Annotated in this window: 100 protein-coding genes, 1 tRNA gene, 1 pseudogene and 2 riboswitches (2 of these 104 running past the window's edge); of the genes and pseudogenes, 17 read left to right on the top strand and 85 right to left on the bottom strand. The window is 53.6% G+C overall.

Annotated features, from left to right (window positions below):
• The 4 genes from kdpB to GE073_RS10385 all read right to left on the bottom strand — a co-directional run.
• Nucleotides 1–739, bottom strand: the beginning of a protein-coding gene (kdpB, locus tag GE073_RS10400; protein WP_028599597.1) for a potassium-transporting ATPase subunit KdpB. Its footprint begins 1,292 nt before the window's first position; the window shows 739 of its 2,031 coding nt (coding positions 1–739); it begins with the start codon at nucleotides 737–739; the stop codon falls past the left edge of the window.
• 30 nt (nucleotides 740–769) lie between these two features.
• The gene (kdpA, locus tag GE073_RS10395; protein WP_028599596.1) at nucleotides 770–2,437 is read right to left on the bottom strand and encodes a potassium-transporting ATPase subunit KdpA; all 1,668 of its coding nucleotides are present in this window, start codon (nucleotides 2,435–2,437) and stop codon (nucleotides 770–772) included.
• A 24-nt stretch (nucleotides 2,438–2,461) separates the two neighbouring features.
• On the bottom strand, nucleotides 2,462–2,542 hold the full coding sequence (locus tag GE073_RS26050; protein ID WP_373864106.1) for a potassium-transporting ATPase subunit F: 81 nt from the start codon (nucleotides 2,540–2,542) through the stop codon (nucleotides 2,462–2,464).
• Nucleotides 2,543–2,642: 100 nt separating this feature from the next.
• Nucleotides 2,643–3,080: a hypothetical protein gene (locus tag GE073_RS10385; protein WP_194843342.1), complete on the bottom strand. Its 438-nt coding sequence runs from the start codon at nucleotides 3,078–3,080 to the stop codon at nucleotides 2,643–2,645.
• Between the two features lie 162 nt (nucleotides 3,081–3,242).
• Nucleotides 3,243–3,441, bottom strand: a riboswitch (cyclic di-AMP (ydaO/yuaA leader).
• Nucleotides 3,442–3,769: 328 nt separating this feature from the next.
• Between GE073_RS10385 and GE073_RS10380 the strand changes: the two genes are divergently transcribed.
• The gene (locus GE073_RS10380) at nucleotides 3,770–4,426 is read left to right on the top strand and encodes a universal stress protein (protein WP_153783422.1); all 657 of its coding nucleotides are present in this window, start codon (nucleotides 3,770–3,772) and stop codon (nucleotides 4,424–4,426) included.
• A 97-nt stretch (nucleotides 4,427–4,523) separates the two neighbouring features.
• Here GE073_RS10380 and GE073_RS10375 read toward each other — a convergent pair whose 3' ends face one another.
• The 4 genes from GE073_RS10375 to GE073_RS10360 all read right to left on the bottom strand — a co-directional run bounded on the left by GE073_RS10375 (nucleotide 4,524) and on the right by GE073_RS10360 (nucleotide 16,287).
• Entirely contained in the window at nucleotides 4,524–5,942 is a 1,419-nt protein-coding gene (locus GE073_RS10375) for an FAD/NAD(P)-binding protein (RefSeq protein ID WP_153783421.1), read from the bottom strand.
• A 783-nt stretch (nucleotides 5,943–6,725) separates the two neighbouring features.
• Nucleotides 6,726–11,231, bottom strand: a complete 4,506-nt coding sequence (locus GE073_RS10370) for an endo-1,4-beta-xylanase (RefSeq protein WP_194843341.1) — start codon at nucleotides 11,229–11,231, stop codon at nucleotides 6,726–6,728.
• A gap of 190 nt (nucleotides 11,232–11,421) precedes the next feature.
• The gene (locus GE073_RS10365; RefSeq protein WP_153783419.1) at nucleotides 11,422–12,837 is read right to left on the bottom strand and encodes an arsenic transporter; all 1,416 of its coding nucleotides are present in this window, start codon (nucleotides 12,835–12,837) and stop codon (nucleotides 11,422–11,424) included.
• 420 nt (nucleotides 12,838–13,257) lie between these two features.
• Nucleotides 13,258–16,287: an adenosylcobalamin-dependent ribonucleoside-diphosphate reductase gene (locus tag GE073_RS10360; protein WP_153783418.1), complete on the bottom strand. Its 3,030-nt coding sequence runs from the start codon at nucleotides 16,285–16,287 to the stop codon at nucleotides 13,258–13,260.
• A 173-nt stretch (nucleotides 16,288–16,460) separates the two neighbouring features.
• On the opposite strand from GE073_RS10360, the gene GE073_RS10355 reads away from it, so the two are divergent.
• From GE073_RS10355 to GE073_RS10345, 3 genes are all read left to right on the top strand, one after another.
• On the top strand, nucleotides 16,461–18,299 hold the full coding sequence (locus GE073_RS10355; protein WP_101808975.1) for a DEAD/DEAH box helicase: 1,839 nt from the start codon (nucleotides 16,461–16,463) through the stop codon (nucleotides 18,297–18,299).
• The gene (locus tag GE073_RS10350) at nucleotides 18,296–19,243 is read left to right on the top strand and encodes a YqhG family protein (RefSeq protein ID WP_153783417.1); all 948 of its coding nucleotides are present in this window, start codon (nucleotides 18,296–18,298) and stop codon (nucleotides 19,241–19,243) included. The genes GE073_RS10355 and GE073_RS10350 overlap by 4 nt, the downstream gene beginning before the upstream one ends.
• 139 nt (nucleotides 19,244–19,382) lie before the next feature.
• Entirely contained in the window at nucleotides 19,383–20,390 is a 1,008-nt protein-coding gene (locus GE073_RS10345; RefSeq protein ID WP_153783416.1) for a hypothetical protein, read from the top strand.
• On the opposite strand, the gene GE073_RS10340 is transcribed toward GE073_RS10345, so the two are convergent.
• Nucleotides 20,387–20,569, bottom strand: a complete 183-nt coding sequence (locus tag GE073_RS10340) for a YqzE family protein (protein ID WP_028599590.1) — start codon at nucleotides 20,567–20,569, stop codon at nucleotides 20,387–20,389. The genes GE073_RS10345 and GE073_RS10340 overlap by 4 nt on opposite strands.
• A gap of 108 nt (nucleotides 20,570–20,677) precedes the next feature.
• Here GE073_RS10340 and GE073_RS10335 point away from each other — a divergent pair.
• A pseudogene (locus GE073_RS10335) lies at nucleotides 20,678–21,433 on the top strand (N-acetylmuramoyl-L-alanine amidase).
• Here the strand turns inward: GE073_RS10335 and GE073_RS10330 are convergent.
• Together GE073_RS10330 and GE073_RS10325 are read right to left on the bottom strand one after the other, a co-directional pair.
• Nucleotides 21,398–22,219 carry a divergent polysaccharide deacetylase family protein gene (locus GE073_RS10330; RefSeq protein WP_153783415.1) on the bottom strand — a complete coding sequence of 274 codons (822 nt, stop codon included), beginning with the start codon at nucleotides 22,217–22,219 and terminating at the stop codon, nucleotides 21,398–21,400. The pseudogene GE073_RS10335 and the gene GE073_RS10330 overlap by 36 nt on opposite strands.
• 162 nt (nucleotides 22,220–22,381) lie before the next feature.
• The gene (locus GE073_RS10325; RefSeq protein WP_028599587.1) at nucleotides 22,382–23,353 is read right to left on the bottom strand and encodes an aldo/keto reductase family protein; all 972 of its coding nucleotides are present in this window, start codon (nucleotides 23,351–23,353) and stop codon (nucleotides 22,382–22,384) included.
• Between the two features lie 105 nt (nucleotides 23,354–23,458).
• Between GE073_RS10325 and GE073_RS10320 the strand changes: the two genes are divergently transcribed.
• Nucleotides 23,459–23,845 (top strand): MerR family transcriptional regulator, encoded by a 387-nt coding sequence (locus tag GE073_RS10320; RefSeq protein ID WP_028599586.1) that lies wholly within the window; start codon nucleotides 23,459–23,461, stop codon nucleotides 23,843–23,845.
• Nucleotides 23,846–23,866: 21 nt separating this feature from the next.
• Nucleotides 23,867–24,748 carry a 2-hydroxyacid dehydrogenase gene (locus GE073_RS10315; RefSeq protein ID WP_153783414.1) on the top strand — a complete coding sequence of 294 codons (882 nt, stop codon included), beginning with the start codon at nucleotides 23,867–23,869 and terminating at the stop codon, nucleotides 24,746–24,748.
• On the opposite strand, the gene GE073_RS10310 is transcribed toward GE073_RS10315, so the two are convergent.
• The 24 genes from GE073_RS10310 to GE073_RS10195 all read right to left on the bottom strand — a co-directional run bounded on the left by GE073_RS10310 (nucleotide 24,734) and on the right by GE073_RS10195 (nucleotide 58,196).
• A complete protein-coding gene (locus GE073_RS10310; RefSeq protein WP_228551424.1) occupies nucleotides 24,734–25,759 on the bottom strand; it encodes a Gfo/Idh/MocA family protein in 1,026 nt (341 codons plus the stop codon). The genes GE073_RS10315 and GE073_RS10310 overlap by 15 nt on opposite strands.
• A gap of 36 nt (nucleotides 25,760–25,795) precedes the next feature.
• Nucleotides 25,796–26,722 (bottom strand): Gfo/Idh/MocA family protein, encoded by a 927-nt coding sequence (locus tag GE073_RS10305; RefSeq protein ID WP_153783413.1) that lies wholly within the window; start codon nucleotides 26,720–26,722, stop codon nucleotides 25,796–25,798.
• 22 nt (nucleotides 26,723–26,744) lie between these two features.
• A complete protein-coding gene (locus tag GE073_RS10300; RefSeq protein WP_153783412.1) occupies nucleotides 26,745–27,683 on the bottom strand; it encodes a carbon-nitrogen hydrolase family protein in 939 nt (312 codons plus the stop codon).
• Between the two features lie 45 nt (nucleotides 27,684–27,728).
• The gene (locus tag GE073_RS10295) at nucleotides 27,729–28,730 is read right to left on the bottom strand and encodes a Gfo/Idh/MocA family protein (protein WP_153783411.1); all 1,002 of its coding nucleotides are present in this window, start codon (nucleotides 28,728–28,730) and stop codon (nucleotides 27,729–27,731) included.
• Nucleotides 28,731–28,800: 70 nt separating this feature from the next.
• Entirely contained in the window at nucleotides 28,801–31,455 is a 2,655-nt protein-coding gene (locus GE073_RS10290) for a hypothetical protein (protein ID WP_153783410.1), read from the bottom strand.
• A gap of 12 nt (nucleotides 31,456–31,467) precedes the next feature.
• The gene (locus GE073_RS10285) at nucleotides 31,468–32,451 is read right to left on the bottom strand and encodes a Gfo/Idh/MocA family protein (protein ID WP_028599581.1); all 984 of its coding nucleotides are present in this window, start codon (nucleotides 32,449–32,451) and stop codon (nucleotides 31,468–31,470) included.
• Between the two features lie 100 nt (nucleotides 32,452–32,551).
• A complete protein-coding gene (locus tag GE073_RS10280) occupies nucleotides 32,552–34,588 on the bottom strand; it encodes a hypothetical protein (protein ID WP_101808970.1) in 2,037 nt (678 codons plus the stop codon).
• A gap of 19 nt (nucleotides 34,589–34,607) precedes the next feature.
• Nucleotides 34,608–35,444, bottom strand: a complete 837-nt coding sequence (locus GE073_RS10275) for a carbohydrate ABC transporter permease (protein ID WP_028599579.1) — start codon at nucleotides 35,442–35,444, stop codon at nucleotides 34,608–34,610.
• 12 nt (nucleotides 35,445–35,456) lie between these two features.
• On the bottom strand, nucleotides 35,457–36,404 hold the full coding sequence (locus GE073_RS10270; protein WP_052333392.1) for a carbohydrate ABC transporter permease: 948 nt from the start codon (nucleotides 36,402–36,404) through the stop codon (nucleotides 35,457–35,459).
• Nucleotides 36,405–36,471: 67 nt separating this feature from the next.
• Nucleotides 36,472–37,938 carry an extracellular solute-binding protein gene (locus GE073_RS10265; protein ID WP_101808969.1) on the bottom strand — a complete coding sequence of 489 codons (1,467 nt, stop codon included), beginning with the start codon at nucleotides 37,936–37,938 and terminating at the stop codon, nucleotides 36,472–36,474.
• Nucleotides 37,939–38,229: 291 nt separating this feature from the next.
• On the bottom strand, nucleotides 38,230–39,564 hold the full coding sequence (locus GE073_RS10260; RefSeq protein WP_228551422.1) for an extracellular solute-binding protein: 1,335 nt from the start codon (nucleotides 39,562–39,564) through the stop codon (nucleotides 38,230–38,232).
• A gap of 278 nt (nucleotides 39,565–39,842) precedes the next feature.
• Nucleotides 39,843–40,895 carry a Gfo/Idh/MocA family protein gene (locus tag GE073_RS10255; RefSeq protein WP_153783408.1) on the bottom strand — a complete coding sequence of 351 codons (1,053 nt, stop codon included), beginning with the start codon at nucleotides 40,893–40,895 and terminating at the stop codon, nucleotides 39,843–39,845.
• Nucleotides 40,892–41,725, bottom strand: coding sequence for a sugar phosphate isomerase/epimerase family protein (locus GE073_RS10250; protein WP_153783407.1), 834 nt, complete (start codon nucleotides 41,723–41,725; stop codon nucleotides 40,892–40,894). The genes GE073_RS10255 and GE073_RS10250 overlap by 4 nt, the downstream gene beginning before the upstream one ends.
• Before the next feature lie 40 nt (nucleotides 41,726–41,765).
• A complete protein-coding gene (locus tag GE073_RS10245) occupies nucleotides 41,766–42,929 on the bottom strand; it encodes an ROK family transcriptional regulator (RefSeq protein WP_194843338.1) in 1,164 nt (387 codons plus the stop codon).
• A gap of 108 nt (nucleotides 42,930–43,037) precedes the next feature.
• Nucleotides 43,038–44,123: a Gfo/Idh/MocA family protein gene (locus GE073_RS10240; protein ID WP_153783405.1), complete on the bottom strand. Its 1,086-nt coding sequence runs from the start codon at nucleotides 44,121–44,123 to the stop codon at nucleotides 43,038–43,040.
• A gap of 42 nt (nucleotides 44,124–44,165) precedes the next feature.
• Nucleotides 44,166–45,389 carry a carbohydrate kinase family protein gene (locus GE073_RS10235; RefSeq protein WP_153783404.1) on the bottom strand — a complete coding sequence of 408 codons (1,224 nt, stop codon included), beginning with the start codon at nucleotides 45,387–45,389 and terminating at the stop codon, nucleotides 44,166–44,168.
• Entirely contained in the window at nucleotides 45,298–46,029 is a 732-nt protein-coding gene (locus GE073_RS10230; RefSeq protein WP_153783403.1) for a 6-phosphogluconolactonase, read from the bottom strand. Before GE073_RS10230 ends, GE073_RS10235 begins: the two co-directional genes overlap by 92 nt.
• A 149-nt stretch (nucleotides 46,030–46,178) precedes the next feature.
• A tRNA-Leu gene (locus tag GE073_RS10225) sits at nucleotides 46,179–46,265 on the bottom strand.
• A gap of 130 nt (nucleotides 46,266–46,395) precedes the next feature.
• Complete coding sequence (locus GE073_RS10220; protein WP_153783402.1) at nucleotides 46,396–48,162, bottom strand: S-layer homology domain-containing protein; 1,767 nt, start codon at nucleotides 48,160–48,162, stop codon at nucleotides 46,396–46,398.
• A 36-nt stretch (nucleotides 48,163–48,198) separates the two neighbouring features.
• Nucleotides 48,199–53,697, bottom strand: coding sequence for a chitobiase/beta-hexosaminidase C-terminal domain-containing protein (locus GE073_RS10215; RefSeq protein WP_228551420.1), 5,499 nt, complete (start codon nucleotides 53,695–53,697; stop codon nucleotides 48,199–48,201).
• A 254-nt stretch (nucleotides 53,698–53,951) separates the two neighbouring features.
• The gene (locus GE073_RS10210; RefSeq protein WP_194843337.1) at nucleotides 53,952–55,919 is read right to left on the bottom strand and encodes a beta-galactosidase; all 1,968 of its coding nucleotides are present in this window, start codon (nucleotides 55,917–55,919) and stop codon (nucleotides 53,952–53,954) included.
• An 82-nt stretch (nucleotides 55,920–56,001) separates the two neighbouring features.
• Complete coding sequence (locus GE073_RS10205; protein ID WP_153783399.1) at nucleotides 56,002–57,018, bottom strand: Gfo/Idh/MocA family protein; 1,017 nt, start codon at nucleotides 57,016–57,018, stop codon at nucleotides 56,002–56,004.
• Between the two features lie 5 nt (nucleotides 57,019–57,023).
• Entirely contained in the window at nucleotides 57,024–57,785 is a 762-nt protein-coding gene (locus GE073_RS10200; RefSeq protein WP_153783398.1) for a sugar phosphate isomerase/epimerase family protein, read from the bottom strand.
• 54 nt (nucleotides 57,786–57,839) lie between these two features.
• A complete protein-coding gene (locus GE073_RS10195) occupies nucleotides 57,840–58,196 on the bottom strand; it encodes a cupin domain-containing protein (RefSeq protein ID WP_028599565.1) in 357 nt (118 codons plus the stop codon).
• A 161-nt stretch (nucleotides 58,197–58,357) separates the two neighbouring features.
• Here GE073_RS10195 and GE073_RS10190 point away from each other — a divergent pair, with 161 nt between their 5' ends.
• Nucleotides 58,358–58,915: a helix-turn-helix domain-containing protein gene (locus GE073_RS10190; protein ID WP_153783397.1), complete on the top strand. Its 558-nt coding sequence runs from the start codon at nucleotides 58,358–58,360 to the stop codon at nucleotides 58,913–58,915.
• A gap of 113 nt (nucleotides 58,916–59,028) precedes the next feature.
• Here the strand turns inward: GE073_RS10190 and GE073_RS10185 are convergent, their stop codons facing one another.
• From GE073_RS10185 to GE073_RS10090, 20 genes are all read right to left on the bottom strand, one after another.
• Nucleotides 59,029–59,478, bottom strand: coding sequence for a DUF1569 domain-containing protein (locus tag GE073_RS10185; protein WP_153783396.1), 450 nt, complete (start codon nucleotides 59,476–59,478; stop codon nucleotides 59,029–59,031).
• A 504-nt stretch (nucleotides 59,479–59,982) separates the two neighbouring features.
• On the bottom strand, nucleotides 59,983–60,891 hold the full coding sequence (locus GE073_RS10180) for an AlbA family DNA-binding domain-containing protein (protein WP_021877435.1): 909 nt from the start codon (nucleotides 60,889–60,891) through the stop codon (nucleotides 59,983–59,985).
• Nucleotides 60,888–63,980, bottom strand: coding sequence for a sacsin N-terminal ATP-binding-like domain-containing protein (locus GE073_RS10175; RefSeq protein WP_198156122.1), 3,093 nt, complete (start codon nucleotides 63,978–63,980; stop codon nucleotides 60,888–60,890). Before GE073_RS10175 ends, GE073_RS10180 begins: the two co-directional genes overlap by 4 nt.
• A 17-nt stretch (nucleotides 63,981–63,997) precedes the next feature.
• On the bottom strand, nucleotides 63,998–65,896 hold the full coding sequence (locus tag GE073_RS10170; protein ID WP_048744030.1) for an SMC family protein: 1,899 nt from the start codon (nucleotides 65,894–65,896) through the stop codon (nucleotides 63,998–64,000).
• Nucleotides 65,896–66,399, bottom strand: a complete 504-nt coding sequence (locus GE073_RS10165; RefSeq protein WP_069202419.1) for an ABC-three component system middle component 2 — start codon at nucleotides 66,397–66,399, stop codon at nucleotides 65,896–65,898. Before GE073_RS10165 ends, GE073_RS10170 begins: the two co-directional genes overlap by 1 nt.
• A complete protein-coding gene (locus GE073_RS10160; RefSeq protein ID WP_153783395.1) occupies nucleotides 66,396–67,508 on the bottom strand; it encodes an ABC-three component system protein in 1,113 nt (370 codons plus the stop codon). The genes GE073_RS10165 and GE073_RS10160 overlap by 4 nt, the downstream gene beginning before the upstream one ends.
• Nucleotides 67,509–67,901: 393 nt before the next feature.
• Nucleotides 67,902–69,911 (bottom strand): C40 family peptidase, encoded by a 2,010-nt coding sequence (locus GE073_RS25435; RefSeq protein ID WP_021877430.1) that lies wholly within the window; start codon nucleotides 69,909–69,911, stop codon nucleotides 67,902–67,904.
• A gap of 28 nt (nucleotides 69,912–69,939) precedes the next feature.
• On the bottom strand, nucleotides 69,940–70,347 hold the full coding sequence (locus tag GE073_RS10150; RefSeq protein ID WP_021877429.1) for a DUF6075 family protein: 408 nt from the start codon (nucleotides 70,345–70,347) through the stop codon (nucleotides 69,940–69,942).
• Nucleotides 70,348–70,466: 119 nt separating this feature from the next.
• Nucleotides 70,467–70,886, bottom strand: a complete 420-nt coding sequence (locus GE073_RS10145; protein WP_048744023.1) for a sigma factor-like helix-turn-helix DNA-binding protein — start codon at nucleotides 70,884–70,886, stop codon at nucleotides 70,467–70,469.
• A 1,017-nt stretch (nucleotides 70,887–71,903) separates the two neighbouring features.
• On the bottom strand, nucleotides 71,904–72,365 hold the full coding sequence (locus GE073_RS10140) for a hypothetical protein (protein WP_021877427.1): 462 nt from the start codon (nucleotides 72,363–72,365) through the stop codon (nucleotides 71,904–71,906).
• Between the two features lie 444 nt (nucleotides 72,366–72,809).
• Complete coding sequence (locus tag GE073_RS10135; RefSeq protein ID WP_048744021.1) at nucleotides 72,810–73,514, bottom strand: response regulator transcription factor; 705 nt, start codon at nucleotides 73,512–73,514, stop codon at nucleotides 72,810–72,812.
• An 84-nt stretch (nucleotides 73,515–73,598) separates the two neighbouring features.
• Nucleotides 73,599–73,684: riboswitch (cyclic di-GMP riboswitch) on the bottom strand.
• Between the two features lie 255 nt (nucleotides 73,685–73,939).
• Nucleotides 73,940–74,740 carry an arsenite methyltransferase gene (locus GE073_RS10130; RefSeq protein ID WP_021877425.1) on the bottom strand — a complete coding sequence of 267 codons (801 nt, stop codon included), beginning with the start codon at nucleotides 74,738–74,740 and terminating at the stop codon, nucleotides 73,940–73,942.
• 246 nt (nucleotides 74,741–74,986) lie between these two features.
• Nucleotides 74,987–76,042 carry a flavin-containing monooxygenase gene (locus GE073_RS10125; protein ID WP_048744018.1) on the bottom strand — a complete coding sequence of 352 codons (1,056 nt, stop codon included), beginning with the start codon at nucleotides 76,040–76,042 and terminating at the stop codon, nucleotides 74,987–74,989.
• Between the two features lie 51 nt (nucleotides 76,043–76,093).
• Entirely contained in the window at nucleotides 76,094–76,543 is a 450-nt protein-coding gene (locus GE073_RS10120) for a MarR family winged helix-turn-helix transcriptional regulator (RefSeq protein ID WP_048744016.1), read from the bottom strand.
• A 104-nt stretch (nucleotides 76,544–76,647) separates the two neighbouring features.
• Nucleotides 76,648–77,091 carry a protein-tyrosine phosphatase family protein gene (locus tag GE073_RS10115; RefSeq protein ID WP_021877422.1) on the bottom strand — a complete coding sequence of 148 codons (444 nt, stop codon included), beginning with the start codon at nucleotides 77,089–77,091 and terminating at the stop codon, nucleotides 76,648–76,650.
• Between the two features lie 3 nt (nucleotides 77,092–77,094).
• Nucleotides 77,095–77,565 (bottom strand): ArsI/CadI family heavy metal resistance metalloenzyme, encoded by a 471-nt coding sequence (locus tag GE073_RS10110; RefSeq protein ID WP_028598746.1) that lies wholly within the window; start codon nucleotides 77,563–77,565, stop codon nucleotides 77,095–77,097.
• A gap of 10 nt (nucleotides 77,566–77,575) precedes the next feature.
• The gene (gene arsC, locus GE073_RS10105) at nucleotides 77,576–78,001 is read right to left on the bottom strand and encodes an arsenate reductase (thioredoxin) (protein ID WP_048744013.1); all 426 of its coding nucleotides are present in this window, start codon (nucleotides 77,999–78,001) and stop codon (nucleotides 77,576–77,578) included.
• Nucleotides 78,002–78,031: 30 nt separating this feature from the next.
• Nucleotides 78,032–79,444, bottom strand: coding sequence for an arsenic transporter (locus GE073_RS10100; RefSeq protein WP_021877420.1), 1,413 nt, complete (start codon nucleotides 79,442–79,444; stop codon nucleotides 78,032–78,034).
• Nucleotides 79,445–79,459: 15 nt separating this feature from the next.
• Nucleotides 79,460–79,783, bottom strand: coding sequence for an ArsR/SmtB family transcription factor (locus tag GE073_RS10095; protein WP_048744011.1), 324 nt, complete (start codon nucleotides 79,781–79,783; stop codon nucleotides 79,460–79,462).
• Between the two features lie 14 nt (nucleotides 79,784–79,797).
• On the bottom strand, nucleotides 79,798–80,229 hold the full coding sequence (locus GE073_RS10090; protein WP_021877418.1) for an arsenate reductase ArsC: 432 nt from the start codon (nucleotides 80,227–80,229) through the stop codon (nucleotides 79,798–79,800).
• Between the two features lie 217 nt (nucleotides 80,230–80,446).
• Between GE073_RS10090 and GE073_RS10085 the strand changes: the two genes are divergently transcribed.
• The 7 genes from GE073_RS10085 to merA all read left to right on the top strand — a co-directional run bounded on the left by GE073_RS10085 (nucleotide 80,447) and on the right by merA (nucleotide 86,770).
• On the top strand, nucleotides 80,447–80,818 hold the full coding sequence (locus GE073_RS10085; protein ID WP_048744055.1) for an ArsR/SmtB family transcription factor: 372 nt from the start codon (nucleotides 80,447–80,449) through the stop codon (nucleotides 80,816–80,818).
• Complete coding sequence (locus tag GE073_RS10080) at nucleotides 80,808–82,925, top strand: heavy metal translocating P-type ATPase (RefSeq protein ID WP_021877416.1); 2,118 nt, start codon at nucleotides 80,808–80,810, stop codon at nucleotides 82,923–82,925. The genes GE073_RS10085 and GE073_RS10080 overlap by 11 nt, the downstream gene beginning before the upstream one ends.
• A 6-nt stretch (nucleotides 82,926–82,931) precedes the next feature.
• Nucleotides 82,932–83,555: a class I SAM-dependent methyltransferase gene (locus GE073_RS10075; RefSeq protein WP_021877415.1), complete on the top strand. Its 624-nt coding sequence runs from the start codon at nucleotides 82,932–82,934 to the stop codon at nucleotides 83,553–83,555.
• Nucleotides 83,556–84,024: 469 nt separating this feature from the next.
• On the top strand, nucleotides 84,025–84,438 hold the full coding sequence (gene merR / locus GE073_RS10070) for a mercury resistance transcriptional regulator MerR (protein WP_021877413.1): 414 nt from the start codon (nucleotides 84,025–84,027) through the stop codon (nucleotides 84,436–84,438).
• The gene (locus tag GE073_RS10065) at nucleotides 84,435–84,695 is read left to right on the top strand and encodes an Uncharacterized mercuric resistance protein MerE (RefSeq protein WP_021877412.1); all 261 of its coding nucleotides are present in this window, start codon (nucleotides 84,435–84,437) and stop codon (nucleotides 84,693–84,695) included. The genes merR and GE073_RS10065 overlap by 4 nt, the downstream gene beginning before the upstream one ends.
• A 170-nt stretch (nucleotides 84,696–84,865) precedes the next feature.
• Complete coding sequence (locus GE073_RS10060; RefSeq protein WP_021877411.1) at nucleotides 84,866–85,126, top strand: heavy-metal-associated domain-containing protein; 261 nt, start codon at nucleotides 84,866–84,868, stop codon at nucleotides 85,124–85,126.
• A 3-nt stretch (nucleotides 85,127–85,129) separates the two neighbouring features.
• Nucleotides 85,130–86,770, top strand: a complete 1,641-nt coding sequence (gene merA / locus GE073_RS10055) for a mercury(II) reductase (protein WP_021877410.1) — start codon at nucleotides 85,130–85,132, stop codon at nucleotides 86,768–86,770.
• Nucleotides 86,771–87,781: 1,011 nt separating this feature from the next.
• Here the strand turns inward: merA and GE073_RS10050 are convergent.
• The 16 genes from GE073_RS10050 to GE073_RS09975 all read right to left on the bottom strand — a co-directional run bounded on the left by GE073_RS10050 (nucleotide 87,782) and on the right by GE073_RS09975 (nucleotide 101,790).
• Nucleotides 87,782–88,111, bottom strand: coding sequence for a four-helix bundle copper-binding protein (locus tag GE073_RS10050; protein WP_083436180.1), 330 nt, complete (start codon nucleotides 88,109–88,111; stop codon nucleotides 87,782–87,784).
• 237 nt (nucleotides 88,112–88,348) lie between these two features.
• Nucleotides 88,349–89,647 (bottom strand): cell wall-binding repeat-containing protein, encoded by a 1,299-nt coding sequence (locus GE073_RS10045; protein WP_048744006.1) that lies wholly within the window; start codon nucleotides 89,645–89,647, stop codon nucleotides 88,349–88,351.
• Nucleotides 89,648–89,660: 13 nt separating this feature from the next.
• On the bottom strand, nucleotides 89,661–90,566 hold the full coding sequence (locus tag GE073_RS10040; protein ID WP_374725869.1) for a F510_1955 family glycosylhydrolase: 906 nt from the start codon (nucleotides 90,564–90,566) through the stop codon (nucleotides 89,661–89,663).
• Between the two features lie 141 nt (nucleotides 90,567–90,707).
• Nucleotides 90,708–91,778, bottom strand: a complete 1,071-nt coding sequence (locus tag GE073_RS10035) for a sensor histidine kinase (protein WP_048744001.1) — start codon at nucleotides 91,776–91,778, stop codon at nucleotides 90,708–90,710.
• Nucleotides 91,775–92,467, bottom strand: coding sequence for a response regulator transcription factor (locus GE073_RS10030; RefSeq protein ID WP_048743998.1), 693 nt, complete (start codon nucleotides 92,465–92,467; stop codon nucleotides 91,775–91,777). The genes GE073_RS10035 and GE073_RS10030 overlap by 4 nt, the downstream gene beginning before the upstream one ends.
• Before the next feature lie 118 nt (nucleotides 92,468–92,585).
• Nucleotides 92,586–93,257 carry a TVP38/TMEM64 family protein gene (locus GE073_RS10025; protein ID WP_048743995.1) on the bottom strand — a complete coding sequence of 224 codons (672 nt, stop codon included), beginning with the start codon at nucleotides 93,255–93,257 and terminating at the stop codon, nucleotides 92,586–92,588.
• Nucleotides 93,258–93,298: 41 nt separating this feature from the next.
• Nucleotides 93,299–94,153 (bottom strand): class I SAM-dependent methyltransferase, encoded by an 855-nt coding sequence (locus tag GE073_RS10020; protein ID WP_048743993.1) that lies wholly within the window; start codon nucleotides 94,151–94,153, stop codon nucleotides 93,299–93,301.
• A gap of 101 nt (nucleotides 94,154–94,254) precedes the next feature.
• Nucleotides 94,255–94,512: a glutaredoxin family protein gene (locus tag GE073_RS10015; protein WP_021877401.1), complete on the bottom strand. Its 258-nt coding sequence runs from the start codon at nucleotides 94,510–94,512 to the stop codon at nucleotides 94,255–94,257.
• Nucleotides 94,513–94,526: 14 nt separating this feature from the next.
• Nucleotides 94,527–95,147: an NAD(P)/FAD-dependent oxidoreductase gene (locus GE073_RS10010; RefSeq protein ID WP_153783394.1), complete on the bottom strand. Its 621-nt coding sequence runs from the start codon at nucleotides 95,145–95,147 to the stop codon at nucleotides 94,527–94,529.
• Between the two features lie 22 nt (nucleotides 95,148–95,169).
• The gene (locus tag GE073_RS10005) at nucleotides 95,170–96,093 is read right to left on the bottom strand and encodes a hypothetical protein (RefSeq protein WP_021877399.1); all 924 of its coding nucleotides are present in this window, start codon (nucleotides 96,091–96,093) and stop codon (nucleotides 95,170–95,172) included.
• Nucleotides 96,094–96,115: 22 nt separating this feature from the next.
• Nucleotides 96,116–98,563 (bottom strand): heavy metal translocating P-type ATPase, encoded by a 2,448-nt coding sequence (locus GE073_RS10000; protein ID WP_048743989.1) that lies wholly within the window; start codon nucleotides 98,561–98,563, stop codon nucleotides 96,116–96,118.
• Between the two features lie 29 nt (nucleotides 98,564–98,592).
• The gene (locus GE073_RS09995; RefSeq protein WP_048743986.1) at nucleotides 98,593–98,793 is read right to left on the bottom strand and encodes a cation transporter; all 201 of its coding nucleotides are present in this window, start codon (nucleotides 98,791–98,793) and stop codon (nucleotides 98,593–98,595) included.
• Between the two features lie 32 nt (nucleotides 98,794–98,825).
• A complete protein-coding gene (locus tag GE073_RS09990) occupies nucleotides 98,826–99,155 on the bottom strand; it encodes a metal-sensitive transcriptional regulator (RefSeq protein ID WP_048743983.1) in 330 nt (109 codons plus the stop codon).
• A 127-nt stretch (nucleotides 99,156–99,282) separates the two neighbouring features.
• Complete coding sequence (locus GE073_RS09985) at nucleotides 99,283–99,621, bottom strand: metal-sensitive transcriptional regulator (protein ID WP_048743981.1); 339 nt, start codon at nucleotides 99,619–99,621, stop codon at nucleotides 99,283–99,285.
• A gap of 102 nt (nucleotides 99,622–99,723) precedes the next feature.
• Nucleotides 99,724–101,148, bottom strand: a complete 1,425-nt coding sequence (locus GE073_RS09980; protein ID WP_049867109.1) for an MFS transporter — start codon at nucleotides 101,146–101,148, stop codon at nucleotides 99,724–99,726.
• Nucleotides 101,149–101,430: 282 nt separating this feature from the next.
• Complete coding sequence (locus tag GE073_RS09975) at nucleotides 101,431–101,790, bottom strand: DUF1259 domain-containing protein (RefSeq protein ID WP_228551418.1); 360 nt, start codon at nucleotides 101,788–101,790, stop codon at nucleotides 101,431–101,433.
• A 68-nt stretch (nucleotides 101,791–101,858) separates the two neighbouring features.
• Between GE073_RS09975 and GE073_RS09970 the strand changes: the two genes are divergently transcribed.
• Nucleotides 101,859–103,535 carry a multicopper oxidase family protein gene (locus tag GE073_RS09970; protein ID WP_021877391.1) on the top strand — a complete coding sequence of 559 codons (1,677 nt, stop codon included), beginning with the start codon at nucleotides 101,859–101,861 and terminating at the stop codon, nucleotides 103,533–103,535.
• Between the two features lie 16 nt (nucleotides 103,536–103,551).
• Here GE073_RS09970 and GE073_RS09965 read toward each other — a convergent pair whose 3' ends face one another.
• From GE073_RS09965 to GE073_RS09945, 5 genes are all read right to left on the bottom strand, one after another.
• Nucleotides 103,552–104,256, bottom strand: a complete 705-nt coding sequence (locus GE073_RS09965) for a recombinase family protein (RefSeq protein WP_407945017.1) — start codon at nucleotides 104,254–104,256, stop codon at nucleotides 103,552–103,554.
• 202 nt (nucleotides 104,257–104,458) lie between these two features.
• Complete coding sequence (locus GE073_RS09960; RefSeq protein WP_021877388.1) at nucleotides 104,459–106,789, bottom strand: VirB4-like conjugal transfer ATPase, CD1110 family; 2,331 nt, start codon at nucleotides 106,787–106,789, stop codon at nucleotides 104,459–104,461.
• On the bottom strand, nucleotides 106,782–107,147 hold the full coding sequence (locus tag GE073_RS09955) for a PrgI family protein (RefSeq protein WP_049867107.1): 366 nt from the start codon (nucleotides 107,145–107,147) through the stop codon (nucleotides 106,782–106,784). Before GE073_RS09955 ends, GE073_RS09960 begins: the two co-directional genes overlap by 8 nt.
• A 24-nt stretch (nucleotides 107,148–107,171) precedes the next feature.
• Nucleotides 107,172–107,501, bottom strand: coding sequence for a hypothetical protein (locus tag GE073_RS09950; RefSeq protein ID WP_021877386.1), 330 nt, complete (start codon nucleotides 107,499–107,501; stop codon nucleotides 107,172–107,174).
• Nucleotides 107,502–107,525: 24 nt separating this feature from the next.
• A complete protein-coding gene (locus tag GE073_RS09945; RefSeq protein WP_021877385.1) occupies nucleotides 107,526–107,711 on the bottom strand; it encodes a hypothetical protein in 186 nt (61 codons plus the stop codon).
• 164 nt (nucleotides 107,712–107,875) lie between these two features.
• Between GE073_RS09945 and GE073_RS09940 the strand changes: the two genes are divergently transcribed.
• Nucleotides 107,876–108,211: a helix-turn-helix domain-containing protein gene (locus GE073_RS09940; RefSeq protein ID WP_036684668.1), complete on the top strand. Its 336-nt coding sequence runs from the start codon at nucleotides 107,876–107,878 to the stop codon at nucleotides 108,209–108,211.
• Nucleotides 108,212–108,232: 21 nt separating this feature from the next.
• Here the strand turns inward: GE073_RS09940 and GE073_RS09935 are convergent, their stop codons facing one another.
• The 9 genes from GE073_RS09935 to GE073_RS09895 form a co-directional block, all read right to left on the bottom strand.
• On the bottom strand, nucleotides 108,233–109,009 hold the full coding sequence (locus tag GE073_RS09935) for a VirB6/TrbL-like conjugal transfer protein, CD1112 family (RefSeq protein ID WP_048744050.1): 777 nt from the start codon (nucleotides 109,007–109,009) through the stop codon (nucleotides 108,233–108,235).
• Between the two features lie 130 nt (nucleotides 109,010–109,139).
• Nucleotides 109,140–109,445 (bottom strand): hypothetical protein, encoded by a 306-nt coding sequence (locus GE073_RS09930; protein WP_043111276.1) that lies wholly within the window; start codon nucleotides 109,443–109,445, stop codon nucleotides 109,140–109,142.
• On the bottom strand, nucleotides 109,445–111,214 hold the full coding sequence (locus GE073_RS09925; protein WP_048743973.1) for a VirD4-like conjugal transfer protein, CD1115 family: 1,770 nt from the start codon (nucleotides 111,212–111,214) through the stop codon (nucleotides 109,445–109,447). The genes GE073_RS09930 and GE073_RS09925 overlap by 1 nt, the downstream gene beginning before the upstream one ends.
• Nucleotides 111,201–111,392 (bottom strand): hypothetical protein, encoded by a 192-nt coding sequence (locus GE073_RS09920; RefSeq protein ID WP_021877380.1) that lies wholly within the window; start codon nucleotides 111,390–111,392, stop codon nucleotides 111,201–111,203. The genes GE073_RS09925 and GE073_RS09920 overlap by 14 nt, the downstream gene beginning before the upstream one ends.
• A gap of 40 nt (nucleotides 111,393–111,432) precedes the next feature.
• A complete protein-coding gene (locus GE073_RS09915) occupies nucleotides 111,433–112,335 on the bottom strand; it encodes a hypothetical protein (RefSeq protein WP_153783393.1) in 903 nt (300 codons plus the stop codon).
• Nucleotides 112,332–113,294: a PcfB family protein gene (locus GE073_RS09910; RefSeq protein ID WP_153783392.1), complete on the bottom strand. Its 963-nt coding sequence runs from the start codon at nucleotides 113,292–113,294 to the stop codon at nucleotides 112,332–112,334. The genes GE073_RS09915 and GE073_RS09910 overlap by 4 nt, the downstream gene beginning before the upstream one ends.
• On the bottom strand, nucleotides 113,236–114,627 hold the full coding sequence (locus GE073_RS09905; RefSeq protein WP_153783391.1) for a relaxase/mobilization nuclease domain-containing protein: 1,392 nt from the start codon (nucleotides 114,625–114,627) through the stop codon (nucleotides 113,236–113,238). Before GE073_RS09905 ends, GE073_RS09910 begins: the two co-directional genes overlap by 59 nt.
• A 14-nt stretch (nucleotides 114,628–114,641) precedes the next feature.
• Entirely contained in the window at nucleotides 114,642–115,004 is a 363-nt protein-coding gene (locus GE073_RS09900; protein WP_153783390.1) for a plasmid mobilization protein, read from the bottom strand.
• Between the two features lie 298 nt (nucleotides 115,005–115,302).
• On the bottom strand, nucleotides 115,303–115,343 hold the 3' portion of the coding sequence (locus tag GE073_RS09895) for a type II toxin-antitoxin system RelE/ParE family toxin (protein WP_153783389.1). Its footprint extends 277 nt past the window's final position; 41 of the gene's 318 nt are visible here — the last part of the coding sequence; its start codon lies beyond the right edge, outside the window — the gene reads right to left on this strand; it ends in the stop codon at nucleotides 115,303–115,305.

Raw genomic sequence — 115,343 nt, 5'->3', positions numbered from 1 at the left:
CCAGCTTCACCCCGAGGAAGCCCCCGAGGAACGGCAGGCTCGCCACGACCATCAGGAAAATAAGCGTCAAGCTCGTCAGCACCGTGCTGAGCGCGATCTCGTTCGGCGTCTTCTGCCGCTTCGCTCCCTCGACGAGAGCGATCATGCGGTCAAGGAACGACTCGCCCGGATCGCTCGTCATGCGGACGCGGATCGAGTCGCTGAGCACCTTGGTCCCTCCGGTAACGGAGGAGAAGTCGCCTCCCGCCTCCTTGATGACCGGAGCGGACTCGCCGGTGATCGCGGACTCGTCGACGGACGCGAGTCCCTCGATGACCTCGCCGTCGCCGGGAATCCACTGGCCGGCCTCGACGCGCACGACATCGCCCTTGCGCAGCTCGCTCGCCGGCACCTCCTTGAGGCCCGCCGAGCCGCTCTCGCGGAAGGCGACGACGTCGCGCTTGGAGCGCTTGAGCGAGTCGGCCTGCGCCTTGCCGCGGCCTTCCGCCAGCGCCTCCGCGAAGTTCGCGAACAGCAGCGTCACCAGCAGGATCGCGGCGACGACGACGTTGAACCAGGCCGGCGTGCCGCCCCCGAACGCATCCGGGACGACGGCGAGCAGCAGCGTGACGGCGAAGCCGATCTCGACGACGAACATGACCGGGTTGCGGACCATCACCCGCGGATCCAGCTTCAGGACCGATTCCTTCAGAGCCTGGCGGACGATCGGTCCGCCAAGCGTCGATCTATTTTGGCTCATGGCTAGCTCTCCTCTTTTCTGTCCGTTCGGCTATGGCTTCAGCGTCAGCTGCTCGGCGATCGGCCCCAGCACGAGGCTCGGGAAGTACGTCAGCGCGCCGACGATGAGCACGGTGCCGAGAAAGACGGCGCCGAACGTAGCCGAATCGGTGCGGAACGTGCCGATCGTCTCCGGCACGGCCTTTTTGGCGGCGAGCGAGCCCGCGACCGCAAGCAGCGTGATGATGGAGACGTACCGCCCCAGATACATGACGATGCCGGTGCTGAGGTTCCAGAACGGCGTATTGTCGCCTAGTCCCTCGAAGCCGGAGCCGTTGTTGGCCGCGGACGACGTGAACTCGTAGAGCGCCTGGGTAAGGCCATGGTAGCCCGGGTTCGAGATCGTATCGGGATAAGCATAAAGAGCGGCGGCCGTCGGCAGCAGGATGAGCGCCGGCTGCACGAGCAGCGTCAGCGCGATCAGCTTCATTTCGCGACCCTCCAGCTTCTTGCCGAGAAACTCCGGCGTCCGGCCGACCATCAGGCCGGAGAGGAACACCGCCATCAGCGCGTACAGCAGCACGTTCATGAGGCCGACGCCGGAGCCGCCGAACACGGTGTTCAGCATCATGTTCATGAGCGGCACCATGCCGCCGAGCGGCGTGAACGAGTCGTGCATCGAGTTGACGGCGCCGGTTTCGGAGGCGGTCGTCACGACTGAATAGAGCGCGGATTGCGGCACGCCGAAGCGGGTTTCCTTTCCTTCCATGCTTCCTTGGCCGGAATCATAGCCGAGCGCCGCGATCGCGGGGTTCGCCTCCTGCTCGGCCGTCAGCGAGACGCCCAGCATGACGACGAATAGCAGCGCCATGGAGACGAACAGCACCCGCCCCTGCTTCGGGTTGCCGACGAGCTTGCCGTACGCGAACGGCAGCGCCGTCGGCACGAGCAGCATGAGCAGCATCTGCAGCAGGTTGCTGATCGCGTCGGGGTTTTCGAACGGATGCGCGGAGTTGACGCCCATATGGCCGCCGCCGTTGTTGCCGAGCTCCTTGATGGCGAGCAGCGAGGCGACCGGACCGCGCGCGATCGTCTGCTCCCCGCCCTCCAGCGTCTGCGCGGCGGCAGACGGCTCCAGCGTCTGCGGCACGCCGAGCGCGACGAAGACGAGCGCCAGCACAAAAGCGATCGGCAGCAGCACCCGCGTGATCGAGCGAACGAGATCGACGAAGAAATGGCCCATCGGCTTGCCGGCCAGCCCTCTCATGAACGCCATCGCCGCGCACAGCCCCGTCGCCGGCGAGACGAACATCATGAACACGATCGCGATCATTTGGGACAGATAGGATAAGCCGCTTTCGCCGCTGTAATGCTGCAGGTTCGTATTGGTCATGAAGCTGATCGTCGTGTTGAACGCGAGCCGCGGCTCCATGTTCGCGATCCCGCTCGGATTGAGCGGGAGATAGGCTTGCGTGCGGAAGACGGCGTAGACGAGCAGCAGCATGACTCCGTTGCTGACGATCAGCGCCGCGGCGTAGGCTTTCCAGCTCTGGCTTCCGGGGCGGATGCCCCCGAGGCGGTAGATCAGCCGCTCCGCCGGGCCGAAGACGCGGTCGAGGCCGGTCGGCTCCAGGCTGTAGGCCCGATAGAGATACAGTCCCGCCGGCTTGGCCAGCAGCAGCACGAGCAGCAGCGTGATTGCGATGGATAGTCCTGCCATCATGGGAGGTGGCTCCTTCTTGGGTCAGAATTGGTCGGGGTGAAGCAAGACGTAGACGAGGTAGAGGAACACGGCCGCGACGACAACCCACAGGAGCGCGATCATCGTTCCTCGCGTCCTTCCTGCGCCTGCTTGCCGCACCAGGCGAGCAGGCCGAGCATCGCGGCGGTCAATCCGATCAGCAAGGCGAGCATGCCGATATCCATCATGTGAATGGCTCCTTTTCCTTGTCTTGGCGGGCTTCGTCCTGAATGAGGTAAAAGACGTCCTGCCCGTTTGTATGAATGACATAATCCGCTCCGAGCGACTTGTAGACGCCGCCCGAGCCGCGGCCTTGCGTGACGACGAAGATGCTGCGGCCGGTCCAGCCGCGGAAAATCTGCACATAGCGGCAGCAGAGAGCGAGGCTGCTCTCGAACAGGTAGACGTTGCCGCATCGGCATTCAGGCGCCGGATTGCGGTCCTTTTCGGCCGTATCGATTTGCATGATTCGACCTAAGCCGAGGCGCTCCAGCCGCTGCCTTTCGCGGCGGCTGTTGACGACTGCGGCGCAAGGAATCCGCATGCGCTTCAGCTGCATCAGGAAGCGTTCGCCGGCCGCCGTGGCCGGCGAGACGAGTATCGTTTCGGGATCGAGATCCATGGTGGTTCTCCTTCGGGTGGCGAGGGCGGCGGACGGCTGCGGACCGGGATCCGCTTCGGAAAAAAGCGCGCAAAAAACCACAGAGGCAGCGGCCCCTGTGGTCTTGGTCAGATCACAAGCGTCATCATCCTCTCTCCCGATCGGAGCACGGCGCGCTATGGCGCGCGCCGCCTCCTGCGCTTACGAGGTTAGCTGTCGGATTCGGACGGTGAGAGTCGCCCTACCCGAGGCAGACGGATTCCATGGATCCGCTCCCCCGGGATTCACCCCTGGAGCTGCGGCGGCCGACTCTCACATCGGCGGCCGCAGGCTCCGCTTGGTTCCCCCGTTTTCCATTTCGGAAACTCAGCGTTGTCAAAAGCTGGTCTGGCTAGCTGAGACGAATCTTACACCCGGACTTTTCGGAAAGTAAAGCCGGGCCAGCGGCGAAAATCCGGCCGCGATCGCGCTTGTCGAGCAAGAAAGGCCGATCGATCTCCATTTCTCTCTCTGAATCTCGCTCATTCTCTCGAATTCATCTCGACGCATGCCAAAAACCCGCCTCCATCGCCGATTTCATTCTCGGCAAACGAAGGCGATGGTCGCGCTTACATGAAGCGGGACGGCTGAATTCCGCCTGCGCCGCCTTTTACAGACCGCCCTCTCGTCGCGTAGGATGAGCAGCAAAAAAAAGTGAAGGAGCAATTGCCATGCCCAAATCGGAACACATCCTCGTCTGCCTGTCGTACGGCCCGCACGGAGAGCGCCTCATCCGCCGCGGCGCCGAGCTTGCCGCGGCGGCGGGCAGCCGCTTGGTCGTCCTGAGCGTGGTGTCGGACGTCGAGGCGGCGCCCGGCTCGGCGCAGGAGGAATGGCAGCGCGTCTGGCGCGACGCCGCGGCCGAAGCAGGCGCGGAATTCCGGGCGGTGCCGTCCGCAGGCCGCAAGGCCGTCGACGTCATCGCCCATACGGCGATGATCGAGCGCATGACGCAGATCGTCGTCGGACAGCCCGTGCCGACGCGCTGGGAGGAGCGGTTCCACGCCTCCTTCGTCGACGCGCTGCTGCGCCGGATCGGCCAGACCGATCTGCATGTCGTCGCCGTGCAGCGGCTGGACGAGGAGCTGGAGCGGACCCATGAGCGCGGCGTCCGCGTCGCGGTCGCCGCGCGGGACGGCGGCTACGTCATCCAGAGGACCTTGGACAAGAATGGATGCTCCGGCGTCTTTTTCCGCAGCCGCGATACCGAGTTCGAGCATGGCCTGCTGAAGCTCAAGGACGGCAGCAGCCGCAGCCGCGCCTTCAAGGTGCGTCACGGCGCCGTCGTCGATCCCGAATTCCCGGCCTTCTGGCGGAGCAGAAGCTAGGGCGTGTTTGCATAACCCGAAGCGGGATTGCAAACACGCCCTAAGGAGACGTTTTTACGCGATTTTTATTTGGCAGACCGGGTCGCCGGGCGTAAGATCAGCTTAACGAATCCATCCAGCCCGTGAACTCCAGCTCGTCGTACCGGTAGAACTGATCCAGAATCCGCTCGCGATCGTCGAGGAACAGCCCGCCCGCGACCTCCGACACGAGCTTCGGTATCGCATGGCGCATGCCCGACAGCGCGGAGGCGGATAGGCCGCAGCTGATCATCGCGGAGTAGTTGAACGTGTGGAGGCCGTGCAGCCGCGACGCGCCCTCCTCGTCCCGGCTCGTGAAGGCGAAGCCCGGCGTCAAATACGGATGGGCGTCGAGCACGGGGCTCGCGATGTCCGCCGGCGCCTCGTACCGGTCGCCCCAGCGGGCGATATGGCGCTCGACCAGCCGCAGCTCGGGACGCAGCGCCGGGTCGGTCAGCAGCCCGGTGCTGACGACGAGGAAGTCGAACGCCTCCTCGCCCTGCGGCGTCGTCACGACGGCCCGCTCTCCTTCCGTCCGCACCGCGAGCCAAGGCGCTCCGACGTGGAGCCGGAAGCCCGGCCAGGCGGCCGCCCGCTGGAACGTGTCGTTCGTCGGCGGCTGGTTGTGCTTGAAGAAATGCGCCATGACGGCGTACTTGTCCTCGTCGGACAGCCGCGGGAAATGCTCGATCATGCCCGAGTGCTCCATCTGCCGGATCGGATTGATGCGCGGCAGCTCCGGCCGGCGGACGAATACATGCGCCTCCGCGACGCCCGCGGCCAAGGCGAAGCTGGCGTTGTCGAACGCCGACGCGCCTCCGCCGAGCACGGCGATCCGCTTGCCGCGCAGCGCCTCGAAGTCAATCGCCTCGGACGTATGCGCGTACAGCTCGCGCGGCACATGGCGCGACACGAGCGGCGGCACATGCCACTCCCCGCCGCCCTGGATGCCGGTCGCGAGGATGACCTTGCGGGCGAGCAGCTGCGGAGCCGGCGCGCCGGGGCCTTCGAGATGGAGCCGGTAAAGGCCCTTCTCCAGCGGCTCGACGAGCGTCAGCCGCGTCTCGTTGACGACAGGCAGGTTCAGCACCCGGCGGTACCAGCGCAAGTAGCTCATCCAGTCCCCGCGCGGAATTTTGTCGATCGCCTCCCAGCCCTCCTCGCCTGCCTGCGCCTCCCACCAGGCGCGGAACGTGAGCGACGGAACGCCGAGATCGATGGACGGCAGATGCTTGGGCGTGCGGAGCGTGTTCATGCGAGCGTACGTTTCCCACGGTCCTTCCTTGCCCTCCGGATTCTCGTCGAGGATGATGACGTTCGAGACGCGTTCCTTCATTAAGGCAAATGCGGCTCCGAGTCCGCTCTGGCCGCCGCCGATGATGGCGACGTCATGCACATGGCCCTCGTCATGGCTCCTCGGCTGGACCCAGCCCGCCCCTCCGAAGGCGATATAAGACAGGTCCCGCTGGACCTGGGCGTTCAGTTGCTCTAGGCTCATCCCGCATCGTTCCTTTCTGCTGTTCCGCTTGCCGGCCCGGCGGCTGGAGGTCAGACTATCTGCCGCATCCGATTCGTCTTTTTGGCGACCAGACCGTTTCAGCCCTTTATCGCGGCTCTCAATGTCTCCTTCATGTTATATTTTATTACATGATGCGTAAAGAGTTGCGGAAAGAACTTGTAACTCGCCGCCTTCGATTTGTGCCCGTTGACAAGAGCGGGACGATCCTGCTGATGGCCGATATCGCTTTGCGCAGCAAAAAGAGCCGCGCAAAGAGGGCGGCTCGGAGCTTGCCATCGTTCCTGATTCCAGCCTCTTATCGACGGTCATAACGGGCTCAGCTGCTCAACTCCTTCGTTTCGACTCCGTCTCACGAGAGTCTCACGCTGGCGGCCTCGACTGCTGCGCAGCGCCTTGGAGGATGAAAAAGGCGCCAGGCTGCCGACGCATCGCGCTCCCTAAAGGCAAAAATGGCGTTAGGACGCGCTGATGACGATGCATCGCGCTCCCTAAAGGCAAAAATGGCGTTAAGACGCGCTGATGACGACGCACCGCGCTCCCTAAAGGCAAAAATGGCGTTAAGACGCGCTGATGACGATGCACGCTCGCACACTACCAGCTTGAATCCATTCCGTGTCTTTCTTTCAAAAAAAGCCTTGCCAAGGTCGCTTTCATCGACCTCGGCAAGGCTTTAGCTGTCTAACGCTTCTAAAGGAAGCTCGCTTTAACCGCCTCCACCGATCAAGAACGGACGATGTGTGAGGCACGATCCTGCTTGCCCGATCAAGGCAGGAGCAGCTTCCAAACCGCGTGGAGAACGGCCGCCGCTTCGGCGCGGGTCAGCGCGCCGGCCGGATTCAGACGGCCGGCCTCGTCGCCGCGGACAAGTCCGGCCGCGACGAGCTTCTCCGCGTCCGCGCGAGCATAGTCCGCGACCTGGCCGGCGTCCTTGAAGCCGGCCAGTCCGCCCCCGCTGCCGCTGTCGAGCGGCCATCCAGCCGCCTGCAGCGCGCGCACGGTCAGCGCCATCATCTCCTGGCGGCTGAGCGGCGCTTGCGGCCGGAACGTGCCGCCGCCTTGGCCGCCGGCGATGCCGAGCTCCTTGGCGGCGCTCAGCTCGGCGGCGTACGACGCGTTCGCCGGAACGTCGGCGAACGGAGCTTGCGTGCCGGCTGCCGCTCCGCCCTTGAGCTCGAGCAGGCGCAGCAGCAGCGACACATAATCCGCGCGGCGGATCGGCGCCGACGGCGAGTAAGCGCCGGCTCCGGTGCCCTGGATCAGTCCGCGCGCGGCGAGCGTCTCGATCGCTTCCTTCGCCCATGCGGCGGAGGATAGATCGGAGAAGGACGCCGGCACAACCGTCATCGCATACAGGCCGGACGCGGAGAGCGGGAAGCGGATCTCCGCCGCGGCGGCGTCATACGCCGAGCGGATGACCGGCACAAGCGCGCCCGTGCCGCTGCGGAACCGGATCGACGCCGCATGGGCGGATGCGATCGCCGGTCCGTCCTTCGGCACGGCCAGCGTCGCGGAGGCTCCCGTCGCGGAGCTCGGTGCGAGCTCCTTGCCATCCGCTTCGAGGCTCCACTGCAGCGCCGGCAGGCCCGAGGAGCTGACGCTCCACGGCAATCCGGACGCGGATGCCTTGGCGAGCCGCAGCGTCACGACGCGGTCAGGCGCCAGCCCGGCGCCCTGCAGCAGCTGTCCCGGCAGCGAGACGGCCGCGAAGCCGGCGTCCAGCTGCAGCGTCAGCGCAGCTTGCCCGGCCAGCCAGCCGGCCGGCAGACGGACTTCGAAGGCGTCGGCCTTGGACAGCGCGGCGAGATCGACGGCGATCTGGCGGCTGCCCGCCTCGCCGACGGCGGCCGCTTCAAGCAGGCGCCGCAGGTACGCTTCCGTCAGCTCGACGGTCGCGCCCGCCGTGCCGCTCGTGACGACTGGCCCCGGCGTCGGCGATGGAGAAGGCGTGCTCGCAGCCGGAGGCTGCTGGCCACCAGGCGTCGATGTCGGCGTCGGCGTGGACGTCGGCTGCGGCGACTCCGATTCGCCAGGCTCGCCCGGCTGGACGGCCTCGGACAGCTGCAGCATGCCGAGTCCGCTCGTATCCTGGTAGGACTGGCCGGAGCCGTCCGCCCAGTTTTTGACGGAGTAGCGGACGCCGCTGCCCGTCTCGTCGTTGTTCACCTGCAGGTCGAAGCCGATGTACATGCCTGCTGCCGGCTGGATCGCATCCAGCGCGATCTTCGCCTCGACCGCATACCCGCCGTCGACGATGCGGACCGCCGAAGCGTAGTTGTCTTGGCTGGCATGGCCGCCCGTCGTGCGCACGTTCTTGAAGTTGATGCGGTACTGGCCGTCATCCGCCTCATAGACCGGCGTCTTGCCGTTGTTCTGGTCGACGAAGATCTCGATCGAGTCCTGCTCCCAGGCGTTGGCGCTCGCATCGCTCAGCAGCGGGTCCTTCACGACCGCGTATACATACAGATTGTCCTCGTCCCACAGCGTGCGGAAAGCTGCCGTCGCCCCTTTGTCGGCCGGACCTTCGACCGCCACCTGGGTGAGCAGCTCGTCGGCCTGCTGCCAGATGCCGTCCGCCTCGCCGTCGATGACCGGCGTTCCGTAGCGGGCTTTCGCTTCCTTCGATGCCGCGGCCAGCGTCAGCTCGCCGTAGCCGAGATCGTCGCGCTCCTGCGCGCTGCGGGGATCGCTCCAGGAGACGATCGCGCCATTGCTGCCCTGCTCGGAGCCGTCGTTCACTCCCGTATCCGTCACCCGCAGGTCGAACTTCAGCTTCGCGCCGATCTGAAGCGGATCGGGCAGCTCGAACGAAGCCAGAACCGCATAGCCTCCCGTTTTTTCCGCTGCGCCCTCTGCGCCGCGGGCGACCGTACGGATCAGCGTCCGATCGCCGTCCTTCAGGAACAGCTCGACCTGGTCGCCGGCGCCGACGGAGGCGTCGCGCACGTCCGCAAGGACATGCAGCCTGCCGCCGTCCCACAGCGTCTTGAACGAGGCTTGCAGTGTTCCGATCTCTTCCGTCTTCAGAGCCGGCACCTTCTGCCAGGCCTGATCTCCGCCGCCTCCGCTTCCCAGCGCCCCTTGGCGGGAAACGGCGCTTTTGCCGACGACCGGCAAGCGGCTCGGATCGACCATGCCCCAGAAGGCGGGCTTCGCCTTGTAATTCTTGTCGAAGGCGAACGGCGCGTCCTGACGGCCCGTGCCGCTCGGACGGTCATGCAGCCACGTATGGTCGTCGGCGATGCCCCAGAACGTCACGTTGCTGATGTATCCGCCGGCAACGCCATTGCGCTCGCCCTCGTCATCCACTTTTTTGAGGGCGTCGAACAGCTCCTTGTACCGGTAGCCCTGCTTGTCGAGCAGCGCCTGAGGCACCGTCTGGTAGGAGTCCGTGTTGTTCGTATAGACGGATACGTCCAGCTCGGTCAGCTGGTTGTCGAAGCCGGCCGCGCCGAACTTGCGGATCGACTCCGTGATCTCGGCGACCGACGGACCGGCGATGTTGATGTGCGTCTGATGCCCGACACCGTCGATCGGCACTCCTTCGGCGCGCAGCTTGACGACGAGATCATAGAGGAAATCGCGCTTCTTCGCATTCTGCGTGCCGTAGTCGTTGATGTAGAGCTTGGCGTCCGGCGCATGCTCGCGCGCCGTCTCGAACGCCGTGCGGATGAAGTCGAGGCCGGTGATGCGGTACCACTGGGAATCCCGCATGCCGTCCGGACGTCCCTCGTCGATCACCTCGTTGACGACGTCCCAGTCGGTCGCGACATCCTTGTAGCGCTCGACGGCGGCAGCGATGTAGTTGCGCAGCCGGTCCAGCACGAGCTCTTTGTTTTCCGGCGTCGGAGCCAGGAACTGGCCGCTCTCGTCCTGCAGCATCCAGTCCGAGCCCTGGCTGTGCCAGAGCAGCGTGTGGAAGCGCAGGTTCATGTCGCGTCCCGCCTGCTTCTCCGCGCGCACATAGTTCGCCAGCACGTCTGCTCCCGACCAGTCGAACTGGTCGAAGCCCTGGCTGAGGTACGCGGGCTTCATCGCGTTTTCCGCGACGAGCGAGTTGTAGTGAAGATCCAGCAGCTCCTTGTGCACGCCTACAAGCTGAGTGTTTGTCACCGCCGCGCCGATGCGGAAGTACGGAGCGTACGCCTCCTTCAGGCTCGGCAGATCCTTCTCGATCGAGCTCGGCGCCGGAGGCGCAATCGACACGTCGTCCACGTAAAACGCATCGCCCACGCTCGACGTCTCGACGTAAAGCTTGAGCGTCTCCAGCTCGCCGGAATAGCTGAACGTTCCCTTCAGCTGCACCCAGTCCGTGCCGGACACGCTCGCCGAGGCGAGCGTCGTATACTTCGCGTCGCTGCCGGGCGCCTTGTTCTCCATCGACAGCCGCACCGTGCTCGGCTGCGACGGAGCCGCAGCCAGCTTGACATACGCCGTCACCGCATACGGCACGGACGGCTGAAGCTGTCCGAGCAGATCGCGGTTCGGCCCGTTCCAGCTCTCGGTGCGGCCGGTAGCCTTGATGCTGTACGTTCCGGTGCGGGCCGCCTCGGAGCTGACCGCGACCGTTTCGCTGCCGCGCGGCCCCCAGCCCATCGACGTGCCGTCGTCGAAGCCGAACTCGATCGCCGCCTCGCCGGGCTCCGAAGGCTCCTGCGGGCCGGCCGTCAGATCGACGATCTCGACTTCATCGACATACAGGTCGGCGGACGATGCGGCCGTCTCTACGTAGAGCGTCATGAGCGTCGAGCCCGGCGGACGGGTGTACGAGTCGACGGACAGCGTCGTCCAGTCCGCATCGCTCACCGGCTTGTTGCCGACGATCCACGTATAGTTGTTGCTCTGGCCCGTCGTCCGCATCGTGACATGGGCTTGGTCGCTTCCTTGGGCAAGGCGCGTCTTCAGGGAGATCTTGTACGCATGCCCTTCCTGCAGCAGCGAGTTCAGCTCGAGGCTCGGACTGCAGGTTTGCGAGCCGCGATTCGCCAGCTTGAGCGAAGCTTGTCCGCTCGCCGCCTGCTCGTTCGAGACGGACAGCGCGCCGGCTCCGGAGCCGCAGTTGAACACGCTCCAGCCCGCCGTCGTGCCGCCCTCGAAGCCATAGACGGCCCCTGTCGCCGTGCTTGCGCTCGCCGCGAGCGCCTTAGCCTCGGGCTCCGCGGAAGCGCGGGCCGCTTGCGGACCGAGCATCCCGCCTTGCGGAGCGAGCAGCAGCGCCGCCAGCGCCAGCGTCAGCGCTCGGCGGCCGGATTTTTTCCAACTGGAAAACATGATGGACAACCCCTCCTTCATGATGGTCGAGGAACATTTGAACCGCTTACAATTTTCCTCCGCTTCTATGTAAGCCCTTACATTATAACGAGCCGATTCGCGCAAGTTTACCCTGCAAACTATAGCATTTGCTTCGAAATCCATAGAACTTGACGGGGAAGGCATGAAAAAAGACGCCGAACCGAGCGGTTCAGGCGTCGATGGATGGAGCCTGCTTCAAGCCGGCGCGCGTCCGTCGCAGCAGCGCGAGTCCCGCCCAGCCGGCCGCGAGCAGCAGGCCGAGGACCAGAGCGGTCGCCCAGCCGGCGCTCAGCCAGCCGGCCGCGAGGAAGCGCAGCCAGACGTACAGCCCGCCGAGCGCGAGCAGCAGCGTCGGCACCGTCAGCAGGATGCCGGCCTTCATATAATAGCCCCAGGAGATGCGGACTCCTTTGCCCGCCAGCACATGCAGCCAGAGCAGCGTCGCGAGCGAGCCGATCGGAGTCATCTTCGGGCCGAGGTTGCAGCCGATGACGTTGGCGTAGACCATCGCCTCGCGGATCGGTCCGGAGACGCCGGATTGCTGGATCGCCAGCGCGTCGATCATGACGGTCGGCATGTTGTTCATGACCGAGGACAGCAGCGCGGCGGCGATGCCCGTCGCCAGCGTGGCGGCGAGCAGCCCGTGCTCCGCCGCCGCGGCGAGCATCTCACCGAGCTCTCCGGTCAGTCCGGCGCCGCGCAGCCCGTACACGACGACATACATTCCGATCGAAAAGACGACGACCGACCACGGCGCGCCGCGAACGACCTTGGCGATCGAGACGGCCGGACTGCGGCGGGCGGCGCCGAGCAGCAGCAGCGCCGCCGCCCCGGTCACGAGCGACACCGGCAGCTTCAGCAGGTCGCTCGCGAAGTAGGCGGCAAGCAGCGCGCCCATCACGATCCACGACAGGCGGAACAGCCTCGGGTCCCGGATCGCGTCCGCAGGCGCGCGCACCTCCTCCGCCCGGTAGCGGCCGCGCACGTCCCGGCGGTAGAACGCCCCCAGCACGAGCAGGCTCGCGCCGATGGAGACGAGCGTCGGCACGATCATGCGCGAGGCGTACTCGCCGAACGACAGGCCGAAAAAGTCGGCCGACACGATGTTCACGAGGTTGCTGATGACGAGCGGCAGCGAAGCCGTGTCGGCGATGAAGCCGCTCGCCATGACGAACGCCAGCACGAAGCGCCCGCCGCCGCCGAGCGCCCGCACCATCGCCAGCACGATCGGCGTCATGATGAGCGCCGCCCCGTCGTTGGCGAACAAGCCCGAGACGGCCGCCCCGAGCAGGATGACGGCAACGAACAGCAGCGGCCGGCTGCCGCCCGCCAGCCTCGCCATATGCAGCGCGCACCACTCGAAAAACCCGATCTCGTCGAGCACGAGCGAGATCAGGATGATGCCGACGAACGCGAGCGTCGCGTTCCAGACGATGCCCGTCACCGCCGCGACATCGTGCAGCGTGACGACTCCGAGCGCGAGCGCCAGCAGCGCGCCGGCCGAGGCGGACCAGCCGATGCCGAGCCCGCGCGGCTGCCAGATGACCAGAATCAAGGTAAGGATGAATATCGCCGCCGCAGCCATATGAAATTGCTCCCCCGCCATTCTATTTCTCTTAAACGCACGGATTCTATTATACAAAAAAATGTCCATGACGGAGTGACAGCTTTTGCAAAGCCCGAGTTGCGAGCCGTGACCCGATGAAATCGGGTTGCAGCTGGTTCAGAGCTCGGTTTGCGAGCTGTAACCCGATATATTCGGGTTGCGGCTGCTCCGAAGCTCGGTTTCGAGCTGTAACCCGATATTTTCGGGTTGCGGCTGCTTCAGAGCTCGGTTTGCGAGCTGTAACCCGATAAAATCGGGTTACGGCTGCTCCAAAGCCTGGCCCGAGGACTGTAACCCGAATTTATCGGGTTGCATAAAGAGGCCGGTCCTTCCCGAGAGAACGGACCGGCCTCGTTCCAGCCTCTGCAATCGTTCGGCGGAGCCGGATCAGGCTCCCGCTCAGCAGCGGCTGTAGCCGCAGCTGCCGCAGGTGCTGCAGCCTTCCAAGCGGAGCAGAGCTGCGCTGCCGCAGGAGGGGCATAGATCCGCCGCGACGGTTCGTTCTTCGACATGCGTATCAGAGCCGTCATGCGCCCGGGAACCGGCATACGTATCAGAGCCGTCATGCGCCCGGGAACCGGCATACGTATCAGAGCCGTCATGCGCCCGGGAACCAGCATCCGCACCGGAGTCGACATTCGCCTGGGAACCGGCATCCGCACCGGAGTCGGCAGGCGCCCGGAAACCGGCATGCATCTCGGAACCGAGCGGCGCGTCCTTTGCGCGGCTGCCGCGCTCTCCGGCTCCAGCATCCGGCGCGGCTGCCTCGCTGCCGCTGGCGGCATGCTGCTCCAGCGCCTTGGCGACCGCATCGGCGATCGACTCGACGCGGCTCGCGCCGAAGCCGGTCGCCCCGGAGCCGCCGATTCCCTTCAGATGCTTGATGAGCAGGCCGACCTTCCGTCCGTGCTCGCCGTACCGGAGGAACAGCGAGCAGACGCGTCCGAGCGCTTCCGCCATCGCGAACACATCCGATCCCGCCTTGCCGACGTTGAGGAAAATCTCTCCCGGCGTTCCGTCGAGATCATTGATCGTGATGTACGCCATGCCGAGCGGCGTGTTCATCCGATATGTCGAGCCGCGCAGCACCGCCGGACGCCGCTTGTACTCGTGGTCGACGATGCGCCCGGATGGGACCGAGGTCGATGGGGCCGAGGTCGACGGGACCGATGTTGACGGGACCAACGCGGACGAGACAGGCGAGGACAGTACCGGTGGTTCGGCCGCGGCGCCGCGTGCCGCGCCCTGTCCGGCGTCCGCCTCGGCGGCTCCGCTGCCTGCAAATCCGCGTGCCACGCCCTGTCCGGCGTCCGCCCCGGCGGCTGCGCTGCCTGCAAATCCGCGTGCCGCGCCCTCCCCGGCGTCCGCCCCTGATACGGCGCCCTCGCCCGCCGGTCCGGCGCCTCCCCCTGCCTGCCCGGCGTCCGCCCCGGCCGCAGCTCCGTCTCCCTCAGCACCGCCGCCCTCAGCAGCGCGTGCCGCGCCTTGCCCTTCCTCGCCCTTTTTGCCCTCGGCCGCGCTCAGCACCTGCGTATCCCGGCTGCCGTCGCGGTAGATCGTCACGCCCTTGCAGCCGAGCTCGTACGCCAGCTCGTAGAGACGACGCGTGTCCTCGACGGTGAAGTCCGCCGGGCAGTTGGCCGTCTTGGAGATCGAGCTGTCCACCCAGCGCTGGATCGCCGCCTGCACGCGGATATGGTCCTCGGCGGACAGGTCCATCGCCGTGACGAACGGCTCCGGCAGCTCCTCGCCCGGATGGGCCTCCTTCCATTGCCGCGCGATCGGCACGAGCTGCCGGTCGAGACCGAGCCGGCTCTGGCGAACATACTCAAAGGCGAAATAGGGCTCGATGCCGGTCGACGTGCCGACCATCGTGCCGGTGCTGCCCGTCGGCGCCTGCGTCAGCACGGTGACGTTGCGCATGCCGCTGCGGCGGACAGCCTCCGCGACCTCGGGAAACCGCTCGGCCAGGCTCCGCATGAAGCCGCTTTTCAAATAGGGCTCCGCCTCGAACGCCGGGAACGGCCCCTTCTCCGCCGCCAGCTCCGCCGAGGCGAGATAAGCCTCGCGCGCGATGAAGCTGTACAGCCGGTCGAGGAACGCGAGCGACTCCGGACTGCCGTAGCGGATGCCGAGCCGGATCAGCAGCTCCGCCAGTCCCATCGTGCCGAGGCCGATGCGGCGCTCCCGCTGCTGGTTGCGCTCGTTCGCCGCGAAATGGTAGGGCGTCGTGTCGATGACATTGTCCAGGAACCGCACCGACCCGCGCACGACCCGGGCCAGCTCCTCCCAGTCGACGTCCTGGTTTCTCTCGTCGTGGAACCGGGACAGGTTGATCGCCGACAGATTGCAGACGCCCCAAGGCGGCAGCGCCTGCTCGCCGCATGGATTGGTCGCGATGAGCGGATTGAAATACCAGCTGTTCGACATCTCGTTGTAGCGCTCCATGAAGACGACGCCCGGCTCCGCTGACTTCCAGGCCGACTCCACGATCGCCGCCCACGCCTCGCGCGCCTTGATCGTCCGCCAAGCCGTCACCGCGCCTCCGAGCTCGCGCCATGCGGCCAGATCGCCGGTCCAATGCTCGTCATAGAGCGGATGCTTCGTGTCAGGGAAGGCCAGCTCCCAGTCGCCATCCTCCCGGACCGCCTGCATGAAGCGGTCGCTAACGCAGACGGACAGATTGGCGTTGGTCAGCTCGCCCCTCTTCTGCTTGACCGCGATGAAATCGAGCAGGTCGGGATGCCAGTCGTTCAGCATGAGCATGAGCGCGCCGCGCCGGCTGCCTCCCTGCTCGATCAGTCCCGTCGTGTAGCTAAACAGCCCGCCCCAGCTGACCGAGCCGCTGGAGCTGCCGTTCACGCCCGCGACCGGCGCGCGCCGCGGGCGCAGCGACGACAGGTTGATGCCGACGCCTCCGCCGCGCGACATGATCTCCGTCATCTCGCCGAGCGTCTGCATGATGCCGCCCCTGCTGTCGCGGGGAGACGGCAGCACATAGCAGTTGAACAGCGTCAGCTCCTCGCTCGTGCCCGCCCCGGCCGCGATGCGCCCGCCCGGCACGAGCTTCCAGTCGTCCAGCAGCGAGCGGAAGCGCTCCTCCCACAGCCGCCGGCTCTCCTCGTCCGGCTCGGCCGCCGCCATCGCGCGGGCGAGCCGGTCCCACATCTGCCCGGGCTCGCGCTCCTCCGCGAGCGTCAGGCGGTCCGCCTCGGTCTCGACCAGCTCGCCGGAGCGCGTGCGCACCGTCGCCCGCGAGCCGGAGCGCGCGACGACCTCGCCGACCTCTTTGGCCGGGAAGGCCGGATCGTCCTTCGTCAGCACGAGCACGGTGTCGCCGGGCTTCGCCTCGCGCGGATCGGCCTTCTTCCAGGCATAGCGGTCCAAAAAGATTTTTTCGCTCAAGCCTTCCAAACGGGTCGCCGTCATCGCATGCACTCTCCTCGCTTCGCTCGTCTATCTCCCATATCTAGTGTCTACTCCATTATATCCTACGACATCTAGATCAACATGTGATAAATGTCCGATTCCGCCTCCCCTTATTGAACTCCCGGACGCTGGGCATACTGAATGGCATATGACAACGAGAGGGGCCGATAGAGATGACGCGAACCGTCAAAGAAGGCGGATCGGGACGGCTGCATCCGCTCGTCGACCTGAGGATGGACCGATCCTGGTTCGAGGAGCTGCAAGCCCGCGTGGACCGCAACGGCCCGTGGGACGATTGGACGCTGTACCAGCTGGCGATGGAGGCGGAGCAGTCCCGGCGCATCGAAAGCTTCGACGAGCTGCAATGCCTGCGCTTCCTGAACGGCCTCGAGCCGATGAAGCATCAGACCGAGACGGCCGTCAAGGTGCTGCACGACATGGGCGGACGGGCGATCCTCGCCGACGAGGTCGGCCTCGGCAAGACGATCGAAGCCGGGCTCGTGCTGAAGGAATACATGGTGCGGGGGCTCGTGCGCCGGGCGCTCATCCTCGTGCCCGCCTCGCTCGTGCTGCAATGGGTGCGGGAGCTGAATACGAAGTTCGGCATCACCGCCGTCGCCCAGAAGCGCGCGCATACGTGGAACTACGATGTCGTCGTCGCCTCGATCGACACCGCCAAGCGCGAGCCGCATCGCGACCTGCTGCTCGGCACCGACTACGACATGCTCATCATCGACGAGGCGCATAAGCTCAAGAACAAAAAGACGACCAACTACCAGTTCATCACCCAGCTGCGCAAAAAATATTGCCTGCTGCTCACCGCGACGCCGGTGCAGAACGATCTCGACGAGCTGTACAACCTCATCACGCTGCTCAAGCCGGGCCAGCTCGGCGGGCAGGGCGAGTTCGCCTCCAACTTCGTTGTCGGCAAGCGGATGCCGAAAAACGAGGATCAGCTGCAGGAGGCGCTCTCCTCGGTCATGATCCGCAACCGCCGCGGCGACGGCGACGTGCAGTTCACGAAGCGGATCGTGCGCAACGTGCCGCTGCGCCTGTCCAAGGAAGAGATGGACTTGTACGAGGCCGTCACCGCGTTCGTCAAGGAGCGCTACGAGGAAAGCGGCGGCAGCCTGACGAGCATGCTCTCGCTCGTGACGCTGCAGCGCGAGGTGTGCTCGAGCCGCGACTCGGTGTTCCTGACGCTCGTCAACCTATTCAAGAAGACGGAGGAGGACTCCCCCGTGCGCGGCAAGATCTGGGAGCTGATCGAGGTCATCAAGCGGATCAAGGCCAACACGAAGGCGGAAAAAGCGATGGAGCTCGTGCGCGAGAGCGACGGCAAGGTCATCATCTTCACCGAATACCGCGCGACGCAGGAATACCTGCTGCAGTTTTTCCGAGGCTCGGACATTACCGCCGTGCCGTACCGGGGAGGCATGGGACGCGGCAAGAAGGACTGGATGATGGACCTGTTCCGCGGCCGCGCCCAGGTCATGATCGCGACCGAAGCCGGCGGCGAGGGCATCAACCTGCAGTTTTGCAGCCGCATCATCAACTTCGACCTGCCGTGGAATCCGATGCGCGTCGAGCAGCGGATCGGCCGCGTGCACCGGCTCGGCCAGACCGAGGACGTGCAGGTGTACAACCTGTGCACGCTCGGCACGATCGAGGAGCATATCGTGAACCTGCTGCATGAAAAGATCGACATGTTCGAATCGGTCATCGGCGAGCTCGACCATATCCTCGAGCGGTTCGAGCAGGAGGAGTCGATGGAGCAGCGGCTCGCGCGCGTCATGCTGGAGGCGCCGGACGAGGAGGCGCTCGCCGAGGGCATCGACCATCTCGGCCGCTCGCTGCGCAGCCTCGCCGAGCAGCCGGCCGCCTCGCCGAAGGTCCGGCTCTCCGGCGCAGCCGGCGCAGACGGCCGCAAGCTCTCCCGCGCCGAGCGCAAGCAGGCGCTGAACCGTCTGCTCGACGGCATATCCCAGCCCGTGGAGGTCGATGCGCCATGAACGACAAGCAAGTGCAGCGCTTCGTCGCCCGCTACGCCGAGGCGACCGGCTCCCGCATCGTCGAGAAGTCGCCGATGCATCTGACCGTCAAGCTCTCCCCCGCCGCCGACCGCGAGCTGACGAACCGCCCGTACTATTGGAGCTACGTCGACCGGGCGGGCGTCGAGCCCGAGACGATGACGTACCTGTTCGTCACCGACAGCAAGCGCTACGACGAGCAGCAGCTGCGCCAGGCCAAGGCCGAGGCGGAAGCCGCCGCCGAGCCCGGCTCGCTCGATCAGGCGGCGCAAAGCGCCCTCGCCCGCTCGATCGGCTTCGTGCACGGCTCGATCCAGGGCCGCACGCCGCGCGAGGACCTGTACTTCGGCTCGCGCAAGCTCGACCAGCTGTTCGCCGCCGCCCGCAGCGGCGGCAGCTATGTCTGCCTGTTCCAGGAGCCGGAGCGCCGCTCGCTCCATCCGTTCGAGTCGGTCGCCTACACGGCCTGGCTCGGCGTCAACCTGCGCGTCGAGTTCGCCTGCGACATGAAGCGCGAGGAGATCCACTCCTACGGCATCTCGCTGGCGACGGGCAACATCCAGGAAAACTTCCACGAGCGCTTGTCCGGCCTCAAGCTGACGCCGAAGCTGCCCGCCAACGTGCATGCCGCCCGCAACGGGCTCACGCATGCGCGGGCGATGTCGCTGATCGAGAGCCACCTGGAGCGGAAGCTGCGCGCCGCCGACTTCAGCTGGGCGGAAGGCGCGAGCCGCAGGCTCCAGGAGGAGCTGGACATCCTCGCCCACTACTACGACCGGCTGCTGGAGTCGGCCGAGGAGGAGCAGCGGGACGCGATCGCCGCCCAATTCGAGACGAGGCGCCAGGAAATCCGCTGGCAGTACGAGCCGCGGGTGACGGTATCCGCCATCAACGGCGGCCTGTTCCATCTCGAGGGGATCGAATGAGCGCCTTTTCGCCAGCATGTCCGTCCATCCGCCACAAATAGCCCCGGCGCAGGCGCGGCGGAGCTGACAGCAAGCAACAGCCTTCGCCCGCTATCCGCGGTAGACTGAAGCAGAATCGAATCGACAGGAGGCAATCGTAATGGCCCAATCCTCGCTGCGCGCCGCCGCGGCCGCCTTGCTCGCCATGATGCTGGGCGCCCTGCCGGCCGCCGCCGTTGCCGCAGCCGCGCCGCCGCTCTCTCTCGCCGTGTCCAAGGCGCCGTCCCGCTACGCGAGCTCGGACAAGGCTCCCGCCGAGGACGCCTTCCGCTCCCGCTTGCAGGCGCAAGCCGCGAGCTGGCGGGACGAGCTGGCGCGCCTGCCCGAATTCGCCGCTTGGAAATCGGCCGAGCTGCGCCTGGAGCCGCTCGGTCCCGGCACGCATGCCTGGCTTGCCGGCGTATTCGCAGCGGACAGCGGCGAGCAAGCCGGGTACATGATTCTGAACGCCAAGGAAGACGGTAGCGTCGAGCTGGGCGAATACGGCGTCGGCGAAAGCCCGCTGTTCCGCGAATCGGCGCTTCGTCAGGGGCTGAAGAAGGAAGGAAAAAGCCTCGCGGACTTCACGGCGCGCAAGCGATATGCATCGCCTTTCGCCGCCGTCTGGAGGCTTCAGGACGGACAAGGCCGCGTCCGCTACGCCGATGCGGCGAGCGGCGAGCTGCTGCCGATCTCGGACGCCGATTGGAGCCGCTGGGCGAGCGACGCGGCGCGTTCGGCCTCCGGGCAAGCAGCCGCGCTCCATGCCGCGACAAGCCAAAAACCGGCTTCAGCAACGAAGCCGGTCCATTTGGCAAGCCATCGCCTGTTCGCCGGCGACGATCCGCTGCAGCGCCTCTCCTGGCTGCTGCAGCGGCCGCTGTCCGCGCCGACCGAGGCGCAGCTGCTGCAGCGGCTGCAAGCCGGAACCGCGCTCGATTACGCCGCGGAAGCGTACGGCGGCAAAGCGCTGTTCATCGGACAAGCCGCCGGGTTCCACCGCTGGAGCGGCGCGCCGGCGTTCGGCGCGTTCCGCATGGCGGGCTCGGCCGGCATCCGCTACATGCCGCTGGTCGACGCTGCGGCGGCAGGCTCTTTTTATCTCGTCGGCGATGTTGCGACCGCTTAGCGCTTCAGCCCGCGCAGCCACATGCTGATGCCCATGCCCGACATGCCGAACCAGCGCGTCAGCCACGGCTCGCGGCTGCTCTTGCGCTCCCGCCGCTTCTGGCGGCGCACTTGGCTGGGCGTATCGACATAGCGGACGAACCGCTCCGTCATATCCTTGATCCATTCTTCCGAATCCATGCCTCATCCCTCCGTCGCTTCGTTCATGGAGATAGTATTTCCGCCGCCGGCTGCTCCTAAACGCGAATAGAGCCCGGCTTCGAGTGGAAAAGTATCCGTAAGCTTTCCATGAATGGAGGATCGAGGATGAAGCAGAAGAAGCTTCCCCGCTGCCGGGCGGCCGCGCTGACCGTCGCCCTGGCGCTGCTTGCGCCCATGTCCGCCTATGCCGCTCCGACGCTGGATCTGGCGCCGCCTCTTGAAGAAGCCGGCGGTCCCAGCTACAAAGGCGCGCTTCCGTATGCCGAGGTGCTGATCGACGCCGGCCACGGCGGCATCGACGGCGGCACCTTTTACGAGAAGGTGCTGGAAAAGGACATCAATCTCGCGGTCGCCAAAAAGCTGCTCGTGCGGCTGCAGCAGCTCGGCGTCAGCGCCGTGCTGAACCGGGTCGACGACTACGCGCTCAGCGACGACAACCGCTGGCTGGGCAGCCGGTCGCGGCATCAGAAGGACCTGTCCCAGCGGACCGGCCTGACCGAAGAAATCCATACCGGCATGCTGGTCAGCCTGCATGTGAACTGGTCCAAGCGCGGCGCAGCCCGCGGTCCGGTCGTGCTGCATCAGAAAAATCGCGGCGAAAGCGTGCTGCTCGCCCTCTGCGTGTAGGACGCGCTCAACCGCCAGCAGCTGACGGCAGAGCTGCCGCGCGCGGGCAGCCCGTTTTATCTGCTCAACACGGTCAAGCAGCCGGCCGTCATCGTCGAGATGGGCTTCATCAGCAACGGGGACGATCGGGCGATGCTGACCTCGATGGAGGGCCAGCAGAAAATCGCCGAAGCGATCGCCTCAGGCGTGCGGCAGTACAAGCTTCTCTTCCGCTGAAGCCGGCAGCAGCTCCGTCAGCCGCACGAATCGGCTCTGCGGCATCGATGCGGCGGCGGAGCGCACGGCGGCGGAGGTGATGAGCCCCGGCACGCCGACATGTCCGATCGTGATGCAGTCGTTTTTCTCGCGGGCGAGCTTCCGCAGCTTGACTATCTGGCCGGAAACATGGCTCGCGGTATAAACATCGTCAAGGAAGATGTCGTTGCTCAGCACCGGCACGCCCAGCTCGGCGCCGACACGCGGGATGACGGTCTTGAACGTCGTCCGGCTATCCAGGAAAAACAATCCCTTCTCCTTGCAGACCGCGAGCACGACGCGCATGATGCGCTCGTCCGCGGTTATTTTGCTGCCCATATGGTTGTTCATGCCGACGGCATGGGGCACCTCGGCAATCGCCTTCTCCACCGCCTGCCTCACCTCGGCATCGCTCATCGAGGAGCGGATCGCGCCGGGTCCGAGCCACTCCGGCTTGCCCTGATTCGGCTCCATCGGCATATGCACGATGACGTCCAGGCCGAGCTTATGCGCCTGCTCGGCATCCTGGCGCGAAGTCGGCATGAACGGCATGACGGCGGCCGTCACCGGCACCGGCAGCTTGAACATCTCCTCGGTTCCCTTCATCTTGTTGCCGAAGTCGTCGATGACGACGGCGACGCGGCTTTGCGCCGCGGCTTGCTGTCCGCCCCGCTGCTGCTGCGCTTGCGGCGCGGACGCTCCGGCCCAGGAAGGCAGCAGCAGCAGCGCGGCGAGCGCGATCACGGAGCTTTTTCGGAATGTGGTCATGGCAAGAATCCCCTTTCTATTCGGGCTTTCCTGTTCATTTTGCATCCGAATGGAGACGCTTATGCCGGCGAGCGTAAAGGCAAATTGAGGCTCTTGCTTGCGCAGCACGCAAAAATGGCTTCCCGTTGCCGAAGCAGCGGGAAGCCATAGTCGAACGAATGCTTATCTCATCGGGGCAAAGCCGCTGACCTCGGACAAGATCTCCTCGGTCCGCTGGAGCACATCGTCGGTCAGGACGAGATCGAGCGCCTTGATGTTTTCTTCCAGCTGCGAAGGACGGCTGGAGCCGTTGATGGCCGAGCTTACGTTCGGCTGGCGCAATACCCACGCCAAGGAGAATTGGGACAGGCTCGCTCCCAGCTCCGACGCCAGCGCTTCCAGCTTGGCCGTGCAAGCGAGCACGTCTTCGCGCAGGTAGCTGTTGATGACGCCGTTCGTCTGGTTGTTGGCCGCGCGGCTGTTTTGCGGAATGCCTTGGCCCGGTTTATATTTGCCGGTCAGAACGCCTTGAGCGAGCGGCGAGAAGACCACTTGACCCAAGCCTGCCTCCTCGCATTGCTGGATGACGCCTTCTTTTTCGATATAGCGCTCGAAGAGGTTGTAGATCGGCTGGTTGGAAATCAAAGGACGCAGATTGAGCTGCTTTCCGATCGCAGCGGCGCTCTTGATTTGCTCGGCGGACCACTCGCTGACGCCCGCGTACAAAATTTTGCCTTGAGCCGTCAGATCGTCCAGCGCCCGCAGCGTCTCTTCGATCGGAGTTGTGTCATCGAAGCGATGGCACTGGTACAGATCGATGTAATCGGTGTTCAGCCGCTTCAAGCTCGCCTCGCATTGCTCCATGATATGCTTGCGGGACAGGCCGCGCTCGTTGGGGCCTCGGCCCTGCGGGAAGAACACCTTCGTCGCGAGCACATAGGTGCTGCGGCGATAGGCTTTCAAAGCCCGGCCCAGCACTTCCTCCGCGCCCTCATAGGAATTGGACGTATCGAAAAAGTTGATGCCTAGCTCGTAGGCTTTATCAATGCACGCCTTGGCGGTTTCCTCGGCCGTAACCGATCCGTATGTCAGCCAGCTTCCAAGACCGATCTCGCTTACCTTGAGGCCGCTTTTGCCGATTGCTCTGTATTTCATTGCCTTCACTCCTCCTAGTTGGGTTGTTCTTTACGAGCATAAAGGCTAAAGTTAACTTCAGGTCAAGCGTTTGATTGACCCACCTTGCCAAAGGAGAAGATCTGCATGGACTATACGATCAAGCAAGTCTCGGAACGCCTCGGCCTGCCCGTCTCTACTCTTCGCTACTATGACAAAGAAGGCTTGATGCCGCTGCTGAAAAGGACGGATTACGGAACTCGCCAATATTCCGAGACGGACATCTGCTGGCTGGAGCTCGTCTGCTGCCTCAAAAACAACGGCATGCCTTTGAATGAGATCAAGGACTTCATGGGCTTGTGCCTGGAGGGGGCGTCGACCTGCGAGCAAAGGAAAATCATGCTGGAGAAGCACAAAGAGCATGTCCTGCAGCAGATCGATTCCTTGACCCGCAGTCTTGACATGATCAACTATAAATTGGATCATTATGATGAAATCGGCATCTTCCACATCGATGCCCCGGTCCATTCCTAACTTTCTTTCAGGAGGTTCTCCATGCCGAAGCCGATTTGTTATGCCGAAGTCTCCCTGCATCCTCTCGCTTGGGAGCAATTGAAAGCGCATTACGAAATCACGAGCGACGACAGCCGCTTGCCGGAGGCGTCCGCCGCGCTGGTGTATTCGGTGCCCGATCATTGGGCGTTCAGCGAATCGACGAGCAGGCTCAAGGCTGTCGCTTGCCACTCCTGCAGCAGCTCGGCCGCCGCTTGGATGAAGGAGCAAGGAATTGCTCTGACGCTGGCACACAGCTTGTGGCGCACCGTAGCGGAGCATACGCTGGCCTTGATGATGGCCGCGGCACGAAATATCGTGCCGGCGGACCGGGCCGTGCGCAACGGCGAATGGAGCGGTCAAGACTTGAAAATCCCTTACTCGGGATGGGATTTCCAGCAAAAAACCATCGGGATTTGGGGCATGGGCAAGATCGGCATCGAATTGGCCGGATTGATATCCGGCTTCGGCATGAACAGGCTGTACAACGATTGCCGCCGCCTCCCGGCGGAGCAGGAGCAAAGGCTTGGCATCGCTTATGCCTCCGTCGAGGACATGCTCGCGCAGGCGGATTATTTCTGCATCCTCCTGCCGCTGAACGAGCAGACTCGTGGCGCATTAGGGAAAGAGCAATTTGCGCGCATGAAAAAAGGCTGCATCCTGATCAATACCGCAAGAGCCGGCATCATCGAGGAGCAGGCTTTTCTGGAAGCGCTGGAAAACGGCACGATCGGCGCCGCCGGTCTCGATGTCTTTTGGCGGGAAAACGACGTGCAGCCCGCCTATCTGGCGGAAAGAACCAATGTCGTGCTGACCCCTCATCTAGGAGGATCCACCTATGAATGCGACATGGTTCTGGCGAATGCCGTGCTAGAGCGGAAGTAGCGGGTCGGAGACGATGAAGCGCGACCGCTCGTCCGCGTCAATCGCCGCCTTGACCGAGGCCAGGATATCTTCGCCTGTCAGGATCGAGTCTCCGCCCTCGAGGCGCTTCAGAAAATCTGCCGTGATGGACGGCGGAGAATCCAGCCGCGCTTGAACGAAGGGCTCCGTATGCGTCGCCGTCAGCAGCAGCGGTTCCGCTTGCGCGCCTATCGCCAGCGGATCTCCCGCCAGCCGGCATTCGGCCGAGCCGCGCGTGCCGGCGACGAATATCCTTCCGTCCCCCCACGTCCAGCTCTGCCTGGGCGTATGCCAATCGGCATACAATTGAGCGACCAGGCCATTGTCCATGAGGACCTGCAAGGAGGCCGCGTCATAAAAATCCGGATGCTCCGGAAGGATGCGCTTGACCGCAACCCCTTCCGCATGGCGGATCTCGCTGCCCGTCAGCCAGCGGAGCAGATCAAAATCGTGGATGAGAAGATCCACGATGATGCCGCCGCTCTGCGTTTTGGAAAAAAACCACGGGGGGCGGCTCTCCGGGCTCAACCGATGCGGCTTGCGGATTCCGATCGACACCAATTGCCCGAGATCCCCTCGATCGATGAGCTGCTTCAGGGCATGGATGGCCGGCTGGAATCGTTCCGTGAGCAGCATGCCGACTTGAATGACTCCCCGGTCCATGACCGCCTTCAAGCGTCGATACCCTTCTCGATCCGTCACCGCAGGCTTGTCGACCATGACAGGCTTGCCGTGTCGCTCGCATGTCTCGATCACTTCGATTTTTTCGTTGTGGATCGCCGAAGTGCCGATCAGCTTCACCTCCTCCGCCAGCAGCCTGTCGCATTCGCTCAGCAGAGGCACTTGATGCTGGGCGGCCAGCTGCGATGCGAGCGCGGTATGGCGGGGGTCATAGATGCCGGCGCAGACATGGCCCAGTGCCAGCATTTCCTCGAGAAAGATCCCGATATGCGCATGCTCGCAGCCGAGAATGCCGAACGTCATCGTTTTCATGTTCGAAACTAAACCTCCTTGACGGCTGCGGCTTGGTCAGAGAGAGAACCGCTTCTGCTCGCGATAAGCTCGCGCGAATGCGGCGCCGTCGTAGCCGCTCGCATCCGGCGTCAGGCTCGGCAGCTCCACCGGTTGTCCGCCTCGCTCCTTGGACAATCGGGCCGCGATCGCGGCCAGCTCGGTCTCGATCACGGCCTCGAGCTGGACCGGAGCCGGGGCCTCGCCGCTAAAATACGGCATGACGGCCTCGAGCAGGGACCGATACAGCCGACTGCTGTCAGCCGTGATGAATTCCACTCCGGACTGCGTAATCATCGTGGCGTAGAACGGATGGCTGCTCTCCGTCGCGCCTACGCTGACGATCCCCCGGCGCCCGTCCGACCAGGACAGCTCATATTGATCCTGTCCCGAATGCCCCAGATGGCGCACGCTGCGAATGCCCGGCCCCAGAAGCCCGTGCAGCAGCGTAAAGGCATGAATGCCATAGTAATACTCGTCGTTGGCACAGCCGGAAAGAGCGTAGATGAACGAATGCGGAGCCGCGGCTTGCCGCCTCCATGCCTGCACTTCTGGCGCATAACGCAAAGCGGAGCCGCCCGTGACGACCGCCCCCCGGCTTGCCCATTCTTTGATTTGCAGCAGGTCGCGGACATTGCCCGCTAGCGGCTTGTCGATAAAAACAGCTTTGCGGGCGTGGACAAAAGGCAGCGCCCTCGCGACATGAACATCCCAGTTGCAGCTATGAATAAAGGCCATATCGACTTGTTCGGCCATTTCCTCCACGGACGCATAGACCCGCTCGATGCCGTGATCGGACGCGAATGTTTCTGCATAGCCGGCTGGATTCACCTCTCCATGGTCGCATACGCCGACGACCTCGTGACCGAGGGATCGCAGGATGGGGATGAAGCTTTCGGGGTGAGACGTATCGGGATCCACCAGTCCGATTCGCAAGGCTTTCATGACGCAACGCCCCTTTTCTGCGCTACTCGGCGCGCCGACCTGCGGATACCCGCTCCAAATAATCGTCCAAGCGTTCGATTTGGAATTCCTGGATGATGTCTTCTATCGTGCATTCATCCGTCTCGCAGGAGATCAAAACGGAGCCCAAATGCCCGGGATCCGCGATGGCCACTTTTGATCCGTACTTGGATTTGAGCTGCCGCAAACGCTCCATATTGTAATCGAGATGCACGACCGCGCAATCCAGATTGACGGATATCGTCGCGAAGTCGAAATAGCTGGTGCTGGATGCCAGCACCTCGCCGACCGGGGACAGCACCGCGCTTGGCAGGCCGCCTCCGATGGCGCCGACAAAATGCGATCGGCAGGAATAAGCCCAATAAGGCTGCATGATTCCGCCGTGATACAGGGAGGAAAAAAGGATCAAATCGGGCTTTGACTGGACGTATTGCAATCGCAGCCGGTCAAAGTTCAAATCAAAACAAATCGCGCATGCGACCCGTCCGAAATCACATGCGATGATCGGCGCCTCGGTGCCGCAAACGACGCCGTAATCCTCGATTTCTCCCAACGTCAGATGGTTTTTCGCATACTCGCCGATCGATTCGCCGTTTCGATCCAGCACGACGATTGAGTTTCGCCAGGACCGATCCTCCTGCAGCCTCAAGGTCGGATACGCGATATAGCAGCCGTTCTCGCTCGCTATTTCGGAGAAGAGACGCTGAATTTCATCTCCGCGAACGCGGCAGTATTCATGCGTTTTGGCCGGCGACAAGAAAACATTGGACGGAATGTCGCAAAATTCAGGCATAACGATTAGATCAGGCTGATCGGGAAGCACCTGGCTCAGCTTCTGTTGCAGGTGCTTCATCATGCGATCGACCATTTCCTCCGTCGCCAGCTGCTCCTCTACGTTGAACTCACGATTGCCGATCGTGCTGATTTTGACGTAATTGCTCATGGCTCAAGGCTCCCTTCGCGCCCGGACGGCATGCGGAAGATCCGATCAGCTCAGGACGGGTTGATCTCTTTGAATGAGAGACCGTATCGGCTCGGGCTTGCCGCTCTTCACGGATTTTATCGCCTGCAGCATCATCAACGTCGCGTACAGGCCGTCCATATGGTTGATCGGCGGCTCCGCATCCTGTCTCAAACTTTCGATGAACGCTTTATTCTCTTCGAGAATGCCGGTTTCCTTGCCGCGATACAAGATCGTTTCCTTGCCTTCTTCGCTGTAGATCAACGTCGTCAAGCGATCGGACAGCGTAACGGTCTTGTTCTCGGCGAACAGCTGCATGAAAAACTTGCTGGTGAAGGGCGGACATTTGCAATCGCCCTGAATCAAATTGCCGACGACATTGTCGTCGAAGCGGAAAATGGCGGCTATATTGTCCACTTGGGCATTTTGCTGGTAATAATTCGCCCCGGCCGCGTAGACGTCGATCGGGTCCTTGCCGACCATGAACCTCATGATGTCGGCCGAGTGGCAGCCTTGCGACAGCACATTGCCGCCCCCGAACGTCGGATCGTTGGCCCATATGCCTGCCGGCCACTTGTCGTCCATCATCTGCATGCTGACCAGCAGCGGCTCCGGAATCAGCTCCTTCGCTTTCAACAGCATATCGTAATAGCGCATCTTGAACGCCGTCATCACCTTTTTGCCGCTTCGTTTGACGGCTTCGTCGATGCGCAAGCAGTCTTCCACATTCATGGCGAGCGGTTTTTCCACCATCACATGCTTGCCCGCTTCCAACGCTCGGATGCAATAATCGGCGTGCGTATTGTGCATGGTGGAGATATAAATCGCGTCGATCGTCTCGTCGGCGTACAGCCTTTCCGCATCGTCGGTCGCATAGTCCCCGCCGAACTCCTCCAGCAACTTCTGAGCGTTGCCCACATGCACATCGCAAAATGCAACCATATCCATACCGTCCAGCTGGCGGATGCATTCGGTATGAATCCTCCCGTTTTGTCCGCAGCCGATGAGTCCGGCTCTAAAAGTTCGCACCGTTTATCTCTCCCATTTTCAGAGCATGTATGATTCCGCAGTTGTCCGACCGTCTGATCCTCGGATAGGATCAGACGCTCCGAAGGAGGGCCTGCCAGGAATGATGGCTGCGGGCGTTCAACGGATCGCGCTCCCACTCGCTCGCTTCCATTCCTGCAGCCGACTCCAGGCAATGGCTCGTTGAAGCAAAAATCGTCCCCCGCAGCCCGTTGTCGACGAGCTCCAGCTCGATGTCCACCGGCGAGCTGAAGACAGCCGCGCGTTCTCCCATTCGCAGCTCTCGCAAGCCGAGCGCCGTCAATCGCCGATGCGCCGGGTCCGATAGGACCGCTTCGGCGTCGATCTCGCAGCCTTGCAGCCGGATGGACGTCGCCTTATTCCCGAACTGCAGCTCTGCCCCGCCTTCAAATGAAATGACGCCTTCCTGCATCGAGACCTCTCCGGCGGTCGCGGTGACGGCAAAGAGGAACGCTCCTTGCTTGACCTGCGACGGATAGGCAAGACGCCAGCGCTTGTATCGCGGAAAGCGCCCGTGCTTGATATCCTGCTCGCCGGCGTTGCCGTTCAAGCCGTAGATATAGGTCGGATGCCATGCCGGCTCCTCGATGTTGACTTGCCGGTCGTCCGGTCCGTCCAAAATGCTGACGAACACTTCGCCCTTTTCTTCGTCGCTCAAGCCTTTGTCGCCATCCTTGATGCCTGCGATGAGGTTGGCCTGGCCGCCTGTAAGCCGATACTGGCCCGCTCCGAGATCCGTTGCGGCGCCGGAGCAATGCAAATGCGTCGCGAAATGGAGGGGGCGGCGGCCCTCGAACGAATCGGACAGGACGATGGCGCCGGTGCGCTGATCCACGACGATGATCCGCTCGGCTTGCTTCACCTCATGCCGGGGATGAAGCTCGTTCGTGATGACGGCATGCGCGTAGATGAATCGTTCGCCGATCAGGCAGCGGCGAATATACGAGCTTTTTTCCGGTCCGACATTTCCGTTCAAGTATTGCCCTTGCGTGTAGCAGCCCCCGTCGTCAAAGCACATGGAATTGCAGAGGGAGCTGTCTATGCCGTAGGTTCCGATGTCGATCAAAACGGGAGAACCGTCCGCGCTGAGCTGAATGCCGCCCATGGCCGGCGGGAACTCGCGGTTATGCGTCTGGATGTTGAAGCTGACGGAGCGGCCCGCTTTAAGCCCGGCGGTGAACGCCCCGGCGATCCGTCCGCCGGACGCAAACGTAATCATGCCGATATCCTTCGCAAAGAAGGGCCGCTCCGGATACGGCGCAGCCGCGCCTTGCCCCTGCGGAGCGAACAAGAAGTCGAATAATCCAAGCTCGACGTCTCCCGCCGTTTTTCGCTCTTGATCCACGAAGGTTCGATAGATGGAATCGATGCCCGGCGTCGGATGGAACCGGGTCAAAAAAGCCGTCAGGTAGCGATGCTCCCGCGTACGCAGTCCCCGCTGCAATTCCTGGCTGTTCGGCGCGTTGAAGCACGCCAGCATCGCGTGGCCGAGCCGGTCCAGAAAAGGACTCTCGTCCAGCTCGGGACGCTGTCCGCCAAACGTATGCGCCGCCGCCAGATAACGAATCAGATGAAAGGGGAAGTAGGTGACCCATACGTTTTTGCCGTCCTGCGGGAACAAGCGAAGGCTTTCGGCAAACAGCCCGTGAAAAAACGGAAGGGCTTTGCGTGCCGCCTCGAGATCGTCATAAAACGCCATGCAGGCGATCGCCGTTCCGTTCCATGTGCCGAGCGAATGAGGCTCCGGCGTCGGGCAGCCCATATACGCCCGCTGCAGAACGGTAAAGTCATACAATTTCCGGATGTACGTTCCGACCTTTTCCTTCATGCGCGTCTGCTCGGCCGCATCGAACAAATCGGAGCACCAATCCCAGGCAAGCCCGATCGCATACAGCTTCAGGGCGATGCCGCGATCGTTCTCTCCGCCCATGACGAGCGGGTCCGCTTTCCCCGACCAGGTCGCCAGCCGGCATAATTCATCGACTTTCGATTTTACGGACGCGCCGATCTCCCGATCCCTCGTCACCAGGTACGCCAGGCAGACGAGATCGAACTCGACGCTGCCCGGCGGGCCGCTTTTGATGCGCTCGACGATCGCCTGGAAGGCGGGATCTCCGGCCAACCGGCGGCGCAGCGGCTCCGCCTCATCCGCGTTCAGATAGACTCGCGGATGCCCTTTGCCTATCGGCGCCAGCTCGTGCAGCTTGCGGTCGTCGGTTTTGATTTCGATGAACTTGATCCGCTGCCAGTCGATCCGGCTGCGATCGCGTTCGACGAACTCCAGCCTCAATTCGGTTTCGTCGGCGTCGGCTTCGAAGCCAAAATCGGCATTCAGCCGGCTCGCTTCGATATCCTCCGGCCCGGGCATGTCAAACCACATTCCGCCCAGCAGTCTGCCGTTCACATACGTTCTGGCCATCGGCATGGCCATGACGCCGCTCAGATGATCGAAATCCCAAGGCCCGACGGGCTCAAGCGCCCCATCCGGCACCCGCACCATCGGAATCATCGCCGTATTCATGTCAAAGGCGCCGTCCAGCGTCTGCAGCCGGCAGCGATAGAGGCCCGGCGGCAATGACACTGTTAGGACGAGCCGATCGGCGTCCGCTTCGATATCCGTGATCCGGCCGGTCACGTCGCGCCATTCCGTCCCGTTGAACCGGTTCGGCGACGGCTGCAAATATGCGATCAAGTCGCGGTTAAGCACGCTGAGTCCCCCTTACCGCTGATGTAAGACAACTACTTCCTGCCCGCTGCGATGCGAGGCATAGATCGCTTGCACCGCAGCAACGACGCTGCGGCTGTATTCTCCGGAGCATTCGGGATTGACGTCCGTGCGGATGCTGCTGAGCAAGTCGCGGTATTGCAGGACGAACGGAGGGGCTTCCTGCGACGCCTCTACCGACCGATATTCGCCGGATTGGCCGATCCAAAGCCCAGCTCCGGTGCTCAGCTTCAGCATGCCTTCCGTAAACACAAATTCCGTTTCGTCCCTGTTCACGCCGCCGTATCCGCTTTGGCTGATCGTACACGGCACGCCTCGGTCCGTTTGGACCCATGCCGTCACGCTGCCTTCAATGTCTCCCTTGGCGCCGTAATGGCTGACCGAGGCTTTGACCTGCACGATTCTGCTGTCCGTCAGCCATTGAATTTTATCGATGGAATGCGATCCAAGGTTCATCGCAATTCCGCCGCCCGATTTTGCGCTCTCGAAAAACCAGGCCGGCCGGTTCGGGGAATAATAATCGACATGCCGCACATCGTTGATCATGACCAGCTTGCCGAGCCGACCGCTTTGAATGATTTCCTTGGCGATCCGATTTTCGGCAAAATAATGCTGGGTGTGGCCGACCATGAGCTTGATCCGGCTTTCGCCTACCGTCTTTATGATTTCATCGCATGCCTCGACGTCGATGGCCATCGGTTTTTCCAGCAAAATATGGCAGCCGCTGCGCGCGCACCAGATCGCGCACTCTTTATGCAAATGATGCGGCAGCGTAATGACCACGATATCCGGCCGCTCGATCTCGACCATGCGCCGATAATCGGCATACGCTCGAACAGGATGCTGAGCGGATGCCTTGCGGGCCCGCTCCTCGTCGATGTCGGCGATCGCAACCGCCTCGATCTCGTTCATTTCCGCCAGAGCCTGCAGATGCAAGGAGCTGATGGCTCCAGCTCCGATTATGGCCGCCTTGAACATCGTTCACCTCCAAATATGACGTCGCGATTCCCGTTGCGGGCAGCGAATGCAGGGATATCGGCCTTAAGGACATGGACATCGGCCATGGCCGAGCTCGCCCTCACTCCTCGCGATCGCCGATCGCAGAAGGCCATTCTCCCCACGCAACCGTCAGATCCTCCCAAGGGAAAAAGGACGGAATCGAGGCAAAGGGTTCATTCAAAAATGGCAGCTCCTCGCTTGTCACGCCGTCAATGGCCGCTATCGGCTGCTCGATTCGAGCGCCGTTGATCGTCGCATACCGCGTCGCCATCGCTCCCGGACTCCAGGAGGTTTCAAGCTCAAGCGGCGGCCTGGCTTTGCCGGCAGGGCGTCTGTACCGCACCCGGCGCGTAGTCCAGTAATAGTCGGTAAACTGAGCGGATTCAAACTCCTCCGCGAACTCGGCCAGAGAGGCGTACTCCGAAACGCTCGCATGCTCGGCTACGAATCCGCCGAAAAGGAATCGAAGCTCGTCTCGGGCAAAGCTTCGCTCCTCCCCTTCATACAGGCTGGAGCAGATGAAATTATAGTTCCCCTTTGATTCCAGGCGGATCGAAACCGGCCTCTGGCTTGGCGTGTAGACCATGGGACGGAAGGCCGACAGCAGCTTCCCGGTGCGGCAGACGATCCATTCTCCGTGCTGCACCTCTCCGGACCAGTCCTTCCGCGGAATGCCTCCGACGATCAGCTCCTCTACGTCTCCTCCGTGCGTCGACAAGATGATCTGCTCGCGGATGGCCGACAACGGCTTGCGGGCCGCCGCCTCGTCGAAAGACGGATGCGGATGCGTGAGCACCAAAGCCGTAGATCCGGACTGGATCGTAAACGTGTTGGCCCAGGAGGAGAGGATGTCGGCTTCTCCGACATTGGCATATTCCCGATCGCCGTCTCTTGCCCGGACTTTCGTTCCCGGCACGTCGCCGTTGACCGCCAGCTTCGTGAAGATCGTTCCGATATCCCGATAGGACTCAACCTGATCCTGCCGCTTGTAGGTGACGAAGTAGCTGTTGTTCTGATCCATGCTGCCGAACGGCGCGCTGGACGTTCCGAGCGCGAAGTCGCGGTGCAGCACCGTTTCGATCCGGCTTGTTCTTGCCAGGAAGTCCGTGCCTTCGCCGGCTCCCAATTCGCAGGAGGCGACCGCTCGGAACGGAAACGGCTTGGCGTCGAACAGCCGCAAGGCCGTGTCGGGGATATCGTAGTGTCCGCCGGCGAACCAGCAGAATTGCGCGACATTGAACGGAACGTCTCCCATATGGTGAAGGACAAGGTCGTCGGGCTTGTCGAACAGCAGCATCGGAGACGGGTGGACCCGGTCGCCCAGACAGAACCAAAGCAGGCTGGAGATGCAGCTGGCATGCGCGGCCGTGTCCACGGTGTAGGCGCGTGAATAAGGTCCCGCGAGCACGCCCATTTCCGGGTGGAACCGGGCGGCCAGATCGATCCAAAGACGCTGCTCGATCCCGGACGCCAGAAGGCGCGCTTCCTCGTTTTGCGCCTGAGCGGCGATCTCCCCCATGGCGCGGATCGTCAATCCCGAATACGTCGGCGAGTTGAACTCGCTGTTGATGCCGTTCCGGACCAGCATCGCCCTGAATTGCCTTAGATTCCAGAGTCCATAGTCGACCGCATCCTCGCAGCCCAGCATTTCCCCGCCGAGAATTAGCCCCACCGTCGCCTTGGCAGGCATGTTGTCGTTGTAGCCGTGGAATTGAAAGTCCGGCTGCCGGTTGCCCGGCTTGAACGAAAACCCGTCTCGCACGAGACGCTCGAGCTCTTGCCGGACGGCTGCCGACATCTTGTCGCGATGAGCGACTAACAGGCTGGCGGCTATATTGGTATTGAAAATATTAAACCGGATCGCCCCGTACTTTTCCGTCTCGCCTTTTGCGACGATGGCATCCGCCCATTCGGCTTCTCCCGCTGCGTACATGGCGCCGGCCAGCCAGTACCGTTCCCTTGTGTGGGGCGGCGTGGTGTCGGCCAGCCATTCGCCTTCGCGGTCATACCATTGTCCGGCGGCATCGACCGCCCTCGCCATGAACCGTTGCGTTCGTTCGCGGAAGCCCTGTCCGTTTCCGCTATTGGAACGCTGCTCTGCTTGATTTTCGACCATCGGGATTCCTCCTGACCGCTTACCCCTTTACGGAGCCGAGCGTAGCCCCTTCCATAATCCATCTTTGGAAAAACATAAAGACCAATACGGAAGGAATCATCGTGATGATGACGCCGGCGAACAATGTCACCCAATCGTTGGTGTACTGCATCAGCATGTTGGCATGGTAAATATTGACGCCGATCGTATATTTGCTCGAGTCGCTTAAATAAATGAAAGGCTCCAGGAAGGAATTGTACAGGCCGATGAATTTGAAGATCGCTACCGTGACGATCCCCGGCATGGAGAGCGGCACGATGATGCGGATGAACATTTTAAATATCGACGCGCCGTCGATCGTCCCGCTCTCCTCCAGCTCGCGCGGCAGCGACCGCATGAACCCGCCCAGCAGCATGAGGAAAAAGACGCTTTCCCCCAGGCAGTTCAGCAGAATGAGGCCGGTAAGGCTGTTGGTCAGATGCAGATCGCGCATGAGGATATACTGCGGGATCAGCGCATTGATGCCCGGCAGGAACAGCGAGAGCATGATCATGCCCCAGATGAATTTCCTGCCTTTAAATTCAATGCGGGTGAGCGCGTAGGCGTTCAGAGCGGTCAGGAACGTGCCGATCACGAGGCTCGCCCCGACGTAATACAGCGTATTGAGCATCGCGGTCAGGAGATTGTAGTTGAGCCAAGCCTTCTTGTAGTTCATCCATTGGGGATGATCCGGCAACGTCCACACATTTTGGAAAAACTCCGGATTCGTCTTCAGCGATTCATAGAGAACCCATACGATCGGAAAAAGAATGGTTAACGACCAGGCGATGAGTACAAGCCACCAAATCAGGTCGATATAACTGCGCCGCTCCTTCATGGTCCACCACCTTTAATATTCGTAACCGCGGTCTGGCAAAAGCTTGTCGACCAGCAGCTTGGCTCCGACAAGAATGACGAACAAGAACATCCCGATCGCCGAAGCGTAGCCGTAGTTCTGGACTTGCTCCCCGAAGGCCATGTTGAACATATAGAGGCCGATGACGTCGGTAGAGCCTGCCGGACCGCCGCGCGTGAGGATGAGGATCAGATCGAGGCTCTTCAGCGTGCCGAGCACGAGGAAGATGGCGCTCACCCGGATCAAAGGCGTAATGAGCGGGATCGTAATGCGGAACAGCCGCGTCATATGCCCCGCCCCCTCCAAAATGGCGGCTTCGTATAAACTCTTGGGAATCGTAGTCATGGCATTCATGAAAATGACGATGTACAATCCGACGCCCGCCCATACGTACGGAGGCAGCACCGCATACATGGCCGTCCGGGTGTCCCCGAGCCAATAAAAGCCGTCCATGTCGATGCCGAACACCTTCAGCAGCGCGTTCAGCAGGCCGAAGCTGCCATCGTAGATGAACGCCCACAGCAAGGAGACGACTACGGTAGACAAGACGTTGGGGAAGAAAAAGAGCACTTTGTAAAACGACGTGCCCTTGTAGCCTTTGTTGGTCAGAAGGTAGGAAAGCACCAAGGAAATCAAAATGACGCAAACCGGCACGGTGGCCATATAGAATAAATTGTGGCCGAGCGCTCGCCATACATAACGATCGTTGAAAAGGCGGACGTAGTTTTCAAAATAAATGAACTTCGGCTCCGTAATGCCGTTCCAATCCAGCAGCGAGTAGTAGATCGACAGTAGATTGGGATAAAGCGCAAACAGCAGGTAACCGCCAAAAGTCGGCACGATGGCAAAGGTGAGGAAGATCCACTTTTGAACATTCGCCCTTTGCAGCAGGCTGCTTCGCTTCGGTCTAGTCAGGTCGCGATCTGTTCGAAGTGTAGCCAAGGTTCAGCGCTCCTTTCTTGAGGTCAGCCGATAAGAAAGGAGGGGGCCTCCCCCCTCCTTGGCGGATTTACTTGCCCTGTGCGTCGATCGCTTTCTTGAGGTAGTTTTCCGCTTCCTGAAGCTTCGGCTGCGGATCCTGTTTTCCGGTCGCGATCTGTGTAATCGATTCGGACATGACCTTGTTCGCCTGCTCGAATGCGGGGTCCGTCAACGTAACGTCTGCGGAGCCCGAATCCATTTTTACTTTATTGTCCTTCATATAAGCCAGGAATGCGCTAGGCAAGCTCTGGAGCTTCTCCAAGCGGGACGCGTCGTCGGCAAAGTCCGCTCTCAGAGGAATCATGCCGCCCTTTTCCGCGATCTGCAGTTGATTGTCCAGGTTCCACAGCCAGACGATGAATTCCTTGGACCAGTTCTTGTTCAGCTCAGGCTTGGCCGCCCAGATCAGGAAGCCCGAGCCCGGCGTGAACGTAATCCATTTCGTATTGTCAGGCTTCTCGGCCATTGGAACCGTCATATAGCCCCATTTGAAGCCTTCCGGCGTCGACTGCTTCATTTCGTTCTCGACCCAGGTGCCCGTCGCCACCATCGCCGCTTTGCCTTGTACGACCTGCATTTGAGATTGCGTATGATTCAATGCGGCAAGGCCGCTCGGGAAGTAGCCCTTCTTGCCCATATCATAGATCCGGTTCCAGCGCTCGACGTTTTCGGCAGCGAGGAAGTAAGGCTGATTGAACTTGTGGTAATCCTCATACACCTTATCCAGCGTGCCGTTCTCCTCCGCCAGCTCGTATACCTTGGGCGGGCCGAACGCGTTGGTGATATAATCCGGATACACGCCGGGGAACGTAATCGGATATAAGCCGGCCGCTTTAATATCCTCGCAAAGCTTCAAAAACTCGCTCCACGTTTTCGGGTTCTCGTTCCAGCCGTTTTGCTCGAACAAAGATTTGTTGTACATCAGACCGGATCCGCTTGCCGAGATCGGGAAGGCGTACGTATTTCCCTTCGTGCGCGGAGACGACTCAAAGCTGCCTTCGAAGGAAACCTCTTTCAGCGTCTTACCGCTTCCGTCATACGCTTTTCGGTCCCACAGGTCTTCCTGCGATTCAAGCTTGCCCGCTTCGACGTAGCTCGCGATGCCTCCCGGTATGCTTCCCGAGAACAGATCGAACATGTCCTTGTCGTCATTCGCCGCGATTTTCGTTTGCGTGACCTGCGAGATCGTAGGGGAGTACGTGACGTCGAACGAGACGTTGGGGAATTTCTGCTTGAAGGATTCGAGAGCGTAGTCGAACCATTCGCGGCCCATTCCGCCTTCAAAAAAACCGACCTTCAGCGTTACTTTTTCGTCCTTCGGCAGCCCGTTCTCCGAATAGACCTGGGCGCCCGCGTCCGTCTCGCCGGCCGAGGCATTGACCGGTGCGGGAGAATTGGCGGCATTGTTCGAGGAATTGCTGCTGCAAGCGGCAAGTGAAGTAAGAACAACGAGCGATGCAAGTGATACTGAAGTCGCTTTCAAAACCTTTTTCATGTAGACCCTCCTTGGAAGTTAGAAGTCATGGTTTTGCTGAATTAGCCTTCGTATAAATGCTTGTTCTTACACGCAATCGACGAGCGGCTCACCTCCCGCATGGGCTCCATCCGATTGGAACCGATTGAACCCCGCCCAATCTGCTGTATATTTGATTTACTTTACTTAAGCCAATTTTAAGCAGGTATCGCCCGGTTGTCAAACTAAATTTCTCATCATATACAGCAGATTGGATAAAAAAGTGAGTTTATAGAAAAATAGTACAGCAAAAAGGGAGGGAATCCTCCCTCCCTACCCGTTGACAAGCAGTTCCTCCACCTTGGCGCACAGCTCTTCCTCGGTGATGAGATCCGACCAATACCTTTTCAACAGCCGGCCGAGCTGGTCGAACGCTTCCGCCGATAGATTCAGGCGGCTGCGTGAGCTGTACGTCGCCATGATCTCACGGAAGAGCGGATAGCGCGACGGCCGGTTGATCGAATCCCGCTCTTCCAGACGGATTTCATTCAGCGATCTGACCGCCGGTATGCTGTTCGTCCACTTGCGGATCATGCCCTGGGCTCTCGAGGAAGCCAAATAATCGACGAGCAGACGGGCAGCCACATGATCGGTCTTACGCATGGACACCCCGATCGTGTGGAGCATCGTAGCGGGCGCTTCAATGAACGGAGCCGGCGACAAGTCGAAGTCGATGGACGAGTCCTTCAGCTCGTTCAAAGCCATGTAGCTGGCCAGCATCATCGATACTTTGCCCTGACGAAACAGGTCCATGACATCCTTATTGTCCTCGATCAGGAAGCCAAGGTAGTTGTCCTGCGCCTTGATGATGCGCTTGCACAACCGAATGCTCTCGAGCAGCTTGCTGCCTTGAAGTCTGAACCCGCCGCTCGGGTCCGGCCCGATCTCTTCCCCGCTCTGCATGAGAAACACCGGCCAGCGCAAGGAGGACACCATGATGAAGTATAGCCCCAGCCTCCCGTCCGCCCCTCTGGACAGCGTCTCGGCATGCTTCAGCGCATCCCCCCATGTCCAGCTTCCATCCGGTTCGGGGACTTGCGCTTCGCTGAAGTGAGTCCGGTTGTACGCGAGTACGATAGGGGAAAAGACGATAGGGACGGCATACTGCAGCGATTGATGGCTGAACACGTCGTTCAGAAACGGATAAATCTCCTTTTCCGCCTTCAACGGCTCGAGCATGCTCAGCGCTCCGCTTTCTTTCAGCTCCTGGAAATGAAGGCTGTTCTGCGTGAAGACGTCGATGACCTCGTTTTCCAAATAACTCTCGATCTGGCTCGTGTAGTTGGTGATCGTGATCGTCATGATCTTGACGCGTATATGAGGGTACAGCTCGTTGAAGTCGTCCAGCAATTTCGAAAGGAGGATGTCCTTCTCGATCGAAGAACTGACGCCTAGCGTAACGACCGTCGATTCATGGCCTTTTTCCGTCACTTTGCTTCCGACCCGATTCACTTTGACGATCAGGCCTTCCGCTACCAGCTCGTCGAGCCCTTTCCGGATGGATTTGTTGCTCAATCCGTACAGCTGGACCAGCTCGGACTCCGAAGGAAGAAACTCGCCCGGTTTATAAGTGCCGTCCAAGATCCGATCCCGCAGCTGATCAATCATGAATTTCAATCGAGACCGGAATTTAGTACGACCTGATTTAGGTTGATTCCCCATTTGAATATGAGCCGCCACCTTTCGAGACGCATGTTCGTTGCATGAATAGCATTTTTCTTAAATCTAAACGATTGAACCTTCAAAGTAAAGCGATCTGCTGTATAACTTCTGACTTTTCGGAAACGCAAACAAGCCATCGGGCCGCAAGGGAGGATCTCCCTGCGCCGCGATGGCTTTAAGCTCAGGCGATAGCGCCCGACTTTCTGCCGGCTTCGGCCATGCTCTTAACTTCCCATTCGAACTTCACGTCCTGATTTGGAGGACTCATAGATGGCGTCGATGATCCGATTGTTGAGGTATCCGGTTGCGGCTGAGGGCAGCGGCTCCTTCCCTTCGAGGACGCATTCGACAAAGTGCCGGCTTAACAGCAGCCGCTCGTCGGCTTTCTCATCCGGCGTCATCTCGATGTCGACCTTTCGATCGAACAGCTCCGCATGCAGCACGCCGGAATTCAGCTTGATCGTCGCCCCGCCCTCGGTTCCCATAAGCTGCAGCAGCATGCCGTCCTCGTTGCCGTTGTGGCTGGCCCAGCTTACGTCGAACAGCAGCGTCGCGCCATCCTCCATCTTCACGAACGCCGTAGCGAGATCCTCCACGTCAAAATAGCCGTTCCAGTCGTGGGTTCCCCAATTGCCGATGCCGAGCTTGCGAGGTCCGAAGCTCGCATAAGTCGAGCCCGATACGCTGGCCGGCGTCGGGTTGCCCATCAGATACAGCGCCAGATCAAGCAAATGGATGCCGACGTCAATGAGAGGCCCTCCGCCGGAATGCTCCATCCGCGTAAACCACGAGCCCCAGCCGGGGATATTTTTACGCCGCAGCCAATTCGCCTTGACATAATAGATCGTACCCAGCTTGCCTTCCTCAATCAGCTTTTTGAGTTGCCTCGCCGGCCACACCCACCTGAGCTGATGGGCAATCATAAGCGTTTTGCCGGACTTGAGATGCGCCTCTTGAATGCGAGCGGCCGCCTCCGCATTGATGCCCATCGGCTTCTCGAGCAGCACATGCTTGCCGGCTTGAAGCGCCTGGATCGCCAGATCGGCATGCCATTTGTTGGGGACGCCCAGGACAACGGCGTCGATCTCGTCGCTCGCGATCATCTGATCTGCGGAGTCGAAGACGCGTTCGATGCCGAGCTCGGCGGCAGCCTTTTGCGCGAGCGGCAGATGGGCGTCGGCCATGCCCGCGACGACGGCGTTGTCAAGCTGCTTGAACGTCGCGGCATGGATCTGGCCGATGGCGCCGGCTCCGATGATTCCGATGCGAAGGCTCATTGCTTTTCCTCCTGAGCCTGAAGCTCGTTCCATTGCTGTTTGACGAGCTGCAGGCTTCGAACCATGGCCGGCATCGGATCGTGGTCATAGGGCTCGTGCTCCAACGTCAGCGCCCCTTGGTAGCCGATCGCATGCAGCTCGCGAAGCGCCCCCTTGATGTCGACGACGCCTTCGCCCAGCCCGCACGAGTCATGCGCGCCTGCCGCGAGAACGTCCTTCAGGTGAACATGCTTCAAATACGGCGCAAGCTCGCCGACGGCAGCGCTGACATCGCAGCTGTTCGTGCCGAACCATCCCGTATCCAGCGCAGCCCCGATCCAGGGCGAATAAGGGGAAATCTTCTCGATGATCTCCTGCGCATTGCGCTCCGGATGATTTTCCAGTCCAAAGAAAATTCCGTATCGCTGCGACAGCTCGACAATCAGCTCCGCATTCGAGACGTTGAAGCTGCTCGCGAGCAGCGGAGCGCCGATCGCGCGGGCGATCTCGAATCGACGGGCTCCCTCCTCAACCGTCATGTTCGGCGATGAGAACGAAGCGGTATAGGACACGACGGAGAGCTCGTACTTATCCAGGAGCCCGCGCGCCTTGCGCACCATCTCGTCCGTCGCCGTCTCCGGGTGCAGATGCCCCACCCATAGCTCGATCGCATCGAATCCATTTTCTTTGATGCCGCTGATCAGAGACTCGAACTTCAGCTCGAATTGACTGCGGTGGAAGCTCCGAATCGTCGCTTCCGTGCATCGTCCCCAATCCTTGAACCAGTCCGTCACATCCTTGTAGCCGACTTCCTTCGCCACGTAGTTCGCCGTCATGAACGCCCATTCCATCCCGTACCTCTCCTCGCTTCCTAAGCTTCGTGCGGCTGACTCAGCCTTCCAGCCACTCCATCAGCCGATGATTGGTGGCAATCGCCGCGACGCCGACTACGCCGGGATCCCTGCTCAGCTGCAGGTCACATCGGACGTCGATGACGCACAGCCGCTTCAGGTATTCTTTCACTTCATCCAATAATGCCTCTCCAAGCGCCTCAACGGTCACGCCGCCCAGCACCACGTCCGTAATGTCAAGAGCGGCGACCAGGTTGGAGATGCAGAGCGCCAAATGCGAAGCGATGTAACGGATCATCTCCTCGAAAGGACCGCGATGCGTCGTCGGATAGCCCCCCGCTTGTCCGTCGTTCAGGATGTTCTCCAGGAAGCTCCACTTGCCGATCAACGGATGAATGCCGAGCCTTCCTTCGATCCAGCCCACCTCCGTCTTGGACATTCGGAAGGCTGGATCGAAGGAGGTGAAGGCGATCTCGCCGGCCAGGCTATGCTTGCCGCGACGGATTTGGCCGTCCAGGATAATGCCCGCGCCAATGCCTGAGCCGAGCGAGACATACAGCAGATCTTGCAGCGCTTCTCCGCTTCGCGTGATGTACTCGCCCCATGCGGCCGATTTGACATCATTGTCGATGGAGACGGGCAGTCCGATTTGCTCGCTCAGCCGATCGATGAGGCTTCTGCAGTCTCTTTTTTCTTTGACGCCGACGATAGGAGCGGCGAACTCGATCTGAGCCGTGTCCGGATCCACGACTCCGGGGATGCCGATGCCGACGCCGAGAATGCTCGGCCGGGCTTCCCCGAACTCCTCCATGAAAGCCCGAAGAATGACCGGCAGCCGAAGCTCGAGCATCTCGTCCAGGTTGGCGACTGCCTTGAACCTTTTCCGATGCTTGATATTCCCGTTCAAATCGACGAATCCGACATCCAGATAATCGCCTTCATAGACGACTCCGATCGACCATGCGGCATCCGGATTAAAGCGGATCAGCTGAGGCTTCCTTCCTGCCGTGGAGATGCTTCCCTCGCCTAATTCGATGACCAGGCCCTTCTCCTGAAAATAACTGACGATCTTGATGACCGTAGGAGAACTGATTCCCGTTCGCCTGCTGATCTCGGCTCTGGAGATGCTGTCTACCGAAGACAATAAGTCGAATACCGTCTTGCGGTTCATATCTTTCAGATGGGTTTGAATGAAGCTCGCCATGAATGTCCCTCTTCTCATTAGTTAAGAAAGCTTGTTAACCAAATATAGAGGGACGACCGCGCCCCGTCAATGACACGGGGCTATCGGTTTCCCCTTCCAGTCCTGCCGCTAAACGCCGTGCCAGAGATCGATCGGTTTCTTTACTTGGGGACGAAACGGAAGCTCCACCTTGTTCCCCGTTCGGGCAGATTCGTAGGCGGCATAGATGATTTCCAGGACAGCCCTTCCGTCTTCTCCGGTTACCAAAGGCGTCTTGTCATAGGCGATGCATTCAATGAAGTGCTTGAGCTCTTGCGGATAGCCGTAGTTGAACGCTTCCTCGTAGATCGTAAACGTCCAGCCCTTGGTCGTTCCCGCCTTCTCCGCCGCATAATCGTACCCGTCCACGCTGTAAGTCAAGGCGGAGTTGCCCATGACCATATCCGCGTAGCTGACGCCTTTTGTACCATGAACCTCGATCTTGTCGTCCATGCCGCCATGCTTCGCCCAGCTGTCTTCCGCAACGCCGAGCACGCCTCCCTCGAATTCGATGAGGAGGACGGCGTTGTCCTCGCCTTTCGTAATCTCGTTGTGCAGCACGGTCTGCATATGTGCCTTTACGCTCTTCACGCCCGGGTTCCCGCCGAGCATCCAGCGGAACCATTGGATGGCATGGCAGCCCATGTCCATCACCACGCCGCCGCCGGACAGATCCATGTCATAGAACCAAGGGCTGTGAGGACCGGAATGCTTCTCGGTCTGCTTCAGCATATAAATATCGCCTATCGCGCCATCCTGAACGAGCTCGCGAACGCGTTCATACTTCGGGGCAAAGCACAATTCCTCGGCATACATGAGCTTGACGTTCTGCGCCTTGCAGGTCGCGATCATATCGTCCGCTTCTTCAAGCGTGACGCAGAGCGGCTTCTCTATGATGACATGCTTGCCGGCATTGGCGGCGGCGATGCAGACCCTATGGTGAAGAAAGTTCGGGAGGCAAATGTCGACGACGTCGCAGCCCGATTCCGCGAGCAGCTGGCCGATGTCTGAATAAGCCTGCGGAATATGATGCTTGGCTGCGAATTGCTTGGCTTTATCCAGATCTCTCGCATAGACGGCGACGACTTCCGATTCCGGGACGAAACGACGATAGCACTCTGCATGGTAATCCGAAATGAACCCGGCTCCGAAAATAGCCACCTTTACTTTTTTCATCCTCCATGGCCTCCTTCGTGGAATTAGGCCGGCTCCCACAAGCTAGCCGGGTTGTTTCTCGCTTGGCTGATCATCGTCATGGAAGCCGGCCAGATGTTGAACCAGCTGGGCGGGCGTCGGACTTGTGCCATGCTTTACATAGTAGCTGGCTACGGCGTTGCCGGTCTGCAGGCTCTCTTTGACGCCGAGTCCGAGCAGCTGCCCCGAGCAGTAGCCGGCATTGAAATGGTCGCCGCTGCCTGTGAGGATGACCGGCTCCTCAATGGCATAGCTGTCTGCTTGAAACAATTTGTCGCCGCTCCAGGCGAACGCCCCGTCCTTTACATGCACGACAAGCTGATCGACTCCCGCGTATTCATAAAGCTGCCGCGCCGCATGCGCCATGTCCTGCTCGTCCTGGTCAAGCAGCTTGCGGCCTGCTGTCGCCAATTCGTTCTCGTTCATGCTGAGCACAACGTTGCAATGACGCTTGAATGCCTTCAGGAGCGAGAAGGCTCGGCGAAGATCGGCCTCGCTTTTTTTAGAGCAGTCGGACAAGTCGATGAAGATCGTCTTCTCCGAGGCGTTCCGGGCGTTCGGGATAATCTCATTCAGAAAGCCCTCCCAAATCTGAGAGGCATGCTTCGTCTCGCTCCAATTCAACAAGCAGATCAGCGGATTGCTGTCGAACCAGGAGAGGAGCCGCTCCTTCCCGACGCATTGGACCAATCTGTCCCAGTCCATGGAATCCAGGCAGCTGACATCGGCCAGCATGACCTTCCCGTCCCGGAATTCTATCGCCGTGGAGAAGCCTGGATCCGTCACGGAAATCGCTTCATGGACCGTTCCGGTCAGCTCCGAAAATTGCGGCTTTATTCCTTCGCTGCCCAGCGCCCCGATGCTCGTAAGCCGGAAGCCGAGCCTCCCTAAGGCGAGAGCCATGATCGGCATGTTGCCGCCAAGCTTGTTCGTTTGCTCCACCAGCTCGATCGAGCAGTTTTTGCCGCTCTTCTCCACTAAATAGTGCCCGAACTCGCTCATGGTTTCGAAAAAGCGGGCTTGATCCTCCTCGTCACGTCGCCTCACCGCGCGAACGACGCTGTCGATGAAACCGTCAAATCCGAGCATTACCCCGAACCGCTCTGCCTTCTTATACTTGATCGCGATTTGTTCGGCTATTGGCTGCAAGCTTGCATCAGTCCTTCCTTGCCTTGACGGCCGCCTCGCTGTCCAGCAGCAAGCAGCCGTTCGGATGCTTCCGAACGAGGCTCGCCGGCAGCTGTTCACTGATCTCCTCGTTCACGATGCGCTCGACGATGTCGGCTTTGTGGGAGCCACTGACCATGAGGACCACGCTCCTCGACTCGGCGAGATGCTTCAATCCAAGCGTGACGCCGGTCCGAAGCCTCATGGGCTTGGAGAAATATTTCTGGCCGACCTGTTGGGTCACCTCATCCAAATTCGCCACATGAGCATACGTATCGAACGAAGTCCCCGGCTCGTTGAAGCCAATATGCCCGTTCATTCCCGCTCCTACGAGCATGAAGTCAATGCCGCCGAGCGTTTGGATCCGCCGATTCATGGCTTGGCATTCTCCGGCCAAATCCTCCGAGCAAGCATCGAACATATAGAGCTGGCCTTCGGGAATTTGCAGCGGCTCAAAAATCTCTTCATAAAGTAATCGCTTACAACTGCCTTCGTCCTCGCGCCTAAGTCCGGCCCACTCATCCAGTCCGACAAACCGGCATTTCGACAAGTCGACCTTTCCTTCTTTGGCCATCGAGACCAGCTTCCGAAAAGCGCCTACTGGCGTAGCTCCGGCTGCCAGACATAATACCGCGTCGGGCTTGTCTGACACGCACTTCGCAATCCATTCGCTTGCCCTCTCCGAAAGAGCTTCATAATCGGATTCGATGATCGTCTGCATCGGCACCACCTCTGGCTCATGATTTAATTAACTAACTTTATTAATTATAATAAGTTGCCTCTACGGCCCCGTCAACCCCTATCGGTAGGCCAAACGAAAGCTCCCGAACCGTCACAAGGACGGGTTCGGGAGCTTGTACATTTCTGGGGTGGTGCGGTCAAGAGGACTTGAACCTCCACGTCATTGCTGACACTAGAACCTGAATCTAGCGCGTCTGCCAATTCCGCCATGACCGCATAACCAACGAAAAATAATATACCATGATTCGAAGTTCACGGTCAAGCTATTTTATGATTTTTATAAAAAAGAAGGACCGGCTCCATGGCCGGTCCTTCTGCTTTGCTCCGAGCCTGCCTTATACAGCCCTTACTTCCATTCCTTGATTTCGAACAGCCGATAGAGCACGGCTGCGGCTTGCGCCCGGCTCGACAATCCGAGCGGGTCGAAGACGCCTCCGCCCATTCCGTTCATCAAGCCCGCCTGCTCCACGGCGGCTGCCGCTTCCTTCGCATAACCGGCAATCTTGTCTTGGTCCGCGAAGGAAGGGGCGGCGGCATTCGCCGGCGCGAGCACGTCCAGCTTCATGGAGCGGGAAGCGCGGTACAGCATGACCGCCATATCCTGCCGGCTGATCGGATCGCCGATCCCGATCGTGCCGTCCTTCTTCCCTTCGACGATGCCCGCCTTCTGGGCGGACGCGATGGCCTCATAATACCAGGCGCCTTTTTTCGCATCGGAGAACGTAGCGGCCGCCGCCGGGTCCGTCAGGTCGAACAGCCGGACGAGCATCGTAATGAACTGCGCCCGGGTCAGCCGTCCGTTCGGATCGAAGGCTTCGCCGCCGACGCCGGTTACCGCTTCGCGGGCCGCCAGCGCTTCGATATACGGCTTGGCCCATCCTGCCTCGTTCAAGTCGCGGAAGGTGAGGTCGGCATAGCCAGGGAAATAAAGGCTGAAATGCCGGGGGCTGAACGAAATCATGCCTGTGGCCGGGTCGTATTTGGCGTTTTTGACGACCTCGAGCTCGCCGTTATCGGCGATGTAGTAGATGACGGCCTGCTCCGGCTGCTCGCCAGCGCGGAGCGTGTACGGAACCGTCACCGTCACTTCGCGGGCATCGAAGGCGCCGACCGGCCGGCCATCCAGCGTCAAGCCGAAGTCATAGATCGTCGCGTCCGCCGGCACGTTCCCGCTTGCGGCCGCAGGCAGCTCGGACGCCGCCTTCCGGCCGACCGACAGCTGCAGCTTCGCGCTGTCCGCCGCATTCTGCTTCGCGAACCAGCTCCGATCCAGCGAGACGACGGCCAGGCCGCTATCAATCGTCAAGCGTTCCACATTCGAAGCCATGGCGCTGCGGATCGGACCGAGCGGCATGACGAGCTCGACCTGCTTCGTCGCCGGATCGGAGACGAGCTTGATCGTCAAGTCATGCTCCTCCAGCTTGCCGATCGCGCTTTGCAGACGTTCCGCATCCAGCTCGACACGAGCGGTTCCCGCTGCATTCGGCGCTGCCTTGACGCTGATGCCCGAGCCGCTGATGACCGGATCGTTCCCGGCATCCGCGGGGCCGGGAGCAGGGCTGCCGCCGCCGCTACTTCCGTTGCCGCCGCTGTCGCCGTTGCCGCTGTTGCCGCCCCCGCCGCTGACGATCTGCGTGCTCGTCCGCACGCCCGGCGCATAGTCGGTCCACCGGTCTCCGTCTTGGCCGACCTTGACGGCATTCAGCGAGAAGGCTCCGCTGCCCGCCTCTTTAGCGGTGAACTTCACCTTGCCGAGCACGAGGTCGCCGCTGTCGCCCGCCGCATGCCCCAGCTTCGTATAGACCGCACGGAGCTGGCCTTCGTCCAGCAGCTCCGGGTTGACGACCGCGCTGAACCCGTTCAGGCCCGTCGCGAACGAAGACGCGCTGACGCTCCACAGGGCGGCGTCGAACGACAGATTCAGCTCGAAGGCCGTCCACGCTTGCGCGCCTCGCACTCCGATCTCGACCTCTACCTGGTCTCCGACCGCCACGCTCGACTTCGACGAGCTCACATAAAACGCAGGCTCATCGCTTGCTGCTGCCGGCGAGACCGGCAGCAGCAAGAAGATCAGCAGGAGAGACAGACTCCATGTCCATCGATTTGTTCTCAATGATTTCGACTTCCTCTCTTCCGATTCGCTCCGGCTTTAGCTCAAAATAATAAGCTTGGCCAACTCGCGCAGATCCTTGATGTCGATGACGCTGTCGCCATTCAGATCCGCCGCCTTGACGCTGCTCCAGTCGGCGTCCGCGGCTTTTTTGCCGTAACGGGCCGCCGCCAGGCTCAGATCCTCGATCCCGACGCGTCCGTCTCCGTTCAGATCGCCCGCAACAGGAACGCTCGGAACGTTTTTCAGCGCCTCGAATGCCTCTACGGCTTCATTCAGCGCGATCAAAGCCTGCTGCACGGCTTCCGTCTCGGCCGTATCGTCGTTCAGCACAACGCTTGCCTGATCGATCGCCGCCTGCAGCGCCGCCTTGGCGCCTGCCGGGTATTGGCCGTCCAGATCGCCCTCCGTCGCCGCGTCATGCCGCGCTTGCGCATCTGCGACCGCAGCGGCCAGCGATGTCTTCGACACCGCCAACAGGACGTAGCTGTACGTAGCGCCATTTGCAGCCGGCGCTTCCAGACCCGTGCCGTCGGCAAGAATGACATCCGACGTGTATACGCTGCCGGTCACCGTCTGCTCCAGCGCCTTCGCCTTGAACTGCAGCTTAAGCTGCCCGACGTCGGCATCCGGCGTCTGCGTTCCGCCGGCATCGACGGTCGTAACCCGGACCTGACCCGGCGCCTCTTCCGTTTCCAGCTGGAAGACGTACCCCGGCTTCAGCGGCTCCGCCTGGATGAACTCCAGCTTCGCCGGATCGTAGTTAATGGTGTACTCCTTGGCGTATACGCTGTCGGTGACCGAACGAAGTCCAAACGCGACCTCGAACGTCTGATTGGACACCACGTTCGCCGGCCCCGTCAACGACAGCACGGTATCGTCCAGTCCTTCGCGATCCGCCTCGACGGTGTAGCTCGCTTCCAGAATGCCGCTCGTCACGCCGTTTACGATCGCGATCGCCTTCAGCGTGCTCATGCCGACCGGCAGCTCGATCGCCCCTGCATACGGCGTGCTGGACAAGGTCGGCGTGCTGCCGTCCAGCGTGTAGTACAGCAGCGCATCCTCGACGGCGTGGGACAGCTTCACCGATTGCGGGTAGCTGTACGTGCCCGATGCGAGATCGGCGCTCGGCGGCGCCAGCGTGTACGGATCCGCCGAGTTGGCGTATACCTGAACCTCGACAAGCCCGCTTCCCCATCCGTTGCTGAGGGCGTTGTTGTTGACGCGGCGAACCTCGTTTACTTTCAGCTTCACGTACCGGTAATGGCCGCTCAGCGTATCCGAGTTGAAGCCGGCCCACATATTCGTGCCGTTGTTCACCAGCTCCGTCCAGTCGGCATTGTCATTGGAGGCCAGGATTTGGTAACGATGATACATCTCCGAGCCATTATACAGCCGGTAGGCGACGTCGATCCGCGACAGATCATAGATCGCGCCCAGATCGATCGTGTATTCGTACGGAGCCGCCAGCTCGAAGAAGCTGCTGGAATCGCCCGACGTATGCAGGTTGAAAGCGTAGCCGTCGTTCGCCTTCTCGATGCCCGCGGCGTTGCTGCCGGTGATCGTGGCGCTTTTACCTTGCGAGACGAGATACGCCTGCGGCATCTGCACGCCGCCGGTGGCCGCATTCAGCTTCCAGCCCGTCGTGTATTTCATGGAAGCCGTATGCTGCTCGGCCTCGAACTCGATCGGCAGCCATACGTAACGCGAGTCGGACAGCTGGCTCGAGCGCCATTTGTCGCCCATGTAGACGTAGGTCCGGGTGCCGTCCGCGCCGGTCAGCTTCATGATGTTGGTCGGCTGGCTGTAGTACGTGCTGTTGTTCCCGAACGCATATTTCTCGATGATTTTTCCGTTTTCCCTGACCGGCGTCCAGCCGTGCGGATCGCGGAGATCGGCACTGTAGCTGATCGTTCCTTGGTTCGGCATCCAGCCGGACTGCCCGGATGACGCCATATAGTAGCCGTCGTCCGTCCGCACGACTGCCGGAGCTTCGCGGCCGACATCTTCATAGAAGCTGTACGATTCAAAATCGGCCGCTTTCGATGCAGGATCGCTGAATTCATAGGTGGTGAAGTCCACGTCGGTATAGTCTTCGTTCAGCCGGTGGACCCGCATGGAATGTCCTTCCGCCGACATCAGGTAAGCCGTGCCGTCGTCATCGGCGAACACGGTGAAGTCGCGCGAAAGATAGCCCATTTGCGATTCGTCCTGCTGAACGGAAGCCGGAATCGCGACCTTCACGCCTCCGGTTTTGAAATATTCCGCATCGCTGTAATTGTTGGCGCCGCTGCGCCAGTTGCGCAGCGTGCCGCCCGGACGCCAATGTCCGAGGAACGTATACGGACCTTCCGGACTATCCGCCGTCGCCACCGCGATCTGGCTGCTGGCGTAGCTGTCCGCCGTCTCCCAGTGGCCGTACAGCACGTATTTTTGCGTCTTTTCGTTGAAAAGCAGCTTCGGCCGCTCCCACTTGTTGCCGATCAAGCCCAATTCCGCCCCCGGCACCGTAGCCGAGAACGAGTTCAGAATGTCGCCCTCGTTCGTCCAGTTGACCAGATCGCGCGAGGAATACAGCGACACGGCATGGAAGTTCGCCTGGTTATGGATTTTATTCTCGCCTACCCAATAGTAGATCGGGTTGCCGTCCGCAGCGGTCTGCTGCAGGAATCCGCCGCCGTGAGCCTGGATCGGGTTGCCTTCGGTATCGTACCAGAGCTCGCCGACCGGCACGCCTGCCGCCGCATAGTCCACGACCTGGTCCGGATGGACGTTCTGAGCCCAGGTGAAGGCCTCGTCGAGCTGCTGCAGCGCCCGGTCAATCGTCCACTGCGTAGCGGAAGAATCGTTCAGCACCGCCTCTGCTTTTCGAAGCGCCTCCGTGATGGTTTTCCAGCTTCCGTTCGTATACGCGCCCCGCTCCGTGTCTTTATGCGCTTCGTACTGGGCCTGCAGCGCCGTCTTGTCGAGATGCGGCGTACCGTAGACGGACAATTCGATGATGCCGTCCGCCCAGATCGCGCGGTTGCCGTTGTGTACGTTGATGATATCGCTCACGGTCAGCCGCACATAGCGATAAAGCGATTCACTGGAAATCGGATTGGCCACGTAGCCGACGACGTTGTTTTGCGAGCCGTCAGCCAGCATCGTCCAATTCGCATTGTCCATGCTGCCTTCCAGCTTGTAGCGATACGCCGTATCCGAGCCGCCGACCTCGCGGGTGGTGAAGTTGATCTCGGAAAGCTGCGACGCCTGCGCCAGATCAATCACGATGTTGTACCCCACGGCCTTATGCTGCACGAGCGGCGACGAGGCAAAATCCGCTCCGTCCGTCACGGCAGCGGCGTCGAGCCCTTCGGAATCGACCGCTTTTTTTCCGAGCGAGAGCAGCTGCCCGGATTGGACCGGAATCATGCCATAGGCCGGATCGTAGTCCAGCTGATGGAACCAGTCCGCGGTGGCGATGCCCTCGTGGAACACCATCGGGAACAGCCGCGAATAGGTGCCCATCGGGTCCCTGAACGCGCCAGGATATTGATCGCCCCAGTGGTAGCCGTTCAGCGCGAACGTTTTTTGTCCGCCCATACCGGTCCAGATGCGGGTACCGTTCGCCTGCGTGGCGAAGGAGGAGCCGTTGGCGATCGGCCGCAGCGGCGTCCAATCTCCGTCCAGCGATGTCGCAGAGGCATACTCCGCCTGGCTCGGATACCAGCCGTTCGCCGTCGAGCCGAAGAAGTAATAGCGTCCGTCATGCTTGATGACAGTCGGAGACTCCTTGTGCTTGCCGACGAATACCGTGTTCACCAGAGCCTCCGGCTGCTCCCAGCTGTCGTTCAGCCGGACGATCCCGATGTCGCTGTTCGTACGCGTAGCGAACAGGATATAAGCCGTGTCGTCATCGTCGACGAATAGCGCCATGTCGCGCGAGTCCATGTCGAACGGGCGCCCCCGGAACGTCGCCGCAAAGTCGGTCCCGCCTGGGGTGACCGAGGCGATGAACAGCTTCGCCTGCTGGTAGCCGCTGCTTCCTTCCTCATGAGCGGTGAAGACGACTTTGCCGTCAGGATGCAGCGTGTAGCCGGCTCCCTCCGTCCGCATGTCCTCGAACGAGCCGAGCAGGCGCTTGTTGCCGTAGGAAAGCCCGTCGGCGCTCGTCAGCTCGTAGATTCCCGTCGTGACGATGCCGGTGCCCTCGTCCTTCGACGATTCGTAGACGTAATCGTACCAGGTGTTGCCCGACTTGACGCCATGCGCCATGCCGGCTGCAAGGCTGTCCGCGCCGGTCGTATTGATCTTCTTGCGCGTGATCGCCGCAGCGTCATAGCCGAACGTGCGCACCGCATTCGTGCTCGCCTCCGCGATCGTCGCGCCGGCAGCGATCGCCTTGACCGTGTACGTATAGTCTTGATCCGTCTCGAGTCCGTACTCGTCCGCGACATCGCCGTAAGTCCGGCTGATGAGCCGGTCTCCGCGATAGACTTCGTAGTAGTCCGCTCCCGTAACCGCCGGCCAGGAGATCTTCGCGTTTACGACCTCGGACTGTCCGTCAAGCCGGAAGCCGGTCGCGGTCGCCGACCAGTCGCTGCCGTAGAAGTCCGCGCTGGCAATCGCGCTGCTTTTCCCGTCCGCGGAGATGGCGACGGCTTTGACCGTCGTTTTCCCGTGGATCGGGATCGGTCCCGCATACTTCGGGCTTATCGCAGTAGGTGTCGAGCCGTCCGTCGTATAGTGGATGTATTGGGCCCCAGCCGGATGCGAGATCGTGACCGGAGCGTAAGCCTGTCCCTCGGACGGCGAGAAGGTCGGAGGAGTGCTGGTCAGCCGGTTCTCAAGCAGCTCTTGCTCGCTTAGAGCCCTATTGAACAGCTTGAAGTTGTCGATCAGGCCCGCGAAATATTCGCCGCCGCCCCAGTTGCCCTTCCCGATCTGAAGAATGCCTCCCGATCCGCCCAGAATGGTCGACATCGGATAAGGGCTCGCAACCGTCGACTTGAGCGCGCCGTCGACGAACAGCTTCGTTTCCGTCGTCGTAATGACGACGTCCACATGCTTCCAATTCGTTCCCGTTCCCGCTTCTGCCGTTTGCGGGCGGGAGCCGTTGTTGTTGAACCGCTCGGCGGCGACGAAGCCTGGCCGGTCCAGGATTCCTATGTAATGCTCGGCCAAATATGTCTGCACCGTCGAATTAGGCGCGGCAAAAAACGCCCAGGTGCTGCCGTTGTTCGGCTTGCTGTCGTAGGAGACGGTCATTTCGTTCAGGCCGGCCAGCAGCGGCGTGCCGTCTTTCTTGGTCAAATCAAGCCAGAAGCTGCTGCTGAGCTTGGCCGCCTTGCCGCCTCCTTCATAGGAGTCCTCATAGCTGGCTGTGCCGTGAACCGTCGTTTTCGCCGCGCTGCCCTGCAGCCCGCCGTCAGCAGCGTCGAAGTTGAAGTCGGCCAAAATCGACTCGTCGCTGCCGTCGGTCGAGTCACCGGCCGCCCAGACGCTTTGAAGAGGCAAAAGCATGTTGAAAGCCAGGCATGCGATTAAAAGCAGCAATCCTGGCCTTCTCCCCTTTGCTCTCCCCCTTCTTCCTGCATTTCGGGTCATTGATTTTCCTCCTTTGCTTGCACGAATCCGTTCCATCTAAACTCCAATGGAAAGCGGTTTCATGAATTCATGACGAATCATAAATCACTCATCCGCTATTTTTCTAGTGAACATATCGATCACTATTGGACATGTCGAGGATTTTGACGGTGAACAATATTGATCTTGCTGCATAAACAAGCCCTTCCCTGACCGTCCGCCCGTCAGTACCCGATCATCGGCACCGATTTCGGCAGCCTGCCATAAGGCATTGCCTCGCCGTTTTTGACCTGATACAGCACGCGCGAGGTTTCGCGAGCCGCCTCCATCAATTCCGGGTAAGGCTGCATGCAGATGTCCACCATGCCGATCTGATAATTCTCGCCGTCATACCTGCCCAGACAGAACTGATCGTTATATTGGAACCAGTGGGCGCCTACGCCATAAGGATGGGCCGCGACCTTCTCCACGAAATGCCTCCACATGACGCCTCGTTCCTCTTGATCGGGAACGCCCTTCAGTCCGGTCGCCGGCAGCCCTCGATCCAGCGCCCCGCAGTGGTACTCTCCGAGCAGGATCGGCAGGTCCACTCCCGCATGCTGGACAAAGTCCATGTCGCGAGTCGGGTCGAAATCATAACAGTTGATGGAGAATACGTCGAAGTACTCCCAGCCCTCCATCATGTCGAGATTGTAGGCTTTGGACCATCTGAGACCGAGGTTCAGGTGATTCGAGTCTACCGCTCTGCAGGCCAAGGACGGTACTTTGATATATTCGCGAATGAGATGAGCCGAAAACTTCCGAATATCCGGCTTTGATTTTGGATACGTCGTGGAGCAGCTATAGATCGGCTTTTCCAGTTCCGAAAAGCTCTCGAATGCGGAATCCCAGGCGAGATTCAGCTCCTCGATCGTCGTGTAAGCGCTTTTCAAAAAGGCGATGAGTCCCGACCGGCAATGCGTTTGCGCGGGATTATGCAAAACCTCGTCGGCAATGGCCAAGCCCTCCACGAAGTTGAACTCCGGTTCATTTCTCAAAAAATAACCGATCAGCCAAGGGTCGTCCTTCCACGCCGACAGCTGGCGCGCATACTGCTCGGCTTTCTCTTTGTACTCCGGCGAGAGGACATCCGGGAAATCCCTGAAAATGAGCGTGTCGGTCGTCGGGAAATTCGGCAGTTCTCGAACATAAGGCAGCCTTGTCCGACCGCTGGCCATGCCGAGACCGGGGAAATTGCCTTGCGAATTGATGCCGTTTTTCATCAGGATATGGTGGGAAATCTCCTCCCATTTCTCATGCCATCGCTCGCCATACGCTTTTTTCATATTCAATGCGGTGAAGCGGATGATTTTGAACGAATCGAGGGGCATGTAGGCCGCTCGCCTTGTCGTCCCGATTTTGTAAAATTCCCCGAAGTCCGGGTCGTCGGTCTCCGGAAGCCAGTCGCACAGGTCCTCGAAGCTGTCCACGCGGCACTGATCCCCCGGATTCGTCCCGCACGGGCCTAAGGAGAAATAATCGCAGCCGCTCGGGTCTACCAGATGCCATCTTCCGTCCTCGGACTTGAAGGTCGAGAAGTAGCCGTTGCCTTCCTTCAGCTGGCGGGTTCGGTCTCCTCCCCACTCGTTCCATTCGGGAAACGGGTACTCCGCCGGCCCTTCGTTCGCTTCCAGCCTTTCCTTCAGCTCGGCCAAGGAATGGATTTTGCCCGGCCAGTCCTTTCCTTTCCACTGGCCGAATTCATCCACGAGCTTTGTCCGAGGCAGCGGAAAATCGGTCGGCATCTGATCCGTCAGATGAAAATGCTCGAACCGGACGCGGACATCATGAAAGGCCTTTTCCATGCCGAGCTCGAAGCGCTCCACGCTGCTCAGCTCGGTGCGCTGCCCATGCACGACCAGCTTCAGCGTACCCGGCGTACGGTTCGTAAAAATGGTCCTATTGTCAAGCAAGTGAAGATCCAAGCAAATCCTGGTCTTGAAGCGCGGCAGCAGACCGAAACGCATAAAAATCCGTTCCTGGTCTTCTCCGGGCAAGAAGCAGCGAAACATCATCGCAACGGAATGGTCCTCCAGCACTTCGATGTCGCCGACAAGATATCGTTTGCCCGCTTCTTTGACTTGTTCGATCGTAATTCCGCCGCCGTCCGCGCCAAGGACAACCTCGCAGCCATCCGGGCTGCAAGCGGCCATCTCCGCCTCTCTGGCGACCGAATTCGTAAAATCGATTTTCATGGCTCGACCTCCGCATGAAGCATAGTTTGTACGCCAGCCTTCAGCTTAAAAGTCCATCTTGGAAATGAACGATCCGTTTTTCACGGGCAGACAAATAGGCTCCTTCCAGCAATGAAACCGTATGCAAATTATCGTAGGCGCTGTTCGAGGCCTCTTCTCCGGTTTCAATCCATTCCAGCAACTGATTCAATCCATCAAACACCGCTTCTTCAATCGGCATGGCGTACTTCCAGGTTTGAACGGGGATCGGGTTCCAATTAGGCTGACCGGAAGGATCGGGCTTGAGCAAGTGAATCTCATTGCCCGTGGGCCTTAATGCGGCTTCGCTTCCCAACACCACAAGGTCATCCCGGCAGAACGCGCTGGAAAAGCTTTGGGAGAAATTCGCATGCACGCCGTTGTCGAACACGATCTGTACCGTCGCATCGGTTTCGCCGATGCAATCAATCGCCTCCGAGCTATAGGACGTACAGTAGATGGAGCTTGCATCGGCATCGGCCATTCTTCGCATCCCGTCAAACCAATGAATCGACATGACGGACATCGCATGTCGTTCGGTATGGATTCTCCAGCCTGTATCTTGACGAAAGAATAAGGACGAAAAATGAATTCCTTCCAGCTTCCCTATCGCCCCCTCTTTGATCAGTCCCCGGATAAATTCGAATTTGTGGTGCTTTCGGAAGTTTTGGTTGACGGACACGGGAACCTTCAACCGCTTGCCTTGTTCCGCGATCGACTTTGCTTCCTCAAGCGTGTCGGCGAAAGGCTTTTCGACAAAAACCGGAATTCCTGCTTCAAGCAGCGGCGTGATGACGCTTTCACGGATCGTCGAAGGGGTGCAGACGACAGCAGCCTCGATGCCTGCTTCCTTGATCATCGTTTCCACATCCGTGTACCGGTTCGGAATATTAAATTCATCGGCTCGTTCTTGAACATTCGACTCGCTCGGATCGCAAATGGCAACGACCTCAATCCGTTCCGGATGAGCGGAGTAGCCTTTCAAATGCATTCGCGTCACTGCTCCTGCGCCCACAAAACCTACCTTGAACTTCTTCATCGGGCTCACGCTCCTAATCCTAGTTTCATGAACTTGAGGCATTCTTTCATTCCGGTCGCAATTTCCCCGCCGCTTTCCTCGTCTGCGGAGATCCAGCCGGAGTAACGGATATCCTGAATGGCTTGAAACACGGGGGAGAAATCAATCTCTCCGTGCCCTAATATCTCAAAATGACCTTTGGCAAAATCTTTCATATGGAAATTCGTTATAAAGGGAGCAAACGTGCGAATGACCTCCGCGATATCGTCTACACCCGATTTGACTAGATGAGCGGTATCGATCGTCAATCCGACATGAGCGGGATCCTTGATCCTGTCAAAAAAGAGATCAAAGTCCTCCCGATGCATGAGCGGCTGGTCATAATGGTGGTGCAAGGAGAGCCGCAGGCCATGCTGCTCCGCCTCTTTGCCCATTTCTTCAAAAACGGCGGCGAATGTCGCGATGTTCTCGTTCGTCACTTGCTGCCTCGGCACCGCATGGCAATAAACGATCATCTCTGAATCAACATGCGCAGCAAACTTATACACCTGGCGCAATTGCTCTTTGCTGTCATCGTTTACTAGAGTGCCCCCCGCGATGAGCGCAGCAGCGATGCCGGCGGGTTGTCCCCAACGGCTCCTGAATGATTCAGGCTCAAGCAAATAAGGAGTGTACTGACTCGGCTTCAGCTGCAGCCCGCTATAGCCGGCCTTTTGATAGCCGTGAACGAGCAGCTGTTCCTCCTCGGAGGTTGCCGTAGGCCTTGAAAAGGCAAAGTTGTACGTCATGCGTCCTTTCCTCCCTTCCTGATCGGCTTCATCGGCCTCACAGCCGTGTTCCGTTTACTCTCCGATAGTCTGCCTGTCTACCGACGAATAGGCGATGATCATTTTGCATGGCTCCCAGCTCGTTACTTTGGCGTGATGCGGCACGCCTTGCGGAATCCGAAGCGCCATGCCCGGCTTCAAATGAACGATTTCATCTCCCAACGAATGGTCGCATTCCCCGGACAATACATAAATGATTTCTTCGCAGTTCGGATGGATATGACGTCCATTCTCCTGCCCCGCTTCAATGTACACCACGCCGAACGTCATTTGACCGTCCGGATCAATTTCTTTGCCATACAACCAGGCGATTTTGCCCCATCCCATGTCGAGCACATGCTTCTCTTCGTTCAAATCCGATGGCTGGATCATTCGGCACTCTCCTCTTTTGCAGCTGGCAGGATGTGAAGTTGAATCTGTGTTTATGATAATTCAACATGGTTGAATTATCAACAACTTTATTGAATGAACTTCTCCGGAGTTTAGTTTATGATATGATGATGGAAGCGAACGTCGATAAGGAGAGAGAATCCATGAATATCGGAAGCCGAATCCGGTACATCCGACAGGAACAAAAACGAACTCAAGAGGAAATCGCCAAGTCATGCGGATTTACGAAAAGCCTTTTATCCAAAATTGAAAATGGACAATCCAATCCGCCTGTATCGACGCTGATCAAGATCGCTGCCTCGCTTGGAGTTCGAGTGTCCGATCTGCTGGAGGAACAAAGCGCTCAAACGACAGTATACAATAGCGTCAAGCAATACGAGGACCAAGAGAAATGGGTGGAGACGAATAAAGGCTATTCCTTTTTCGCTTTTGCGAGCGAAAGAAGGGACAAGCTGATTCAGCCCTATTTGATTACGGCCAAAAAAGGGAACGTCAAGCAGCATGGGTTTACGCATGAAGGAGAAGAGTTCATTTATATGATCAAGGGAGAAATGAACTATCAAGTCGGCGCTACTCAATACACCATGCTGCCTGGAGATTCGATCTATTTCAATTCGCTAGAGAAGCATCTGCTGATTCCGATTACCGACGAGGTCACCTATCTCGCGATTTTCACTCAAAAAACGGACGACAAGAAGTAGCCTTTCCTTTCCAAACGGATGGAATATGGGGAGCCTAGCTAGGCCAAAAAAAGAGGGGCATTTCTCGGGGTTACGACGCCGCCGAGAAATGCCCCTGCTTCATGACTCTCTGACTAAACGCCAAATTTCCTTAAATGATGGTCCAGATGTTTATAAACCCCTATCCCCCATTGCTCGGGCGTGAATTTCCCAAAGAAAGGATGCGGATGAGAGGAACATTTCTCCGGACCATTCCTTTGGAAAACGACAATCATTTGCTTCAGCTTTTCCTTTTCCGTCTCAAAATCTCTCTCATCTGCAATCCGTATCGTTGGAATGGTCGACATATTGTGCGGTGCCGGCTTGTCATTATAAAAAATACGGTTTACGAACCTGCCAATCACTTTCCCCAGCCAGTATCTCGGGGGAAAGGAATTCCCCATCGGGATGTCTTGGAACGCCGAGCAGTGAGCCAGCATCTGAGCCGCATTCATCGTTCCCCACTGGGGCGCTGCATGCGGGCTTAACTTGTCGATCCGATTCAATATATTCGCTGAATGCACCGGGCTGTAGATGCTTTCCATGATTCCACCTCATTCATTTCTATAGGCTGGTTTACAGTATTTCACATTGTCCCGTATCTTGAAACAAAAAAATAAAAAAATCCCTTCCGAAAGGAAGGGGTCGATTGAAAGGATGGTGCGGTCAAGAGGACTTGAACCTCCACGTCATTGCTGACACTAGAACCTGAAACTTGCGCGCTAAAGGGAAGCAAGCGGAAGCTATGTTCCTTTAGAGGAACCAAAAAACCACGAAAAGCCTATAAAATCAAGGGGTTTCGGCGTTTCACGCCACCCTTCCCTAGTGCCACAAGGCGTCTCGTAAATTCATCAAAAAGTGACTGAAATTGCACGTTTGAGAGAACTCGGAGAGAACGATACTCGAATCAGCCCTGCTCCACTACCATCGACAAATTATAGCGGAGCAAGAAATTAAATACCTTTCTTGTGTAAGAAGCCTAATACAATCGCTTGATTAGGTTGTTTCCCTAGTTGACGATTCTTATATAAGAACTTTTCACTAAGTAACTACGATTCTTGTATTTTTACGCACATATGATAAAGCCGTGTATTTTTACCTGAACGATTATGCGTAGTTGTCATGAATCTTATATCAGAGTATGAATAATCTTTATCAGCATTTGTATCAGAAGAGACAAGCATTACTGGATATTCACGTGTTTTAACGTAGTTGCAATACCTATCCCAAAAAGACCCAAAATCTTTAACTTTAACATATGACAAACATACATTGAATGCATTTCCTGTTGTATCGTAAGAATATATCTTGTCAAGATGAACATCAAGATAATTAGTATTTAAGCTATCCAAATTAAGGGCTTCAATAATAGTAAAAGGCATTCTATCGTTTTCAACAAAAATATCAATTTCGCCAGATGATTTACCACTAGCAGAACTTCCGCGTCGAGTTTGGTCTTTTATGCGATATCCGTTTGTCTCCAGTAAATCTGTAATAAAGTCATTACGCTCATCTTCTGTAGTGCTAACGTAAAGCTTACGTGCTTGAAGTTTGATGCAAGCCAAGTAAAGATCACGAATAAATAAATCGGTTAGTGACTCTGTATTTTGTGGAGGCTTGAAGAAAATCTCGTTTGTAATATTTATCACTTTTATTGCATAAATATTTTTACCTTCAATACTAAGTGTACCAAATTCTATTATTGGTTGCTCAGCTAACAAACTGAGTGCCCGTTTAATAGGTTCATCTAATATGAACCCATTACTTATTCCATTAATAGAGTAATTATCTGTATTTTTGCTTACCCCGATTACAATGTAGCCATACCCCTCTGTCATGTTTGACAGAGCAGCAATAAACAAAGCCAAATTTTGCGGTCTGAATTCTACGTTTCTACAAATAAGATTTTTTGAATCAGGGGATTGTAGTAATTGCTTTACTTCATTAATGTCAATCATTTTTCTCTTATGCTCCTAAGTGGAATCTTGTTAACACCAGTCAGCTTTAATATTTTCCCAAATGTAATTTTTTGCGGCTCGCTCTTATCATCTTCAACCCATAATTCACAATCCTTTTCATAGTCAAGCATATCCAACTCAGTATCATAATATAATATTATTTGACCATAATCAGACGGTCGAGTAATTAAATATATTTCAGTACCGTGTTTTTTTATTACGAAGATAGTATTACTAATTCTGATTGGATCTGAAACGTCATATTCCGATTTTTTCTTATCTAAAAATTCAAGGATTTTATTCTTGGAGCGCTCAAGAATATCTTGGACATAGCTGAATAATTCTGAATTGCGTTTAGAATCATGAATAAATTCTGGGCCAAACACATTATTTGCCAGAGCACGATTTAAATCTTCTTCAGTTGAAATACCCCATTGTGCAAGAATTTCCATTGAAATCTCCACCGTTTTACTAGAACTACTTTCAACATTTGAGCGAGATAATATCTGCTCTAATTCTTGCACTCCAGAAACACCATATTTCTCTAATATGTCGTTGTATTCTTCAATTTTCGACATATTTTCAGCAATATCATTATCATTATAAAACCAATGTAAATTAGTTGATAATTCTTTGAAGCACTTTTTTACCTTTTCATTAGCCAAATTTTCTCTAAGCCAAAGATACGTTTTATTAAATACTTCTTTTACATCAATATCGTTGTGCCCAATGCTGTTTTTATTTTCTTTCACATACTGTGTGATTTTCTCGGAAATATTCTCTAGGTAGACAGTTCTATTTTCAGGCAGATCTAAAATAATGTCTTTTGATAACAATGTTTTACGTACATCATATCCAGCATATTTAGATGCATCTTTAAGGATTTCATCAATTTCACCTGAATCCAGTGATAATTCTGCTCTCATTTTGAAATTTCCATATTGATCAGGCAATATAGCAATCCGATCCAATAAACCATCTTGCTCATATTTCACCAAAATTCGAACGAAATTTGACACCCACATCATCGCCTCATGCTCACTGGCAAAATTAAAACTAGAGGCAAAGATTCTTATACTTTCATAGGAGCTTATGTCCTTGGTTATTTTTTCCCTCCAGAATTTCAATGCCAATTTTAATAGCTCTTGTGAATGTTTCGATACACTATTCCTTATCCAGGCATCTTTACCTTGTAATTCATAAACAAGATCTAAAAAGTCATTTTGTTCGCTATTCTGTTTAGCTTGAAGAGAAATAATGCTCTTATAAAAGTCTTCTGCTGAAGGATGTGATCTATGCAATTTTTTTAGAATCTCTGAGAAAACATCATCTAACGTGAGTTTTTTTAAATTAGCAAGGAACTCACTATTAATTTCTCTATCCAATAATTCAATTTTAAAATCGAAATTTAATACAGTAGATATGTCTTTATAAATTTCATCAATACCGCAATCAAGTGATACCTCATCTAAAGTACGAAATTCACCGTATTGATTTGGCAAAATACGTGGGCTTCTGCCAAGGTTGTTGGTATACAAATATTCATTAGAATAGAATAATGCTAATAATTCATTTAGCCAGTCAGTTACATTACCATTAAGATGTTTTGATAACTCACTAATATTTTCAAATGCTTCTACTCGGTTAATTAAATCTAATAAACCGTAATTTCGGCATTCTTCCCATAAAGAATTGTACCAACACTCTAATTCTTCACGCTTTGTAATCATATGGGGAATGAGTTTGCTTGATAGTGTCCATACTTTTGCCCTGAGAGTTTCATCTAAATCTTTTGGAATGAATACACCTGTACCGCCCCATTCATCTATAAGAGGCATTTTGCCAGCATTATGTGTAGAAATGAGAGGAATTTCTATGATATGAGACTTTAGTTTATTAATTATTTCTTGCTCAAACCACTCTTTAGATAGCCAATCCTTTGCAGGCTGTTCAGGGATTTTAGTAATGTTGTAGATTCCCTCATATTCTTTTTCTAAAAAGTAGTCCACTATCTTAACATAAAATAGTGAAGCTTCCATTAATATTTGCTTATTTTCAGCTATTTGTTTATGTACTTTATCCGTTAAATGTATTCCGTTTCGTGGTTCTGTTGGATTAAACTTAGGACTGTTTACTACAACAGGAAATGAAAAATCATTTGTTCCTAAGAGAGGAAAGTCGCAAAATATTTTGGGTAATTGAGTATCGTACTTTGTTGTAAAATTGTTACCTGCTTGCTGTTCGACTTCTACTGCAACAGATAAGTCATTCGTTCCCAAAACAAAAATATATCTATCTTTTGTCATCCCCTTTGTTGCAATTACAACATTTGTCACACTCGCATCTTCAAGCTCAGTTTCAATCATTCTGCCGCGGCTAATTTTTTGTATATATTGACCGCTTGTTACTGTGATTGAACCTATCTCTGGAACAAATGCAAATACGTAAGGTGCAGCAATAAGCAGATTCTTCAGACCTTTCTTTGCTGTTGACACTCCAGATTCGTCCAAAACATAGGTGAAGCAAGTATTGAAATCTTCGTCATTTATTGTTTTGTCAGTAGTTATGGTAGTATTCTTATCTAACTGCGAACAACTTTCTTGTATGGCACTAATTATTGATTGCTGATCCATACCAGATCGGTCTAAAATAACATTAAAAGAACATGGTGATTCACCAGCATCCTGCAGATATCCAGAAACCCTAACTTTTTCTGAAAGCAAGTGAGTAGTTAAAAAGCCTGTTCCAAATTTCCCAGTAGTCTTCTTATTTTTTTCATTAGTTATTGTGCGATCTTTTGTTGACACTTGTTCTATAAGAAAAACAATATTTTCTGTCGAGAACAGTTTACCATTATGTTTGAATTCAACAGTCTTATTGCCTTCGTCAAAGTTTATAATTATGTCAACCATCCCACTTGTGTTAACAACGTCTTTCGCATTTTGTATAAGTTCCCAGATCCATCTATAAGAGGTTGTCTCATCATTCTTCAATTTTAACTCAGTCAGCATATCAATTATTTTATTTGCAGCTTGTGTCTCTTGGGCTTTATTTCGTAAATTACGTATTTTCTGCGAAAACTCCATCATTTCACTATCACCTTCAACTATTCAATTGGATTATTGCTCACTGATTCAGAAATATTGTCAACCGGAATAAAACCATATCTCCCCACACCAATTACTTTGCTAAAGTGAATATAGTTCATGTTATCCTGTACTTCTTTAATAGGGTCTATATTTTCAAAAATGATTACCTGAACATCATTTCGAAGTTTAGATAAATTTTTGAAAAAGGCTTGCTTCATGTCTAACGATATATCTTCTTCACTACTGCTTAGTGTTGTTTGATTGAGTCTTTCTTTGTAAGTAGTTAACGGAGAATCTAAAATAATCAGCCCAGGATGCTTGAGTCCAATACTTCTTGTATATTTCATAATAGCAATAACAAAAGCAGCATTTAATATTGCCCGATAACCTTTTCCATGATTTTTTCTTTTCTTACCTGAAACAATTAACTCCTGATCATCATAATCTATGCTTACACTTGTTAAATCAGGGTAGTTCCATCCAGCAAGTAACTCTTTCACTTCTGTAGCAAAATCATCATAAATTTCTGTTGTTATTTCATTAACGAATTTCATCTTCTGATTCTTTTTAGACAACTCCCTCATAATATCTAACTGGCTAGTTTGATACTCAGCAATACGACGTTCATTAAGTTCAATTTCTTGAAAAATCTTTTTTATGTTCAACAAAGTATCCATTCTTTCTTTCGTTAATACTGCAACTGGCTTTAATTCACGCTGAATAATGACCTCAATTTCCTTAATTCGTTGACTTAAAAGTTTAACTTTTTCATTGTTTTCTTTATTCTCATTTTGTAGATTTGTTAATGTTTCTCTAAGATCAATTAGCTGAGCGTTAATTTTATTACTTTCCTCAGAACACGCAATTTGTAAATCCTCTAAGTAAAAATCATGATTATGCTCAGTAGTTTTTGAGTTGAAAGGATTATTGCAAACAGGGCAATTTGAATCAAATAATTGTGAGATATAGTGATCCCCTTCAATAAGAAATTGAAGTCGATCTAAATCAGAAAGATAGCTTTTTTCAAGCAATCTGAATCTTTCTAATAGTTCTTCAAGCATTAAAATTCTTGATTTTATTTCTTGTTCTTGAATCCATATTTCTTTCTTTTGTCCCATCCTAAGATTAATTTCTTTGCTATTATTTGATAATGTACTCATTAATTTCTCAATCTCTTTTGTTAGTTCATTGGCATCATAGTCCTGAATTTGTGCGCCTTTTTCTTTCAATTCCATTTTCAATTTCTGCAACAAAGAGCTTACAAACTCCAACTTTCCTTCGAGTCGGGTTCTGTATATCTTAGGGTCTTCTATCTCTTCTCCATGATTATCGTCTACGCCTGTTAGAATAGTCTTAAATGCAGACTGTTCAGTCGTTTTATTAGAGGGTATACCTGAAAAAATAGGCACTTCCTCTGATATAATTTTTTCCTCATTAAGCATCATTAGAGCAACAAGATTTCTAAAAGAAAAAGATACTTTGGTTCCTCTTGCATTTTTCCTTAAAAGCATATCTTTGATTCCCGTTAAGGATAAGAGAAATGTTGATATATTGTCCTTGTCATCCTTATCATGCTTAGCTTTCAGTTTCACACAATTCTGCAGAAATGAAATATCATCAATTTTTGACTCATAGACAAAAATTGATGAATCACCAATTTCACGCTTTAATGTATAGCTTTCTCCTTCGTATTTCTCAAGTTCAATAAAAATAGTTGAATACCCAATACTTTCATCTATTTCTTTTGGTTCATCTTTACCACCAAACATATAGTTTATTAATTGAAATATGTAAGTCTTCCCAGTATCAGAAGCACCTGAGATAACATTAAGCCCTTTTTTGAGTACGATACTAGCATTTCTCTTATTTTTTCCTGTAAGTCGGATTTCCGAAATAAAAAAACCCTCTGTATTCATTAGTTGTCCCCCCTTACGAAAGCTTCTTTTACAAATTCTCCACCCCAGCGATCAATATTTTTCATTATAAAATTTTTGAGTTCCACATCAGTATAATTAGAGAATTTGTCGATCAGTAATTTATTCACATCCAGAAGCCGTAGCATATAGTTAGACTCAAAATGTTGAAGAAACGCTTTAGAGTAAGGTGTTGCTCCATACAAAATTCCGCTTTTTCCATATTCGATGTTAATAAGCTTTTTGCTAATCATTAAGTGAAGCCCTTGGCTTACTAAATCTCGCTTTATCAGTATTTCACCAGATCGAGATGGTGTTGAAGGATGCAGACTCTCAAATTCTGGCTCAACATCACCATAATGTGTTAATAGATAATCCAAATAAATCAACCTTTGAATATCTATAGCTTTATTTTCTAATCCTGCTAAAATCACTAAGCATCGAAGTCCAGTTTCTAATGGAGTATTGAATAGGTAGGTTTCTCTACTTAATTTTACCTCGTTCATTTTCTCACCCAGTTCAGAATGTCATTGTTCGCCAGTTGATGGCAAATTCCACTTCTATCACTTCCATCAATGTAGCTAATTAGTACATTGCTTGTAATCTCCAATTTTCTAGCTTCTTTTATTGTTTCCTTAACACATACAAAGCCGTCAGCATGAGTATCCTCTGCAGTGTCTATTACTCCTCTATAAATTTCATCCTGCAACTTTTCAAAGGGCTCGTCATAAGGCAACTCATCTCTAGCAAATCTTCTAAGTGATTCTGCTTTATAATAGTCTTCCCGCTGTCTATTAAAATGTCGATGCAGCGAGCTGTAGCTTTTCAACTCCTCAACACCAGCAATCTTTTTTCCAAGGTGATCTGAATATGCTTCAAATAGTTGTGAAACATATCTTACTTCTTCCGGTTTTATTGAAGGCCCTGGGGCCTCCGACTGAGGTCTAGGCTTATTTAACCCACCACCAAAACGATATTTATAAAAAGGTGTGCTGCTGTACTGTTCTATCAATTTCTGAGGAGGACAGTGATTTATTATTGAAAAGTCAAACTTTTGGATATATTCCAGCAACTCATTAGTTAAAGAAACTTCACTTACATTCGTAATCTTTCTCTTGCATTTATCTTCCCAAGCTGAGATTAATCCAGCATTCAGACGAGTCGGATACTCGATTAATTCTGATAAAGAAGTTCCCAAACCACAAGAAGAAATCAAATAGTACTTTCTTGGAATTGTATATTCTTTAATAAACGTGTAGTAGCATAGTTTCCCCAATTCTAACCATACATCACTTGGATAAAGCGGATGGTCATAATGCTTACATTGATAATTATCCCAGACATGATTCGGGGAATCATTATTTACAAATGCAACTATATCCCTTCCCTTATCACCTGCCGAGCCTGAGCGATACACAGATGTATACTCTTTTTTCAAATATCCATCGACCCATTCACAAATCATATCCTCAAATTGATCTGCTGAAAATGTTCGCAATCTATCTATAGGGGGGATAGGCAACCCAAAAAGAATATCGTAATTATCCGGCTTTTGCGGTAATTTGAATGGTTTTAATTCACTTAGAGTAGTTTCCATATAATCACCTTTCAACAAGAAATGCTACTTCATTAGGATATTCTACATTTTCCAAGCATTTCCTCCCTTTTCCGCAAAAATGCTGGTCATTAACTCAACTTCCGCAGGGCGAAAATCGACTTTGATCCTTTTTGTTGGTAGGTTATTGGCGGTTAGATAGTCCAATTGCAAAATAGAAAAACACCGCTTTGTATGGCAATGTGAGAGTATCGAGCTACCACTGCCTGACCGAAAGGTGTCTTCCATCTTGATAACCGAGCAACCTGAATGTTTTACCAGATGATTGTTTTCAGCGGAGGCTAGCTTGTTCGGGAAAGCCCTATTACTCCACTGGGATACAGGATACAATTGAACCAGAACGTTATTCCACCAAAAATAGGATTCCTTTTGCTCCACTGAAATACGAAAGTTCTACCCCTGAATATGAGGTCTGCCAAACAACACTTGCTTGTCCGAATCAAACAGATTGCGGTACACTACTTGTCCCCGGCTTGAGGAAGCATCTACAACTTTGCCATCCCCCGCATAAATTCCAACGTGGGTAATATCCATAAACCTACCATTTCGCTCATAGCTCCAAAATACAAGATCGCCAGGAACCAGGTCTGCCGCGCTTACTGTCAGGCCATTTTCTACGCAAAATCTTGCTTGTTCCGCTGCGGTTCGCGGCAGGTTAATGCGTAGCTGTCGATAAACCCACTGAACGAGATAGCTACAATCTGTAAAGTCATCCTGTCCGGCCTTCGGTTGACTGTACGGATCACCTAAACGAGTTAGCGCCAATTTGACGACTTCACTGCCTATTTCTCCCTCGGGCAAATGCTGCCCTATATCCGCAAGCTGTCCCGGCGTCAAGCCGACATCCGTTTCTTTACCGAGCATCTCAAACATGAGTGGCCGAAACTCCCCAGACATCATTTCTCTCATGATGTCCATCTGTTCATTAGTAAAGTGGTAGGAGTCAGCTTGTTGCTCCGCAGTTTTGCTCGAAACGGTAATATGCAAAATGTGTTCATAACTGGTAGTCGTCTCTTCGCTGGTACTCCCATCTTCATGCTCTACCGGAACGGTTTCCGTATGTTCGATCGTTTCAATACGGGATTCCAGTTGATTCATGTCCCAAAACACCGATTGGATGATCCCGATCCTTGTTGCATCAAGTGTTGCTACATCCATTCCGTTTTCTGAATCCATGACAGTCTTCACGGCAAAAACGGCTATAATATCCATCCAATTATCTATTCGCGTGTTATCCGCGCTGCCGGGATAATGAAACTCCACCCGGTCTACACGGCCAGAGGACTGCTGTATTTCTGCCAGTCGGTCGGCATACTCAATGTCCAGCTCTTGAACGATTCGGGAAAGCGGCTTTACATCGGCATCCGTATTTTCGCCGGATACAAAGATACTGAAAGGCGAGGAAATGACAGCAGCTATTGCCATAACAATGCACAATAATACAATAACGGAACTACTGATTCCCAAAAGCGCGGCTACTCCTTTGACAAGCAAAGCGGCTGCTTTTACTACCATTTTAATGATCCGAAGATTTAATCGCGCTGCAGCTTGTGCCCTTTGAATGGAGCGGCGGGCAGTCATCGCCATCTGTGCAGTCCGCTGCGCTGTCCTGGCGCTATTCATTTTTCCTTCCGCTTGATAATCAGAGTGGCTTTTAGCCTGTCCTAGCCGTTGTCCCGTTTTTATAAATGGCGATAATGTCTTAAATTTCCTTTCTTTACGTTTGATCGTATGGCTTGCTTGCTTTGATATAGCGAAGGGGATTCGGGATGACGGTGGCCTGAAATGCCGCTTCCTCATGCTTACGGACGTTAGCGCTTTTGGACGATTCACGCGTACATTTGCTGAATGAGATGCCGCGGCGGCTAATGCTCCTTTTTTCCCGGCCGGTTCTTGATCTCTACCTTCCCGATTTAGAATTCGGTTAGTAAAGCTATTTTTGCGAAGAGGATGCAAAAGCCGGGCATTGACCCGGCTCCGTATAAAGCGTTGTTTTCTTGATTGATGGTTAGCTGACAAGAGATATTTCCCATCTACCGGCTTGCGGAGATGCAACCTACGGGCAAGTCGCAATTGACGTGTACCTGAAGGCTTAGTAATTATAGCAGCGGGGTTCTGTATCGATACCGTATCCCCTTCTGACTTTGCCCGCCTTTTTTGAATGAGCCTTATCAATCTTTTGCTAGCAACCACGCCCATACCAATTTGAAAACGTACCGTTTTATCTATGGCCGATGCAGAATGGTGCTGCGCATATTCATTTGGAGATTGTGAAATCGTCTTGTCATTGTCTTTATGCTGTTTTGTGCGTGCGCTCGAATGTTTTACACGATCCATCAAGTTTGGCAGTTTGTCCAAACGTTTAATGTCTTTCACAACAGTCCTCGTTTTAATATCCTTCATCTATTCCACTCCCTTAACTAGTTGACATTCAGCGAACTTGTTCGTTCAGCCGCTTGAAATTCTTCTCCTGGCTTCGGCAATAATCCGGATAACGAAGTTGAATCGCTTCAAAAAAATAGGGAGCGTAGCTGCAATCGAATAATTCGTGGGGAGTAGAGTAGCGTTCCCCACCTTTTTCCGTCCAGCCATTCCACAGATTAAAAGCAAGCCTGCACACGCGGATAGAACTACCGGTTTGCCACGAGGCTGCGAGACCTCCGGGCTTAATGCCCCCATTAGAAAAATCAAACAAATCGCGGATATGACTCCGAGTATCGCGGGAAATACCTAATGTGTAGAAAAGTGCCCGATGATAGCCGTCGCTGCATTTCCTTTCATCAAGCATCCGATAGTAGAAACTTTCGTGTTCAGCATCTCGAAATCGAATCGGATTCATTGTTACCTGCCCCCCTCATGGAAAATGAGCGGCTGGTTATAACCAGCCGCCGCCTACATAAAGCTCTTTACCTATCTGTTCATTTTGGCAAGAAAATCGGACCCTTTGACCTACCGCAATCACATTTTTTTGAGAAACTGCGCCATTTGTTTTAAGCCGCGTTCAATAGATTTTCGTACTGCCCGTTCATCAACTTGCTCAGCTTGGGCAATCGCTACTTTGCTCATGTCTAAGAAGAAGTGAGCATAAATTCGTCTGAACGATTTTTCCGGCAATCGACACATAGCCGCATAAAGCTGCTCATTGGAAAGCTTACGCTCGTAATATTCCTCCGGGGAAATCGAAAGGAAAAGAACATCTTGTTCTATACCGTCGTTCCGATCAAGCGAGTAATAAGCGCGATGACGATAGGTGCGCAATTTATATGCACTTTCGTTTAAGTCGAAACGGCGGATTTCTTGTGCCACTTCATCATCTAAGTCGATCCATACATCCGTTTTGATAAAGGGATACATGTCCCGCAAATTAATCCTTTTCATATTCGTCCCTCCATTTTGGTTTGTGGGCAAACCAAAATGGAGGGGGAGAGCGACAGCCAACGCTCCCTTTAAAACGATTGTTGATTTTGTTACATAAATAAAAAAGACCTTGCCGCTCAGCAATCCAATGCTGATTTGCAGCCAAGTCTGATAGTAATATCCATCGTTGAGGCGTTATGAGCCATACGAATAGTAAAAACACATAAAAGGATCGTGGTTTGACATTGCATGCAACGTGGGGCACATAATATCAATTTCCCTCCTCACATGGCAACACCATTGCGAGAGGAATAGCCAGTCTGTTTTATGATGGTGTTGTCCTACGTTTTAGTTCAAACGCTCCTTTTTGACTGTCCCGTATCACATGCCTTCAGCACTCGTCACTGTAATAGCTACCTTCTTTTGGGTTTCAATCAGAAAATAAAAAAGAGCGCTTCGCTTCTTTTTGCTGATCATCACAGCAAAAAATGAAGCGGCGCTCAATGGCTGGAATGCAAAGTAATGCGCATAGCATAAATACAGATGTATCCAGTTCAGGATGCATTTCTACCTATTTCTAAAAAAACAGATTAATAGGAACCGCATCATCGCCCTCCTTTCATCGGTATGATTGTACGACTTAATGCGGAAACATGACGAAACCATGGAACAAGTTATGCCCGTTTCGTCAATCCTTGCTTCACAAACATAAAGGACAGCCGATGATCTTGTAGGCTGCCCTTAAGCTTGCTATACTATCATCGTATCAGGAAAATCGTGCATATCGGGTGCACAATTCGTGCAAAACAAGAGCAAATCTAGTGCAGCGTTCGGTGCATGTTCGGTGCAAGAAAGATTCACGGCATCTCATCTCTTGGTGAGGAGTTAATCGTACTCGGAGAGATTGAACTGACTGCTAAAAATGGGGGTAGACCCTAGAGCCTGTTTGAAAAGATGGGGGATTGAGGTGATATTCTTCAATTCACGAACCATAAAAATAGAAGATGCGTATGTGCATCTTCTGAAGTAATGATATGATCAGTCTTCTCCAAAGGAATCCAGTTCCAACAGGACCGCCCGATCTTTGATTTTTCGATATACTTTATGCAGAATTCGCTTCCGATGATAAAAGAACGCGCGGCGGGAAAGTGCAATGCGATCTATAATGACCGAAAGCGCCAGTTTATCCAAATATCGTAGACGAACGAACAAAATTTCCTCTGTGGTGAGAGCCGAGAAAGCGTAATCGATCAATCCGATTCTCGATAATAGCAACGGGATTTCATGTTCAGTGATCTCTATCCGATGAATGACCGTACGCAACAATGGTTCTTGTTTTCTTCCATTGCCATGATTCACCCACTCATGCAAAGCCCTCGTTAATCCCGGAATATGCTTAAGCTCTGCCTGCGCATATTCCAACCTTGCTTTCCAATCACTATAGGACATAAGCCATGCTTCAACTTTTTCATAGGGGATGGACTGTTGAGTAAGATTCATCAAACACCCTCCCCAATTCCAAGAAATACTACAACTCTCCTTCCGCAAAACTGCTGAATGAAGTGCAAATCAATCCATGTTAATAAACATAATTCACGCTCCGTTTCTAATTGATCCATGACGATCATCCCTTCATTGTTATATTGGGGACAGCCGCATAATTACGTAAGTTAAAGGCACCATCCTCTTCATTTTACGAGAGCCTGTCCCATTTTGATTTACTTCAGACTCCGATTCACGACAACAATCTCCAGCATTCATCTTTTTTCTCTCCACCTCCTTTGGTACGGGATAATATTCCTATTTTCCCTTAGATTACCCCTTCATTTTACCTATTATTAGTTCGAATGGGGAGGGTGATCTTTTTGTCACCCTCTGTCATGATAATTTTGTCGAAAATCCCCGAATTTTCCCAAAGCTTGTTTCAATTTCAGTCCCATTAACTCACGTAGCATAGTGCTGATCATACAGACCTCTTCGTTTCGCCTTCTCAGCAGCTTCTCGAATGGATCGGGTGTCGAATTTACGAGTGATATGCCGAACGTGCGATTTTAGGGTGTTCGAAGTAATGCCAAGTAATTCTCTGATAATTGTCTGTCGATAGCCCAAGCCTATGAGTTGCAAAATTTCTTTTTCCGTAGGTGTGAGCATGCAATGCAATTCTTTTCGCTTTATAAGCTCGATCTCACTACGGATTATCGTCGCGACATCCGCATGGAGAGAGGACTGACGTCGGTGAGCTTCTCTGATCGCAACCGGTATGTCCATATAGTTGGACTTTGTAATATAATTGACCGCTCCGGCAACAACTGCATCGACCATGACTTCCGGATCATGTATCGAAGAAAGGACAATAATCGGTAACTCTTTATTTCTGAGAATCTCCGCTGCGGCGTCCAGCCCGTCTCGTTTGGGCGAATTCAAAATCATTTCCAAGATCATTACGTCTACGTCTAATTGTACACTCGCTCGAATCGCTTCCTCTTTTGTCGAAACGATGTTAGATAAATAAATATCTGGCTCGGATTCAAGCAACATAGCGAGTCGCTGTTGCCAAGCTAGGTCACCATCCGCCAGTAATACTTTGATACTCCCGTTCCTACGGATCATATCTTTTATCTCTACAGAAAAGCTTGTTTGTTTGTTCATAATCGATCACCTCTTTTATTTTCAAATGACAAAAAGACACGCCCTCTCACTGGCGTGCCTGCTTGTCATCTTGGTGTGGTTTGAGAGGGTAACCCGGCGATCATTGCACTAGTGCAGAAGACCCGTGGCTTTGCGTCCCTGTCTTTCGATCAGGTTTGCCTTTTTTCCTAGTCTATTCGACATATTGAATTAATTTATTTTACCATATTTCAATAGATGCCAAAAAGTTTGCTTGGTGTCAACCTTAGTAACGTATGTTCGAACATAGCGCAACCCACTTCTTCTTTCGGGGGTCTCGCCAACATTTTAACGAAAATATACGCTAAGCAAAGGCGAAGGCGCTGCCAACTTACCGGCAGCGCCTTATTGTTTATGCCGAACATGTTCAACTCAACTCGAGCTGCAACAGTTCGGCCCTTCACGGCTCAAGCCTTGATGGCACGTATCGCGGCAGACACCAGGTATTGTTCGACATTTGCGCCGGGAATCCAATCCTTGATGAACGTCTGGGATTCGTCTTTAGGTTCGATCTCAATTTGGGTAAACCCGCTTTGCGCAAGCATGGCTTCCAACTCCCCGATAGAGGAAGCTCCTGAAATACACCCTGAATAGATACGGTCGATATCCTGCTTGATTTCTTCCGGAAAATCGGCTGTTGCCACGACATCCGATATGGCCAGTCTGCCGCCGTCACGCAGCACACGGAACGCCTCGTCAAACACCTGCTGCTTCGATGGGGACAGATTAATGACACAGTTTGAAATAATCACGTCAACCGAGTGGTCCTGAACCGGCAGATGCTCTATCTCGCCCAACCGAAATTCCGTATTGGTAAATCCGCTTTTACTGGAATTTTCGCGGGCGCGGCTGACCATTTCCGGTGTCATATCTACACCAATGACGCGGCCGGAAGCGCCCACCTGACGGGAGGCAAGAAAGCAATCAAACCCGCCGCCGCTGCCCAGGTCCAGCACGACTTCTCCCGGTTGCAAAGCAGCAATGGCTTGCGGATTGCCACAGCCGAGGCCCAGATTCGCCCCATCTGGAACGGCTGTTAATTCTTCTGACGAGTAGCCCATTTTAGCGGAAACATCCGCGGCCGAACCACAGCAATCATTGGCTGGCGCTGGCTTACAACAGGACCCCGCCCCTACGTCCTGTAAGGCGATTTCTTTATACCGATTCCGAACGTTTTGACGAATTTGATCATTACTTACTTGATTCATGAAAGTTCACTCCTTAGTTTTTTATACATCAACAGCAGCTCGTAACGCAGCAAGCCGTTGGTGTTGCACGAATGATTGGCCGTCGGTTAAAGAATCGGACCGATTGCTTTTGCATAGCGTCTGACCATTTCCACGCTTCTCTAGCAGATCGTTCGATTTCCCTTTGGCGTTGTTTCATAAGCATTTCCGCAGCAAACCAATTGAGGTTCAAGTCGGTCCCATCCTTTTATCAAAAAATGTAAGCATTCAGTGTTTAAGGTGATGCAAAAGCTTTTTAACAACAAACTGCGCGTCCGGCCCCCCCCCCCTTATGGTAGCAGAAGCAAAGGAACGCTGCCCTTCCAGCCCCACATAATAAAGTCCCGGAACGTCGCTTATGCCTGCTTGATGTAACGGCCTTCCTTCCGAATCCAGCGCGCCAATCGCTTGAAGGTAGGGAAGATACGGCCGGTAGCCTGTCGCAAAGATCACCGTATCTACCGGCTCTTTTGTCCCGTTCGGCCAAATCACGCCATCCTCATAAAAGGATGTGAACATCGGTTGTTGATCTGGTTTTCCTGCCGCTACTTTTTCTTTGTACCCGCCCGAATCGTTCACCGCACTTGAACTCGGCGCGGTTTTCCCGAACCGCCAAAAAGGAAAGGTGTCAAACCCAATCAGTTTGATCCAAAAATGCACATCCTGATCCAACAGCCTCGATTTCATGAATTGGATCGGCCGGAGTACCGCTAAAGACGTCTTGCTCACCTCGGCCAGCTCAACTCCGATCTGTACGGCAGAATTGCCACGCCCGACCACCACTACGCGTTGATTGCGAAATGGCTCCGGATTCCGGTATTCGGAGGAATGAAGTGTGCGGCCTTGAAACGCCTCCTGCCCCGGTAAAACTGGCGTATAGGGATTGTGAAATGAGCCGGCCGCATTAATGATGGTGCGTGCCCGAAACGTATCCCCTACCATCGTACGGACCGTAAACCCTTCTCCATCCCTTTCGACCGATGCTACGCGTTGATTGGTTCGGACCGGCAATTGAAATTTTGCCCGGTAATCCTGTAAATAACGAATGACTTCATCACGCTTGGGATAGCCATTCGGATCGCCGGGGAATGTCATGCCTGGCATCGACGAGAAACGTGCCGGAGAGAACAGTTTGAGACTATCGTAATAACGCGGCCACGAGCCCCCCGCCTCGTCGCCCGCGTCCAAAATCAGATATCGAAGTCCTTTCTTCTGTAGATGATAGCCGGAAGCCAGACCCGCCTGCCCCCCTCCAATGACAATCGTATCCAATACCTCATTCATACCCAACACCCTCCGATTTATTTGCAAAATGCAAGTATTAGAGAAAAGAAATCACCCGATGGGGGTGGAACAGCAAAGGCTGGATTTTGACATAGCTTCATTCAAAAGCTTAATGGAGCGAATGACCGTTTCTTTTTCAAAATCGTTCATGTGAGAGAAAATCTCTGCTAAATAAGCGTTACATTGCTGGTCAATCGTTGTGGCTACATATTTGCCTTCTGTCGTGAGAGAAAGCACAAATACCCTTCGGTCGTTGGGATCGGGCGATTTTTTCACTAAGTTCATTTTGATTAACGATTGGATTTGTCGGCTAAAGGTCGTTATATCGGTTCCTAACGCCTCGGCTACCTGCTGAATGGACGGTTGATGCTGACGATCGATCTCGTAAAGAATATGGCTTTGCACTAAGGAAATATCGCAGCCACCGGCGGTGCAGCAATTTTTATTGAGAAACCCAAAACGGCGTGTCATGATCTGAAATAGTTCGCGAACATTTTCCACTGTGATTCACCTCATGTTTCAGTTATACAATATATATTTGCAAATTGCAAATATTTTTAATCGCACAAAAAGAAAACCACTCGGCTGAGTGGTCTCTTGCTTGCTTATTTACCGGGATATAGTTGGTGCAAACATTCTCTCTGTGATGGCTTAATATCAATGATGTTGCGAATGCTCTTTGCCTTGGCCTCGGCTTCGTCAAGCGTATCGCTTAATCCCAAGGCAAGCAAGGTGCCAGCGGCTACCGTACCGGTCCGTCCCTTTCCTCCGCCACAATGAAAAGCAACTTTCTTGTTTTGGTGATAAGCTTCGGTGACGGCCTGGATCGCTTGACCGAAGGCTTTTTCTTGCGGCATAGCGGCATGATCTGCTAACGGAATTTGAATCCATTTCGCACTCGCCGCTGGATAGGTGCATTCCGTCGCTTCGCCGCGAAGATCCACGATCACGTCGATACCTTCATTTTTTACCATCGATTCCACATCAGTTGCCGCGCCCATGAAAATTTTATCCGGAATCAAAGCATGGTAGGTTTTTTCAGACGCCATAGACTATACTCCTTTTTTAAACGATCCAAACTCAATCGGAACCGGGGCCGCTGGCGGCGCGCAGCAAAGGGACAAATCCCTGGCTTCTCCGGCGGATTCGAATTCGGAATCTTCTTTTGTGTAGAAAATCTCCCAAGCGTTGCCGTCCGGATCATACACCCAAACTTTATCCTGCACCGCATAGCAACATGTGGTATTCATCTCGTCAATCAGCAGCAGTCCGCTTTGACGAAGCCTCTCCCCTATGGCCAGCACTTCTTCCGTATTATTGACTTGGAAGCCCAAGTGATTCAGTACACCCTTTTGTTCGAAGGGGCGCACATTGAGCGAAAAATGCAGCGCCGGTTCTTCTAACTCGAATTTGGCGTAATTATCTTTAATCTTACTCGGTTCGGCCCCAAAAAAAGCGCGATAGAACTCCAGAGACTTGTTCAGCTCCGTACAGTTTAAAGCAACATGCATTCGTTTGATCATCGTCGCCACCTCATTTCCCTTCTTTGACGAATTGTTCAATCCGGCTCTTAATCGAATCGCGAACGGTGCGGAACTGGTTCATGATTTCTTCTTCGGTTCCGGTTGCTTTTGCCGGATCATCAAAACCCCAATGCCATTTCGTTACGTTCTTGTTGGAGATCACAGGGCAATGCTCGTCGGCGTGGCCGCATAAGGTAATGACATAATCGGCGCGATTCAAAATGTCCGGATCGATCACATCGGAGGTGTTTTTGCTAATATCTACCCCAGCTTCTTGCATGACTTGCACCGCACGCGGATTCAGTCCGTGTGCTTCAAGACCTGCGCTTTTGACTTCATATTTGTCGCTGCCTAGCGCGTTTAAAAACCCGTCCGCGATTTGGCTTCTGCAAGAATTTCCGGTGCACAAAAAATAAATTAACGGTTTTTTCTCCATGGTGAACAATCTCCTTTTGATTTCAATTCATTAATCGCCTTGATGAACTCTTTTCGCTTGTTTACTTCCCATAAAAGACTTCATGATCATTGCAACCACCACCAGGACGACCACAATCACCGCAATACATAGCCATACATTCACCTGTAGCGTCTGGAGAACATAAAGCCATACATAAAGACCGGTGAGCGTTATGAACAACGTGGGAATGGTTAACAAGATGCCGACTTTAAAATAATAGCCCCATCTGATTTTCACGTTTTTTGTGGATAGTACATGCAGCCAAAGCAGCGTGGCCAGGGAGCCGATTGGCGTAATTTTCGGCCCTAAGTCCGAACCGATCACATTCGCATAGATCAGCGCCTCACGAATGAATCCATCGGTTTGTGTACCTTGGATGGCCAACGCATCAATCATGACCGTTGGCATGTTGTTCATAATGGACGACAGGATGGCTGCAATAAAGCCCATCCCTACGGTAGCCACAAATAACCCTTTGTCTGCGACCGCTTGAATGACGCTGCCCAGTGCATCCGTAAGTCCGGCATTGCGCAAGCCATAAACGACCACATACATGCCGATAGAGAAGATCACGACAGCCCAGGGAGCGCCTTTTACCAGTTTCCAAGTATGAATCGCAGGGCTCTTTCTCGCCGCGAACAAAAAGGCAATCGCTGCAACCCCGGCAATAATGGATACAGGGATCGAGAAAAATTCGCTAATAAAATACGCAACAAGCAGCGCGGTTAAAATGACCCAAGATAACTTAAACAGCCGCATATCCTTGATGGCTTCCTTCGGCCTTTTCAGTTGCGTGAGATTGTAATTGTTCGGGATGCTTTTCCGGAAATACAGATACAGCACAATGAGGCTCGCTATGACGGAAAAGAAATTCGGAACAATCATGCGGCTCGCGTATTCCGCAAAACCGATGTTGAAATAATCGGCGGATACAATATTCACCAAGTTGCTGACGACAAGCGGTAAAGATGCCGTATCGGCAATGAACCCACTCGCCATAATAAACGGTAGGATCATCTTTTCATCAAACTTAAGCGCCCGGACCATGGCGAGCACAATCGGCGTAATAATCAAGGCCCCGCCGTCATTGGCAAACAGCGCGGCAACCGCCGATCCAAGCAGGATGATAAATACAAACATGAGTAGACCGTTTCCGCGTGCCAGCCGCGCCATATGCAAGGCAGCCCACTCAAAAAATCCGATTTCATCCAGCACCAGTGAGATTAAAATAATGGCCACAAACGCCAAGGTGGCATTCCACACGATGCCGGTTACGGTGCCGACGTCAGCGAAGCTGACCACGCCAAATATTAAAGCAAGGATCGCTCCGACACTTGCCGACCAGCCGATGTTTAATCCTTTCGGTTGCCAGATGACAAAAAGCAACGTTACCAAGAAAATGAAAATCGCTACATAAACCATATGCGTCCTCCTGAACTACGTACAGCAATCATTGGTTTCGCAAACGACAGGCTCAATCATCGCCGCTTGCGAAGGAATTTCCTTTAGAATATCCAAAATATAAGGCTTGTCTTCCAGGCAGAGCGAATAATAAACCCATTGCCCCCTGCGGGACTCTTTGACCAAGCCCCCGTCCCTCAGCTTGCGCATATGCTGACTGATATTGGGCTGGCTTGTTTTCAAAATGTCCACGATCTCGCACACGCACAGTTCCTTCACCTGCAACATGGCTACGATAGTGAGCCTGTTCCGGTCCCCTAATAGCTTCAAGGCATCCGCTACTTCTTCTAGTTTGCTCAACTGCTTCACTCCTTTTAAGCGACGGGAATGTCCATCCCTTTTAACAACCCAATCACTTTCTCCCGAATCTCGTCACGCGCTCTCTTCACGTCTTCCAGGCTGCCGCCGTCTACGGCCAACGGGTCAGGGATGTTCCACTCGACGTTCATGATCTTAAACGGTACGATAGGACAGCGCTCCACAATTTGTTCGCACAGCTTGACGATCGCATTCGACGCTAGAAAAAATTTCATATCAATTTTTTTGCAAACATGCTGGGAAAGATCGATGCCTACCTCACGCATAGCTTCAATGGTGTAAGGATGCACTTCTTCGGATGGATTTAATCCAGCACTCTCCACCACTACATGATCCCCGCCATAAAACTTGGCAAAAGCTTCGGCCATCTGACTTCGGCACCGATTTTGCCCGCAAAGGAAATAAATTCGTTTGACTTCCCGTTTCATTCTCCCACACTCCCCTACCCGCTGTAAATAGCCATATAATTATTTGCTTATTTCTATTATGATCATATACGCCAATTGTTAACGCAGTATCAACGTTGAAAAGAATATTTTAGATATGTTTGATAGATAATCAAATATACATTTGAATAATCGAAAAGTTTGTTGTATGATAACAATCAAATACTCGTTTGATTATAGAGGTGAGAATATGAGCGGTATGAAAGAAAAGGACTCATGTGAAATTTATTGTTATGACGAACCTAAAGTCCGAAAGGTACAACATGCACTTGAAGGACAAAATATTCAAGGCATGATAAAGATGTTTAAGGTTTTAGCTGACGAAACCAGAATGAAAATCGCTTTTGCCCTTTGCGAAGAAGATGAATTATGTGTTTGTGATGTGGCTAACATTATCGGTTCTTCGTTGGCAACAGCTTCACACCATCTTCGCACCTTAAAGCAGCTTGGCCTAGCCAAATACCGCAAGGATGGCAAATTAGTTTTTTATTCGCTAGAAGACGACCATGTTCGTCAATTGGTACAGCTAGCTTCTACTCATTCGCGGGAGTTGATCACCAATGGAAAATAAAATTGAAAACACAGAAGATAAAAACGTCTACAGAGTTCAAGGCTTTACCTGTACGAATTGCGCAGGCATTTTCGAGAAAAATGTAAAAGGTTTGCCTGGCGTTAAAGATGCTCAAGTCAATTTTGGAGCATCCAAGATTACCGTTTATGGAAGTACCACAATGGAGGATTTAGAAAAGGCTGGAGCTTTTGAAAGCCTGAAAGTCACACCTGAAAAACAACGGACGATTGAAAAGAAAAAGCCATTTTGGCAAGAGCATTGGAACGTGTTGGTTTCTGCCGTATTGCTTGCGGCAGGTTATTTTCTAGGTGAGGGAAGTATCTTATCCGCAGTCATTTTTGCGGCTTCTATTCTCATTGGCGGTTACGATCTATTCAAAAAAGGGCTTAAAAATCTCTTCCGGCTTCAGTTCGATATGAACACCCTTATGACGGTGGCCATCATCGGTGCCGCGGCGATCGGCAAATGGGGCGAAGGCGCGACGGTTGTGATCTTGTTTGCAATTAGTGAAGTTTTGGAACGTTACTCTATGGAGAAAGCGCGTCAATCCATTCGTTCCCTGATGGATATTGCACCGAAGGAAGCTCTGATTCGACGCGGTTCCGAAGAAATTACGGTAAGTGTCGATGATATACAGGTTGGCGACGTCATGATTGTAAAGCCTGGTCAAAAACTCGCAATGGATGGCGTGGTTATTAAAGGGACATCAACCATTAACCAAGCTGCGATAACCGGCGAATCGGTTCCCGTAACGAAAACAATTGATGATGAAGTTTTCGCAGGCACATTAAACGAAGAAGGATTGCTTGAGGTCAAAGTAACGAAGCATGTCGAGGATACTACAATCTCGAAAATTATTCACCTTGTTGAAGAAGCACAAGCCGAACGTGCACCTTCACAAGCGTTCGTTGACCGATTTGCGAAATACTATACGCCCGCGATTATGATTTTGGCATTAGGTATTGCCGTTGTTCCCCCTCTGTTCGTCGGCGCTGATTGGGGCGATTGGGTATATCGGGGATTAGCGTTACTCGTCGTCGGCTGTCCTTGCGCATTGGTCATTTCGACACCTGTTTCGATTGTTACAGCTATCGGAAACGCGGCGAAAAATGGCGTCCTTATCAAAGGCGGCATACACCTTGAAGAAGCTGGTCGCCTTGCCGCAATCGCATTCGATAAAACGGGTACGCTGACGAAAGGATTCCCGGAAGTAACAAATGTCCATACTTTCGGAACGAAAGACGAAAAAGAATTGCTTGCCATCGCGGCAGTTATCGAAAAAGGTTCGCAACACCCGCTCGCTTCCGCGATTGTTCGTAAAGCTGAAAATCTCGGAGCCGACTTATCCCTCACCGTTGAGGATTTCCAATCGATAACTGGAAAAGGCGTTAAAGCAAAAGTAAACGAGGAATTGTATTACGTCGGTAGTCCAAAACTCTTTGCAGAACTTCGCTCCGATATGAATGTTGAAACGAATCAACGTATCGAAGCTCTACAAAAACAAGGGAAAACGGTTATGGTCTTGGGAACGGAACAACAAGTTCTTGCCTTAATAGCCGTGGCCGATGAAGTGCGCGATTCCAGTAAAGACGTTATTAAGCAATTGCACGAAATTGGCATCAAGAAAACGATTATGCTTACGGGTGATAATCAAGCAACCGCCGAAGCTATCGGGAGCCGGTTGAATGTTACAGACGTTAAAGCCGACCTCATGCCGCAAGATAAATTAGATTACATTAAGCAGCTTCGTAAAGACTATGGCAATGTCGCAATGATTGGCGATGGCGTCAACGACGCGCCCGCGCTTGCGGCTTCAACGGTTGGTATCGCTATGGGAGGCGCGGGTACGGATACGGCGCTTGAAACGGCGGACATTGCACTTATGGCTGACGACTTAGGTAAACTCCCGTATACGATTCGGTTAAGCCGTAAAACCCTTGCGATAATAAAGCAAAACATTACGTTCTCGCTCGGGATTAAACTTGTCGCTTTGGCTTTGATTGTTCCTGGATGGCTTACGCTATGGATGGCTATTTTTGCAGATATGGGAGCTACCCTAATTGTTACTTTGAACAGCTTACGTTTGTTAAAAGTGAAAGGGAAATGATCGCCTATGAATAACCCTTGGAATAAAGTGATTTATCGGGTATGGGCACCCTTTTATGATTATTTCTTTAATTCCGGGCCTTTTCTAAAGGCTCGGAAAAAGATTTTTGAGGACGTCGACATTAAAGCTAACAGCCAAATTCTTTTTGTGGGCGTCGGGACAGGTGCAGACTTGCGGTTCATTATGGGGAAAGATATTTCTGTAACTGCAATCGACTTGTCACCCGAAATGCTTGGCCGAGCTAAGAATCAATATGACTCTCCTAACGTTACTTTCATGGAAATGGATGCACAAAATTTGACCTTTTCACCGGAATCATTTGATATGGTCATTGCGAATCTGATCTTATCTGTGGTCCCTGATCCGAACCAATGTTTTCAAGAAATGATTCGGGTTACGCGAACTGGGGGACGTATTCTCATTTTCGATAAGTTTGCCCCTCCATCTCGGGAGTTGCCTGTAATGAAGAAAATTCTTCGCCCCGTCGTAGCATTGATGGGTACAGACATCGGTCGTCATTTTGAGCAAATCATTATGCCGTACGAGAAACAAATTCGAGTGGAAGAAGATGCATCAGCCCTATTTAACGGTATGTATCGAAAAATCATAGTTCGTAAACATCAAACTTAACTAGGTATCTCCTAGGCCAAGGTATTGAGGGGGAAATGTCCCCATGTACTTTACGGGTGGTGTCAGCTTTGTTTGCTGGTACTACCCCATCATTGGCCGCCGCGGAACTGACGATAGCTTAGAACGGCTCATTGATTTCCTCGTATTCCTTCACTCGCCGGTAAAATGTAGGCTTTTTCATACCGATCCGACGTATAGCGTCCGTCGCGGTAATCTGGCCTGCTTTCCATTCCCGGTACGCCTCCACATTTTCCATCGATCTCCTGCTTGGGTCGGCCGAATACAACAGCCCTCCTCTCGGGGAACCTCGATTCCTTCCGCCTGCCGCTGCCGGTTCTTCTTCCGCTCTTGCTCGGCCACATAGCTAATACAACCAAAATAAAATTATTTCGGAACTTTAAGGAAATAAATAAAGATGTCTTGACTATGTATCATGGTACAGGGTTTACACTTATGAGGGAGGTGAACCATGAGGTATCATTCAGGAGATATATCCAAATTATGTAATGTGAATAAAGAAACGCTTAGATATTATGAACGAAAAGGTCTGATTGCTGAACCTGTAAGGTCGGATGCAGGTTACCGGCTTTATCCGGAAGATGCGGTAAAACGAATCATGTTCATTAAACGTATACAAGAGCTTGGTTTTACGTTATCTGAAATTGATAAATTGCTTGGTGTCGTTGATAAAGACGATGTGAGATGTGCGGATATGCACGATTTTGTTGTTCAAAAACTTGAAGATGTTCGGTTGAAAATAAGAGACCTTGAGCGAATCGAATGTATGCTAAAAGATTTAAAAGACCGCTGTCCAGATGAAAAGGCAATTCATGAATGCCCAATCATCGAGGCGTTAATTGACAATGAGGAGGAAATCCTGTGAAAGACAATACAAAGAAAATGGGATGGGGCTTTTTAGCTCTGCTTTCCTGCCCTTGCCATCTCGTTTTGATTCTTCCTCTGCTTGCTGGCACAACACTGGGTGCGTATTTTGCAGCCCATCAAGGCGCCGCTAGTGCTATTTTGGCTATTCTATTTGTGATTTCCCTTTGTATGGTATTCAAAAGGACGAATATACAAGAAAAAACCGATGTGACACACGATTGCTGCTCAGTACCAGGGCAAAAACGAGGTGAATGATTTTGAGAGAAAAACTAACGAGCTGGGGGGCGGTATTATCTGCCTTTCTTGCTGCCTCGGACCCTTAATTCTCATTCCACTCGGATTATCCGGTTTGGCAGGTACACTCGCGATTATTTCAATCAAGTACCAGATGTTTTTAATGATCACGGGTACGGCAGGCGGCAGCAATGAAAATCATCGGCAGCAGTGCAAACTGCAAGTACAACTGTTGCAAATCAATCGGCGACGTTCACGGTCACGGGATTAGAATGTTGCCCACCTTCTGTGATTCAAGATTTAATTTCAAGGTAAACGGAGTCAGCAAAGTAGAAATTGAACCTAAGGGAAGCACTGGAAAAGTGACGGTTTCCTTTGATGATCTGAAAACCGATGTAAAGCTAATCCAATCATCGGTTACAAAATATGGGTTTGATGTAATGGGAGGATAAAAAATGAAAAAATACCGAATCAACGTTCAAGGCATGACATGCAGCGGCTGCGAAGAACACGTAGCAACCGCACTTAAAAACATTGGAGCCGCCAATATCGAGACGAGTTTTCACCGTAATGAAGCCACGTTTGAATTGCCCGATGACGTTATGATCGAAACCGCCCAAAAAGCCATTAACGAGGCAAAATATCAATCCGGAGATGCGGAAGTGATAGAAACTCATGATGCTCCGGTTCTCGGCGATGAAGGCGACTATGATTTTCTGATCATCGGTTCCGGTGGAGCAGCTTTTTCCGCAGCGATTCAAGCGGTGGAATATGGCGCAAAGGTCGCGATCATTGAGCGGGGAATTGTTGGCGGAACCTGCGTAAATGTTGGCTGTGTTCCATCAAAAACGCTGCTTCGTGCCGGTGAAATCAATCATTTAGCCAAAAGCAACCCATTCTTGGGACTAGCCACATCAACAGGAAAAGTAGATTTGGAAAAGTTGGTCGAACATAAAAATGAACTGGTAGCCAGTATGCGAGAACAGAAGTATGAACATTTGATTGGTGAGTACGGATTTGAACTCATTCGAGGAGAGGCAACATTCGTAGATGAAAAAACCATTGAGGTAAGTGGACGACTGGTTACAGCGAAACGATTTTTAATTGCCACAGGAGCTTCTCCGTCCATTCCGGATATTCAAGGATTAAGGGACGTGGATTATTTAACAAGCACATCACTACTTGAGCTCAAACAATTGCCTAAAACGGTTGCCGTCATTGGCTCAGGCTATATTGCAATGGAATTGGGTCAACTCTTTCACAATCTAGGGTCAGATGTTACGCTGATGCAAAGAAGTCCTCGCATTTTGAAAGAGTATGACCCTGAAATTTCCGAAGCGGTGACAAAGGCTTTAACGGAGCAAGGGATTCACTTGATTACCGGTGTAACGTATGATCGCATAGAAGCAAGTGGCGATCTAAAACAAGTGCATATTTCCGTAGATGGCGAAAAGAAAGTCATCGAAGTCGAGCAGCTGCTTATTGCAACCGGTAGAAAACCAAATATTGAAGCACTAAACCTTAATGCTGCGAACGTAAATATAGGTTCCAAAAGCGAAATCGTCGTCGATGATTTTTTAAACACTTCGAATCCTAGAATTTATGCTGCAGGCGATGTGACGATGGGGCCGCAGTTTGTATATGTGGCTGCTTATGAAGGTCGCATCGCGGCCGATAATGCAATAGGCGGCTTAGAGAAAAAGGTAAATCTTGAAGCTGTTCCAGGTGTTACGTTCACTTCTCCTTCCGTTGCTACTGTAGGACTCACGGAAGAGAAAGCCAAGGCAAAAGGGTATGAGGTTAAAACGTCCATTCTTCCTTTGGATTCGGTGCCTAGAGCACTTGTTAATCGCGAAACAACCGGCGTTTTTAAATTAGTGGCTGATTCCAAGTCGTTAACGGTGCTTGGTGTTCATATTGTCGCTGAAAATGCCGGAGATGTAATTTACGCTGCGACACTTGCAGTCAAGTTCGGTTTAACGGTCGAGGATCTACGCGATAGCCTAGCACCGTATTTAACGATGGCTGAGGGATTAAAACTAGCAGCTCTTACGATCAATAAAGATGTATCTAAATTATCCTGTTGTGCTGGATAAGATATTGGCCAAGCAACCTTGATCGTAAAGACAACTGTTCTCAACTGATCGTTTATCGATAATGAAAACCAGTCAAACACTAATTTTCGTGTTGACTGGTTTTTGCATTCAACCGACTGCAATTATATTACCTCTTCGTTTCAAGCGCTTTGGAGTCCTCCAAAAAGCGACTTTCTTAGCTTCTTATGGACTCTCGGGTTCCGTTTTTCTAATTACGTGTCTTTCCATATCTCTGCAAACTTGGTCAAAAATCAATGTCAATGGCTGTTCCGATATAAAATATCTGGATAGGAAATCAAACCAAAGATTATCGAAGGAAACGGCAATTCCGCCGTAAAAATCACGAACCGTTAAGTACTGGTCCCATAGCTTCACTCGGAATTTTTCCAGTTCAGCACATCGCCCCATAGAAATTCCGTATCAAGCAGCAGGGCCGTCGTTGGATTTTGTAGCAGCTTTCTCTCTTTCTTCAACCAAGCCTTGAAAATACTTGGCCCGTTCCAAATGAAACCCGCGCAACTGTTCTTGATAATGATGCAGGTTTCATATGCCATTCGTACATTTGTCTATAATAAGTGGCATTGTCTTGCGTGTACATCGGCATCGCATAGTGGACGAAATGATTCAAAGGAAATTCCCTCCTCGTGTGTTTGAACGTCTTCGTATTTCCACATTAGTCTATGGAGGGATACCTATAACGAGCACGGCATTGGCCTAGAGTAACCAGATTTACGGTACTGATACAACCGAATTTGCCATAGTGCCCATTTCGAGCATCGTAATATCAATGGTGACGACATCCGGCCGAATATTCCTGTAACAGTTGGACGGCTTCTTCCCCATTCTCTGCTTCTTTAAATTTATATACTTTAAATAAAGTTCCTACATGAGTGAGTACAGAATTTTTTCTACTGCGTCAGTTTAACCAAGAATTGCTACTTTAAGCAATTGAAAAGATAGAACACCGAAACAGCCTATCCCCAGAGTGGGATAGGCTGTTTTCGCCTTGTTTCAGCTTGCCATAGCTCGGCAAGCTTTTGCACAGGAGAAACAAGCATCGGCACAGCGCTGACAGTGTTCATGCTCGTGCTTTTTGCACTCATTCCCGCATGCTTCGCAAACATCGGCACAAATCCGGCAAAGCTCCTTCACATAGGAACTGTGATGGGACATCGCTTGCGCAGCAAAGGCACAAATGTCGGCGCACTCCCGATCCAACCGGATGCACTCTTTCATCCCCTCAAGGTGATCTTCATTCAAGCAGGCGTCATAACAGTGATTGCATGCCAGCATACACTTTATGCATTCATCAATGCAATGTTGAAATTGCTCATGTGACATGGGTTGTTTTACCTCCAATTTGAAATTTGTACCTTTTATGTTTTACCCAAACGAGCTGCGATATACTACAAACGAGTTTTTCTTAAAGCAAGCCTTACCGCTATATAAACGGCGACACCTATGATCGCGGCCATGAACAATGCACAAAACAGCATCATGACCCATGACCATCCGTACATCATCCCCATCATAATCAGACACCTGCTTTCTTTTGGAAATTTGTGTTCGACCTGATAATCAATGCTTCATGCCCGGCATATAGCCGCCGGTTGTGCCCTCACTTGGTTTAGGGGACGGTTCTGTCTTTGTATTTCCGCCGCCATGCCCGCCATGGCCTTCTCCGGTCTCCGATACGATCTCCAGCATGGAATCGATCTCCCCTTGCGCCACGGCGGATAACGAATCCTCGCTCCCCGTTAACCAAGCATGATTGTAAGGCCCTTCCGTTGGCTCCTTTTTATATTTCGGTTGAATCGACATGACATAGGACATCACCGTATCCGGCAGTTTGTCTTTGTCCGTCCAGAGAAGCGGTGCATGTTTGCCTAAATGCGAGAATGGAGCTGCCGCGAGTGCCAAGGCTGCGGAATCTTTATTGACGAACGAAAAGTTATGACCCGGGGTTGTAATCCCCCAACCAAAACCGGTTGTGGAATCTTTATACTTCGCGAAGGCAACGGCATTCGCATATGGATCGTTGCCCGCAATACGAACCACTTTCCCGTACTGACCCAATTGTTCTTGGACTTTGGCCGAAATAATCGATTCTGGCCCGAGCAAATAAATATTGGCTTTTCCGCCCCGTTTCTTTAAAGCATCCACGGTTTCTTGCGGAACCTCATCCTTTTTAACATAAAGTAGCGGCTCAGGCATATGAGAAATCCAATTCACTGCTGGCATTGAATATTCTTCGCTGTCCATAGAACCAATGATGACCGAAGGCGGATTTTCCATCGCGACAGCGGTATAATAAGCATCTACGGCTTTGGCTACGGCCGCCGGGTTGCCCCCTGCAATCTTGTCCGTCTTATATCCAAGCGCCTTTACCTGCTCCTCTACCTTGGGGTCAAGATCCCCGACCAATATAACCTGGGTTCCTTTATTCATGTCCGTCCCCATTGGTTTTAGTCTTTTCAATTCGTCCAGCGTTACATCCGGTACACTGTCTTTATTCACAAACAGAACTGGACCGTTATTCGGGTGATGAATCAAATCTGCACTAACGAGGGTCGTTTGCCAATCTTTCGGGTTCGCCAGAATGACGCCTCCGGGACGGTTCGCATCACTGGTTGCCATCCACAGCGTTTTTGAAACCAGCACCGCAGCTTCCACCGGCTCACTTGTATTGATGCGCGTCGTGTTTTTTGAGGCAATCCACGGCAAAGATACCGCACTGGCTGGGCTTTGTGCCGAACCAGTTTGCTGGCCCATGTTGTTCATATCGTGTGGAGTGGAAGAATTGGATTTGTTAAAGCATCCGGTCAGGGCCAGTGCTGTAGCCGCCGAAATAATACCGACTTTCAAGCTTTTTTTCATGCTTAAAAACCTCCTATTTTCGGTTGATAGTTTTGCCTTTATCTGCAATTTGTATCCATGTAGCGCCGCGATCGGTAGAAAGAAAGACATCTTTTGGCTCCGTTGCGATGGCCAGCTCTTTCGGATTCGCTGGATTCTGGACAACATAGGTGATCGTATCCTTGCTTGGCGTCTGAATCACCAACGATTGCTTGCTCTCTATATTAATTTCAATCAGCGAAGCATTGGGGCCGGAGGTAGCTACTAGTACGTTACCGGAATCCGTGAAAGCCAGGGCCGAAACCGGTTGTTCCGGAACCAATGCGGTAAACCTCTGGCCGTAATCCTTCGACAGAAAGGCACCTGTTGTCGTGCCGACGGCAGCAATTGCTGCATCAGAAGGGTGAGCTGCGATTGCCATCATCTGCCCTTGGAGCCCGGTTGCAGGACTGCTTGTCCAGGTTTTCCCCTCATCCTTGCTATAAAACAGCCCTGCCTGTTTCATTTTGGTGTTAGGTTCCGGGTTCACCACGTATAGCACATGCGAACGATACCCGGCTGTCATACCGTGTAGATCGACTTCTCCCTCAAGTGCCAGGACCGTGATGGTTTTCCCGTCATTCGTACTTTTCACAAGGCCTAATGGATTTTTAAACTTCGAACCCGGTGCTGGATGGCCGCTGCTGTAAAATCCGTCATCGACAGCGGTGAACCCCATATAATCGTGCTTCACCCCCGGACCTTCACTCCATAAACCATCTGCATATAACTGTAGTCCGTTGTGAACGGGAATGAAAAGCCGTTTTCCGTCTGCGGAGTAACCAAGGCCATGTAGGTGCATAAAAGTGGTACTCGCATTGGAATTCGGCCCTTGCTCTGCCTTTTTCGAGCATGCCGTGGTCCCGATCAAGAGTACTGCCGCTAGTGCAAGCATCGTCATCTTTTTCAAAAAAATTACCCCCATATCTAAAAAAGAGACCTGAATTCAGTGTCCCCCATGTATTTCCAAACCATTCGATAAAAATGCAAGTCATATACAGTGTAATCGATACTTTTGAAGATTCGATGTAGAATGCTTGCTCTATTGTCTTTTGGGAATCCGAATTGTAAAAGCGGCACCTTCCCGGTTCTCGGCCGAAATTTCCCCGCCGTGGGCTGCAACCAACTCCTTGACGATGGTTAACCCCAGGCCGCTGCCGCCGGTCTTCCGATTGCGGGACTTATCCGCCCGGTAAAATCGCTCGAACACATAGGGCAAGTCCTCCTGTGGGATTCCCGTTCCCGTGTCTTGAACTCGGATCCAAACATGTCCGCTGTCTTCACTACCCTCAATTCGCACTTCTCCGTGTTCAGGAGTAAATTTCAATGCGTTGCTAAGCAGATTCACAAGCACCTGAATCATGCGATCATGATCGACAAAAACATCAATATGAGGACTTACGGAACACCGTAGATGAACGTTTTTTTCACGATAGGCAGCAGCAACCAGTTCTTCGCCTCTCTCGATGATGGCCGTCAATGATTCTTCTTTTCGCACCAATTGAAAACCGGGGGACTCCACATGCGTCAAGTCTTCCAACTCGGCTACTAGCTGCGTCAATCGTTCGATTTCTTCGTAGCAGGAATGGATACGCTCCGGCGTAGGCTCCCAAATCCCGTCTTCTAGGGCGCGCATATGACTTTTGAGCGTAGCCAAAGGGGTTCGTAGCTCATGCGCGATGTCTTCGGTCATCGTGACGCGCAGTTGCTCATGCTGCTGCAACTGCTCTGCCAGCGTATTTAGCGATGCGCCCAAGTCTGCAAGCTCATCTTTCCCTTGAATGTCCACTCTCGTACTCCATTCCCCGTCCGTCATGCGTTCCGCGACTCGCTTCATATGAATGAGAGGAGCCGAAATTCGTTTGGCTACATAAAAACCGAGAAATACGGCAAGTACAATCGCAACTAAACACGTCCAGATGATCGTTTGCATCAACGCTTGTTCCAAATGATAATTCAGTTCGGGTAATTCGTGCGTCATACCGGCTTGAGCTTGATACAAGGAGAAATGATAGTGTGTCGTCAAAATGACGCTAATGGTTGTAATCAGGACAATGCCAGCAGCAATCCCGATAATAATCAGAGCCAAACGGGTATGCAGACGCTTATTCATGTTGTTCCTCCTGCAAACCGATAGCCGGTTCCATACACCGTCACAATATATTTTGGGGACTTGGGGTCGCCCTCTATTTTTTGCCGGATATTTTTTACATGCTGATCGATCGTTCGGATATCACCGTCAAAATCATAGCCAAGCACGCGTTCTACAAGCTCCTCTCGTGAAAAGTGACGCTGCGGATGCTTGGCCAGGACAAGCAGCAGCTTATATTCATTCGGGGTCAGGTTCACCGGTTGGCCGTCGCGGAATACTTGCTGCTTTAACGAATCAATGATAAGTTCCCCTTGATTAAAGGCCAGGCGATCCGCAAGCAAATGATATTCGTCCGTACGCCGCATAATCGCCCGAACCCGAGCCACTACTTCGCGTGGGTCAAAGGGCTTGATCAAGTAATCGTCGGCCCCCATGGATAACCCCTTAATCCGATTGTTCTCGGAAACCTTGGCGGTAAGCATCAAAATCGGAACAGAATGGATTTGACGAATCGCTTGGCAAACCTGCTCGCCCTCCATATCCGGAAGCATAAGGTCCAGGATGACAAAATCAATCGATTCGTTTTGCACGCGCCGAATGGCCTCGCTGCCCGTTTCGGCTTCAACGGTCTGAAAACCGTCTTTTTTCAAATAGGATACAACCACATCCCGAATTTTCGATTCATCATCGACGACCAATATCGTTTTCATGACCATCCTCCGCGAATAACGCCTCTATGTATCACTTTACCCATGACTTATGTAGAACTGATGTAGATGCAGAGATGCCGTGCAGAAACAACAAAAGGGCGACCCTAATCAGCCCGAATCAGTCCCCTTTTCCTCTATAGTATTCATCAGTCGGTTCCTTTTTATAAAGGGATTCCATCCAGCGAAGCCATACTCGATAGCCTGCGTATACAACCACCAGAAAGAACATGTAAATGAACAGCGTCCGTAGCATAACGGGCCAGTTTGAATCCAACTGACTCCCCATGAAGGCAAACACAACCATGACCGGTACTTTCCCGACCGCAGTGGCCATAATAAAACTTCCAAAGGACATTCGGAAGAGAGCCGCACCGATATTGACGATTACCGCGGGGACGAATGGTAGCAGGCGAGCCAGTATGACCGCAAAGAATGCATTACGCTCCAGAAGGAAGATAAACCGTTCTGCTCCTTTCACCGAAGCCATGAGCTGACGGCCTCGTTCCTGAAAAATCAACCGAACCGCCCAAAAGGTCAAGGCTGCCGCGGTGGTTGAACTGACCACATTGATCAAACTGCCCCAGACCGGCCCATACGCGGCCCCGATGATTCCGGCTACAATCCCAAAAGGAACGAGCGGAATCATCGCAAGAAGGATCGCAGCCCCGATCATCCATGGAAGACGCTCCACGCCTCCAAGAGAGAGCCATGAAAGCAGAGATTCCTTGAAGATTATGACGGCGGCAATCACGACCCCATAAAGAAGAACAACCAATCCTTTTTTCATCATGTTTCCATTCCGTTCTCCAAAGGAAAGCTGCGTAAGCCCATTTATTTGATCCCCACAACCAGGAGTGATTCCGATGGCCCTTCAAATCCTTCTGGCCCTTCGAATGTCTGCAGCGCACGAACAATTTCCATATGCATCTTTTTGCGTTCTTCCTCACTGAGCCGTTTAATGATTTCACCCAGCGGACCGGCGGATACGTCTTCTCGCCCACGACGGCTAAACTCCACAGCCGAAGCATAGCGGTGAATATGCGGGACAGCCTGCACCGTTACATCCCGGAAGCCCACTGTCTGAAAGGCTTCTGCCAGTAAGTCGGGGTTACCAAGTGAGAACACGCCTGGTTTTTTGCCGCCTTCCATAATCGGGATGCCTGCATATCGTGAAATGATAGAAATCGGCAGGGACAAGGTCGGGTTCTTATCCGGACTCGACCATACGAGTGCCGCGAATTTACCGCCCGTTTTCAACACCTCTCGGATACCCGTCAAGGCTTGCCCCAGCTCTGGAACAAACATCAAACCGTGACGGGATATAGCCGCATCAAAGGTGTCTGTCCGCAAATCTACATGCTGGGCATCCATGACATGCGTTTGAATATTAGTGAGCGTCTCTTGTTTCGCGATCTCGGCAAGGACCTGCAGCATGGTCGCTGAGATATCGGTAGCAACAACATTTCCTGCCGGACCGATCATCCGGGCGGCCATGAACGTCTGGTCCCCCATCCCCGCCGCTATGTCCAGAAGCTGCGTTCCTTCCCTAACGCCAGCTTCCCGCAGCATAAGCTCCGTCGCTTCCCCTAGAAGCCTTTCTCGATCGTCACTGCTTCGATTCCAAGCCGCTACTTGCCCTGCGGTTTCCCATGATTTTGATCTTTCTTCATTTTGCTCGGACGCCACGATAGTACCTCCCCTTATGAATGCTCCTAACATTCGGATTAAGGCAACCACTCTTTAGTCACGGACACAAATAGCAGCCTGCGCGAGACACCTATAAGTTCTTAGCCTACAAGGAGTTTGCTTATTTCATTCAAGTTCTCGGCAAAACCGACAAATACCTTGTCTTTAATGACGATGGTCGGTACGACCTGCTTTCCTGTCAGCTCCAGAACTTCTTTCGCATATTCGATATTTTCTTCACAATTGTAGTCAACATAGGGAACTTGATGCTCATTGAAATAGCGCTTGGCAAAGTGGCAGTCGCTGCAGGTCGGGATCGTGTAAATTTTGATCGGATCTTTCGGATCGATTTGCGACATGGAATTTCTCTCCTTTACGCGACGATTTGTTTCAACTGCTCCATCGTGATCCGATCCACGAATTTGCTGAACTTCTCTTTTCCTTTTGCTTGTTGCTTATAAAAATCAATAAGCGTGGATACAACAGGAACAAGTCGTTCCTCTGTTATGCCGGAGACAAGCAACCGCCCCGTCGCAGCTTTGATGCCTTTAGGTTCTCCTCCAACGTAAATATCGAACGTATCCCGCATTTTGACGACAGCGATATCTTTCAGCAGCGGTTCACTTGTGCCCAGCGCACAGCCTGCGTAGCCAATCTTCAGCGGCGTGGGCGTCGCGATGCCAGCGATCGCCCGATTCAAGATGCGAGCCGTCTCCAGACCGGCTTCTTCCGCACCTTTGCAGAAGTTGCAGGCGATCAGGCTCTTGGTCGCAAATCCGGCCGGATATACTTCCAGACCGGCACGCTCCAGTTCTTCCTGGATGGCTTCTCGCTCATCAAGAGGCACTTCCACGTAAAGCTGCTTGAACGAGGTCATTTCAATTTTGGCGTCTGAACCGACAACCGTACCGATCTTGGCAAGTTGATCCGGCGTAAATAGGCTTCCCCCGACTTGAATCGCAGGCGATACCGCCAGTTTCGTCTTATCTCCCATGATCATTCTCCTCTTCGATCCGTTATCTCACATTGACGACGAAGGGGACGGTGAACACCTCGCCATTGTGCTGAAATTGTCCCCAAATTTTGAACGTGCCGCTTTGCGGAAAAGAAGTCGCGAATTTCGCATCCGGCCCGGTCGCTTTCTCGTCGATCGGATGAACATGAAGATACTGATTCGCATCTTCCGAAAGAATTACGACATGGCCAACCGCACCCAAATAAGGCTGCAGATTATTGATCCCCTTCTTCGTCTTCGCGTCGCGAATGTTGAAGGTCAATGTCACGTCTTCTTTCGGTTTGGCGGCACTCATAGAGAGCTCAATTTCCTTGCCATCGACTTCTTTCACAAGATTTGCGTCAGCTGCAATCGCGGCATGCTTGCCTTCTTTGCCTTCCACCTTCACCCACTCGCTGAGCGTTGTATTGGCCCCGCCAGTCGGAATAAAATCCGCAAACACTTTGTACTCACCGCCAGCCGGGAACGACGTATTCACCGTAAATGTGCCGTCACCCTTAAACTCGGGGTGAATGTGGTTAAAGAACGATAAATCGTGATTGACGATAATGAGATGAAGCAATTTCTCGTGATTGACATCATATTTATTGACCGGTTTCCCGTCCTTATCCTTCACTTGAATGGTCAATTCCGTTTCTTCATTTGCTTTTGCGGCGCCTGCGGGGAAGGCAAATGATGCTTGAAGATTCTCCGCAGCAGGCTTCGCATCTGCGCCATGGCCGCCGTGGCCGCCTCCATGATCCATCTCTCCCGCCTCCTTTTTCTCGTTTCCTGCAGGCTTCTCGGCGTTCTCTTGCCCGCTGATGGCTCCATGACCGGCATGATTATTTCCGCCTGCGGGTTTCTTATCCCCTGCTTTGCCGCATGCGGCCAATATGCTTAACACAAGTACCGCCGCAGCGACGAGGATGATTTTCTTCTTCATGGTTTATATCAACTCCACTTCATTACAAGTTCGATGCAGAGCGTACTTTGACACGCTGCAGACGCAAGGCGTTAAGGACGACGGACACGGAACTGAGCGCCATCGCCGCGCCCGCAACCCAAGGGGCCAGCAGTCCAATCACGGCAATCGGAATGCCGAGGGTGTTGTAGCCGAGCGCCCAGAAGAGGTTTTGGCGGATGTTACTCATCGTCTTGCGGCTCATGTAGATCGCATCCGGAATGCTCGTCAGATCGCCGCGCATCAAGGTGACGTCGGCGGCCTCCATGGCCACGTCCGTACCGGTACCGATCGCCATGCCGATATCTGCCATCGCCAGCGCGGGGGCGTCATTGATGCCGTCGCCGACCATCGCCACTTTCTTACCCTGCGCTTGCAGCTTCTTCACTTCTTCCGCTTTGCCTTCTGGAAGCACTTCGGCGCGAACATGATCGATGCCGACTTGCCCCGCAATCGCCCGTGCGGTGCGTTCGTTGTCTCCCGTGATCATGATCACCTCTATGCCCATTTCTTTCAGCCGCGTTACAGCCTCTTTCGATGTTTCTTTAATCGTATCGGCCACCGCGACGAGACCCGCATACGCTCCGTCAACCGCGATCAACATCGCCGTTTTTCCATCTTCTTCAAGCTGCGTCATCCGATCAAGCGCCTGTTCAACCGAAACGTCATATTTCGCCATCAGCTTGCGCGTACCGGCCAGAACCTCTTTGCCTTCAACGACGGCACGAATACCAAACCCTGGAATCGCCTCAAACTGTTCCGTTGCCGGAAGCTCGATGCCTTTAGCCCGGATTCCGGCAACGATCGCTTCCGCAAGCGGATGCTCGGAATCCTTCTCGGCAGCGCCAACTAAGCGGAGAAAAGCATGTTCGTCTATATTTGCGGCGGCAACATCCGTAAGTTCCGGTTTCCCCTTCGTTACGGTGCCGGTTTTGTCGAGAATGATCGCATCGATTTTGTGCGTGGATTCCAGATGCTCGCCGCCTTTGAACAGCACGCCAAGCTCCGCGGCGCGGCCGGAGCCCGCCATAATCGATGTCGGTGTAGCGAGCCCCAGTGCGCAAGGGCAGGCGATGACCAGGATCGCAATCCCTTTCTCCAGCGCATTTGCGAAATCGCCGGGTGTCACCCAGAAGTACCAAACCAGAAATGCGGCAACCGCAATCCCTACGACGATCGGCACGAAGATTCCGGAAATGACATCCGCTACCCGTTGAATCGGCGCTTTCGAGCCTTGCGCTTCTTCCACGACCTTAATGATTTGGGCAAGCGCGGTTTCCTTGCCGACTTTGGTCGCTTTCAATCTCAATCTGCCGTTTTTGTTGACGGTAGCACCGATCACGCTGTCTCCGGCTTTTTTCTCGACCGGGATACTTTCGCCGGTCAGCATCGATTCATCGACCGACGAACTTCCTTCCAGCACTTCCCCATCCACCGGGATCTTCTCCCCCGGTTTCACCACCACGATATTGCCGACGAGTACGTCTTCGACCGGAATCGTCATTTCCTGCCCGTCCCGAACAACGAGAGCCGTTTTCGCCTGAAGGCCCATCAACGTCTTGATCGCTTCAGATGTACGGCCTTTAGCCAGCGACTCGAACAGCTTCCCGAGAATAACGAGAGTGATGAGGACCGCGCTCGTTTCGTAGTACATCGATGGACCGTGATGCGCCATGCTGCCCATTGAGGCCCATTCAATTGTTAAGTATAAGCTGTAAAAGTATGCAGCTGACGTTCCGAGCGAGACGAGTACGTCCATATTGGCGCTCTTATTCCGGAGCGCTTTGAACGCGCCCACATAGAACTGTTTGCCAATGTAAAATTGAACTGGTGTAGCCAACGCCAATTGAAACCACGGATTCATGAAGAGCTCCGGCATCCAGATCCAGGATAAGAACGAAAAGTGGCTGACCATGGACCAGAGCAGCGGCAGCGAAAGAACGGCGGAGATGAGCAGTTTGCGCTTTTGTTGTGAAATGGCTTTCTCGCGATGCTCCGAAGGATTGGCTTCGTCTTGCTTCGGTATCGCTTTATAGCCCAGCTTTTCCACGCGTTGCTGCATATCGGAGATAGATACATCGGCCGCGTTGTACTCGACCCGAGCGGTTTCCATCGCGAAGTTAACGGAAGCGTTCGTGACGCCGGGCAATTTTCCAAGGCCTTTCTCAATCTTATTCGCGCAAGCCGCGCAGGTCATGCCTTCCAGTTTGAAATCAACGACTTCTTTTGCCGTACCGTAGCCGAGTTTTTGAATGCTTTGTTCCATTTGCGCGACATTTACTTTTTTCGGATCGTACGTAACCGTCGCCCGTTCCAGGGCAAAGTTCACGTTCGCTTCCGTCACGCCTTCGAGATTATTGAGTCCCTTCTCAATCCGGTTTGCGCAAGCGGCGCATGTCATACCGGTTAATTGCAGGGACGTTTGCTCCGTTTCCAGCCTGACTGCTTCCATCACGAACACCTCGTTTCTTTTCCGATTCGTTACACTACGTCGTATCCTTGTTCTTCAATAGCTTCCTTAATGGCAGTTATCGTCAGTTGGCTTTCATCGTACGCTACAGCTACCGTTCCTCCCGAGAGATCGACTTTGCCGCTTGCCCCAATTGTTTTCAAAGCCCCTTCAATCGAATTGACACAGTGTCCGCAAGACATACCTTCAACTTTCAACGTTACATTTTTCATGGATTCATTCTCCTTTGACTGTTTATTGGTTTTTATTTCATCAGCTTTTGAATGGTCTGCAGCAGCTCATCTACGACTTCGGCATCGCCTTGTTGGATGCGCTCCACCACACACTCTTTAAGGTGTCCTGTTAAAAGAACTTTTCGCACGCCGTTTAGTGCAGCTTGGATGGCGGCGATCTGATTTAACACCTGATCGCAATAAGTGTCTTTATCAATGAGGCCTTTCACACCGCGAATTTGCCCTTCAATACGATTTAGGCGAACGGTCAGGTCCGACTTTACGGCAAGTGAATGGTGACTTCTTCGGCCATCTTCGGACGAACAGCATGCTTCTTCAGCCTTCACTTCCATAACGTCCATCGTCAGCACCTCCTTGATTTATAGTATACCCCCCTATACTATATGTGTCAACACTTATTTTACATTACCCCCCAACCCTATTTTTGAATCCAAACAAAAGGGATTCTCACGAATCCCAGGCCATTCCTTATTTCATAAGCTTATTAATGGTGACTAGGAGCTCGTCGATCACTTCGTTCTCTCCATCTTGAATACGTTCGATCACACAACTCTTCATATGGTGCTCCAAAAGAAGTTTTCCTACACCGTTCAATGCGGACTGGACCGATGAAATTTGATTTAGCACATCGTCGCAGTAAGTATCCTTCTCAATCAAACCTTTAAGCCCCCGAACCTGACCTTCGATTCTGTTGAGGCGGCTTATCAAATTGTTTTTCGTCTTTTCAGAATGGTGACTTTGCCGTCCGTTCGTGCAGCATGAATCGTGGGTAGGCGTCTGGGCATCATCTTGCGTAAGTTGCTCCATCCAAATCACTCCTTTCTCTCACTATTGTACCATAGTCCCCCTACCCTATACAAAGAAAACAAAAAACGACCCAGCCGAAGCTGAATCGTCATCGTCAAATTCTTATTGCTTCGGTTTCCGTAAGAAAAGTAGCGCAATGAACGCGCCTGCGACTGCGGCTATTGCCGCGCCGATAAACGCCGCATGGAAGCCGGTATTCAGTGCGGCAATTTGCTCTGCCCCTTGCTCAAGCTGCCCGCCTGTCCAGGAGGCTGCCACCGCAGACATGATGGCAAGACCAATCGCAGAACCGATCTGATAGCTTGTATTGGCGATCCCTGATGCGAGGCCCGTTTCTTCTGGCTTCGCCCCTGACATCGAAGCAATAGTGCCGGGGATGAAGGCAAGCGCCATTCCCAGTGCGCCCAGCAAAGATGCCGGAAGCACATTGGCCACAAAGTTCCCGTTGATCGGCGTATAGCCAGCTAACAGGAACAGAGAGCCTGCCAGAACAAGAAGCCCGATAACCAGAATGCTTTTAAAACCAAATCGTCCGACTAAACGCCCCGTTAATCCGATCATGACAACCATGACTAGAACCGTCATCGGGACAAGAGCTACGCCGCCAGCAAATGCTGAGAACCGCAATACTTGCTGCAAATACAAATTCAAGAAAAACCATAACGGAATCCACGCACCCGCCAGCAGGCCAAAAGCAATGTTGCCGACAAGTAAGTTCGGCGCGGCAAATATGCCAAGCGGTATAAGGGGCTCTCTCTTTACTTTTTGAATCACAAAGAATACGAATAACAGCAATGCGGCAATAAGAAGCAAGGTAATCGTCTGAACGGATCCCCAGCCAACTTGCTCCGCCGTAACAATAGCATAAACAGCGAGCACAAGCGCCGCTGTGATCGCCAGCGCGCCGATAACATCAACGCTCCCCTTCTGACGAACTCCGGCTGGAAGAACCCTCATGCTATAAATCAATGCGAATATCCCTACCGGGATATTGATGAGGAATGTCCAGTTCCAGCTGAGCCACTCGGTAATGACACCGCCAAGAAACACTCCCGCCGTACCACCAGCTGCCGCTGAGGCTCCCCAAAAACCGAGCGCCTTATTCAGTTCTTTCGGGTTATGACTGAATAAAATCATCACAATCGTCAGCGCGGCTGGCAAAATGAACGCCGATCCTAGCCCCTGCAGGGCTCTACCGGTATTCATCGCTGCCTCCGACCAGGCAAGACCGGCCAGCAAAGACGCCATGGAAAGAATGAGAAAGCCCAGCATAAACATTCTTCGCTGGCCAAACAGATCAGATAGGCGTCCGCCAAGGAGCATAAGGCCCCCCAGGAATATAACATATGCGTTGAATATCCACTGCAGGTTATCTTGAGAATAGCCGAGCGCTTCCTTTATAGCCGGAAGCGCCACCCCGATAATGGATGTATCCATAATCACCATGAATTGTGCGAGACAAAGCAAAAATAAGGCTCTCCATCTTCGTGCATCCGGCGCTGCAATTACATTTGCTTGCGTTGACATTTTGATTTCCTCCTTGCTGAAATTTTGAATTGGTTTGGTCAGTGCACTGACCACCTTCGATAAAATAGTATAGCCCCCTACCCTATTTGTCAAGAAGATTTTGTAAGCGATTTTTGTTCACGCAAATTGAAAAAAGACAGCCCCTAACGTAGGAGTTGCCTCTTCGCAATTATATATCTTCGCCGGCCTTCAAAATTCCGAACACTATGTTTTTAAGACTGACTACTCCTTCACGCGCCCGGGAAAACGTTATCTTCCTAATTCCGAACATTAATTATCAAATTACTGCAACACCTTGTAGCCTTCTGCCACCTTCCTTGCAAAAGAAAGCGTCTCTTCAACAGAAGTATAATGCGCATAAACTAGATTTGGATTGTTCATTAACCAGTGATTATGCAAGGTGGATAACATGATTCCGTTTTTTTGCAAATTCCAGGTAAACGGATAAACTTCATCCTGAAGAAGTGCCGTTTCCCCCAAGTTTAAGGTCCTTCCTTGTAAATCCATTGATTCAAAGGACCACATGGAATGAGGAGCAAGCCTCGCGTATCTTTTTATCAGCTTATGCCTACCTTCACAAATCGGTGTACTGAAGTATAAAGAAATAAACCTGTCTCTGCGAACTCCTTCTCGCTTCTTCAAAAGTTCTACATAGGCTTCGGCTATGATTGATCTATAGGAAGTTCAGATACAGAAAGGAATGAATATGAATGAAGCTTAGCTGGAAGCTCAAAAGTATAATTGCAGTCGGAGCTTTATCTGTTGTATTGGCTGGTTGTTCCGGTTCGATGAGCGGAATGGATCACTCGAAAATGAATATGGAGGGAACAAAGGAGACTGCGAAGACGACAAATACTCAAACAGAAAAGTCCGTTGTATTAACAGGAAAAGAATTTAATTTGACTGCCTCCCAAAGCAATCAGGAAATTGCTCCTGGAAAAACGTTGCCGGTTTGGACATTCAACAATTCCGTTCCTGGTCCACAAATTCGGGTTAAGCAAGGAGATACGATAAAAGTCAATCTGAAAAATCAGTTGCCCGAGCCAGTCACCATTCACTGGCACGGCGTTCCTGTACCCAACGCTATGGACGGCATTCCGGGCGTAACGCAAAATGCCGTTCAACCAGGTCAGTCGTTTACGTACGAGTTTAAAGCAGATGTCCCTGGCACCTATTGGTACCACTCCCATCAGGATAGTGTGAATCAATTGGATCGCGGATTATATGGGGCATTCATCGTTGAACCGAAAGAAGGTACCGACGTTGACCGTGATTATACACTTGTCCTCGATGAATGGATGAGCTCCGGAGAAATGTCCGGCATGAATATGTCCGGAGGCAACATGTCGGAAATGGATCATAGCAAAATGAATATGGGCAGTTCGGATGGCAAAGACAATAAATCCAGCATGAACATGTCTGGCAATTTGTCGGGCATGGATCACAGTACGATGAATATGGGGAACGAAAACAAAGCGTCGACCAATACCGATAATAGTTCCATGAATATGGGACACGATATGAGCATGTACGATCTGTATACCATAAATGGAAAATCCGGTTCGCTGGTAGATCAGCTCCCTGTTAAGGAAGGAGATAAAGTTCGAATCCGTTTGATTAATGCGGGCTTTCTGTCTCATCAAATTCATTTGCACGGACATGAATTCAAAGTTATTGCTACCGACGGACAACCTATAAACAATCCAGGTATCCTGAATGATAATGTCGTAAGTATTGCTCCAGGAGAGCGTTACGATATTGAATTTGTCGCCAGCAATCCGGGCCAATGGTTGATCGAGGACCACGGCGACAAAGCTGCTGTTAAAGGGATGAAAGCCACGATTGCTTATGAAGGAGCTCCCGCCGGTTCCGACAAAGCGAATGAAGCAGAGAAGCTGACGGCTGTCGATATGAGCCGTTACGGCCAAGTGGGCAAAGCCAACTTTAAGTTAGATCAGAAGTATAATTTGGAATACACGATGAATTTGAACACCGAAATGAAAAACGGCGAAATGGTCTACACCATAAACAGAAAAACGTTTCCGGAAACCGAACCGATAAACGTCAAAAAAGGAGATACCGTCAAGGTTCGCCTTGTCAATAACTCGAAAACTGACGACCATCCGATGCACTTGCACGGTCACTTCTTTCAAGTGCTAAGCAAGAACGGGAAACCGCTTGAAGGATCTCCAATCATAAAGGATACGTTGAATTTGAAGCCGGGCGAAGAATACGTTGTCGCATTCGAAGCAAATAATGAAGGGAACTGGATGTTCCATTGTCATGATCTGCATCATGCTTCTGCCGGCATGGTAACGGAGCTGAAATATACAGACTATAAGACAAATTTTGTTGCAGACCCGAATGCAGGGAATAAACCGGAATAATGACCAGGGGATGGCTTCAAGCCATCCCCTGATTCCCATTCTCTGCATCGTCCTTTGAAGCAACGGGCGATTGCTTGTTCTGTCCATTTGCTCCCTCATACTCCCTCACCCGCCGGTAAAACGTCGGTTTTTTCATACCAATTCTTCGCATAGCCTCGGTTGCCGTGATTTGCCCTGCTCTCCATTCCCGGTATGTCCGGATAAACTTATCGTCAATTTCCTGCCTTGGCCTCCCGAACGTTACGCCATCCGCTCGGGCAACTTCGATCCCTTCCGCCTGCCGCTGCCGATTCTTTTTCCGTTCCTGCTCGGCCACATATGCCAGCAGGCTTAAAAACTGGTCCTCCATGACTTTGCCGAAATCACCCATTTGTTTGAACTTTTTGGAATCGAACAGCGTTTCGTTATCCAGACATACGATGTCTGCGCCGATCTCTCGTGTAATGGCTTTCCATTCGGCAATTATGCCGTCGTAATCTCGGCCCAGCCGATCCAGCGCATCCAGGTAAACCAGGTCGCCCTCTCTAATCATCAGACGCATTGCCTGATAGCGCGGCCGCTCAAAATCCTTGCCGCTCTGCTTGTCAACAAATATGTATCTTTCATCAACGCCCAGCTCCCGGAACTTGACGAGCTGCCGTTCCGGATTTTGGTCTTTTGCCGATACCCGATACATTTTGATACGTATAAACAGAGCAAAAAAATATGTATCAAAAAGCATGCAATTTGAAATGATGAATTGGATAAACTACCCATTAATGTTTTGTAAAGAAGTGACAGAAACTATGGAATGCGAATGCTCGGCAGAACATTGTAAGTTTCCTAACAGCCAAGATTTACTGGTGAAGAGTCCATGAGAGATGTATATTAGTGCTTAAGCGGCTGATCCTGTTTGCGATCAGCCGCCTACTGCTGTTTATCCATTACTCTCCGGGCTTCGTTGTCATTAGGCCATACAGTTTCGTGTGCCGCGGGAACTTGTCGGTAAACGGTACGAGGGAGCTGCCGACCTTCATCAGACCATTCCCGGCGTCAACATTCGTAATGTAAGACAGTTGCAGATCCGAAATGTTGAGCAACTCGGCAAGCTCCATCCGGTCGGTGCTTGCCTGATTCAGCATGACGATGAATTCACTGTTTGCGAGCATGGTGCGGGCTGTATGGCTTTGCAGCAGATCGTCCACATTTTGCGTAATCCCTGTGCAAAAAGCGCCATACTTTCGGACACGCTTCCAGAGCGTGAAAAGAAAGTTGGCGCTATATTCGTGCTGGAACAGAAGGTAGATTTCATCAATAAAGATAAACGTATTCTTGCCTCTGGCGCGATTTTGCGTAATCCGATTCAAGATGTTGTCGAGTACGACCAGCATGCCGATGGGAAGAAGCTGCTTGCCCAAGTCGAGAATATCGTAGCAAATCAGCCGATTGTGGACGTTGACGTTGGTCGATTGGGCGAACGTATTCAGACTACCGGAAGTAAATAATTCAATGGCCAGCGCGATGTCCTGCGCCTCCGGTTCTGCTTGCTTGAGCAGCTCCGCGCGAAAATCCTGCAATGTCGGCGGCTGTCCCTTATAGTTGCTCCGCAAATACTTGCGGTACACAGCGGCGGTACAGCGATCGATGAGCGACTTCTCCTTGGCTCCAAGTTGATGTCCTCCGATCAACTGCTCGCACAACGACTGGACGAATTCCGATTTAAGAATGATCGGATTGGCTCCGTCGCCATAATCCCGGTTCATATCCATTGCATTGATATGGTTCGACGAAGTAGCAGATATATGAATCGTCTCGCCACCCAGCGCATTTACCAGAGCGGAATACTCCCGCTCCGGGTCAATCAGAATAATGTCGTCATCGCTCGCCAATATCTGGTTGACGATTTCCCGTTTCGCGGCGAAGCTTTTACCGGAACCGGATACGCCAAGGATAAAACTGTTTCCATTAAGCAGTTGCTTTCGATTGGCGACGATCATATTTTTGCTGATGACGTTTTGGCCGTAATAAATGCCGTCTGGATGCATGATCTCCTGCGCTCGAAACGGGATAAAGACAGCCGTACTTTCAGTCGTGAGCGTCCGCAAAGCATGAACCTTTCGCAGCCCATACGGCAGCACCGTGTTCAAACCGTCCATTTGCTGATAGGAGAGCGTGGAAAACTGGCACAAATGCTTGCGGGCCGTAGTGAGCAATGTCTCCGTATCGCTATCGAGTTGTTCTTTGCTGTCCGCGACATGCACCATCGTAAGTAGTCCAAACATCATCCGCTGGTCGCGTGTGGTCAGGTCGCTAAGAAATTCCTTGCTCTCTTTGCGCTGCTGCTCCATGTCGTAAGGGATGACAGCAGAAAAGTTGTTGTTGCGATTTTGCCGTCGCTGCCAATTCGTAATGTTCGTTTCCACGCCGAGCAGTCGATTCTCCACTTCACGGACAGCTTCGTCGGTCGGAATCGGGATCACATCGAGCGACAGCAGCAAGTTGCGGTTCAAGTCGCACAGTTCGGCTACCATGCTGTCCTTGATGTAGCTGGCGTAATCACGCAGAAAGATGACCCGACCGTAGTATTCGCCCATCCGAAAATGATCTTTGGCAAACTCGAAGGTGTCCGGGCAAATGTAATCTTTGAAATCGTGTCCCTTGCGCATCATCTCCTGCATGTCGAAGCGAAAATCGGCTTCCTCGCCAATCCGGAAGAAGTCATGCAGAATGCGCAGGCGGTCAGTCGCATCAAGCTCGGTACATTTCGAGCCGAGACGAGAGAAATGCGCCGTCAACTCCGTGCCGACCCGCGCGAAGTAATGGCGAGCTTCATCCACGTTCTTTTTAACCACGGAGATGGTGATGTATTTCTCTTGAATCGTCCCATTGGTGTTGCCATCCGTCGCTTTGCCAAGCAACATGTCGTTGTACTCCTGCCGATACACATCCAGCCCGTCGTGCTGGAGCGGAATAAGAATGGAACGTTCCACATCTGCCTGATTCAGCCGCCGATTGTGAATCGTAATCTTCGTCGTCGCGCCGCTGTCAAAAGAATTAAGCAATTCGGAGTAGGAAAGGAACATCGTCTCCTTGTCCTCTCTCGATGCGACAGCGTAGTTGATGTCCGCGAAACGGAACGACTTCGAGAATTTGTTGCCGACAGCAAAAATCCCGTCCGGCCAGATGGCGCGGATCGGGATCGCTTGTTGTACGCTTTTGGGAATAACAGACCGTTCCTTGTCCTGCTTCATGGTGCGCCTGAGCGTCTTAATCATTGCGCTTCATCCTTTCTTGCTCACACTTGTGCAGGCTTCCTTTCAGCGCTTCGTAGTATATGTTGGTCGAGCGGAAGACAAGCCGTCTTGGCATCAGAAACTCCGACTTCACATACGCCCACAATAGTTGCTCCGCCGTCATACCGTGATAGCAGATAAATCCGAGCGCGGCGCAGGGAGCTGCCCCCAATATGCACATCCAACTGAGCGTTTCCAGTCCGAAATGACTGCGCAGCCCGAAATACAGTCCAATTGCCGCTGCGACCGCCAGAACAGAAAAAAAGAACTGCCGCAAGGACAGTCCGAAGAACAAGCTTTCCGTATAATCCCGGATTTCCCGGTTGATTTTCACTTCCACTTTTATCCCTCCCGGATGAGCAGTCTACGCCTCAGGCTCGTTGCTTTCAGGTTTGAACAGTGTGTCGTCATCAAATGGCACAGGATTGCTCAATAGTTCCACAGCAAGCTGAAAGCCATCCTTCATCCCTTGCAAATATAACCACTCATTGATAATCGATTGTTTAAAATGATGTCTGTCCTCCCAAGCTTCAAATTCAGGCATACGACCAATATCCATACCAACAAACAAGACTTGAAAAGCCTTCTTTTCTTCAGCACGAACACGCTTGAGATCAGGATGATGCTCGAATCGTGCAGAAACGTAGTCCAATCGACCTTGAATAGCTGTTCGAAACCACGGTGGAATTTCCATTACCTGCTTCCCCCCACAACTCTTTTACCTTACCCGCTGCTTCTGCTTGGCTTTCATGTGATGATAGCAGGCTACTAGCTGATCGACCTTCTGACTTTGCTCTTGAAATGCTTGATGGCCGGATAAAGAAATGGATTGCTTTATTAACTGTTCACCAAGCGAATTCAGCTTTCGCCGCTCCTCTTCCAGCTCTCTTAACAATTCGTTCATTTATCCATCCTCCCGTTTTTATTGTGAGAGCCGACATTTTTGAATGAAACACGGTGTATGTTAGAAGACTACTTCGATGGTAAGTTTTAATCTCATTTATGTCAATTGTGTACTCCTCCATAATGGGAGTTATAAACTCAACCCCTGTAAAGAGGTGACGCTTGATGATTGGTTACGATAAAAAGAAGGTGGGGCAACGCATTCGGAAGCAACGAGAGGCATTGGAAATTTCTCGTGAACAACTGGCTGAACGAGTTGGACGGGTCCCAAGATTTTGCGCCGATATTGAACGAGGTAAAGCCGGGATGTCCATTGAAACGATGTTCAGTATTTGCAATTTGCTCAAGCTTTCTCCTAATGAATTGCTCCTGGGTCAAGAGGAGAGCGCCACACCTTACGATGAAACGGCATTGATTATGGCTGCGCTCAATCAATGCACAGAGAAGCAGCGCAAGGATGCTCTGGCGCTATTGAAGCTATTTTTGACCGCAATCCGATAACTCCCATCATTCACAAGGTGATTACAGTCCCATCATTTCGCGCACGATACGATCTGCCATCTTCACCGTACCGACAAGAACGAGCATGTTGAAAATGAGTTCCCCGATATACGTCCACACCATCGTAACCGCGCCCGCACTAGAATCGACGGCTGGAGGAGCGGTAGCAAAGGCGGAATAAATGATACACGCCAGTACAATAATCGCGCCTTCCAGACACGCTGCCGCGTATCCTTTCAGGAACGACTTGCCGATATTTTGGCTTGGCTCCCCCGCAAATGCGGACAGCGGAACGGGGGCTATTGCCGTATACAAATAGATACGGAAAAAGCGCCCGTACACCGAAAGGATCATCACAAAGGATAGCACCGTAATGAACAAACTGCCGAGAATGGTGACGATCCACAGCGGAATGCTTTGCCAGAAGCCAACGTCTTCAATCGCTTGCGCTACCGTATCCGGCAAGGCCATAGCCTCTGTCGTTCCAAACCCGGAGCGTCCCATCATCGTTGAGATGATCCCCTGTACAATCGTAAAGAGAGCCATCATCAACTCCAGACCATAGGTTACGACCGCCTTGGCGAGCACAAAGCGGATAAACAGCTTGACGGCCATCTCCGGCCTTTTCACTTCCGCAAAACTGCCGGTCGACTTCACCACGCCAATCACAAAAAACAAGACCAGAAGCGCCAGTCCCGTCGCCTGCAACGCACCGTGAATATCTGTGATGACACGCCAAACGCCCCCACCCTTAAAATCCGCTGGCGATTGCGTAACGAGGCTCCAGATTTCATTCATCTTATCGTTCCAGGTATCCAAGGCATTTTCGAGGTTGTCGATCACCCAACTGTTTTTTGACACATGCTCACCCCTTCCGTAAACGGGGAACAGACGAAACGTCCGCCCCCCTTCATGCAAAGCTTCAGGCTCATCCGGCAATCAGGGTAAGAATTTCCTTCGTAAACGTAATAATGACCCCTCCGGCGAGCGTCAGAAACCCGTTTGCGCGCTGAGAAGGGTCATGGGATTTTAGCGACAATCCAATTTGAACAATGCCGAAACCGAGAATAATCATGCCAATCGCACGGATTAAACCGAAGATAAAAGTAGACAGGTTGTTGACTGTCGTCATCGGATCGCCCTCTGCATAAGCAGTGGAGACGAATACAGTTCCCGTTAAGATCAGCACGATGTACAGGGCCAGCAGCCGTTTCGTTTTCATTTTCAAGTTCATCATTCCCTTCGTAAAAATAGCGACTCTACTTCTTCTTCCGAAAGAAGTTCATAATCCCCGTCTGCATGAAGGAACACGGATTGCCAGTCCAAAGCGTGTTCCGTGCCGCCATGCTGATAGGGAAGACCGTTACCATCCGTCGTGAGCGAGACATGAGGATGCCTGAGCAAATCATATTTGTCGTCCTGGACTGGATGTTCGCCACGGATAAAGAGCAGGCAAAAGCGGTTATCCAGCAACCTCACCTCGTCTGGTGTGAGCAATTCGCGGCCTGATTGCTGGTAGTTGATCGAGTAGCTGCCGTTTCTCCCCTTACTCTGGCCGTAGGTATTGGTATCAATCGTTTCCTTGCCAAGCAGCTCCGAGACGTATTTGTGGGTAGACTGTTCGTTGCCGCCCAAGTACAAAAATTCGTCGCAGTTGCCCACAATCGATTCCCACGCATCCTTGTACAGCGCCTTGAGTTGCGCTAAATTTTGCAAAATGATAGAAACGGAAATTTCCCGGCTGCGCATCGTGGAGAGCAGCTTGTCAAATTCGTCGGGAAGCGCTACATTGGCGAACTCGTCCATGACAAAGTGAACATGAACCGGCAGGCGTCCGCCATGCCGATAGTCCGCCTCGTACATCAAGCATTGAAAAAGCTGCGTGTAGAGCATGCCGACAATGAAGTTGAAGCTGCTGTCGTTATCGGGAATGACGGCAAACATCGCCGTCTTCTTCTCCCCCATAACGGGCAATTCCATTTCGTCGACCATGCTCATCCCCGCAATCGTATGCAAATTGAACTTCTCCAATCGAACGCCGAGGCCAATTAAAATGGACTTGGCCGTCTTGCCCGCCGCCAGCTTGAAAATGTTGTACTGCTTGACGGCAAGGTGTTCCGGATCGCGCATGGCCAGCCGCTCGAATAGTTCATCGAGCGGGCTTTGGTACGTTTCGTCCTCCTCCCGCACCTCCGCAGCCGCGATCATTTCCATGACCATTGGGAAGTTTTGCTCCTCGGGCGGTGCTTCATATAGGAGGTATAGCACGAGCGCTTCCAGCAAGGCGGTCTCGGATCGCTCCCAAAAGGGATCGTTGGTATTGCTGCCCTTCGGTGTCGTATTGCGGATCAGATTGGTGACCAGCTTGAGAACATCCTTGTCGTCTTGCAAATAGGCGAATGGATTGTAGCCATGCGAACGGTGTTGATTGATGAGATCCAGCACCTTGATGTCATAGCCTTCGGACTTGAGTAGATGCCCGGTATCGCGCAAAATTTCGCCCTTGGGATCGAGCACGACAAAGGACGTATGCGCCTGCATAACGTTCGGCTTGGCGTAAAACCGCGTTTTGCCGGACCCGGAACCGCCGACGACAAGAACATTCAGGTTCCGGCGATGCTTGCGGCCATCCAAGCCGATGCGTACCTGCTGCGTCAGAATCTTATTTTGTTCCGGTTGCTTGTCGCGATACTTGGCATTTATCCGTCCGGCCTTGCCCCATCGTGCGCTGCCATGCTCTTCGCGCCGCCGATAGTTGCGCGGGGACGCCAAGTAGATGCCGACCGAAATCCCATAAATCAACGTGAACAGCAACAAGCTTCGCGGCGTATCCTCGACCCATTGAATCTGGAAGGGATTGTTAATCGCCTCGCTGAGATACAGCAGAAGTGCCGGTAATCCCTTTGACAAAGCGGGGGCGGCAAGCAGCGCCGCCCACACGACCGGAATAAAAAAAACCGCAAAGAGTAAAAGATTACTCCTTGCGGTTTCAGCGCGCCGCATGATGACTCCGGCGCTTTATTTTTTGATAGGGAGCGTCAATCGCTTTGAGCAGTAAATCGTCAACAGGATCGGTCGGCCGCTGCTGGCCGATCAAGTCGTTGCGGAGCGCATTCAAGGCGTTGATGACAATGCCATGCTCGTAATGATCCATTCTCAGGATGCGTTCTTCCTCTTTCATCGCCACTCCTCCCAACAGAAAAATGAAAAGCATGCCACGACTAGCGGATGGAATCGCTGCGATTCGGTTGCTGCTGTCGCTGCTGGGCCAGCATACGGTGTATACGACGGGAAATGTCGTGTGCCGCATCCTTCATCACCGTCAGCTCGGCGCGAATATGCTGCGGCTCCAACTCCTTGAGCCGTTCGTGAACCTGGCCGAAGCGGAAAGAAGCCGTCTCGACGCCGAACTTTTTGCAAAGCATATACGCAGCGCAATAAGCTTGGAAATTGTAATGGGAGCGGCTGTAGTCGTTATGGCCGCGATCAATCTCCGCATGCGCCAACTCCTGTGCGAGCGCCCGAAAAATGTCACTGGCCCCAAGCCCGTGACGTATCACGATGTTTCGCGTATCCGGCTGATAGAGCGCATGAACCTCCGCAGGCAAGGCATCTCCAATCGTAATCGTAACAGGTGAGCGGTCCATCAATGCCTTGATGCGCGTGCGGTCATCCGGGTAGATCGGCGATTCCTTTTTCGGTGCGGTTGTTTGCGCAACATCGAACATCTTCTTGGGGTTGTAGCTGATTGCGGTACTCCCATCTTCTCGCTTGTATTCCTCGCCTGGCTCCAAGATGTAAAATCCGGATTCCTTGCGACGGATATAGACGCCTTGTTCTTTCCAGCTATCAAAATCAGCAATGCGAGTGGCATCCGGGCGCTGCGCGAAAATAAGCAGCGCATTCGCGACGCTGTAGAGATCAAAACGGCTTTGTACGTCCAGATAATGCTGAAATTGTTCGCCGTTTTGCGCAATGGCGGCTGTGGCAGTATCAATCGTCTCATACGTCCACTGCCGCAGTTCTTGCTTTTTTTGCGCCCACGCTTCTTTGTCGAACGGCTGCTCACGCTGACCGGAGGCCGTCGTGACTTGGGGCTGGAATAACTCGTCCAGTTCGCTCATTTCGATTTCCCTCGCTTTTGACTCCCGGCCATCGGAACGGATGCTTTACTGCCGGATGCCGAGTTCCCGCGATCTCTGCGCTTAGGCAACGACGGTTCCTGCACCTGCTGCCGCCGTCTGCTCTCTGCCGCCCGGTTTTCCTCCCGAATTTCACGCAGCAATTGGCGGACGGACACTTTTTCCTTCGGCTTTTCAGGGTCAATCGTAACCCTTTCGTATGCCGCGCTGCGCTCGGAGGTAGGCGCGGACGGAGAGGATGGTTCCGTTGTCCTCTCCTCCTGTGTCGGCGGGAGGGGAAGCGGACGCTCCGGTTCCGTTCGCTCGACCTCCCACGCCTCGGCCGCCGGTTGATCGGTTCCCTGCTGCTCGTTTACCGGCTGCACCTCCGCCGCCGGCTCGGGCTTTCCCAACAAATCGTCCAAAAAATCTTCGCTCACTACCGCTCCCTCATTTGAAGCTGGCGACTCGTTGGCTCCTTCTTCGGGTGTCCCGGCATGTTGCTCCGGTGGTTGCGCCGCCCCTTCACGCTCGACCGACTGCTTCTCGCTGCGGGATTTCACAATCTCCTGCTTGATGCTGGCCGTATCTACGGTCGCCAGCTTGAAGCGTTCAACTATTCGGTTGATCTTGGACGCATCCTCGGCCCGTACCATGACGTCGCAAAGCCCGTCCACATTTTTCTTGTCACGCAGCGCGCAATAGAGGACACCATACCGCTTCGCTTCTTTGCAAAACGTCGGCAAGTCTTCATTTCGTACTGCAAATACCTTCAGTTCCTTACCGCTGCGCAGCAAGCTTTCCAAACGAATGCGGCCTCTTGTTCGTTTTTGCCCTTGCAGGGCGGCGAACAAATAAACGGCCAGATGCTTCGCGCCTTCGCCGGAAATTTTCGCCATGACTTCAATGCCACGAAGACTCATGCTGACGACCTGATCGGCCGCCTCCGTTCCGCTGCTCATGGACATTGGCCTCCCTTCGTGTCGATTGGTCTTCCTCGTTACGTTGCAGCTTGTTTGCCAGTTCGTCGGATCGGGCAAGAACGCCCGTACAAAGCCTCACCTCCTTTCGGAGCTTCGCAAGCTGACGGGAAAGTTCGGCAATTTGCGATTTATACGACTCGATTTGCTCGGGAAGCTGACAGCGGCGAAGCCGGTTGTACAGCATTTTGCGGGAGCCGTATCCTTGTCGCAATTCCGTTTGCAGCCCGTCAAGATAACCCGTCAATTGATCCGTATTGGAAATTCGATGACGGCATAACAGCTTGGTTTGCTCCGTGATGGCCGTCAGATATCGTAAGTCTTCGCGCAATAAAAAAGACGTCCGTTTGAGGGACGCGCGGGAATGAGGCAGAATCCCCATCTTGAATAAGTACCGCAGATACAAGGCTTGCAGACCGCTAAATCTACGTCCGATATGCAGGGTACTGCGAACGATGACGGCTCGTCTGCGCCGCGGCAACGGCATCGGTGGCTGACGCTGCGGTAACTGGTTTTGCAGAATACGCTCTTTTATCGCATGCTCCGTGTAATCGTCGCCAAGACTGCGCAATCGAACAAACCGCTCTTTGCCCGGCGGGCGTACCGCCAAATGCTTGACGTTCGACTTCATTTCATAACCCTGCTTCTGAAGGATCGCGAAAAATTGCGTCATCGTCATGGCAGCGGCGATAGCGGCGTCGATGTCCTCGCGTATCAAGCCGCGCCAAGTCGGCTTGCTTTCCTGTTCCGCTCGCCACTCACCGTAATGCTTGGCCTTACCCGGTTCCGGCTGCTCGATGACCGATAAGGCATGCTCCCGGCAAAGTCGATCGGATGTTTGCCGCATCAGCGCGTAAGAGGCTTTGTTATCGTAGTAGCGTTTACCGTCCAGGAACGACACCGCATTAAGTACGAAATGATTGTGCAAGTGCTCCTTGTCCAAATGGGTTGATACAACGACTTCAAAGCGCTCCCCCCATAGCTCCTGCGCCAGTTTGATGCCAATGGCATGTGCCACCTCCGGCGTCGTTTCGCCCGGTGCAAACGCCTGATACCCGTGAAAAGCCACAATGCCATCAGTCTTTTGAAATTGTCGTTTGGTTCGCTGCATTTGCTCGTAAGCGGTAAGCGGATCGCAATTGATCCCGCTCACGTAAAGCTGTTTTTCCGTTTTGGCATCCGCGCTGGTATAAGCGAGCACCTGCTGTAAATCATCATGCGCTACACGCGCTTGATCGGTCTTATCAGGATTGGTGGCGTAATCCAGCACACGCTTGAGGCGGTCGGTAACGTCCCATATTGCGGTTGTCGCCATGTGCGCTGTCCCCTTTACGGTGGATGTACGTTAGAATTTCCTTGTAGCTCGTTTCTCAGTTCCGGTGCGGTCACGGCTTGTTGAATCTGCTGGACGGCGCGGCGCAAGTGGTCTGCTTCCTGCTGAAAAGCCGCTCGATCCAGATGACCTGTCGCATGGGCCTTCGCTGCGAGTTGGTTAAGGTTATTGCCGATGGCGTGAAGCTCGCGCATCATCGCGAAATAGTCTTGTGGCGGCATCGCCTTCGGAACATAGCCATTAATCAGAGATCGAATATAACCCTCCTGTGAAAGTCCCGATTTTTTCGCACTCGACTGAAGTCTTGCGTTTTCATCATTGTTCACCCATACCTGAATGCGAATCGCTCGTCTTCTCATATGTTCACTTCCTTCTTCAAAGGAAATAGCCCGAATGAAACGCTAAATGGTTTCTGGCGTTTCTGAAAATACCGATCCTTGTTGAAACCTATATTCTTGATAAAACAGTGTGCTGTTGAGATAGGGGTATTAGGGGCTTGCCCCTAACAAGCGAATTTGGGAGACCAAATTCAGTGCTTGCTGCAACACGAGACATTCGTCTCGCGTCGCCCTGAAGGCACCTGCCGGGAAAAAGAGGGGACCCCCGAAACAACAAAAAGACGCCGATCCACTCAGCGTCTTCCTCAGAACATTTTTGTTATCTTACCAACCAACGGTAATCCTGGCGGCAGTCTACAA

Origin of the sequence: Paenibacillus sp. B01 (assembly GCF_009649995.1) — a bacterium.
In the GTDB taxonomy this organism is placed as follows: Bacteria; Bacillota; Bacilli; order Paenibacillales; family Paenibacillaceae; genus Paenibacillus_O; species Paenibacillus_O pasadenensis.
Note: the sequence above shows the minus strand (reverse complement) of the source record. Positions and strands in the feature narration are given on the sequence as shown.

Excerpts from the sequence above, each read along its gene's own strand:
- kdpA (WP_028599596.1), bottom strand. The coding sequence starts at position 2,437 with ATGGCAGGACTATCCATCGCAATCACGCTGCTGCTCGTGCTGCTGCTG.
- GE073_RS26050 (WP_373864106.1), bottom strand. The coding sequence starts at position 2,542 with ATGATCGCGCTCCTGTGGGTTGTCGTCGCGGCCGTGTTCCTCTACCTC.
- GE073_RS10385 (WP_194843342.1), bottom strand. The coding sequence starts at position 3,080 with ATGGATCTCGATCCCGAAACGATACTCGTCTCGCCGGCCACGGCGGCC.
- GE073_RS10380 (WP_153783422.1), top strand. The coding sequence starts at position 3,770 with ATGCCCAAATCGGAACACATCCTCGTCTGCCTGTCGTACGGCCCGCAC.
- GE073_RS10375 (WP_153783421.1), bottom strand. The coding sequence starts at position 5,942 with ATGAGCCTAGAGCAACTGAACGCCCAGGTCCAGCGGGACCTGTCTTAT.
- GE073_RS10370 (WP_194843341.1), bottom strand. The coding sequence starts at position 11,231 with ATGTTTTCCAGTTGGAAAAAATCCGGCCGCCGAGCGCTGACGCTGGCG.
- GE073_RS10365 (WP_153783419.1), bottom strand. The coding sequence starts at position 12,837 with ATGGCTGCGGCGGCGATATTCATCCTTACCTTGATTCTGGTCATCTGG.
- GE073_RS10360 (WP_153783418.1), bottom strand. The coding sequence starts at position 16,287 with ATGACGGCGACCCGTTTGGAAGGCTTGAGCGAAAAAATCTTTTTGGAC.
- GE073_RS10355 (WP_101808975.1), top strand. The coding sequence starts at position 16,461 with ATGACGCGAACCGTCAAAGAAGGCGGATCGGGACGGCTGCATCCGCTC.
- GE073_RS10350 (WP_153783417.1), top strand. The coding sequence starts at position 18,296 with ATGAACGACAAGCAAGTGCAGCGCTTCGTCGCCCGCTACGCCGAGGCG.
- GE073_RS10345 (WP_153783416.1), top strand. The coding sequence starts at position 19,383 with ATGGCCCAATCCTCGCTGCGCGCCGCCGCGGCCGCCTTGCTCGCCATG.
- GE073_RS10340 (WP_028599590.1), bottom strand. The coding sequence starts at position 20,569 with ATGGATTCGGAAGAATGGATCAAGGATATGACGGAGCGGTTCGTCCGC.
- GE073_RS10330 (WP_153783415.1), bottom strand. The coding sequence starts at position 22,219 with ATGACCACATTCCGAAAAAGCTCCGTGATCGCGCTCGCCGCGCTGCTG.
- GE073_RS10325 (WP_028599587.1), bottom strand. The coding sequence starts at position 23,353 with ATGAAATACAGAGCAATCGGCAAAAGCGGCCTCAAGGTAAGCGAGATC.
- GE073_RS10320 (WP_028599586.1), top strand. The coding sequence starts at position 23,459 with ATGGACTATACGATCAAGCAAGTCTCGGAACGCCTCGGCCTGCCCGTC.
- GE073_RS10315 (WP_153783414.1), top strand. The coding sequence starts at position 23,867 with ATGCCGAAGCCGATTTGTTATGCCGAAGTCTCCCTGCATCCTCTCGCT.
- GE073_RS10310 (WP_228551424.1), bottom strand. The coding sequence starts at position 25,759 with ATGAAAACGATGACGTTCGGCATTCTCGGCTGCGAGCATGCGCATATC.
- GE073_RS10305 (WP_153783413.1), bottom strand. The coding sequence starts at position 26,722 with ATGAAAGCCTTGCGAATCGGACTGGTGGATCCCGATACGTCTCACCCC.
- GE073_RS10300 (WP_153783412.1), bottom strand. The coding sequence starts at position 27,683 with ATGAGCAATTACGTCAAAATCAGCACGATCGGCAATCGTGAGTTCAAC.
- GE073_RS10285 (WP_028599581.1), bottom strand. The coding sequence starts at position 32,451 with ATGTTCAAGGCGGCCATAATCGGAGCTGGAGCCATCAGCTCCTTGCAT.
- GE073_RS10280 (WP_101808970.1), bottom strand. The coding sequence starts at position 34,588 with ATGGTCGAAAATCAAGCAGAGCAGCGTTCCAATAGCGGAAACGGACAG.
- GE073_RS10275 (WP_028599579.1), bottom strand. The coding sequence starts at position 35,444 with ATGAAGGAGCGGCGCAGTTATATCGACCTGATTTGGTGGCTTGTACTC.
- GE073_RS10265 (WP_101808969.1), bottom strand. The coding sequence starts at position 37,938 with ATGAAAAAGGTTTTGAAAGCGACTTCAGTATCACTTGCATCGCTCGTT.
- GE073_RS10260 (WP_228551422.1), bottom strand. The coding sequence starts at position 39,564 with ATGATTGATCAGCTGCGGGATCGGATCTTGGACGGCACTTATAAACCG.
- GE073_RS10255 (WP_153783408.1), bottom strand. The coding sequence starts at position 40,895 with ATGAGCCTTCGCATCGGAATCATCGGAGCCGGCGCCATCGGCCAGATC.
- GE073_RS10250 (WP_153783407.1), bottom strand. The coding sequence starts at position 41,725 with ATGGAATGGGCGTTCATGACGGCGAACTACGTGGCGAAGGAAGTCGGC.
- GE073_RS10245 (WP_194843338.1), bottom strand. The coding sequence starts at position 42,929 with ATGGCGAGCTTCATTCAAACCCATCTGAAAGATATGAACCGCAAGACG.
- GE073_RS10240 (WP_153783405.1), bottom strand. The coding sequence starts at position 44,123 with ATGAAAAAAGTAAAGGTGGCTATTTTCGGAGCCGGGTTCATTTCGGAT.
- GE073_RS10230 (WP_153783403.1), bottom strand. The coding sequence starts at position 46,029 with ATGCAGACGATCATCGAATCCGATTATGAAGCTCTTTCGGAGAGGGCA.
- GE073_RS10210 (WP_194843337.1), bottom strand. The coding sequence starts at position 55,919 with ATGGCCGCTTGCAGCCCGGATGGCTGCGAGGTTGTCCTTGGCGCGGAC.
- GE073_RS10205 (WP_153783399.1), bottom strand. The coding sequence starts at position 57,018 with ATGAAGAAGTTCAAGGTAGGTTTTGTGGGCGCAGGAGCAGTGACGCGA.
- GE073_RS10200 (WP_153783398.1), bottom strand. The coding sequence starts at position 57,785 with ATGACGTACAACTTTGCCTTTTCAAGGCCTACGGCAACCTCCGAGGAG.
- GE073_RS10195 (WP_028599565.1), bottom strand. The coding sequence starts at position 58,196 with ATGATCCAGCCATCGGATTTGAACGAAGAGAAGCATGTGCTCGACATG.
- GE073_RS10190 (WP_153783397.1), top strand. The coding sequence starts at position 58,358 with ATGAATATCGGAAGCCGAATCCGGTACATCCGACAGGAACAAAAACGA.
- GE073_RS10185 (WP_153783396.1), bottom strand. The coding sequence starts at position 59,478 with ATGGAAAGCATCTACAGCCCGGTGCATTCAGCGAATATATTGAATCGG.
- GE073_RS10180 (WP_021877435.1), bottom strand. The coding sequence starts at position 60,891 with ATGATTGACATTAATGAAGTAAAGCAATTACTACAATCCCCTGATTCA.
- GE073_RS10175 (WP_198156122.1), bottom strand. The coding sequence starts at position 63,980 with ATGATGGAGTTTTCGCAGAAAATACGTAATTTACGAAATAAAGCCCAA.
- GE073_RS10170 (WP_048744030.1), bottom strand. The coding sequence starts at position 65,896 with ATGAATACAGAGGGTTTTTTTATTTCGGAAATCCGACTTACAGGAAAA.
- GE073_RS10165 (WP_069202419.1), bottom strand. The coding sequence starts at position 66,399 with ATGAACGAGGTAAAATTAAGTAGAGAAACCTACCTATTCAATACTCCA.
- GE073_RS25435 (WP_021877430.1), bottom strand. The coding sequence starts at position 69,911 with ATGAAGGATATTAAAACGAGGACTGTTGTGAAAGACATTAAACGTTTG.
- GE073_RS10150 (WP_021877429.1), bottom strand. The coding sequence starts at position 70,347 with ATGAATCCGATTCGATTTCGAGATGCTGAACACGAAAGTTTCTACTAT.
- GE073_RS10145 (WP_048744023.1), bottom strand. The coding sequence starts at position 70,886 with ATGAAAAGGATTAATTTGCGGGACATGTATCCCTTTATCAAAACGGAT.
- GE073_RS10140 (WP_021877427.1), bottom strand. The coding sequence starts at position 72,365 with ATGAATCTTACTCAACAGTCCATCCCCTATGAAAAAGTTGAAGCATGG.
- GE073_RS10135 (WP_048744021.1), bottom strand. The coding sequence starts at position 73,514 with ATGAACAAACAAACAAGCTTTTCTGTAGAGATAAAAGATATGATCCGT.
- GE073_RS10130 (WP_021877425.1), bottom strand. The coding sequence starts at position 74,740 with ATGAATCAAGTAAGTAATGATCAAATTCGTCAAAACGTTCGGAATCGG.
- GE073_RS10125 (WP_048744018.1), bottom strand. The coding sequence starts at position 76,042 with ATGAATGAGGTATTGGATACGATTGTCATTGGAGGGGGGCAGGCGGGT.
- GE073_RS10115 (WP_021877422.1), bottom strand. The coding sequence starts at position 77,091 with ATGGCGTCTGAAAAAACCTACCATGCTTTGATTCCGGATAAAATTTTC.
- GE073_RS10110 (WP_028598746.1), bottom strand. The coding sequence starts at position 77,565 with ATGATCAAACGAATGCATGTTGCTTTAAACTGTACGGAGCTGAACAAG.
- arsC (WP_048744013.1), bottom strand. The coding sequence starts at position 78,001 with ATGGAGAAAAAACCGTTAATTTATTTTTTGTGCACCGGAAATTCTTGC.
- GE073_RS10100 (WP_021877420.1), bottom strand. The coding sequence starts at position 79,444 with ATGGTTTATGTAGCGATTTTCATTTTCTTGGTAACGTTGCTTTTTGTC.
- GE073_RS10090 (WP_021877418.1), bottom strand. The coding sequence starts at position 80,229 with ATGAAACGGGAAGTCAAACGAATTTATTTCCTTTGCGGGCAAAATCGG.
- GE073_RS10085 (WP_048744055.1), top strand. The coding sequence starts at position 80,447 with ATGAAAGAAAAGGACTCATGTGAAATTTATTGTTATGACGAACCTAAA.
- GE073_RS10080 (WP_021877416.1), top strand. The coding sequence starts at position 80,808 with ATGGAAAATAAAATTGAAAACACAGAAGATAAAAACGTCTACAGAGTT.
- GE073_RS10075 (WP_021877415.1), top strand. The coding sequence starts at position 82,932 with ATGAATAACCCTTGGAATAAAGTGATTTATCGGGTATGGGCACCCTTT.
- merR (WP_021877413.1), top strand. The coding sequence starts at position 84,025 with ATGAGGTATCATTCAGGAGATATATCCAAATTATGTAATGTGAATAAA.
- GE073_RS10060 (WP_021877411.1), top strand. The coding sequence starts at position 84,866 with ATGAAAATCATCGGCAGCAGTGCAAACTGCAAGTACAACTGTTGCAAA.
- merA (WP_021877410.1), top strand. The coding sequence starts at position 85,130 with ATGAAAAAATACCGAATCAACGTTCAAGGCATGACATGCAGCGGCTGC.
- GE073_RS10050 (WP_083436180.1), bottom strand. The coding sequence starts at position 88,111 with ATGTCACATGAGCAATTTCAACATTGCATTGATGAATGCATAAAGTGT.
- GE073_RS10045 (WP_048744006.1), bottom strand. The coding sequence starts at position 89,647 with ATGAAAAAAAGCTTGAAAGTCGGTATTATTTCGGCGGCTACAGCACTG.
- GE073_RS10040 (WP_374725869.1), bottom strand. The coding sequence starts at position 90,566 with ATGACGATGCTTGCACTAGCGGCAGTACTCTTGATCGGGACCACGGCA.
- GE073_RS10035 (WP_048744001.1), bottom strand. The coding sequence starts at position 91,778 with ATGAATAAGCGTCTGCATACCCGTTTGGCTCTGATTATTATCGGGATT.
- GE073_RS10030 (WP_048743998.1), bottom strand. The coding sequence starts at position 92,467 with ATGAAAACGATATTGGTCGTCGATGATGAATCGAAAATTCGGGATGTG.
- GE073_RS10025 (WP_048743995.1), bottom strand. The coding sequence starts at position 93,257 with ATGATGAAAAAAGGATTGGTTGTTCTTCTTTATGGGGTCGTGATTGCC.
- GE073_RS10015 (WP_021877401.1), bottom strand. The coding sequence starts at position 94,512 with ATGTCGCAAATCGATCCGAAAGATCCGATCAAAATTTACACGATCCCG.
- GE073_RS10010 (WP_153783394.1), bottom strand. The coding sequence starts at position 95,147 with ATGGGAGATAAGACGAAACTGGCGGTATCGCCTGCGATTCAAGTCGGG.
- GE073_RS10005 (WP_021877399.1), bottom strand. The coding sequence starts at position 96,093 with ATGAAGAAGAAAATCATCCTCGTCGCTGCGGCGGTACTTGTGTTAAGC.
- GE073_RS10000 (WP_048743989.1), bottom strand. The coding sequence starts at position 98,563 with ATGGAAGCAGTCAGGCTGGAAACGGAGCAAACGTCCCTGCAATTAACC.
- GE073_RS09995 (WP_048743986.1), bottom strand. The coding sequence starts at position 98,793 with ATGAAAAATGTAACGTTGAAAGTTGAAGGTATGTCTTGCGGACACTGT.
- GE073_RS09990 (WP_048743983.1), bottom strand. The coding sequence starts at position 99,155 with ATGGACGTTATGGAAGTGAAGGCTGAAGAAGCATGCTGTTCGTCCGAA.
- GE073_RS09985 (WP_048743981.1), bottom strand. The coding sequence starts at position 99,621 with ATGGAGCAACTTACGCAAGATGATGCCCAGACGCCTACCCACGATTCA.
- GE073_RS09980 (WP_049867109.1), bottom strand. The coding sequence starts at position 101,148 with ATGTCAACGCAAGCAAATGTAATTGCAGCGCCGGATGCACGAAGATGG.
- GE073_RS09970 (WP_021877391.1), top strand. The coding sequence starts at position 101,859 with ATGAAGCTTAGCTGGAAGCTCAAAAGTATAATTGCAGTCGGAGCTTTA.
- GE073_RS09965 (WP_407945017.1), bottom strand. The coding sequence starts at position 104,256 with ATGCTTTTTGATACATATTTTTTTGCTCTGTTTATACGTATCAAAATG.
- GE073_RS09960 (WP_021877388.1), bottom strand. The coding sequence starts at position 106,789 with ATGATTAAGACGCTCAGGCGCACCATGAAGCAGGACAAGGAACGGTCT.
- GE073_RS09950 (WP_021877386.1), bottom strand. The coding sequence starts at position 107,501 with ATGGAAATTCCACCGTGGTTTCGAACAGCTATTCAAGGTCGATTGGAC.
- GE073_RS09945 (WP_021877385.1), bottom strand. The coding sequence starts at position 107,711 with ATGAACGAATTGTTAAGAGAGCTGGAAGAGGAGCGGCGAAAGCTGAAT.
- GE073_RS09940 (WP_036684668.1), top strand. The coding sequence starts at position 107,876 with ATGATTGGTTACGATAAAAAGAAGGTGGGGCAACGCATTCGGAAGCAA.
- GE073_RS09935 (WP_048744050.1), bottom strand. The coding sequence starts at position 109,009 with ATGAATGAAATCTGGAGCCTCGTTACGCAATCGCCAGCGGATTTTAAG.
- GE073_RS09930 (WP_043111276.1), bottom strand. The coding sequence starts at position 109,445 with ATGAACTTGAAAATGAAAACGAAACGGCTGCTGGCCCTGTACATCGTG.
- GE073_RS09925 (WP_048743973.1), bottom strand. The coding sequence starts at position 111,214 with ATGCGGCGCGCTGAAACCGCAAGGAGTAATCTTTTACTCTTTGCGGTT.
- GE073_RS09920 (WP_021877380.1), bottom strand. The coding sequence starts at position 111,392 with ATGAAAGAGGAAGAACGCATCCTGAGAATGGATCATTACGAGCATGGC.
- GE073_RS09915 (WP_153783393.1), bottom strand. The coding sequence starts at position 112,335 with ATGAGCGAACTGGACGAGTTATTCCAGCCCCAAGTCACGACGGCCTCC.
- GE073_RS09910 (WP_153783392.1), bottom strand. The coding sequence starts at position 113,294 with ATGAGCAGCGGAACGGAGGCGGCCGATCAGGTCGTCAGCATGAGTCTT.
- GE073_RS09905 (WP_153783391.1), bottom strand. The coding sequence starts at position 114,627 with ATGGCGACAACCGCAATATGGGACGTTACCGACCGCCTCAAGCGTGTG.
- GE073_RS09900 (WP_153783390.1), bottom strand. The coding sequence starts at position 115,004 with ATGAGAAGACGAGCGATTCGCATTCAGGTATGGGTGAACAATGATGAA.